This window comes from Acinetobacter calcoaceticus (genome assembly GCF_051947995.1).
GTDB lineage: Bacteria > Pseudomonadota > Gammaproteobacteria > Pseudomonadales > Moraxellaceae > Acinetobacter.
Genome location: NZ_JBLVVH010000012.1, coordinates 1 through 86,337 on the forward strand (window position 1 = coordinate 1; position 86,337 = coordinate 86,337).

The 86,337-nt window shown below is 43.9% G+C and carries 81 protein-coding genes, 1 pseudogene and 1 riboswitch; of the genes and pseudogenes, 49 read left to right on the forward strand and 33 right to left on the reverse strand.

Annotated elements, in window-relative coordinates; translation table 11 throughout:
• Positions 1 to 290 precede the first annotated feature (290 nt).
• Both ACNQO6_RS16605 and cysK read left to right on the forward strand, forming a co-directional pair.
• Positions 291 to 1,787, forward strand: a complete 1,497-nt coding sequence (locus ACNQO6_RS16605; protein WP_343581098.1) for a hypothetical protein — start codon at positions 291 to 293, stop codon at positions 1,785 to 1,787.
• Positions 1,788 to 1,922: 135 nt separating this feature from the next.
• Positions 1,923 to 2,924: a cysteine synthase A gene (gene cysK, locus ACNQO6_RS16610; protein WP_005281154.1), complete on the forward strand. Its 1,002-nt coding sequence runs from the start codon at positions 1,923 to 1,925 to the stop codon at positions 2,922 to 2,924.
• Between the two features lie 66 nt (positions 2,925 to 2,990).
• Here the strand turns inward: cysK and ACNQO6_RS16615 are convergent, their stop codons facing one another.
• The 5 genes from ACNQO6_RS16615 to ACNQO6_RS16635 form a co-directional block, all read right to left on the reverse strand.
• Complete coding sequence (locus ACNQO6_RS16615) at positions 2,991 to 3,533, reverse strand: lytic transglycosylase domain-containing protein (RefSeq protein WP_005226292.1); 543 nt, start codon at positions 3,531 to 3,533, stop codon at positions 2,991 to 2,993.
• Between the two features lie 331 nt (positions 3,534 to 3,864).
• On the reverse strand, positions 3,865 to 4,428 hold the full coding sequence (locus ACNQO6_RS16620) for a lytic transglycosylase domain-containing protein (protein WP_440209700.1): 564 nt from the start codon (positions 4,426 to 4,428) through the stop codon (positions 3,865 to 3,867).
• Positions 4,429 to 4,754: 326 nt separating this feature from the next.
• A complete protein-coding gene (locus ACNQO6_RS16625) occupies positions 4,755 to 4,973 on the reverse strand; it encodes a DUF2798 domain-containing protein (RefSeq protein ID WP_005226294.1) in 219 nt (72 codons plus the stop codon).
• Positions 4,970 to 5,545, reverse strand: a complete 576-nt coding sequence (locus ACNQO6_RS16630) for a flavodoxin family protein (protein WP_440209701.1) — start codon at positions 5,543 to 5,545, stop codon at positions 4,970 to 4,972. Before ACNQO6_RS16630 ends, ACNQO6_RS16625 begins: the two co-directional genes overlap by 4 nt.
• 10 nt (positions 5,546 to 5,555) lie before the next feature.
• Positions 5,556 to 6,047, reverse strand: a complete 492-nt coding sequence (locus ACNQO6_RS16635) for a DUF2938 domain-containing protein (protein ID WP_440209702.1) — start codon at positions 6,045 to 6,047, stop codon at positions 5,556 to 5,558.
• A gap of 80 nt (positions 6,048 to 6,127) precedes the next feature.
• Between ACNQO6_RS16635 and ACNQO6_RS16640 the strand changes: the two genes are divergently transcribed.
• From ACNQO6_RS16640 to ACNQO6_RS16660, 5 genes are all read left to right on the forward strand, one after another.
• The gene (locus ACNQO6_RS16640; RefSeq protein ID WP_262766866.1) at positions 6,128 to 6,535 is read left to right on the forward strand and encodes a helix-turn-helix domain-containing protein; all 408 of its coding nucleotides are present in this window, start codon (positions 6,128 to 6,130) and stop codon (positions 6,533 to 6,535) included.
• A 150-nt stretch (positions 6,536 to 6,685) separates the two neighbouring features.
• Positions 6,686 to 7,939, forward strand: coding sequence for an esterase-like activity of phytase family protein (locus tag ACNQO6_RS16645; RefSeq protein ID WP_440209703.1), 1,254 nt, complete (start codon positions 6,686 to 6,688; stop codon positions 7,937 to 7,939).
• A gap of 79 nt (positions 7,940 to 8,018) precedes the next feature.
• Complete coding sequence (locus tag ACNQO6_RS16650) at positions 8,019 to 9,227, forward strand: MFS transporter (protein WP_343581104.1); 1,209 nt, start codon at positions 8,019 to 8,021, stop codon at positions 9,225 to 9,227.
• A 157-nt stretch (positions 9,228 to 9,384) separates the two neighbouring features.
• Positions 9,385 to 11,766, forward strand: a complete 2,382-nt coding sequence (locus ACNQO6_RS16655) for a YgiQ family radical SAM protein (RefSeq protein ID WP_440209704.1) — start codon at positions 9,385 to 9,387, stop codon at positions 11,764 to 11,766.
• A 303-nt stretch (positions 11,767 to 12,069) separates the two neighbouring features.
• Positions 12,070 to 12,609 (forward strand): DUF2726 domain-containing protein, encoded by a 540-nt coding sequence (locus tag ACNQO6_RS16660; protein ID WP_440209705.1) that lies wholly within the window; start codon positions 12,070 to 12,072, stop codon positions 12,607 to 12,609.
• Here the strand turns inward: ACNQO6_RS16660 and ACNQO6_RS16665 are convergent.
• The 6 genes from ACNQO6_RS16665 to ACNQO6_RS16690 all read right to left on the reverse strand — a co-directional run bounded on the left by ACNQO6_RS16665 (position 12,606) and on the right by ACNQO6_RS16690 (position 18,370).
• A complete protein-coding gene (locus tag ACNQO6_RS16665) occupies positions 12,606 to 12,962 on the reverse strand; it encodes a RidA family protein (protein ID WP_440209706.1) in 357 nt (118 codons plus the stop codon). The two genes, ACNQO6_RS16660 and ACNQO6_RS16665, sit on opposite strands and share 4 nt — an antisense overlap.
• 371 nt (positions 12,963 to 13,333) lie before the next feature.
• On the reverse strand, positions 13,334 to 14,389 hold the full coding sequence (dinB, locus tag ACNQO6_RS16670; protein WP_440209741.1) for a DNA polymerase IV: 1,056 nt from the start codon (positions 14,387 to 14,389) through the stop codon (positions 13,334 to 13,336).
• Position 14,390: 1 nt separating this feature from the next.
• Complete coding sequence (locus ACNQO6_RS16675; protein ID WP_343581110.1) at positions 14,391 to 15,152, reverse strand: glycoside hydrolase family 25 protein; 762 nt, start codon at positions 15,150 to 15,152, stop codon at positions 14,391 to 14,393.
• Positions 15,153 to 15,163: 11 nt separating this feature from the next.
• The gene (locus ACNQO6_RS16680; RefSeq protein ID WP_440209707.1) at positions 15,164 to 16,132 is read right to left on the reverse strand and encodes a hypothetical protein; all 969 of its coding nucleotides are present in this window, start codon (positions 16,130 to 16,132) and stop codon (positions 15,164 to 15,166) included.
• 47 nt (positions 16,133 to 16,179) lie between these two features.
• Positions 16,180 to 17,568 carry a multidrug transporter subunit MdtD gene (gene mdtD, locus ACNQO6_RS16685; protein WP_440209708.1) on the reverse strand — a complete coding sequence of 463 codons (1,389 nt, stop codon included), beginning with the start codon at positions 17,566 to 17,568 and terminating at the stop codon, positions 16,180 to 16,182.
• Between the two features lie 175 nt (positions 17,569 to 17,743).
• Complete coding sequence (locus ACNQO6_RS16690; protein ID WP_440209709.1) at positions 17,744 to 18,370, reverse strand: TIGR00730 family Rossman fold protein; 627 nt, start codon at positions 18,368 to 18,370, stop codon at positions 17,744 to 17,746.
• Positions 18,371 to 18,695: 325 nt separating this feature from the next.
• Between ACNQO6_RS16690 and ACNQO6_RS16695 the strand changes: the two genes are divergently transcribed.
• The 6 genes from ACNQO6_RS16695 (at position 18,696) to ACNQO6_RS16720 (ending at position 26,295) form a co-directional block, all read left to right on the forward strand.
• On the forward strand, positions 18,696 to 20,279 hold the full coding sequence (locus ACNQO6_RS16695; RefSeq protein ID WP_343581047.1) for a TerC family protein: 1,584 nt from the start codon (positions 18,696 to 18,698) through the stop codon (positions 20,277 to 20,279).
• 86 nt (positions 20,280 to 20,365) lie between these two features.
• On the forward strand, positions 20,366 to 20,836 hold the full coding sequence (locus ACNQO6_RS16700) for a YchJ family protein (RefSeq protein WP_440209710.1): 471 nt from the start codon (positions 20,366 to 20,368) through the stop codon (positions 20,834 to 20,836).
• A gap of 52 nt (positions 20,837 to 20,888) precedes the next feature.
• A complete protein-coding gene (locus tag ACNQO6_RS16705; protein WP_004802075.1) occupies positions 20,889 to 21,533 on the forward strand; it encodes a trimeric intracellular cation channel family protein in 645 nt (214 codons plus the stop codon).
• Positions 21,523 to 22,101 (forward strand): hypothetical protein, encoded by a 579-nt coding sequence (locus ACNQO6_RS16710; protein WP_440209711.1) that lies wholly within the window; start codon positions 21,523 to 21,525, stop codon positions 22,099 to 22,101. Before ACNQO6_RS16705 ends, ACNQO6_RS16710 begins: the two co-directional genes overlap by 11 nt.
• 137 nt (positions 22,102 to 22,238) lie before the next feature.
• Positions 22,239 to 24,458: a DNA topoisomerase IV subunit A gene (gene parC, locus ACNQO6_RS16715; protein ID WP_440209712.1), complete on the forward strand. Its 2,220-nt coding sequence runs from the start codon at positions 22,239 to 22,241 to the stop codon at positions 24,456 to 24,458.
• 157 nt (positions 24,459 to 24,615) lie between these two features.
• Positions 24,616 to 26,295 carry an AMP-binding protein gene (locus ACNQO6_RS16720; RefSeq protein ID WP_343581044.1) on the forward strand — a complete coding sequence of 560 codons (1,680 nt, stop codon included), beginning with the start codon at positions 24,616 to 24,618 and terminating at the stop codon, positions 26,293 to 26,295.
• A 72-nt stretch (positions 26,296 to 26,367) separates the two neighbouring features.
• Here the strand turns inward: ACNQO6_RS16720 and ACNQO6_RS16725 are convergent, their stop codons facing one another.
• Positions 26,368 to 26,760, reverse strand: a complete 393-nt coding sequence (locus tag ACNQO6_RS16725) for a hypothetical protein (protein WP_343581043.1) — start codon at positions 26,758 to 26,760, stop codon at positions 26,368 to 26,370.
• Between the two features lie 150 nt (positions 26,761 to 26,910).
• Between ACNQO6_RS16725 and ACNQO6_RS16730 the strand changes: the two genes are divergently transcribed.
• Complete coding sequence (locus tag ACNQO6_RS16730; RefSeq protein WP_324621907.1) at positions 26,911 to 27,309, forward strand: MAPEG family protein; 399 nt, start codon at positions 26,911 to 26,913, stop codon at positions 27,307 to 27,309.
• Positions 27,310 to 27,423: 114 nt separating this feature from the next.
• Positions 27,424 to 27,951: an inorganic diphosphatase gene (gene ppa / locus ACNQO6_RS16735; RefSeq protein ID WP_440209713.1), complete on the forward strand. Its 528-nt coding sequence runs from the start codon at positions 27,424 to 27,426 to the stop codon at positions 27,949 to 27,951.
• A 99-nt stretch (positions 27,952 to 28,050) separates the two neighbouring features.
• Here ppa and ACNQO6_RS16740 read toward each other — a convergent pair whose 3' ends face one another.
• On the reverse strand, positions 28,051 to 29,346 hold the full coding sequence (locus tag ACNQO6_RS16740; protein WP_440209714.1) for an OprD family outer membrane porin: 1,296 nt from the start codon (positions 29,344 to 29,346) through the stop codon (positions 28,051 to 28,053).
• 738 nt (positions 29,347 to 30,084) lie between these two features.
• Here ACNQO6_RS16740 and ACNQO6_RS16745 point away from each other — a divergent pair.
• Entirely contained in the window at positions 30,085 to 30,897 is an 813-nt protein-coding gene (locus ACNQO6_RS16745) for a TorF family putative porin (protein ID WP_440209715.1), read from the forward strand.
• 122 nt (positions 30,898 to 31,019) lie between these two features.
• Here ACNQO6_RS16745 and ACNQO6_RS16750 read toward each other — a convergent pair whose 3' ends face one another.
• From ACNQO6_RS16750 to ACNQO6_RS16760, 3 genes are all read right to left on the reverse strand, one after another.
• A complete protein-coding gene (locus tag ACNQO6_RS16750; RefSeq protein WP_440209716.1) occupies positions 31,020 to 31,784 on the reverse strand; it encodes a sulfite exporter TauE/SafE family protein in 765 nt (254 codons plus the stop codon).
• Positions 31,785 to 31,958: 174 nt separating this feature from the next.
• A complete protein-coding gene (locus ACNQO6_RS16755) occupies positions 31,959 to 33,446 on the reverse strand; it encodes a YifB family Mg chelatase-like AAA ATPase (protein WP_440209717.1) in 1,488 nt (495 codons plus the stop codon).
• A gap of 69 nt (positions 33,447 to 33,515) precedes the next feature.
• On the reverse strand, positions 33,516 to 33,743 hold the full coding sequence (locus ACNQO6_RS16760) for an accessory factor UbiK family protein (protein ID WP_343581812.1): 228 nt from the start codon (positions 33,741 to 33,743) through the stop codon (positions 33,516 to 33,518).
• A gap of 276 nt (positions 33,744 to 34,019) precedes the next feature.
• On the opposite strand from ACNQO6_RS16760, the gene glnK reads away from it, so the two are divergent.
• The 7 genes from glnK to ACNQO6_RS16795 all read left to right on the forward strand — a co-directional run bounded on the left by glnK (position 34,020) and on the right by ACNQO6_RS16795 (position 40,870).
• Positions 34,020 to 34,358 carry a P-II family nitrogen regulator gene (gene glnK / locus ACNQO6_RS16765; protein ID WP_004656379.1) on the forward strand — a complete coding sequence of 113 codons (339 nt, stop codon included), beginning with the start codon at positions 34,020 to 34,022 and terminating at the stop codon, positions 34,356 to 34,358.
• Positions 34,359 to 34,427: 69 nt separating this feature from the next.
• Positions 34,428 to 35,837 carry an ammonium transporter gene (locus tag ACNQO6_RS16770; RefSeq protein ID WP_440209718.1) on the forward strand — a complete coding sequence of 470 codons (1,410 nt, stop codon included), beginning with the start codon at positions 34,428 to 34,430 and terminating at the stop codon, positions 35,835 to 35,837.
• 136 nt (positions 35,838 to 35,973) lie between these two features.
• On the forward strand, positions 35,974 to 36,438 hold the full coding sequence (nrdR, locus tag ACNQO6_RS16775) for a transcriptional regulator NrdR (RefSeq protein ID WP_150957090.1): 465 nt from the start codon (positions 35,974 to 35,976) through the stop codon (positions 36,436 to 36,438).
• 12 nt (positions 36,439 to 36,450) lie between these two features.
• On the forward strand, positions 36,451 to 37,551 hold the full coding sequence (gene ribD / locus ACNQO6_RS16780) for a bifunctional diaminohydroxyphosphoribosylaminopyrimidine deaminase/5-amino-6-(5-phosphoribosylamino)uracil reductase RibD (RefSeq protein WP_440209719.1): 1,101 nt from the start codon (positions 36,451 to 36,453) through the stop codon (positions 37,549 to 37,551).
• Positions 37,548 to 38,840, forward strand: a complete 1,293-nt coding sequence (locus ACNQO6_RS16785; RefSeq protein WP_004773949.1) for a DNA adenine methylase — start codon at positions 37,548 to 37,550, stop codon at positions 38,838 to 38,840. The genes ribD and ACNQO6_RS16785 overlap by 4 nt, the downstream gene beginning before the upstream one ends.
• Before the next feature lie 381 nt (positions 38,841 to 39,221).
• Positions 39,222 to 40,061 carry an MIP/aquaporin family protein gene (locus ACNQO6_RS16790; RefSeq protein WP_440209720.1) on the forward strand — a complete coding sequence of 280 codons (840 nt, stop codon included), beginning with the start codon at positions 39,222 to 39,224 and terminating at the stop codon, positions 40,059 to 40,061.
• Between the two features lie 149 nt (positions 40,062 to 40,210).
• On the forward strand, positions 40,211 to 40,870 hold the full coding sequence (locus ACNQO6_RS16795; protein WP_004773951.1) for a riboflavin synthase: 660 nt from the start codon (positions 40,211 to 40,213) through the stop codon (positions 40,868 to 40,870).
• Between the two features lie 43 nt (positions 40,871 to 40,913).
• On the opposite strand, the gene blhA is transcribed toward ACNQO6_RS16795, so the two are convergent.
• The 3 genes from blhA to ACNQO6_RS16810 are packed head-to-tail and all read right to left on the reverse strand — an operon-like array spanning position 40,914 to position 43,424.
• Positions 40,914 to 41,540, reverse strand: coding sequence for a cell division protein BlhA (gene blhA, locus ACNQO6_RS16800; protein WP_440209721.1), 627 nt, complete (start codon positions 41,538 to 41,540; stop codon positions 40,914 to 40,916).
• Between the two features lie 35 nt (positions 41,541 to 41,575).
• Positions 41,576 to 41,983 carry a DNA polymerase III subunit chi gene (locus ACNQO6_RS16805; RefSeq protein WP_005281060.1) on the reverse strand — a complete coding sequence of 136 codons (408 nt, stop codon included), beginning with the start codon at positions 41,981 to 41,983 and terminating at the stop codon, positions 41,576 to 41,578.
• Positions 41,976 to 43,424 carry a leucyl aminopeptidase gene (locus ACNQO6_RS16810; RefSeq protein ID WP_440209722.1) on the reverse strand — a complete coding sequence of 483 codons (1,449 nt, stop codon included), beginning with the start codon at positions 43,422 to 43,424 and terminating at the stop codon, positions 41,976 to 41,978. The genes ACNQO6_RS16805 and ACNQO6_RS16810 overlap by 8 nt, the downstream gene beginning before the upstream one ends.
• Before the next feature lie 154 nt (positions 43,425 to 43,578).
• Between ACNQO6_RS16810 and lptF the strand changes: the two genes are divergently transcribed.
• The 4 genes from lptF (at position 43,579) to ACNQO6_RS16830 (ending at position 48,599) form a co-directional block, all read left to right on the forward strand.
• A complete protein-coding gene (gene lptF, locus ACNQO6_RS16815) occupies positions 43,579 to 44,679 on the forward strand; it encodes an LPS export ABC transporter permease LptF (protein WP_343579706.1) in 1,101 nt (366 codons plus the stop codon).
• Positions 44,679 to 45,749: an LPS export ABC transporter permease LptG gene (gene lptG, locus ACNQO6_RS16820; protein WP_343579707.1), complete on the forward strand. Its 1,071-nt coding sequence runs from the start codon at positions 44,679 to 44,681 to the stop codon at positions 45,747 to 45,749. Before lptF ends, lptG begins: the two co-directional genes overlap by 1 nt.
• 123 nt (positions 45,750 to 45,872) lie before the next feature.
• Complete coding sequence (gpmI, locus tag ACNQO6_RS16825; RefSeq protein ID WP_343579708.1) at positions 45,873 to 47,417, forward strand: 2,3-bisphosphoglycerate-independent phosphoglycerate mutase; 1,545 nt, start codon at positions 45,873 to 45,875, stop codon at positions 47,415 to 47,417.
• A 9-nt stretch (positions 47,418 to 47,426) separates the two neighbouring features.
• Positions 47,427 to 48,599 (forward strand): S41 family peptidase, encoded by a 1,173-nt coding sequence (locus ACNQO6_RS16830; protein ID WP_343579709.1) that lies wholly within the window; start codon positions 47,427 to 47,429, stop codon positions 48,597 to 48,599.
• Positions 48,600 to 48,639: 40 nt separating this feature from the next.
• Here the strand turns inward: ACNQO6_RS16830 and ACNQO6_RS16835 are convergent, their stop codons facing one another.
• From ACNQO6_RS16835 to gacA, 3 genes are read right to left on the reverse strand one after another with little or no spacing between them, the layout of a single operon-like run.
• Complete coding sequence (locus tag ACNQO6_RS16835; protein ID WP_440209723.1) at positions 48,640 to 50,076, reverse strand: sigma-54-dependent transcriptional regulator; 1,437 nt, start codon at positions 50,074 to 50,076, stop codon at positions 48,640 to 48,642.
• Positions 50,077 to 50,094: 18 nt separating this feature from the next.
• Positions 50,095 to 51,663: a sensor histidine kinase gene (locus tag ACNQO6_RS16840; protein WP_440209724.1), complete on the reverse strand. Its 1,569-nt coding sequence runs from the start codon at positions 51,661 to 51,663 to the stop codon at positions 50,095 to 50,097.
• 26 nt (positions 51,664 to 51,689) lie between these two features.
• Positions 51,690 to 52,325: a response regulator transcription factor GacA gene (gene gacA, locus ACNQO6_RS16845; RefSeq protein WP_004773961.1), complete on the reverse strand. Its 636-nt coding sequence runs from the start codon at positions 52,323 to 52,325 to the stop codon at positions 51,690 to 51,692.
• Between the two features lie 210 nt (positions 52,326 to 52,535).
• On the opposite strand from gacA, the gene pbpG reads away from it, so the two are divergent.
• Positions 52,536 to 53,600, forward strand: a complete 1,065-nt coding sequence (pbpG, locus tag ACNQO6_RS16850; RefSeq protein WP_126687697.1) for a D-alanyl-D-alanine endopeptidase PBP7/8 — start codon at positions 52,536 to 52,538, stop codon at positions 53,598 to 53,600.
• Positions 53,601 to 53,725: 125 nt separating this feature from the next.
• On the opposite strand, the gene thrC is transcribed toward pbpG, so the two are convergent.
• From thrC to xerD, 4 genes are all read right to left on the reverse strand, one after another.
• Entirely contained in the window at positions 53,726 to 54,865 is a 1,140-nt protein-coding gene (gene thrC / locus ACNQO6_RS16855) for a threonine synthase (protein WP_343579712.1), read from the reverse strand.
• A gap of 107 nt (positions 54,866 to 54,972) precedes the next feature.
• Positions 54,973 to 56,274, reverse strand: a complete 1,302-nt coding sequence (locus ACNQO6_RS16860) for a homoserine dehydrogenase (RefSeq protein WP_004773963.1) — start codon at positions 56,272 to 56,274, stop codon at positions 54,973 to 54,975.
• Positions 56,275 to 56,403: 129 nt separating this feature from the next.
• A complete protein-coding gene (locus ACNQO6_RS16865) occupies positions 56,404 to 57,219 on the reverse strand; it encodes a DsbC family protein (protein ID WP_005281034.1) in 816 nt (271 codons plus the stop codon).
• 124 nt (positions 57,220 to 57,343) lie between these two features.
• On the reverse strand, positions 57,344 to 58,264 hold the full coding sequence (gene xerD, locus ACNQO6_RS16870) for a site-specific tyrosine recombinase XerD (RefSeq protein WP_440209725.1): 921 nt from the start codon (positions 58,262 to 58,264) through the stop codon (positions 57,344 to 57,346).
• A gap of 149 nt (positions 58,265 to 58,413) precedes the next feature.
• On the opposite strand from xerD, the gene ACNQO6_RS16875 reads away from it, so the two are divergent.
• The 6 genes and pseudogenes from ACNQO6_RS16875 to ftsW all read left to right on the forward strand — a co-directional run bounded on the left by ACNQO6_RS16875 (position 58,414) and on the right by ftsW (position 63,812).
• Positions 58,414 to 58,674 (forward strand): FeoA family protein, encoded by a 261-nt coding sequence (locus ACNQO6_RS16875; RefSeq protein ID WP_005154750.1) that lies wholly within the window; start codon positions 58,414 to 58,416, stop codon positions 58,672 to 58,674.
• Complete coding sequence (feoB, locus tag ACNQO6_RS16880; RefSeq protein WP_440209726.1) at positions 58,671 to 60,524, forward strand: ferrous iron transporter B; 1,854 nt, start codon at positions 58,671 to 58,673, stop codon at positions 60,522 to 60,524. The genes ACNQO6_RS16875 and feoB overlap by 4 nt, the downstream gene beginning before the upstream one ends.
• Before the next feature lie 12 nt (positions 60,525 to 60,536).
• Complete coding sequence (locus ACNQO6_RS16885) at positions 60,537 to 60,788, forward strand: DUF6587 family protein (RefSeq protein ID WP_279696924.1); 252 nt, start codon at positions 60,537 to 60,539, stop codon at positions 60,786 to 60,788.
• 52 nt (positions 60,789 to 60,840) lie between these two features.
• A pseudogene (locus ACNQO6_RS16890) lies at positions 60,841 to 61,134 on the forward strand (hypothetical protein).
• 114 nt (positions 61,135 to 61,248) lie between these two features.
• Complete coding sequence (gene murD, locus ACNQO6_RS16895; RefSeq protein ID WP_440209727.1) at positions 61,249 to 62,601, forward strand: UDP-N-acetylmuramoyl-L-alanine--D-glutamate ligase; 1,353 nt, start codon at positions 61,249 to 61,251, stop codon at positions 62,599 to 62,601.
• Between the two features lie 17 nt (positions 62,602 to 62,618).
• Entirely contained in the window at positions 62,619 to 63,812 is a 1,194-nt protein-coding gene (gene ftsW, locus ACNQO6_RS16900; protein ID WP_440209728.1) for a putative lipid II flippase FtsW, read from the forward strand.
• A 52-nt stretch (positions 63,813 to 63,864) separates the two neighbouring features.
• On the opposite strand, the gene gluQRS is transcribed toward ftsW, so the two are convergent.
• From gluQRS to thiC, 5 genes are all read right to left on the reverse strand, one after another.
• On the reverse strand, positions 63,865 to 64,797 hold the full coding sequence (gene gluQRS / locus ACNQO6_RS16905) for a tRNA glutamyl-Q(34) synthetase GluQRS (protein WP_440209729.1): 933 nt from the start codon (positions 64,795 to 64,797) through the stop codon (positions 63,865 to 63,867).
• Positions 64,798 to 64,800: 3 nt separating this feature from the next.
• Complete coding sequence (gene dksA, locus ACNQO6_RS16910) at positions 64,801 to 65,331, reverse strand: RNA polymerase-binding protein DksA (protein WP_038342629.1); 531 nt, start codon at positions 65,329 to 65,331, stop codon at positions 64,801 to 64,803.
• A gap of 288 nt (positions 65,332 to 65,619) precedes the next feature.
• Entirely contained in the window at positions 65,620 to 66,435 is an 816-nt protein-coding gene (cpdA, locus tag ACNQO6_RS16915) for a 3',5'-cyclic-AMP phosphodiesterase (RefSeq protein ID WP_440209730.1), read from the reverse strand.
• Positions 66,436 to 66,458: 23 nt separating this feature from the next.
• Positions 66,459 to 67,070, reverse strand: a complete 612-nt coding sequence (locus ACNQO6_RS16920) for an NUDIX domain-containing protein (RefSeq protein ID WP_440209731.1) — start codon at positions 67,068 to 67,070, stop codon at positions 66,459 to 66,461.
• 75 nt (positions 67,071 to 67,145) lie between these two features.
• Positions 67,146 to 69,041, reverse strand: a complete 1,896-nt coding sequence (gene thiC, locus ACNQO6_RS16925; protein WP_440209732.1) for a phosphomethylpyrimidine synthase ThiC — start codon at positions 69,039 to 69,041, stop codon at positions 67,146 to 67,148.
• An 84-nt stretch (positions 69,042 to 69,125) separates the two neighbouring features.
• Positions 69,126 to 69,246: riboswitch (TPP riboswitch) on the reverse strand.
• Positions 69,247 to 69,393: 147 nt separating this feature from the next.
• Here thiC and phoU point away from each other — a divergent pair.
• Positions 69,394 to 70,116: a phosphate signaling complex protein PhoU gene (gene phoU / locus ACNQO6_RS16930; RefSeq protein ID WP_004773981.1), complete on the forward strand. Its 723-nt coding sequence runs from the start codon at positions 69,394 to 69,396 to the stop codon at positions 70,114 to 70,116.
• 294 nt (positions 70,117 to 70,410) lie between these two features.
• Here phoU and ACNQO6_RS16935 read toward each other — a convergent pair whose 3' ends face one another.
• Together ACNQO6_RS16935 and argH are read right to left on the reverse strand one after the other, a co-directional pair.
• Positions 70,411 to 70,683, reverse strand: a complete 273-nt coding sequence (locus ACNQO6_RS16935; protein ID WP_005226361.1) for an oxidative damage protection protein — start codon at positions 70,681 to 70,683, stop codon at positions 70,411 to 70,413.
• Between the two features lie 49 nt (positions 70,684 to 70,732).
• Positions 70,733 to 72,163, reverse strand: a complete 1,431-nt coding sequence (argH, locus tag ACNQO6_RS16940) for an argininosuccinate lyase (protein ID WP_032810861.1) — start codon at positions 72,161 to 72,163, stop codon at positions 70,733 to 70,735.
• Between argH and ACNQO6_RS16945 the strand changes: the two genes are divergently transcribed.
• The 14 genes from ACNQO6_RS16945 (at position 72,154) to trpE (ending at position 86,183) form a co-directional block, all read left to right on the forward strand.
• The gene (locus tag ACNQO6_RS16945; RefSeq protein WP_440209733.1) at positions 72,154 to 73,299 is read left to right on the forward strand and encodes a sensor histidine kinase; all 1,146 of its coding nucleotides are present in this window, start codon (positions 72,154 to 72,156) and stop codon (positions 73,297 to 73,299) included. The genes argH and ACNQO6_RS16945 overlap by 10 nt on opposite strands.
• Before the next feature lie 59 nt (positions 73,300 to 73,358).
• A complete protein-coding gene (locus ACNQO6_RS16950) occupies positions 73,359 to 74,099 on the forward strand; it encodes a LytR/AlgR family response regulator transcription factor (RefSeq protein ID WP_004773988.1) in 741 nt (246 codons plus the stop codon).
• Between the two features lie 110 nt (positions 74,100 to 74,209).
• Entirely contained in the window at positions 74,210 to 75,127 is a 918-nt protein-coding gene (gene hemC, locus ACNQO6_RS16955; protein WP_199975445.1) for a hydroxymethylbilane synthase, read from the forward strand.
• On the forward strand, positions 75,127 to 75,903 hold the full coding sequence (locus ACNQO6_RS16960) for a uroporphyrinogen-III synthase (RefSeq protein WP_440209734.1): 777 nt from the start codon (positions 75,127 to 75,129) through the stop codon (positions 75,901 to 75,903). Before hemC ends, ACNQO6_RS16960 begins: the two co-directional genes overlap by 1 nt.
• Positions 75,900 to 76,727 carry a hypothetical protein gene (locus ACNQO6_RS16965; protein ID WP_440209735.1) on the forward strand — a complete coding sequence of 276 codons (828 nt, stop codon included), beginning with the start codon at positions 75,900 to 75,902 and terminating at the stop codon, positions 76,725 to 76,727. The genes ACNQO6_RS16960 and ACNQO6_RS16965 overlap by 4 nt, the downstream gene beginning before the upstream one ends.
• A 6-nt stretch (positions 76,728 to 76,733) precedes the next feature.
• Positions 76,734 to 77,927, forward strand: coding sequence for a heme biosynthesis protein HemY (locus tag ACNQO6_RS16970; RefSeq protein WP_436870723.1), 1,194 nt, complete (start codon positions 76,734 to 76,736; stop codon positions 77,925 to 77,927).
• An 8-nt stretch (positions 77,928 to 77,935) separates the two neighbouring features.
• Positions 77,936 to 78,376 carry an acyl-CoA thioesterase gene (locus ACNQO6_RS16975; protein WP_440209736.1) on the forward strand — a complete coding sequence of 147 codons (441 nt, stop codon included), beginning with the start codon at positions 77,936 to 77,938 and terminating at the stop codon, positions 78,374 to 78,376.
• Positions 78,377 to 78,765: 389 nt separating this feature from the next.
• A complete protein-coding gene (locus ACNQO6_RS16980) occupies positions 78,766 to 79,092 on the forward strand; it encodes an H-NS histone family protein (RefSeq protein ID WP_343581632.1) in 327 nt (108 codons plus the stop codon).
• A 177-nt stretch (positions 79,093 to 79,269) separates the two neighbouring features.
• Positions 79,270 to 80,013 carry a type II secretion system protein N gene (gspN, locus tag ACNQO6_RS16985; protein ID WP_436870725.1) on the forward strand — a complete coding sequence of 248 codons (744 nt, stop codon included), beginning with the start codon at positions 79,270 to 79,272 and terminating at the stop codon, positions 80,011 to 80,013.
• The gene (locus tag ACNQO6_RS16990; RefSeq protein WP_440209737.1) at positions 80,013 to 80,852 is read left to right on the forward strand and encodes a type II secretion system protein N; all 840 of its coding nucleotides are present in this window, start codon (positions 80,013 to 80,015) and stop codon (positions 80,850 to 80,852) included. Before gspN ends, ACNQO6_RS16990 begins: the two co-directional genes overlap by 1 nt.
• A 40-nt stretch (positions 80,853 to 80,892) precedes the next feature.
• Positions 80,893 to 83,163: a type II secretion system secretin GspD gene (gspD, locus tag ACNQO6_RS16995; protein ID WP_440209738.1), complete on the forward strand. Its 2,271-nt coding sequence runs from the start codon at positions 80,893 to 80,895 to the stop codon at positions 83,161 to 83,163.
• Positions 83,164 to 83,225: 62 nt separating this feature from the next.
• Positions 83,226 to 83,840, forward strand: a complete 615-nt coding sequence (locus ACNQO6_RS17000; RefSeq protein WP_005226382.1) for an FHA domain-containing protein — start codon at positions 83,226 to 83,228, stop codon at positions 83,838 to 83,840.
• Between the two features lie 71 nt (positions 83,841 to 83,911).
• On the forward strand, positions 83,912 to 84,577 hold the full coding sequence (locus tag ACNQO6_RS17005; protein ID WP_440209739.1) for a phosphoglycolate phosphatase: 666 nt from the start codon (positions 83,912 to 83,914) through the stop codon (positions 84,575 to 84,577).
• Positions 84,578 to 84,689: 112 nt separating this feature from the next.
• Positions 84,690 to 86,183: an anthranilate synthase component I gene (trpE, locus tag ACNQO6_RS17010; RefSeq protein WP_440209740.1), complete on the forward strand. Its 1,494-nt coding sequence runs from the start codon at positions 84,690 to 84,692 to the stop codon at positions 86,181 to 86,183.
• Positions 86,184 to 86,337: the final 154 nt, after the last annotated feature.

An 86,337-nucleotide genomic window follows, 5' to 3' on the forward strand; every position in this document is an offset into this window, starting at 1 on the left:
TGATGGTAGTGTGGCACTTGCCATGTGAGAGTAAGTCATCGCCAGCTTTTAAATACGAAACACCCCCTAGCTAACGTTAGGGGGTGTTTTTTTATTGGTGGGGAAAAATTTGGCTAGAGAAAAATAATGCATGGAAGTTAAACATATATTTATAATTTACCTAAAACTGTGATGAACATAAGGTATTTTGAATAATAAATATTTACTTATTGAGGATGTATAATATATCATTGCTTTTTATAACACTTGCTAAACAAAAAACTAATAAATTGGAAGGGAAATGGAGAAAGATGTCTATTAATAATATCTTAAGTTTAAAAAAAGCAATTATATATACCTTTATTATAGGGATTTTAGCTGCTTGTGGTGGTAATAATGGGGAAAGTCAAAATAATTCTGGTGGTCAGAGTAATAATTTATCTCCGAATAGCTTAAAAGCAACTTTGTCTATAGAAAAGAAGGATAAAGATTATAATTTAAATCTTGATTTGAAGCCTTTGATAAGCAAATTAAATCTTGATAATAATAGTGACCAGTTAGTAGTAGAAGACTGTGAGGAAAAAGATCAGCCTCGATTAAATGATGTCATAATTAAGCTGAAAAATGATTCTATAACAAAAATAATGTTTTTACCCGTAGCTTGTAAAAATCAAATAAATACAAATCTTTATGATCTAGCACAAGGGAATTGGGATTTAGAAGTTATTATATATAATCCTAATCAAGATAAATTGCTCTCTGCAAAAGGGAGAGTGGAGAATAAAGGATTGAATATTAAAGATAATTTAATATTTAACTATGTTGATGATAAAGAATATTATCAGACATTGAAGAAAATTTCTGATTCTAATTTAGCTCAAGAAGTTAAAATTTTGCCAGTAGATTATATGAATATTGGTCGGAAAAGTTTTATTTATTTAGGAAGTAGTGAGCACGATTATATTGGAGCAGGGCAAGAATATTTTTATACATCACAAGAGTTTGGCTTGGCTGGATATAAAAATCGTATAAATATAAAAGTTAATGGTTTTGATAACTCCAATTGGGATGGGAATTTTGCTTTGCCTGATAGTTATAAAAATTTATCAGTGGGTTTGTTTTCTAATTTATCTCGATATTCGTTTTCTAATCCAAAGATTGGAGGGCTGGAATGGAGTGGAAATGGAAGAGGTTGTAACACTTCTAAAAGCTGGATGAGAGTAGACCACGTAACCTTTGAAAATGATGCGCTAAGATCTATAGATTATCGTTTTGCTCAACATTGTGAAAATAATCCCTATAGTGCCCTTTTTGGAGTTGTTCATTGGACATCACCGAAAATATTTATAGGTACTAAATGGCAACCAACTTTAGATAGTATACCTACAGGTAATTATATTGCTTTAGAGAGTGATAAGGGAGATTATGTTGGGGGAGGAAAAGATTATTTATTTAACGAGGCTAACTCAAATATTCAGATTGACAGTAAAAACAATGTCTTGAATCTCCGTGTAAATGGTGATACGTGGTGGAATGCCAATTTTGCATTACCTGATGCTAAAACAAAAATAGAAGCAGGAACTTATAAAAATCTCATGCGTTATCCATTTAATAATCCTAAATTAGGAGGGTTAGACTGGGGGGGAGATGGTCGAGGTTGCAATCAATTGGAAGGATGGTTCACTGTAGATACAGTACAATATGACACAGCAGGATTGAAAGCTATAGATTTACGTTTTGAACAGCATTGTGAAGGTGCAGCATCAGCTTTATATGGAAAAATTCATTGGAATCGTGAAGGGATTTAATTAATTTTATCTAAAACAGCTATTTCTTTTATTAGAGTAAAAGAAATAGCTGGTCTAAAATTATTCAAAATGGATGTTTTTCCTTGTTGTGCCTATAATGATTGAGAGTCATTCCAAATCTAATAAGGAAATAACATGTCAACTGATCAGCAATTTCCAGCACCAGCCAACCTAGGGATCGCAGTGTATTCAAACAATGCCGAAGCCATTGGGAACACACCTTTAGTGCGTATCAACCGTCTTATTAAAACAGGTGCAACGGTTTTAGCCAAAGTCGAAAGCCGCAATCCTGCATTTTCAGTGAAGTGTCGTATTGGTGCTGCTTTGATTGCGGATGCAGAAAAACGTGGTGTACTGAAAGCTGGCATGCATATTGTTGAACCGACCAGTGGTAATACAGGGATTGCCTTAGCCTTTGTTGCAGCGGCAAAAGGTTATCCAATTACCTTAACCATGCCCGCAAGTATGAGTCTGGAGCGCAGAAAGGTTTTAAAAGCTTTAGGTGCAAATCTGGTTTTAACTGAGCCTGCTAAAGGAATGAAAGGTGCAGTAGATGAAGCTGTGCGTTTAGCTACGGAAAATCCAGAACTGTATTTCTTGCCGCAACAATTTGAAAATCCAGCCAATCCTCAAATTCATGTCGATACCACAGGTCCTGAAATCTGGCAGGCAACCAATGGACAAGTTGATATTCTCGTTGCTGGTGTCGGCACAGGCGGAACCATTACCGGAATTTCTCGTTATTTTGAGCAAGTTCAAAATAAGCCGTTGTATTCAGTTGCAGTTGAACCGGCTGAATCTCCAATCATTACTCAAACTAAAAATGGCGAAAGCATTACGCCTGCACCGCATAAAATTCAAGGCATTGGCGCCAACTTCATTCCGAAGAACTTAGATCTGGATTTGGTAGATGAAGTTGTCCCTGTGAATAGTGCGGATGCAATTGAGTGGGCAAGAAAGTGTGCAACTCAAGAAGGGATTCTGGTTGGTATCTCCAGTGGTGCAGCATTGGCGGCGGCAGCTCAAATTGCAGAACGTCCTGAAAATGCAGGTAAAACGATTGTGGTGATCTTACCGGATAGCGGTGAGCGTTACCTATCTTCAGTCTTATTTGAAGGTTTGTTTGACGAAGCTTAAATCTATTGCTCAAGTTATAAAAAACCATGCCTAAGCGCATGGTTTTTTACATTTTTGCTGTATTTTTTATAAGGCTTTTTTTAAGGTTTTTTCATGGCGTTTCACCGAGCGGGCGTACTTTTTACCTTTATGCCGTGTCCAGAAGCTACGTTGATAGCCTGTTGGGCCAACATTGTAATAGGCCACTGCTTTAGACCAGCTACCAGCAGACCGATAGTAGGTTGAGAGGACATGCGCGCCACAGTTAATGTTGACATTTTCATCATAAAGATTGCCTGGGCAAGCCTGATTCCAATGACTGGAAATGATTTGGGTTAAGCCAATGGCTCCCGTTGGTGAGCGGGCAGCGCTATTGTAATTCGATTCCTGGCGAATCAATGCAGCCAGTAAAGTCGGCGATACATCATAACGTTCAGCACTTTGAATGATCATCGGTGATAAACGATTGGCCGTGCTGGGTGAAACAGAATAAGCGTTTTGTAAGCCTGAGGAGAGTTGATTCGAGCGATTTGCAAATGATCCGCTTAAGCTACTACACGCGGAAAGACTCACTGCCATAATGACAAGGCTGAGCTTTAAAAAAAGTGAACCGAGCGCGTGAGAAGTCATACCTTGATCAGTTGATGTAGAGATGATTTGCAAAACCAAGACCCGAGACAAAATAAAATTATTAGGATGGTATGCACTCGGTTTGGGGGAGTCAATAGCAGTTGTTTTACCGTATTCATTCTTTTAAACAAGACATAAAAAAGCCCCGACATCCTGTCGAGGCTTTTCATATTGGGTTTCTTGCCATCAACTCCTGTCAATGACCACATCCTGTGCTGTTATTGTTCTAAATGAGACGTCCTGTCCCTGTATGAGTCCTATATTAATGAATGCAAAATGATGAGGACATTCGTCAATGACGCCAACCGGCGTAGGTTTTTACCGACAAGGTTTATAAAGCTTCTTTCAATGACTGTTCATGCCGTTTGACTGAGCTGGCATAACGTTCAGCTTGTTGGCGCATATACGGGCTTCTGCGATAGCCTGTCGGACCCACATTGTAATAACCCAAGGCTTTTGCCCAGTCTCCAGTGGATTGATAGTAGTTCGCCAGAATATAGGCACCACAATTAATATTGACATGTTCATCATACAGATCACCTGGACAAAACTGTTGCCAGAATTTTGGACGGACCTGCGTTAAGCCCACTGCATCCGCAGAGGAACGGGCAAACGTGCGATAACTGGATTCTTGACGAATCAGTGCAGCGAGTAAATGCGGGGAAATGTTATGTCGTTCAGCAGTTTTGAGAATGATCGGAGCAACTCGATTAGCTGTGCTCGGCGCAACGGAGTAGGCGTTCTGGATTCCTGTTGAAAATTGTTGAGATTGACGTACAGAGGGACCTTGAGTACTGGTACAGGCAGCGGTTAAATAGCTAATGAAAAGGACGACACTCAATTTGGCAAAAGTGATTTGGAACCGAGAAAAGTAAAATTTGTTGTAAATTATCATCGTAAAACAAGACTGACCATCATATATAAAACATGCGGATAGTAGGTAGCAAGCCACAGGGAGTCAATGCAGAATCGTAAGTTAAATCGTTTACTTTTTTTGTATTTCAACAAACTCAAGGATAATAAAAAAGCCCCGACATCCTGTCGAGGCTTTTCATATTTGGTTTCTTGCCGCCAACTCCTGTCAACGACCACATCCTGTGTTCTTGTTATTCTGAATGAGACATCCTGTCTCTCTATGCTTCATATCTTAGTGAATCTATCTCATCAGGGATATTCGCCAATGACCACAGTCACTGTAGGCTTTTGCTTACAAAGTCCCAATTAGCGTTTCTTTAGAATCCATCCTACCAACCTTTGTGCAATCGGTGCGCAGACCAATACGCTAGGAAAGGCAAACATCCATGCCACGATCCATGCTGACATCCACATGGCAAAGAAATGATCGATAAAACCGACCGCCTTTAATGTGGTGATGCCAGAAATTAAAAAAGACATCATGCAGGACAGAACCAATGGAAATAAAAGACTTGCTGCTTTCACGTGATCATCACTCCTTGATATGCACTTAAGCTGAATGCAAAATTTTGTCCAAATAGCTGAGCAGTTTTGATATCACCAAAATCAAAGGCATCTGCTGCACTGGCATGTTCAGCTTGTGCCATAAGCCCAGTCCATGAGCCGAGACGATTGGCTGCTTGCGTATACGGAACCCCTTGATGTTGCTCAGGTAAAATAGGGTTACCGACCCATATCATACCGTGTTGCATCGAAAAGGTGAAAAGTGAAATCAGTGTAGATTGCTTATCCCCTGCGGGTAGTGAGGAAACGGTAAATCCTGCGGCTAATTTTCCTTTAAATGCTTGTTTTTTCCATAACGGCCCTGTGGCATCCATCAATTGTTTGAATGTGCCTGACACACCACCCAGATAGGTGGGAGAACCCCAAATCAGGCCGTCATAATAACAGAGTAATTCGGGTTGAGACATTAACTGCTCAGCGCTGAATAAATCAGTTTTAATCTGTCCAACTTGCGCTATACCGAGTTGAATCTGTTGGGCAATAAACAGGGTGTGGCCCTGACGGCTATGATAAATAATGGCAATCGATTTCATGGTTGATCCCTCAGTGAAATAATGCAAGCAATTGAGCGCTGAGATATAAACCGCAGCCGAAAATAGTGTGGTTGATCAGACTTCGTAGACAGTTGCGCAGAGGCTGTGCTGTTTTAGCTGAGGCAATGCCTGCCCCCATAGCCGGTTGCATAATTAAGAAGGGAATGAGCACTGTAATCACGCCGAAAATAAAAGCAGAGCTAAATTGCGGCTGTCGTAACCATGTTTCTCCAACAATCAGCACAAAGCTGAAGGCAAACAGCATGCTGACACTGTAATGTGCCAGCCAACCCAAGGCATATTCCTGTCGGATGGCAGGGCTCTGCGCAATCGATGCATGGATGAACTTGCCTCGAAACATCCAGCCCAACCAACGGCCCAACAAAGCAAAATTTAAGCTTGGGCGGTTGAGTGTTTTTAACAGTAATAGCCACATATCCATCATGATTGTGGCACCGATACCTAAACACAGGATTTGAAATAACAGCTCCATAGTTTCCATTTTTCACCTTGATCTTTTTTGCTTAAAACGCGATAAAGATAGTGTGCAAGTTCAAGTCAACTTGAAGTCAAGGGGTATTTATGGATATTGGAGAAGTTGCGAAGCGGGCCCATGTGAGCACCTCAACCTTACGCTTTTATGAAGAAAAAGGTTTAATCAAATCAATAGGCCGTCATGGATTACGCCGACAATATGGCAAGCAGGTTCTGGATCAATTGGCATTGATTGCTTTGGGGCGGGCGGCAGGTTTTTCCCTCAATGAAATTGCACAGATGTTTGGCGAAAATGGTCAGCCTGAACTGGATCGCGCCATGCTCAATGAAAAAGCTGAACAATTGCAACAAATGATCCAGCGCTTGGATTTTATCAGTCAGGGACTGAGACATGCTGCGGTATGCCCCGCAGAAAATCATATGCAATGCCCAACTTTTCAAAACTTTTTAAAAGCCGCGATTGCGGGTGAATATCGACCGATCAAACTTGAGTAAGACTGGATAGGCGATCGTTAGCGTAGTTTATGAAACAAAATGTTGGGTTACATTGTCATCTTTTCGCCATAAAGAGTTCATGCGATTGCAGTAAAAATGTCATCAAAGCTTGCTTAAATTGGCGTAATTTTTGATCAAGCGTATAAAACCATGAATAAGAAAACTTTATTGGCCGTATTGTGCGGTACAGCTTTAGGACTCAGTGCCTGTAACGACGATAATAAACAAGATCAGACCACACCCACAGAGAAAGTTACCGAGCCTACTTTAGTTTCTTTTGCCAAACTTCCTGTTGCAACTTATGCAGCTGGACCTGATTCGGGTAAAGCTGTGAGTGGTGCCAATGGAATTTATCCGCCATTTAAAGGGCAACCGGTACAAGGCTTTTCTGCCGCTTTGAAAAATGCGGATGGTAGTTATATGGCCATGGCCGATAACGGTTTTGGCACACAGGACAATTCAGCAGATTTCTTGTTACGTATTTATAAAATCAAAGCAGACTTTAAAACTAAAGCTAAAGGCACAGGACAAGTGGCTGTGCAAAGTTTTATCCAGCTACGTGATCCAAATAAACTCATTCCTTTTGAGATTGTGAATGGCAATACCGCAGAGCGTTTGTTGACTGGGGCGGATTTTGATCCTGAATCGATGCAACGTGCTGCGGATGGAAGCTACTGGATTGGCGATGAATTTGGTCCTTATCTGCTGCACTTCTCGGCAGAAGGTGTGTTGCTCGATGCGCCGATTGGATTGCCAAATCCATTGAATCCGGCACAAGAATTACGTTCGCCACAAAACCAGCTCAATAAAGCCAATATCAATTATGTTGAGCCATTGGTAGGGCGCAGTAGTGGTTTTGAAGGCATGGCAATTTCACTAGATGGCAAGTATTTATATCCATTACTGGAAAAACCTTTACTGAATGATGCAACTGGCCGACTGCTGATTTCCCAGTTTGACCTTCAGAAAAAAGCCTATACCGGTGTTTATTATTGGTTTGAACTGAACAGCAAAGCCACCAATATTGGCGATTTCCAATTGTTTAATGACAAAGAAGGCATCATTATCGAGCGGGATGTGAGCCAGAATAATCTAGGCGGATATAAAAAACTGATCCGCATTAAGTTCAATGAGCCTAAACAAACGGTAGCGCGTGAAGATCTGGTCGACTTGATGAAAATTGCCAATCCAGATGCCTTATATGGCACCGTGCGGGCAGGGGATATTGGAACAGGTAAGGTTTTTGCATTTCCATTTGAGACTATTGAAGATGTCATCATTGAAAATGGAACAACCTTGACGGTATTGAATGACAATAATTTCCCGGGCTCATCGGGACGTAATGCCAAACTTGCTGACGACAATGAAATTATTCAGATTCGTTTACCCAAAGCATTATTTTAAACAATAGGTAAAAAATCGCCGAAATGGTCATTCCGCATTTCGGCTGAAGGCGTATACTGATTGGGCATAAGGAGTCCTCATGTCTGAATCAGTGTTGCGCCCAACCCATATCGAGTATGGTTCAAAATCGTTTACTGCGATTTTATGGTCCTTGTTCTTTGCCGGTTTTGCGTCATTTTCATCGTTGTACTGTGTCCAGCCAATGATGCCAATTTTTGCAGAATTCTTTCATGTGACGCCTACCCACAGCAGTTTTCCACTTTCTTTTTCAACCGTTGCGCTTGCGATTGGCCTGCTATTCACCGGTTTTATTTCTGATCGTTTTGGCCGTAAGCCGATCATGGTGTTTGCCTTATTCTTGGTCTCGATTTTATTGCTGCTGAGTGCGTCGTTTCCGGTTTGGGAAATTTTCCTGACTACCCGTATTTTTATTGGTCTAGCGGTCAGCGGCGTGGCTGCAGTAGCGATGACGTATATTGGTGAAGAAATTGCGCAAAAAGATATTGGCTTCGCGATGGGGTTATATATTTCAGGTACAGCCATTGGCGGCATGGGGGGACGGTTGATTGCAGGGGTACTGGTTGACTTTATCTCATGGCAAGCAGCAACTTATGCAATTGGTTTTATCAATTTCATTATCGCCTGTCTATTTTATCTGTTACTTCCCAAATCACAGCATTTCAAGCCCTTTCCATTCCGCTTTTCCCGTTTCAAGGCAGCGTTTGAGCAGAATTTAAAAGATCCCAAATTACGGATTCTGTTTGCCCAAGGATTTATCTTGATGGGCTGTCTGGTCACTGTATTTAACTATATTAGTTATCACTTGCTGGAAGCTCCCTTTCATTTATCACAAACCTGGATTGGCCTGATTTCGATCGCTTATCTGGCCGGGATTTATAGTTCACCCAAAGCTGCCAAATGGGGCTTTAAATATGGGCGCGATAAGGTGTTGCCCGTGCTGTTACTTACCATGATGCTGGGTCTGTTAATTACTTTAATTCCATCTTTATGGACGATTCTGCTCGGGCTGATTATTTTTACCTTTTCATTTTTTGCGGCACATTCGACGGCAAGCAGTTGGGTCTCTGTGCAGGCCGTGCAATACCGTGCAGTCGCATCTTCACTGTATTTGCTCTGCTATTACATCGGGTCAAGTTTACTGGGCAGTAGCGGCGGTCTGGTCTGGGAAAACTTTGGCTGGACGGGGATTACATGTATGGTCGCGGTAGTGTTAATGCTGGGCCTGCTTTTAGCATTGCAATTGCGGAAAGTCCCGCAAACAAATTAAACTAGAGCGGATTTGTTTAAACTTTATACAAATAATTTGTTATCCCCTTGTTCTTGAATGTTTTATAAACAGGGAAAATGAATGAAATTCATGTTAAAATGATCGGCTTTCATCTTTAGATGTCTCTCCTCCATCTGCTAGCCGAGATTCGCAAGCTATGTCTACTGCCTATACCACGCAGACCGCGCCAAAAGCGCTGTTTGATTACGACAAATATTGGGCGTCGTGTTTTGAACCCGCACCATTTTTGCCGATGTCACGAGAAGAAATGGATCTGCTCGGCTGGGATGCATGTGACTTTATCTTGGTGTGTGGGGATGCCTATATTGATCATCCTTCATTTGTATCGGGTGTGATTGGGCGTGTGCTTGAAGCACAAGGCTTCCGTGTCGGTATCATTGCACAGCCAGACTGGACCAATGTCGAGAGTTTCCGTGTTTTAGGCAAACCGACCATTGCATGGGGCGTAACCGCAGGGAACATGGATTCGATGATCAACCGTTATACGGCAGATCGTAAAATCCGTTCTGATGATGCCTATTCGCCAAACAATGAACCGAACAAGCGCCCAGACCGTGCGGCAACAGTGTATTGCCAGCGTTGTCGAGAAGCTTTCCCTGATGTGCCTGTCTTGCTTGGCGGGATTGAGGGTAGCTTACGTCGTATTGCGCATTACGATTACTGGTCAGATAAAGTCCGTCGCTCTATCTTGATGGATTCGAAGGCTGATTTATTGATGTATGGTAATGGTGAGCGTGCCATTATCGATGTGATGCATCGCTTAGCCAAAGGTGAAAAAGTCCACGAGATTACCGATGTTCGCGGTACTGCATTTATTATCAATAAACATAACAAACAATCGAAAGCTAAATTCGTTGAAATCGCCAGTAACGATGTCGATACTGTTGGACGAGTTGATCAGATCATCAATCCGTATGTGATGACTGAAGATATTGATGGCTGTGAAGTTGAAAAAGAAAAAGGCAACTCACTGGCACAATACCAGAATTTCCAGAAAGAAATTGTTGCCAATCCGATTGTCCGTGAAGGCGACAATCTGGATCCGGATACCCAGATCGTACAACTTAAACCTGCACCATCAAAAGCAATTAAACATAAATTACCGCCACGTGAGCTGGCCGTGATCCGCTTGCCTTCTTATGAAGAAGTGGCCGAGGATCAGGTACTTTATGCACATGCTAACCGTATTTTGCATCTGGAAACCAACCCAGGTAATGCCCGTGCCTTGGTGCAACGTCATGGCGAACGTGATGTCTGGATCAACCCACCACCAATTCCTTTAACGACTGAGGAAATGGACTACGTTTTTGATTTACCTTATGCACGTTTACCGCATCCTGCTTATGGCAATGCGCGTTTCCCTGCATTTGACATGATCAAGTTCTCGGTGAATATCATGCGTGGGTGCTTCGGCGGTTGTACTTTCTGTTCGATTACAGAACATGAAGGTCGTATTATTCAAAACCGTTCGGAAGATTCAATTCTGCGTGAAATTGAAAAAATCCGTGATACTGCACCAAATTTCACCGGCATTATTTCGGACCTAGGTGGTCCAACTGCAAACATGTACCGTTTGCACTGTAATGATCCTGAAATTGAAAAGAATTGCCGTAAACCCTCTTGTGTTTACCCAGGGGTTTGTCAAAACCTGCATACCGATCATGCACCGTTGGTTCAGCTTTATCGTAAGGCGCGTGACATCAAGGGTGTGAAGAAGATTCTGATTGGTTCAGGTCTGCGTTATGACCTTGCGGTATTAAACCCTGAATATGTGAAAGAGCTGGTTCAGCACCATGTCGGCGGTTATCTGAAAATTGCGCCTGAGCATACCGAAAACGGTCCGTTATCGAAGATGATGAAACCAGGTATCGGGACCTATGATCGCTTTAAGCAGATGTTCGAGCGTTTCAGTAAGGAAGCAGGTAAGGAACAATATTTAATTCCGTACTTTATTGCTGCGCATCCGGGGACCACCGATTACGACATGATGAATCTGGCGATCTGGTTGAAGAAGAATGGTTTCCGTGCTGATCAGGTTCAGACCTTCTATCCATCGCCAATGGCAACTGCAACCACGATGTATTATTCAGGCAAGAATCCATTGTCCAAGGTGGCGCGTTATACGGAAAATGTGGATATTGTTAAAGGTGAAAAACGTCGTCGCTTGCACAAAGCCTTCTTGCGTTATCATGATCCAAACAACTGGCCTTTATTACGTGAAGCCTTGAAAGACATGGGGCGCTCAGACCTGATCGGTAATTCGAAACAGCATTTGATTCCGACTTATCAGCCGCAAGGAACCGCTGAAGGTGAATATAAGTCTGCGCGTAAGAAGAACTCGAGCGTGGCGGGAGATTCTGCAAAACGTGGTCAAGGACAATCTCGCTCACAGTCGAGTCAGAAACATCCGCAAAAAGGGCAGATATTAACCCAGCATAATGGTCTGCCACCGCGTGAAACAGGTGAAAAAAGACCTTTTTCAGGTAAGCCAAAATCCAAAGCAAAAGCGCATCGTTAATTTGACGGTTAAAAAGGCATGATATTTCATGCCTTTTTTATTTACATATTGGGCCAATGTTTGTTTTTTGATCACAAAGTGATCGTTATTCGAAACATAAACTGACAATAACGACTTGAATAATGCAAGCGTAATGATTATAAATAAAAGGCAGAGGGCAGTTACGACTTTGGTCGTCTGGGAAAACACGATTAAAAAACTTAAGTTTGCACTGCAAAATGAATTTGCTATCGCTGTTATTGATTAAAAAAATTGGCTTAAAGCCAAAAATGATTATAAAAAATCTAAAGGGATTGGTTAGTAATGTATTACTTCATAACAATAGTTGGGTTGCTGTTGATCACAGCACTCGCACTTCGCCGCCTGCAACAAAACAGGCGTCAGGATAGTCCGTTAAAACGCCGTGGTATTTTAAATATTGCCGAGCAGATTACCTTAATGCGTTTGCAAGCCGTTTTGCCGCGTCATACCGTATTGGCACATGTGTCTTTCGACGCCTTATTAACAACCAAATTTGCCCATACGCGCCGTAAATATCAAGGATTGGTGGCTGATTTTGTGGTTCTGGATCAACAGCATCAAGTGCTGGCGATTATCGAGATTGCAGACGAGTCTTATGTCAACCGTCTGCATCAGAAACATTATCAGGACAGCCTGCTTGAGTTAGCAGGCTATCGTGTGCTGCGCTATAGCAGTATTCCGACCGAGCAGGAACTGAGAGAAGATCTGGTGCCTGATCTGTTTGAACCGATGAGCATTCCAACCACGGTCGTCACATCAGCTCCGCTGCCAAAAATGGAGCGGATGATGAAATATAATGAATTCGCTGTGAAATCGTATTAATCAGGGCGAACCGCAGTCACTGTCATTTCAACCAGTACATCTGGCGTATAGAGTTTAGATTCGACACAGGTACGTGCTGGGGGATGTCCCTCAGCAATCCACGCGTCCCATACTGCATTCATTGCCGCATAATCTTTTTCAATGTCTTTTAAAAAGATCAGTACAGATAAAATATGGGTTTTATCTGTACCTGCTTCTGCCAATAATCGATCAATATTATCTAAAGTTTGCTGTGTTTGTGCACTTACATCAACACTGGTGTCATCTGCCAGTTGGCCTGCGAGATGAACAAGATTTCCTGAAATTGCGACCTCGCAAAAACGTGAAGTGACATGAAGTCGTTGCACAGACATAGTGATTCCTTAATGAATGGGATACTGTCTGGATTGTACTTGATGCAATTGAATCGCAGTGTAATTTTGTATAAATCAGGCGGAAAAAGTGTCTATTTCCATTAAAACATCAGTGAATGCAGGCGGAAATGAAAAGCGAAAGATGAAGAATTTTGATTGGAAAAAGAAGTAACTCAACAACAGCGGAAGTGCCCTGTAATCTTCGGATTTGATCGTCACGCCAACCACAGGAGCAGATGCTAAAAGCGAGGTTTTCTTTAGCAAGACATATAACATGGATAATGTTACTGCGTTGTTTAGAGTACTGAAAATTGCATAAAAAGCAAACATAAATTTGAGCAATAAACATGCTTTTGAATAAAAAAACAGCACTACCATAAAGAAAGCTGGGATTCGTCCTGCGCCGTTTGCAGCTGGTAAACACCGACCCCGACCAGACGGAGTTGAAACGCTGGATCGATATGCATTTCATTGAGCAACTGGAAAACCACTTGTGCTAAGTCCTGTTGGGATTGCAGTGCTTGCTTAAAGCTTTTACTGTGTTGTAACACCTGGAAATTTTTAAGTTTAAGTTTGACAGTCACACCACGCGCGGCTAGCTGTTTTTTATTCAGACTCCGCCAGACTTGCTCGGTCAATGGCTGCCATGCATGGCTGCATTGAGCAAGAGTGTAATCATCATCAAAAGTAATTTCCTTGGAGATTTGCTGACGTTCACGCGCCGCCTTCACAGGACGGTGGTCAATTCCCTGAGCATATAGGTACAGCTGTTTACCATATTTGCCAAAATGATGAATCAGGACATTTTCTTCGATTTTTTGCAAATCGCCTAGCGTATGCAAATTCAGCTGACTTAAACGTTCCTGAGTGACCTTACCAACTCCCGGGATTTTGCTTAGTGCTAAATCCTGAATAAATTTCAATACTTGATGCGGTTTAATCACAAATAAGCCATTGGGTTTGTTCCAGTCTGAGGCGATTTTTGCCAGAAATTTGTTCGGTGCCACACCGGCAGAAGCTGTCAACCCTGTAGTTGCAAAAATATCGGCACGGATTTGCGCCGCCACTTCAGTCGCACTCGGAATATTCTTCAAATTTTCAGTTACATCTAGATAGGCCTCATCTAGGGACAGGGGTTCAATCAAAGCTGTATATTGCTGAAAAATCTGATGGATTTGTGCTGAAACTTCACGGTATTTTTCAAAGTTGGGTTCAATCACCACCACCTGTGGACAGAGTTTTTTAGCTTGTCCCATCGACATGGCTGAACGCAATCCAAAGACACGGGCTGGATAGGAGGCGGCAGCAATGACTGCACGTGGATGGTGTGAAGACACCACGACGGGTAAATCTTTGAGGTCAGGGCGCTCTCTCAGCTCGACTGATGCATAAAAGGCGTCCATGTCGATATGGATAATTTTGCGTATTTCATTTGGCATCTTGAATGCCTTGCTGTTTCAGGAAAATCCGCCATTGCTTAGGTGATTCGGCATAGACATTTAAATCCACCGCTTTGGGAATACCTGCAATTTTTCCCTGACTGCTATGTTGCCAAAACGTCCATTGGCGACCATCCTTGAGTTCAGGTTTGCCTTCATAATCTCTGACCCAAAGCGGTGTTTCGGCGAAATTCCCCATCAACACAATATGATAAAAGCTTTTCGAGATATAAAAGATCGGCTGTTTGCCATAATGTTTGTGCAGTTGATCATGCATGACCTGAATTTCTTTCAGTAACTGCTCTTTGGTATAGGTATTGATACAGTTACTGTCATATTCCAGATCAATGGCAGGCGGTAGGGCATCCGCTTTCTTCGGCACGGTTGCAATAAAATTTTCAGCCTGTACCTTACCATCGCGACATAGGCGATAGAAATGATAAGCGCCGACATGCAAGCCCTGTTCACGCGCCTTGAGCCAGTTTTGCTGAAAATTGCTATCACGAAAATCACCACCTTCAGTGGCTTTGAGATAGACGAATTGATACTGCATCGGAGAGATTTTTTTCCAGTTGATCTCACCTTGATGGTGGGAAACGTCAAAACCACGAATTGCATAGTCTTGCGCAGCAGCTTTCTGTTGGTAGAACAGTCCGAAATAACTCACCACACCCAGCATGACAGCTAGGCCGATACTGGCATAGGTCGGATAATGTTGAGCGAGGGAAGATGCTGCGGGTTTCTTTGCCATAGTATCAGTGTTTATGCGAGGTCGAGATGAGTGCCAGATTTGCAGTATTGATCATGTAGCAATTGTACCTGTTTCGCCTTGGCATTGACTATCTGGCTACCAAATTGTTCTACAAATCTACAGGAAGAATAATGTTTTGCATGTTGCTCATATTCACTTACCCAAGCTTCCCTGATGGCTAAATCTTGCGGGTCCACAGGCCAGATACCGAGACGCAATCTGTTCATGCCAATGCGCCACGGTTTTGGACTAATTCGAGCCCGAAAACAATTCTGGTTTTTACACATCCGGACATAGTGAGGATCCGCCTTGATCGCCTCAAACATTAATTGAGCTTCCTTTCCATTGGCGTCAAAGGTTTGATGCATTGCCAGAATACGGTAGCCCTTTGGCGTACGGTAAACGCGCAAATGCCAATGGGGATGCTGTTGAGAAAAGTTGCGGATCAAGGCAAGTGAGCGCTGTTCAGGTGTGGTTATAAAACGGCGTTGCAGTGTGGATAGGCTTTTCGCAAAGACACGGGTAAATAGGAATGAAATAATAAGACCAATGACCAAAATCATCCATGACATGAAATAAGCAGAGACAGCAATTGAAAGCAACAGCAGCATGAAAAAAGCAGCAAAATGAACAGTCAATTGAGAGGATTCTGCAAAGTCGATATCAGCAAAAAGTACATCAGGTGTATTCAAACACAAGGCACCATAGCCATTTCGCGTAATCATCACATCGTCATGCTGAGCAATAATCTCTTCACGAATCGGCAGACCTTCGGCACCGTTATAGGGGACTTTGTGCTCAATGCGACGGATATGTTCGCCTGCATTGATTTTCTCAATTGCCTCGGCAACACGTTGCTCCGCATGGCGCTGTGCCGCCGCTACACTTTGATCAGACCAGCCAAAACGTTTAAGGGTATAAGAACGTCCTGCGATGTGGGTTTTTATTTTGGCTTCAGCCCAGTACCGGGGAATAATCATTGAATATTTTCCTTATTATTTTTTAATTGGCTTTAACCGCAAGGTCCTTATTCCGTTGTTTCTTTGGGGATTTGCCAAAATACCCATGCGGTCAGGATATTGATACAACCTAAGGCAATCAGCGTGGCATGGAAGGCGGTGCTAATCGATGCAGTCGAGAAATATTGTCCAAAAACATTGATCAAAGTACCTGCCAGTGCCACGCCAATACTCATGGAAAGCATCATAATCATGGATAAGAAGCTGTTACCGCTGCTGGCATCCTGTTGAGGCAAGTCTTTTAAAGTCAGGGTATTCATGCCGACAAACTGGAGTGAATTCAGTGTGCCAAAAATAAAAAGATGCAGGATTTTTAGCCACAGCGGTGTCGCTACCGTCATCAGGGAAAAACTGGCGATACATAGCCCGACTAAAACAGTATTGCTCAGCAAGAAACGGCGATATCCAACCCGCTGAATCAAAGGGCGTACGATGGGCTTGGAAAATAATGAACCCAGTACCATCGGAATCATCATCAAACCTGTGATGAAGGGTTCAAAACCAAATGCCACCTGTAGCATGAGCGGTAAAATAAAGGGAATCGCGTTACTGCCCAGACGAGAAAAGAAATTGCCCAGAATTCCGATCGAGAAAATCCTGTAGCGAAATAATCGTCCATGAAATAGCGCATTCTGATGATTGTGAGCATGGTAGGCATAGCCCACTGCGGCGATCAGTCCAGCTGCCAGTAGCGCTAGACTGACCAGACGGGAATACTGCGGTGATGCAATATTTTCGATGCCCAAAGATAAGCCAACCATCGCCACAATCAACAGGATAAAGCCACCTAAATCAAAGGATTTTACGGTAGGTTCTTTCTGGTTAGGCATGACTTTGAGGGTCATGATCAGGCCCAGAATACCCATCGGAATATTGATCAGGAAAATCCAGTGCCACGTGGTGACTTCGACCAGCCAGCCGCCTAAGGTTGGTCCCATTAACGGTCCCACCAGTCCGGCAAGACTCATCAGGCTCATGGCGGAAAGAAATTGTGAGCGCGGAATCAGTTTTAACAGAGCCAGGCGTCCGACAGGCATCAGTAATGCGCCACCAACCCCTTGGATGACCCGGAAGAACAGCAGTTGTTCTAGGTTTTGGGAGAGACCACAGCCGAGCGAGGCCAGACTGAAAATGATCATGGCACTCAGATAAGTATTACGGATACCAAAACGATCGGCCAGCCAGCCACTTAAGGGAATACAGGCTGCCACCGACAACACATAGGCCACGATAACGCCATGCATTTGCAAGGGGTTTTCATTGAGCTGGACAGCCATGGCGGGAATCGCAGTATTGACGATCGTGGTGTCCAGTGCCTGCATAAAAAAGCCAATGGAAACCAGCAGGACCAATAATCGGAATTCGGGCTGTACTGCCTGATGGGTTGTGGTGGTCATGAGCCTTGATGAGTAAAAATTCAGCTTTAGTTTAATGCAAATAGGTGTGAAATAAAGACAAAAATTGTCAAAGTGTGGTTGAGGGTACTAACACGGAAAGGTTAAGGAGCTCTGCTTTATAAAACAGGTCGGCATAAAAAAGCGGATCAAGATGATCCGCCTTTTTCTTCAGGATTTAAACTTCAATATGTGTTGGTGCGTTTAGATTACGGATGACATTGGAAATCTGTTCAGGATTTTCGCAAATAATCACTTTGGCACGATGTTGAGGTGGTAAAAAACCTTCTTCAACGGCATGATCCAGTTGCGTAATGAGCGCGTCATAAAAACGGTTCACGTTATAGATAATCATGGGTTTCTGATGCTGGTTGAGTTGTCCCCAGGTCGCGATTTCCAGAATTTCTTCAAAAGTACCCAGGCCACCCGGCAAGGCAATAAAGGCACTGGCACGCTCTGCCATCAAGGCTTTACGTTCATGCATGGTCTGGACAATGTGCAACTCGGTCAGTCGGTGATGGGCAATTTCATAGTCCAGCATGAACTCAGGAATCACCCCAACCACTTCACCGCCGTGTTCAAGGACGCTATCAGCGACTTGGCCCATTAAGCCAATACTGGCACCACCATAGACGATACCAAAACCTTGAGTGGCAATATGCTGGGCCAGTTCGATGGCTTTATCGCGATAGATCGGTTTATTACCTGTGCGTGAGCCGCAATAAAGGGCAATGAGAGGTTGAGTGGTTTTTATGGGAGTAGGGGTAATGCTTTTCTTTTCAGTCATTATTAGAACACTATTCATTCGTTTATTTTCACCTTATCATTTTCACTGTGCTTGTCTAGGCTAATTGAGCTTTATGACAGTTTTATGCACATTTTACATACAAAGCTGTTTTGTAACGCTTAGAAAGAATTTGCAAACAACATCAACATAAAAAAGATGAATTTCAGTGAAATCTTGCCTATACTGAAAATCCTTTTATTAATTTATGTCCCTCTATGAGTAGTGGTTGTTGTCGCTCCGCATTGTTCTTATTTCCTACAAAAAATGTTTTGGCTGATCGTGCCGACCTTTTAAAAATTCAACTTCATAACAATATTGCTGATTTTGCAGAGGAGTCACGTCAATGATTCTGGAATGGATGTCTGACCCCGCTGCATGGGTTGGTTTAGCAACATTGGTGGTGCTCGAAATTGTACTAGGTATCGATAACCTTGTTTTTATTGCAATTTTGGCAGAAAAATTACCACCTGAACAACGTAATGCTGCTCGTAGAATTGGTTTGATTCTCGCCCTGTTAATGCGTCTGGTGCTACTGGCCTCGATCGCATGGGTGGTGACCTTAACCGAACCGCTGTTCCATATTTTTGATCATCCATTCTCTGGTCGTGATCTGATTTTGCTGTTTGGTGGTGTGTTCTTGTTATTTAAAGGCACTATGGAGCTGCATGAGCGGATTGAAGGTAAGCAAGCGCTAAAAGAAGAAAATCCAGTGCACGCGGCCTTCTGGATGGTTGTGGTTCAGATTGTAGTCCTTGATGCGGTGTTCTCGCTGGATAGCGTGATCACGGCTGTCGGCATGGTAAAAGAGCTATCAATCATGATGATCGCAGTAACAATCGCGATTGGTATCATGTTGTTGGCTTCACGCCCATTGATGGACTTTGTCAATAAGCATCCAACTGTGGTGATCCTGTGTCTTGGCTTCCTGATGATGATCGGTTTCTCGTTGGTGGTGGAAGGTTTTGGTTTCCATATTCCAAAAGGGTACTTATACGCAGCAATTGGTTTCTCAGTATTGGTAGAAATGGTTAATCAGACCATGCGCCGTAATCAGGAAAAACTGGTTACCACTACGGATTTACGCTATCGCACCGCTTCTGCTGTCTTGCGCATGCTGGGCAATAAAGGCAATGGCAATGAAAGCCAGAACAATGAAGCTGAAGATGTACTGGCAACTCAGGCTTATGCCAAAGAAGTATTTGATGAAGACAATGGCGTATATCACAGCGTCTTGGTACAAGGTGTGCTTGGTTTGTCTGAGCGCCCGGTCAAGTCGGTGATGACGCCTCGTCCAGAGTTGGAATGGTTAGATCTGGATGATGATCCTGCCGAGTTGAAACAACGTTTGATGGCCATGACCCATTCACGTTTGATCGTTGCGCGCGGTGAGCTGGACAATATCGAAGGTATTGTTTTAACTCACAAAGTGCTGAACGAATACATCGAAACAGGTGCAATTGATTTTAGTAAACATTTACGTGAACCGGTGATTGTGCATGAGAATGCACAGGTCTTGATGGTCATGGAACAGTTACGTCAGGCTCCGTTGCAAATGGCGATTGTCCTGAATGAATACGGTTCCATTGAAGGGATTGCAACGCCGATTGATGTACTAGAAGCAATTGCGGGTGAATTCCCTGATGAAGATGAGCTGGAAGCAGCGGCAGAAAGCCTTGATGATGGTTCGATGTTGCTGGAAGGTTCAACTGACATTCGCCATGTGTCTTTGTTACTGGGTAAAGATTTAGTCGATGAGAGCGAAGAATATTCAACTTTGTCAGGCTATATCCTGTTCCACCTGGGTCGTTTACCTGAAAATGGTGACACGGTTGAAGTCGATGGCTATCGCTTTGAAGTGGTGACAATGGATGGGCACAAAATTGAAAAAGTGCGTATCATTGCTAAAGAGAAGCCTGTCGAGAAATAAGTCAGCTGTATTATTCTGAATAGCCTTGGGTTTGACCGTTGTGATGCAAGGGTTTTACTCGGGCTATTTTTATTTGAGAATTCAACATGATTTTGTCAAAGAATTGTCCTTGCGGACACGGACCTTATGCTGAATGCTGTCAACCTTTACATTTGAAACAGCAGTTTGCACTCAATGCAGAACAATTGATGCGCTCGCGCTATAGCGCTTTTGCTTTGCAACAGATTGATTATATTTTGGAAACTACAGCTTTAGGGCAACAGTCTGCTTTGGACCGTATCGCAATTGCGGACTGGAGTCAGTCCAATCAATGGCTGAAACTGGAAGTGGTACAGCATCAACCCAAGCTGGATAAAACCCATGCGCTGGTTGAATTTAAGGCGCATTATCATGATGGTAAACAAGCCCATGTTCATCATGAAATTTCACATTTTGTATTACACCAACAGCAGTGGTATTTCCTTGATCCGACGCTGGATATGCAAATCACCATGAAACAACCCTGCATTTGTGGCTCGGGGAAAAAATTTAAGCAATGTTGTGCGCAATTCATCTAAGTTTGTCTTAGAATAGCGCACACTTTTACGCCTGATTTAGGGATGTAGGCAGATGTTACTCACCGTAATTTATATTATTGCCATTACTGCGGAAGCGATGACTGGTGCTTTGTCAGCGGGCCGACGTAGTATGGACTGGTTTGGTGTGGTGCTGATTGCCTGTGTCACGGCCTTAGGCGGTGGTTCGGTACGTGATGTGCTGTTAGGACATTATCCTTTAACCTGGGTCAAGCATCCTGAATATTTGGTGCTGACCTGTATTGCAGCCTTTGTCACGATTATTATTGCCAAGTGGATGCGCCATCTGCGCAACATCTTCTTGGTACTGGATGCCTTGGGTTTAATTGGTTTTACCATCATTGGTTGTCAGATTGCTTTATCGATGGGACATGGCTTTGTGGTGTCTGCTGTCGCAGGGGTATTAACTGGAGTATCAGGTGGTATTCTGCGTGATATTCTGTGTAATGACGTACCTTTGGTATTCCGTCGTGAGCTCTATGCCAGTATTTCCTTTGTTGCGGTAATCTGTTATTGGGTGTGCTTGGAAGTCGGTTTGCCACACGATCTTACTGTGATTTTTACTTTGGTCTTTGGTTTCACTTTACGTTTGATTGCAATTTATTTTGGTCTGGAAATGCCGAAATTTATTTATAAAGAGGATGATGCGGAATCTGCGTCCTCCACCGATGAACATTGATAAAAATTATATAGATAAGCAGATGTTAAAAAGAATTGATATAAGTCCGTTTTCTTATCATTCAATTGAGATTGATGGTTATATCCCCTTTGCTATTTATTTGAATGAAAAATCTCCAGATTTGTATTGGAGAGCTGGTAATGGCTCTACATCTTTAATTGAAATAGGGCTTTTAAAAACAGGTGAATTGTCAACGATCAAACTTATTACCTATGATCCACAGATGATTATTCAAACGATAAAATCACCGACATCGTCAGCTTTGAAAAAAACATTCCTCCCTGTTTTTGATGTTTCGTCTTGGGTGGTAGATATGAACGATTTTTCCAGTCAGTTTAAAGATGCATTTGATACAGATTTTCAATTGCTGATTGGTCTGGATTACATCGAACTGGCATTTTCATCTATTAAAGAGAATACAATTGAATCTTTTCAAGGGCACCATTTTAGTCTGGACTTTAATGATCATGATGAATTTGCTTCTTTGCAAATTTTAAATATTGATAAAAATAAAATGACATTACTTAGAGAAAGTCTCAGGTTAGATAAGTACAAATCTTCTGTTTAGAACCTTATCCAATTACAAATTCTCCGAACAAGACACCATTTGACGTTTAAACAACAACAAGGGCTTGTCACAACGCCTTCATCCACATAGCATACAAAACATTGACGATAATAAATGATTTTGGATGACTCGCTGAAATGACCAGCCTTGCACATCATGCAACAGAAAACCGTTCCGTAGCCGAATTCACTGAACAGGCTTACCTGAACTATGCCATGTACGTGATTATGGATCGTGCATTGCCGCATATCAGTGATGGTTTAAAACCAGTACAACGCCGTATTGTCTATGCGATGAGTGAGCTCGGCCTGAAATCGACAGGCAAGCCGAAAAAATCGGCTCGTACCGTTGGTGACGTACTGGGTAAATACCATCCGCATGGTGACTCAGCCTGTTATGAAGCGATGGTGTTGATGGCACAGCCATTTAGCTACCGTTATCCACTGGTTGAAGGTCAGGGGAACTGGGGTTCGCCGGACGATCCAAAATCATTTGCTGCGATGCGTTATACCGAAGCCAAACTTTCTGCCTATAGTGAGTTATTACTCAGCGAATTGGGGCAGGGCACCAGTGAATGGCAGGACAACTTTGATGGTTCAATGAAAGAGCCGATCACGTTGCCAGCACGCGTCCCGAACATCCTGTTAAATGGTACGACCGGTATTGCGGTGGGGATGGCAACCGATATTCCGCCACACAACTTGCGTGAAGTGGTAAAAGGAACGATCGCGCTGATTCGTAATCCTGAAACTTCAGATAGTAAACTGGCAGAATATATTCCGGCCCCAGATTTACCGACCAAGGCTGAAATCATTACCCCGCCAGAAGAATTACTCAAAATTCAGACCACAGGTCGTGGTAGTTATCGTATGCGTGCCGTGTATACGGTCGACAAAAATGAGATTGTGATTACTGAACTGCCTTATCAGGTTTCGGGTTCCAAAGTGATTACCCAGATCGCAGACCAGATGATTGCCAAGAAATTGCCGTTGGTCAGTGATGTTCGTGATGAATCGGATCACGCCAATCCCACCCGTTTGGTGATTGTATTACGCTCGAACCGTGTCGATGCCGAAACGGTGATGAGTCACTTATTTGCCACCACGGATCTGGAATCCAGCTATCGTGTCAATCTGAACATGATTGGCGCGGATGGTCGCCCACAGGTGAAATCGATTCGCCGTATTCTGCTCGAATGGATCGAGATTCGTAAGCAAACCGTGACCCGCCGTTTGCAATACCATTTAACCAAAATTGAAAAGCGTTTACATATCCTGGCTGGTCTTTTAATTGCCTACCTGGATATTGATACCGTGATTCGGATTATTCGTGAAGAAGACCAGCCAAAACCGGTACTAATGCAGCATTTTGGTATTGACGAGATTCAGGCGGAAGCAATCCTCGAACTCAAACTTCGTCATTTGGCCAAGCTTGAAGAAATGGAAATTCGTCGTGAACAGGAAGAACTGGAAGCGAAAGCTGCGATTATTCGTGAGCAACTCGCCAATCCGGAATCATTAAAAAACCTGATCATTAACGAATTAAAAGAAGACGCGAAAAAGTTCGGTGATGACCGTCGTTCACCGATTGTGGCGCGTGCGGATGCAGTGCAAATTAAAGAACAGGATTTAATGCCTGCTGAGCCTGTGACTGTCGTATTGTCGGAAGCGGGTTGGGTACGTGCTGCCAAAGGGGCAGAAGTAGATGCAGCAAATCTGAATTATCGTGCGGGTGACCAGTATCTCAGTCATGCAGTGGGTAAAACCAACCAGCGCGTGTATTTCCTGGATGAGACTGGGCGTAGTTATGCCTTGCCAATCAGCAGTCTGCCTTCGGCACGTGGCTTGGGTGAACCGCTCAGTTCAAAACTTTCACCCGCCAGCGGTGTTTCCTTTATTCAGGTGTTTATTGATGAGGAGAGTAGCGAACTGATTGCAACCAGTTCCAACGGTTACGGATTTAAGAGTCAGGCGGCCCAACTGGACACCAATGCCAAAGCAGGGAAGGCTTTCCTGACGGTTGCAGACAAAGCCACAGCTTTACCGCTCTTGCCTATTCAGCAAGCCACCCACATTGCCATTCTGAGTTCATCGGGCCGTTTACTGATTATTGATTTAACTGAACTGCCTGTTCTCAATAAAGGTAAGGGTAACAAGTTGATACAACTTGATGAAAAAGAGCAAATTTTATCCATGACAACCCTGACGTTAGATGAAATAATCCAGATCGATGCAGGACAACAGCATCTGAAATTGAAAGGGGATGATCTTCAAAAATATCTAGGAAAAAGAGCAACAAAGGGGCAACTTTTACCACGTGGATATCAAAAAGCAAATAGACTCTTCATTCAGAGATAAGGCTAGTATTCTGTGATACAAATACGTTATATATGACAATGTATTCAGATTGTTTGGATAGATTGACAGGGCAATTCAAAAAGTTAAAAAAAATGTTTTGCCATGGAAAGTAACGTTGTTACATTTTTAAGGATTACCACTCGGAGATAAGGGCATTATGGAAAAAATTTGGTTTGCTGAATACCAAAAGACAGGAATTCCAGAAACAGTTGAACTGCCTGCTGAAAACACCTCACTTGTTGATATTTTTGAACGCAATTTCCAAAAATTTGGTTCACGTGATGCCTTTATCTTTATGGATAAAGTTTTAACGTTTAATGAATTAGAAGTCGCTAGCCGTAAATTTGCAGCTTATTTACAAACGTTGGGTTTAGCCAAAGGTTCACGTGTTGCGGTAATGATGCCGAACGTTTTTCAATATCCAGTGGTGGCATTAGGCGTTTTCCGTGCAGGTCTGGTATTGGTCAACGTCAATCCACTCTATACCGCACGCGAACTTGAGCATCAATTGAATGACTCAGGTGCAGAAGTTTTGGTCATTATTGAAAACTTTGCCAACGTTTATCAGAACATTATTGGCAAAACACCCGTGAAGCATGTTGTGGTGGCTTCTGTGGGGGATATGCTCGGTACACTGAAAGGGACCATCGTGAATTTTGTGTTACGTAAAGTACGTAAGCAAATTCCAGCATGGAATATTCCGGGTCATATCAAGTTCAACACGGCTTTAAACAAAGCCAGCCCAAGTAACTATAAGCGTCCGAGCTTAACCTTAAGCGATACCGCCGTATTGCAATATACGGGGGGGACAACGGGTGTTTCTAAAGGTGCTGAATTAACGCATCGTAATCTTGTGGCCAACCTACTCCAGTGTGAAGCGATTTTCTCAAGTAAATTTGGTGCTTCTGACAGTGCGAAAGGCGATCGTATCGTTTGTGCATTACCGCTGTATCACATCTTTGCGTTCATGGTATGTGCGCTTTACGGTATGTATAAAGGCCAGGCCAACATCCTGATTCCAAATCCACGTGACTTACCGGCCGTAGTTGGTGAATTACGTAAATACCAACCTTCATTCTTCCCTGCAGTAAATACTTTATTTAACGCGTTGGTGAATAACGAAGAATTCAAACAGCTTGACCATAGCAATCTTAAGATGGCAATGGGCGGTGGTATGGCGGTATTGCCATCGACAGCAGCAGCATGGAAGAAAATTACAGGTACCACTATTATCGAAGGTTATGGCTTATCTGAAACTTCTCCGGTTGCAACTGCAAACCCACCTGCTACGACTGAATTCAGTGGCACAATTGGTATTCCATTGCCATTAACTGAAGTTGCGATTCTGGATGATGACGGTAAAGAAGTTGCACTGGGTGAACAGGGTGAAATCTCGATCCGTGGTCCACAAGTCATGAAGGGCTATTGGAACCGTCCAGACGAAACAGCGAAAGTGATGACGGCTGACAATTTCTTCCGTACTGGTGATATCGGTGTAATGGATTCACGTGGTTATGTGAAGATTGTGGACCGTAAGAAAGACATGATCCTGGTATCTGGCTTCAACGTTTATCCAAGTGAAATTGAAGAAGTCATTGCGAAGCACCCGAAAGTATTGGAAGTGGCAGCGATTGGTGTGCCAGATGAAAAATCAGGTGAAGTGCCAAAATTGTTCATCGTGAAGAAAGATCCTTCTTTAACTACAGAAGAAATTATTGCTTATGCAAAACAAAACTTAACGGGGTATAAGTGCCCACGTTATGTTGAGTTTATGGAAGAATTACCAAAGTCAAATGTCGGTAAAATCCTACGTAAAGACTTACGTAAACCCGCTTAAGAATTCTATCCTCCCTTTAAAAAGGAAGGTACTGGAAAGACGCCGCAATTGCGGCGTTTTTTTTTATTGGATTTATTTTGAAGCTTTTGATTTCATCAACCAGCGGTCAATATAAGGTCGACCAATCCCTACAATCCCTACAAAAACGACCATGGTCGCTAGCTGGAATCGTAATCGGGTCGGATCAATGCCATTAAAGCTAAAATAATTGTCTGCAACGGCATACAGCACAATGACGGTCAACCAGTGCCAAAGCGTCAGGCGATAAATACCAACTGCATAAAATGCAACGATCAGAATCACAAAAGTACCGAGTGTAGATTGCCAATTCAGATTTGCACAAATTACACTGAGGAGAAATGCCATGATCGGTAATACGATCTTGAGTACACGATCAACCAATTGCTGGTGCTGGCGTTGTTGAGCGAGGACCTCAAACATTTCTTTTTGATCTGGCTGCGACATAGGTTGACCTTAAAACAGTATGAAAAAACACAACTTTTACACAAATAATGGGTGTAAAAGAAACGCTTGTTGAACAAGCACACATGAAAGTTCAATAAATTATAAGTTATGATAGCATGATCAGAAGAACTTCAAATGATGGATGTCAGCATGCAAGGTATTAGCGGCATTATATTGATTATTATCGTCGCATGTTTGTTGCCGTATGTTTTTACCTTGATTGCAAAATCAAAAGGTGGTTTTCAAGCAAAAGATAATCAGAATCCTCGTGATTTTTTAGCGAAAACAACAGGGCTGTCAGCACGGGCAAATGCGGTACAACAAAATAGCTTTGAAAGTCTCCCTTTGTTTATTGCTGCGATTCTGATGGCGGAATATATGGTGGTTCCTGAACGCTTTATTTTGACTTTCGGCTGGGCATATATTGTCTTTCGTATTATTTACGGTATTTGCTATTTAGCCAATCTGGCCACATTACGTTCAATCATCTGGTTTTTCTCGCTACTTTGTCCGATTTTACTGTTCGTGATTACCGTCAAAATGACCTGATGATAGCTGGCTATAAAATTCGCCAGCTCGCTACATATATAGCATCATTTTCGCTGTATTCACGTTATAATCTGTCCGATTTACATCTACTTCACAATATAAACGAGTGTTGATATGAGTTATAGCAATATTCCTGCGGGTAAAGACGCACCAAATGACATTTATGTCATTATCGAAATTCCTGCAAATGCAGCCCCAATCAAATACGAAATCGATAAAGATTCAGATGCGTTATTTGTAGACCGTTTCATGGGTACAGCAATGTTCTACCCAGCAAACTACGGTTATGTACCAAATACTTTGTCTGAAGATGGTGATCCATTAGACGTACTTGTTGTAACTCCACATCCTGTTGCTGCTGGTTCTGTGATTCGTTGCCGTCCAGTGGGCAAATTAAAAATGGAAGATGATGGTGGTATCGATGCGAAATTGATCGCTGTTCCACACGAAAAATTATCTCCACTTTATAAAGATGTTCAAGAATATACGGATCTTCCGCCATTATTGATCAGTCAAATTGAGCACTTCTTTGCACACTATAAAGATTTAGAACCTGGTAAGTGGGTAAAAATCAGTGGTTGGGAAGGTGCTGACGTTGCTAAAGCTGAAGTACTTAAAGCAATCGAAGCGGCTAAAAAGTAACTTTGAACTGCTTGGCCAGGTTTTAAATTTTTAAAATCTGGTCATAAAAAAACTCCATTCATTTGAATGGAGTTTTTTTATTGCTTGATCAACTGTGAATTAGAATAATTTCACAGGAATATCAAGCCAGATACGCCATTCGTTGGTGTCACCAATGTAGGCATTTGTTTGATATTCATCACTTGCACGGTAATACGAGTGGCGTAAACGTAAACTCGCATCTTTAGCAAAACCAGATTGAACGGTGTATTTCACTTGGTTAAAGAATTCGCGTTCATGTGCATTATCAGTCAAATTCTTAACCTTGATATCCCAACCATAAACATAGGCGGTGGTCCAGCTTAAGCCAGGAACCCCATAACCACCAAAGTCGACGTTATATTGTAATTGCGCAGATTTTTCGCTATTACCAATAAAGTCAGATAGGTAAGAGTTTGGCAAATAGATACTTTGAGCGCCATCAGCGTTCTCGCCGTAATCATAGCCAGTATTACCATTATTCTGCTGGTAAGCCAGCATCACACTGTGTGGACCTGTGTTATAGGTTGTAGAAAGCGCCCAAATGGTATTTTTACGATTAGACAAGTCATCCGTCGTACTTGAATAAGTGCTCGCTTTTTCATCCCATTTGGTATGGTAAGCACTTAAGTCATAAGTCAGCGCACTACCTTCTTGATTCAAGGGTTGTTTGTAGTTGGCATTGACATAATGACGATCGAGCTTATCCTTGCTGTCTAAGCCAAAGTAAGATGCACTCAAGTTATCATCAAATTTGTATTTTGCACCCCAAACCACGGCACGATCAAGTTTGCGGCCATCAGTATTGATTTGGTCAGAGTACTGATCCTTAGTGAATTTACCCGCAGTTAATTCTAAGCCATCAATCTCACGACTGGTTGCCAATACACCTTCAAAATATTCAGGTACCAAACGCGCTGTGTTACTTGCTAAAACAGGAATATCAAGAACCTGTGTACCATAAGTCACAGTTGTATTCGAGATTCGTGCTTTTACAAAACCGCCGCCACGTGCCCAGTGATCATATGTGTCACCTTTACCATCTACACCATTTAGGCGTTCGCGTGGGATCATGCCGTTACCAGCATTATTGTTTGAACCTAACTTAAAAGAGCCATCGCCGATCACACCAGCGCCAAAGCCAACTAAACCTTGAGTAAAACCAGTTTCCAGTTTCACCATTGCCGTCTGAGCATATGAGCTAGTGTCTTTGACACCATTCTTTTTGTCACGATTTAAATAACCAGTACGGAATAAAATATCCCCTTTGGCATCTTCAACAAGTCCTTTTGCTTCGCTTTGTTCGCTTGCATATGTTGAGGTAATTAACGCGGCATTAATCAAAACCGCTAAAGTAAGTTTCTTTGCCTTTGGCATAGCTCGCCTCATTAGAAATAATAAATTTGGGATAAGACCGAAATTTTGATCAATTGTATAAGTTATGCATAAAAAAGATAGATTTTTATTAAAAAAATTTAATTATTTTTAAATAAAATACTTATAAAATTTTATGATTTATTTGTCGTTTAAAAAATACACATTTAATATTTAAATTGTTGATTTTAAAAAATAATATTGTTTATTTTGGATGTAAAATAATCTGATTATTTTTTGATTAATTTGAATGAAACTATGTGATTTATTGAGCTATTTTTTCTTTTATTTTAAATATTTATTTTTTCTTTGTTTAAAAAGTATTCAGGTTGATTTGCAAAAAATGACATCCCGACGAATGACAGTGACTGACCAATCTAAAAGTTACATTTATTCATATGGATTTAAGTTTTTAGTTATGCACTTTTATGGACCACATCCTGTTTTTATAACGGAATGCCTATATTTTAAGCAATTTAAGCAGTTTTGTGTTTCAGGAAATGCCTCCTTTTTGTGCAAAAAATAATCTTTAATAGATGAGCGCGTCTAAATAGGTCACAAACTCAATGGATTTTGGCGAGGGACTCGCTTGGACATCGAAAAAACGTAAGTAAAGGGACTTTATCAGGGAAAACTAGGCTGAATAGGGGCTTAAATGGAGTTGGCACAGCAATTGCTAATGACTATGTGATGCAATTTAAAATTTAAATCAGTCGAATATCCATTATGGGGGAGATCAAGATGATGAAATTTGCATGTAAGGCGATCGTGTTGAGTATTTGTGCTGTGACTTCATCTTTCGCGATGGCAGAAGATAAGCCTTCATTTTATGGGGTAACAGCTTCTGGCAATGTCTCTGCTACAACAGACTATCGTTTCCGTGGAGTGACGCAATCTTCAAATAACCCTGCTATTCAAGGTGGTTTTACGTTTTCACATACTTCAGGCGCTTATTTGGCACTCTGGGGATCAAGTGTTGACTTCGGTATCCCGGGTGTTTCATCTGAAACGGATGCGACCTTAGGTTTTACCAATAGCTTTGCATTGACAGATAAAATTAAGCCAGTTTATGACGTCGGTGTTATCCATTATGGTTATATTGGATCTAAGTCAAATTATACAAATAGTTATAATGGTAAAAAAGGCTTGGCCTTTACCGAAGTATTCGGAAAATTAACCTTCCCTGAAACTATTTTTGCAGGCGACGCACTGAGTGTAGGGGTAAACTATTCACCAGATTACTGGGGTCGAAGTGATGATTTCTGGTATTTTAATTTAGGATATTCTGCTCCAATTGCTGATACAGGCTTAACCGGTCTTGCATCGGTTGGTTACAATAAGTTGAAGAATGCCGATGCTTTAAGTGTCGTTGCTGGCGGACCTGGCAAGGATGATAATTATGTCGATTATAAACTAGGCGTAAATTATAATTTCCTGGGTATTCTGGCTGAGGTCGATGTGGTCGGAACCAACATCAGTAAATCGGGTATGACCGATGGACAAAAGAAACCCTATGATACCGGTATTCTATTTAGCCTAACCAAAAGCTTCTGATGATCTTGCATGAATATAAAAGCCAGTAAATATGCTGGCTTTTATCATTGGTGGCTATGATCAGACCGTATCCTGAAGCAGAAATACTATACGGCACTGTTACATAGATTTTGAGCTGCGGCCTAAAATATTGATGATCCCATACGTGCAATCAGAAAAACGAGCAAAATCAGAAAAAAGTACCGAATAAACTGACTGCCGTATCGGAGCGCCAGAAATACACCGACGAAGGCGCCCAAGACATTACAGACGGCAATCATTAAGCCGATTTCCCACAGCACATGACCTGTAGGGATAAAGAATAAAAGTGCTGAACTAAAGGTGCCAATATTCACAATCTTGGCTGATGCAGATGCGTTGAGAAAATCAAAGCCAAAGCCTTTGACAAACAAGAATAACAGGAAGCTGCCACTCCCTGGCCCAAATACACCGTCATAGAATCCGATGAGTCCACCAAAAAAGATTCCCAGAGCAATTTCTTTAGCTCCACAGTTCACATAGCTGTTATGGGTGCCTAAGTCCTTCTTGAGAAAGGTGTAAACGGCCATGAAGATGAGCAAAAAGAATACAAGATAGGTCATCCATTGCTTGGGAATATGTGCAACAGTCATTGCACCCACAAAGGCAAAGATAAAGGCTGATAACATCGTCGGGATGAGCAACTTCCAGACCAATTGAATTTTATTCACATATCTAAAAATAGAGGAAACAGTACCCGCCCATACCGCCAGTTTATTGGTGCCCAAAACCGTGGTCATACTGTGCTGAGGTAAAGCATGTAATAGCGCAGGGATTTGAACTAAACCGCCGCCACCCACTGCGGCATCAATCAGGCCACCACAGAAGGTAAAGAATCCTAAGCTAAGTAGCACGGTGTCGTAGGTCATAAGCACTAGCCCGCGAGAAAGTTGTTAAGTGAGGAATGATCAGGTTGCTTGTCTGGAATATTGATCTAGCTTGCTCGTGATGATTCCATCTTCTGTTGTTTATTTTTAAAATCATGCTTAACAAAAGTACCCGCATTTCGATGGATACTTTTGTTGCGGTGTCACAAGAAAAACTTAGCTCTGATTGCCCCGATAGGACAGCGCTTCGGTTAAATGGCTGCTTGAGATCAGATCACTTTCGGCTAAGTCCGCAATGGTGCGTGCAACACGTAAAACACGATGATAGGCACGTGCAGACAGGTTGAGACGCTGCTGTGCCATCTCAATAATTTTTGTCGAACTGTCATCTAACAGGGCATGTTGTTCCAGTAACTTCGGTGACAACGCCTGATTTAAACATTGTTGTCTCTGGATCTGTTTGTTGTAAGCAGTAATCACGCGTTGTCTTACACTGGCAGAATTCTCGGTTGGTGTGCGGTCTTGTAGCTCCTGGGCTTGTAACGGCGGTACATCAATATGTAAATCAATACGATCCAGCAATGGCCCAGAGATCCGGTTTTGATAGCGTTGAATACTTTCCGGGGAACATTGGCACCGGCTGTCCTGATTGAAGGCATAACCGCATGGGCAAGGATTCATGGCTGCAATAAACTGGAAATTCGCCGGAAAGGTCATTTGCCGTGCTGCACGAGAAATCACGATTTCCTTGGATTCCAACGGTTGACGTAATACTTCCAGCACCTTGCGGTCAAATTCCGGTAATTCATCTAAAAATAAAACACCCAGATGCGCTAAGGTGATTTCACCTGGCTTGGGTTGGGAACCGCCACCGACCAGCGCAATTGCTGAGGCGGTATGGTGTGGTGCTCTAAATGGACGCTGGCCAAAACTGTGCGGGGCATTGGCTACCGAATAAATACTGGCGACTTCTAGATTTTCCTGCGCATTGAGCGGCGGTAAAATCGAAGGCAGGCGAGATGCCAATAAGGTTTTACCTGTGCCCGGTGGGCCTTTAAATAATAAAGAATGTCCGCCCGCAGCGGCAATTTCCAGCGCACGGCGTGGGCGCAACTGTCCTTTTACATCGGCAAGATCAAATGCATAGGCAGATGTGGCTGAGTTTGGCCTTTGTGGTGCAGCTACCAGCTTGGTGTTGCCCGAAAAATGTGCACACACCTCTTGTAAATGTTGCGCGGCATAGACTTCAAAATCGGGAAGTTGATTTGCCTCGTCCAGATTACCAGAGGGCAGCAGCAAACGATGTTGAGCCTGCTGGCAAGCCATGGCAATCGTTAATGCGCCTGAAGTCGGACGCAGATGTCCATCAAGTGCCAGCTCCCCTATAAATTCAAAGCCTTCGGTACTGTGTTCCGGTAATTGTCCGGAAGCAATCAGAATGCCCAAGGCAATTGGTAAGTCGAGTCGGGAGCCATCTTTGGGTAAATCGGCCGGTGCTAAATTGATAGTTAAGCGTTTGGTGGGGAATTGAAAACCGCTGTTGATAATCGCAGAACGTACCCGATCTTTACTTTCACGTACAGCGGCTTCCGGCAAACCCACAATGGTTAAGGAAGGAAGGCCTGAACTAATGTGGACTTCAACTTCAATCTGCGGGGCATGTAGTCCCAATAGCCCTCTGGTGTAGATCTTGGCAAAAGACATGTTGTTATTGTTCCATTATGGTGCTTTATTTTTAATCATTCTGGGGTGCAAAATGCACCAAGTTGGTGCTCATTTTTTGTTCTGAATCGCGTCTTCCAGTGTTTTCATTTGTTGCTGAAGTTCAGTCAAGCGTTGATTAGCAAGCTCAAGTGCCGTTCTTTGACGATCAAGTTCTTGTTTCGAAACTAAATCTAGTTTTTCGATGCTCTCATTTAATAAGGCACGCAGATTTTTCTCTAAATCTTTTTTCGGTTGATCGACCTGCTGCAAAATTGCTTGTAAAAGAGTTTCAATCATAAGGGACTCAATAAGTTATGCATATTTGCTGTTCAGTGTATCACTGCTTGTCGCAATCCTCTAGCACAGTTGGGGCCAGAAGGATGAGTGACTTATAAATCCAGTGAAACAGGAGCAAATGATACTTATTTTCGATGGACGATCTACATCTTCAAGGCTAAATAGGTTATAAAGAAAGCTTATGTCCGATATTTAAAAAACCCCCAACCTTTAAATATTGGCATGAAAATTGAACATAAAACCTTACTGGTGAAAATAAGCCGAAGGAAAACAAACATGAAGCTTGTAACTGCAATTGTAAAACCATTCAAACTGGATGATGTGCGTGAAGCACTTTCGGAGATTGGTGTTCAAGGGATTACCGTAACTGAAGTCAAAGGTTTCGGACGTCAAAAAGGTCACACAGAATTGTACCGTGGTGCAGAGTATGTGGTTGATTTCTTACCAAAAGTAAAGATTGAAATTGCAATTAGTGATGAAATGGTTGATGCCGTGATTGAGTCGATTACTCGTGTCGCAAGCACAGGCAAAATTGGTGATGGCAAAATTTTTGTGACCAATTTAGAGCAAGTGATCCGTATCCGTACGGGCGAGACTGGGCCAGATGCTGTCTAAGTTGGCACAAACTTTGCTGAGCTATTAAAAGTATAGCAATAGCTCGCGAAATCAGGTTGGGGGACACGAATGAAAAAAATGCTTATGGCGCTCAGTCTATCTGGCGCACTCTTAGGTGGTTCAGCGGTGGTTTGGGCAGAAGATGCTGTTTCAACACCTGTAGCTGAACACGCTGTAGCAGTTGATACCACAACTGCATCAACAGAAATTGTTGCAGCAGAAGCGCCAGCTCCTGTGGAAGCAACACCAGCACCTGCTGCGACCGCAAAGGTGGATACCGGTGATACCGCATGGGTTCTTGTTTCAACTGCCTTGGTGCTGTTGATGACCATTCCCGGCTTAGCCTTATTCTATGGTGGTATGGTGCGTAAGAAAAACGTACTCAGTACCATGATGTTCAGTCTTTCTGCAGCGATTCTTGTGACCCTGATCTGGGTGACGGTCGGTTATTCTCTGGCCTTCTCTGGCACAGGTGCTTATGTCGGTGATCTCGCTAAAGCCGTGCTGAATGGCGTAGCCTTCGATGCCTTGACGGGTACCGTTCCTGAAAGCCTGTTCGTTATTTTCCAAATGACCTTTGCCATCATTACGGTTGCCATTATTAGTGGTTCAATCGCTGACCGTATGAAGTATTCTGCATTTATGGCCTTTATCGCAGTTTGGGTGATTCTGGTTTATGCTCCGATTACACACTGGGTCTGGGCCGCAGATGGCTGGTTATTCAAAGCAGGCGCGTTAGATTTTGCCGGTGGTACCGTTGTCCATATCAATGCGGGTGTTGCGGGTCTGGTTGCGGCGTATATGTTAGGTAAACGTACAGGTCTGGGCCGTGAATCAATGGCGCCACATAACCTGACCTTAACCGTGATTGGTGCAAGCCTGATCTGGGTCGGCTGGTTTGGCTTTAACGGCGGTAGTGCTTTAGGTGCGGGTGCACGTGCAGGTATGGCGATTCTGGTGACACAAGTTGCTGCCGCGGCTGCTGCCTTCTCTTGGCTGATTGTTGAACGTGTGATTCGTGGTAAAGCCTCAGTATTGGGTGGTGCATCGGGTGCAGTTGCGGGATTAGTGGTGATTACACCTGCTGCTGGTTTCGTGGGTGTCGGTGGCGCATTAATTATGGGACTCATCGGTGGTGTGGTGTGTTTCTGGGGAATTACCGCATTGAAACGCCTGCTTAAAGCGGATGATGCCTTGGATGCATTCGGTCTACATGCGGTGGGTGGTATCGTTGGCGCGATTCTGACAGGCATCTTCTATAGCGATGAAATCATCAAAGCTGCGAACGTTGCACTCGCACCAACTTTTGCAGGCCAATTGTGGGTGCAAATCGAGGGTGTGTTGGCAACCATCGCTTACAGTGCAATCGTGACTTTCATTATTCTGAAAGTGGTTGATCTGGTGATCGGGATCCGTGTTAGTGCTGATGATGAGCGTATGGGCCTTGACTTGAGTCAACATGGCGAACGTATTGAATAATTAATAAGAAACTTCTCTTGATACAAAACAGTCTCTGCTTCAGTAGAGGCTGTTTTTTTATGCTTCTAGAGCCGTGGTTCTGCAATTGAAGAAACTTTGCTACACTTAGGCAAAGAGATTAAATAATCGCGCAACTATGCATTGTCCATTTTGTAACGCTGCTGACAGTAAAGTGATCGACTCCCGTCTGGCCGCCGAAGGGTGCCAGATTCGTCGTCGTCGTGAGTGTGTCATTTGTGGTGAGCGTTTTACAACATTTGAAAGTTATGATGTGGTGATGCCACGTGTGATCAAATCGGATGGTAAAAATGAGCCATTTGATGAAGCAAAATTACGTCGCTCCTTGATGCATGCTTTACAGAAACGTCCTGTAACCCAAGAACAGATTGAAACCGTACTCAGCGATATTCAGTCGCATATTCGCCGTTTGGGTGAGCGGGATGTGAAGTCCAGAACGATTGGTGAAATCGTGATGCAGGCGCTGTTTGCGCTCGATCATGTAGCATATGTACGATTTGCTTCTGTATATCAGGATTTTCAGGATGTCGATGCTTTTCGTCAGCAGATTGAACAAATGCAACAACGCGAAAATGACAACTAAATTAGAGAAATCATGGCTGAGTTAACCCAAGATCATTTATCCGCACAGCAGTATTGGATGCAACGTGCCATTGCACTGGCGCGACTTGGACGATATTCAACCAAGCCAAATCCAAATGTGGGTTGTGTCATTGTCAAAGATGGACAACTGATCGGGGAAGGTTATCACCCTAAAGCAGGTCAGCCCCATGCAGAAGTCTTTGCCCTGCGGCAGGCGGGTGACCATGCCAAGGATGCAATCGCTTATGTAACTTTGGAACCCTGTGCCCATTATGGTCGAACACCCCCTTGTGCCGAAGCATTGGTGAAAGCGCAGGTCAAGAAGGTGGTGGTGGCCTGTTCGGATCCCAATCCGCTGGTGGCGGGTAAGGGCGTGCAGATCTTGCAAAATGCCGGCATTGAAGTTGTGACAGGGATTTGTGTCGAGGAGGCAAAAACCCTCAACTTTGGCTTTTTAAAAGCCATGTCGACCGGTTTGCCTTATGTCCGTTTAAAAGTGGCCTCGAGTCTTGATGGGCGTACTGCCATGGCTTCGGGTGAGTCCAAGTGGATTACAGGGACTGAGGCGCGTCAGGATGTCCAGCATTGGCGTGCAATTTCAGGTGCCGTGATCACAGGCATCCAAACCGTGCTGGCAGATGATTGCGAGTTAAATGTCCGTACTTTGAAAGATGTTGATGTTTCGACAGTAGTACAGCCGAAACGAATCGTGTTAGATCGCCAAGGGCAACTGCCCTTGTCTGCCAAGATGTTGCAAAATCCTGAAACCGTAATGGTGATGACACCATTTCGTCAAGAACTTGCCGATTTAGGCGTGATACAATTGACACCGCAACCTTTAAATCAATTATTGCAGACCTTATCTCAACAATACCAAATTTATGATGTATTGGTTGAGGCAGGTGCAACTTTATCCACCGCCTTTTTACAGCAAGGTTTGGTTGATGAAATGATTAGTTATGTTGCACCCACTTTACTTGGTCAATCTGCCCGTGCGATGTTCAATGCTGAATTGAGCACAATGGCAGAACAACGACGATTTGAGTTGGTCGATGTAACCCAACTCGGGCAAGACATTCGCCTGAGATTGCTCCCTATCCAAGAGTTGATATGAATCCAGAACCATCGGTTTATCACAAACGTCGTCATGCGGCCCGTACGACTGACGAATATCTTTTTCATCAGTTAGTTCCTTATCTCGGGAATAAGCGTCGACTTCTACATCTGATTTTAGAAGCGCTTGAGATTACAGGCACACTGAATAGCAAGAAAAAGAATCCACCGATTTTTGCGGATTTTTTTGCAGGCAGTGGAGTGGTTTCACGTTTGGCCCGCCAGAATGGCTATCGTGTGATTGCCAACGACTGGGAGCCGTATAGCCATGCGCTGAATCATGCGATTCTGGCGTGTGTTGATGCACCTGCATTTAAAGAATTGGGGGGCTACCAAAAAGCCATCGATTATCTGAACCGCTTGCCTGAAGTCAAAGGCTGGGTCACGCATAATCTATGCCCGCGTAATGATGATGTGTATGATCCTGCACGTGACCGCCTATTCTTCAAACGCCGTAACGGCATGCGTATTGATGCGATTCGTCAGCAGATTGCTACCTGGCAGGCACAGGGTGCAATTAATGATGTGGAAATGAGTGCCTTACTGGCGCCGTTACTGTATTCGGCAAGCTTTGTCAGTAATACCAGTGGTGTTTTTAAAAGTTTCCATCAGGGCTGGGGCGGACGTACCCAAACCGCGCTGGAACGGATCGAATCCTTGTTGTGGCTGACACCTAGCCGTTTCTGCGAGATCGGTGATCCTAAACGGCCTGCGGCAGAAATGTGGTGTGTCGATGCCCAGCATCTCGCCAACCAGATGAGTGGTTTCGAAGTCGATGTGGCTTATCTGGATCCGCCTTATAACCAGCATGCCTATAGCAGTAACTATCACGTTCTCAATGCCTTGACTTTATGGGATCAGGTCGATTTACCTTCACCGGATACCAAAGGCTTTAAAAGCGGGATTGATCGGGCATGGCGTAAAGAGCGCCCAAGTCCTTATAACTCTTCTAAATATGCCAAAGAGGCTTATGAAAAGTTATTGGAAACCATCAATGCGCGTTACATTTTGACCAGTTACTCGACCGATGGAAATATCGAGCCCAAAGACTTGCTGACCGCCAATTTAAAGCGCGGTAAGGTGACTTTGCTGACTCAGGATGTACCGCGTTATCGCGTGAGTAAACAGCGTCAGTCTGAACGGGCACGGGTACTGGAATTTATCGTGATTACCGATACACATGCCAAGTCAGGACCGCCGTTACGACAGTTGTTAGGGCAGTTATATCACTTTGCTGAACTGGGCGGAGTCGATACCACAGGGAACAGTACCCAACTGGCACTTTGGTAAAATACAGGACACCACTTTTAAAAGTGGTGTTTTTGTATTCAGTTTTTTTGTTAAATCGGATAATTAGATAAATAAAATCGGTTTATGTGATAAGTGTCTGTTTTTATGGTAAATATCTCGCATCTTTACTGGATTGGACTGTTGGGCTGGCGCTACTGCAAAAAATGATCATAATTTTATAAAAATAAGTAAAAACAGATGATTGAGTTGTATTTTGGTCAGCTTATTAGTTGGTTTTAGAGGTGTTTTTTGAAGAAAAATCTTTTGACCAATCGTTTAAAAAACTACCAAACCATATTGACCCGTTTCAAAAATAAATATAGTTTGCCGAGCTTAATTTAGGGTCTTGCCTATTTGCAGCGATGACCAAGAGAGGTTGTTATGAGTCGCTCGGAACCCACCTTATTGGGGCAATGTGTAGCCGAATATTTTGCTACCGCAATTTTTTTATCGTTTGGTATTGGTGTGGTGGCTGCACTTAAGCTTGCAGGCGCAAGTTTAGGTCTGTGGGAAATCAGCATTGTATGGGGCTTGGCCGTTGCATTGGCTGTCTATTTGTCGGCAGGTATTTCTGGGGCTCATCTAAATCCTGCCGTGACCATCGCCCTAGCGTTATTCGCTGGCTTTGATAAACGTAAAGTCCCATTTTATATCATTGCTCAAGTGGCGGGGGCTGCGACAGGGGCTTTGCTGGTCTATGGCTTATATAGCAATCTGTTTGTAGATTATGAACAGACCCATCACATGGTACGGGGCAGTGTCGAAAGTCTGGAACTGGCTGGAATTTTCTCAACTTATCCGCATCACCTATTATCGCTGGGTCAGGCGTTCATGGTGGAAATGTTTATTACCATGTTGTTGCTGTGGCTGATTATGGCGATTGGCGATGACAGCAATGGCTTGCCGCGTGGTGCTTTGGCGCCGATTCTGGTGGGTTTGCTGGTGGCCGTGATTGGTGCTTCTTTTGGCCCATTAACCGGCTTTGCCATGAATCCTGCCCGTGATTTTGGCCCGAAAATCGTGGCTTATTTCTCAGGTTGGGGCCCTGTTGCCTTTACTGGCGGTCGTGATATTCCTTATTTCATCGTACCCATTATTGCACCGATCGTAGGTGCATGCTTAGGTGTGTTGGGCTATAAATTATTCTTTAGCCATTTCCTGATCAAGAATCAGGTTGCAACCAAAGACCCAACAGATCAGCAAGTCTCTGAAATGCAATAAATGCATGATTCAATCATGTGTAGAAAGAGGGTGGTCAGATGATCGCCCTTTTTATTTGCTTTGGGGATGCCTTGTTATCTCGGGTTCTTTGCTTTAAGGTATCTGATTCACTGTGGCAGACACTGCAATAAAGATAGGTTGAAACTCCCATGTTTACAGGCATTATTGAAAGTTTAGGTAAGGTTGAGAGCCTACAAAGTGTAGGCGGTGATGTTCGTCTACGTATCCAGACGGATCTGGACATGTCTGATGTACATCTGGGGGATTCGATTGCCACCAATGGCATTTGTCTGACTGTGATTGAGTGGGGCGAGAACTGGTATGCGGCAGATGTTTCCCGCGAAAGTCTGAACCGTACCACACTCGGACAATGGAAAGTCGGTCAGGCGGTCAATGTTGAAAAAGCGATGTTACCGACCACACGTTTTGGCGGACATATTGTCAGTGGTCATGTCGATGGGCTAGGTGAGATTACCCTGGTTCGCGAAGATGCCCGTTCTTTGTATTTTGAAGTAACAGCACCTGTTGAGTTGGCTAAATATCTGGCAGAAAAAGGCTCGGTCACCGTCGACGGCATTAGCCTGACCATTAACCATTTACGTGGTAATATTCTGAGCCTGAATCTGATTCCGCATACCGCTGAACGTACCAATATTGGCACTTGGCAGGTGGGAAGCAAAGTGAATCTGGAAGTGGATGTACTGGCACGTTATATCGAACGTTTGTTGCTCGGTGATAAGGCGGCTGAGCAAAAAACCGAATCGAATATCAGTATGGCTTTTTTGGCTGAAAACGGTTTCTTAAAATAAAAGATCAAACCTAAAAAAGCCCAGTTCAAACTGGGCTTTTTTATTATTTTTCGTCTGAAAATTCACTGTTTTTCAAGATATAACCAATTTCATCTTGTGCTAAGGCGTGCAGTTTGGCACGGAACACGGTCACCGCCTGTTCAATCAGTTCTTCTGCTTCGAGTTCAAGACGGACCCGAACACTTTCCAGTTCCGATAGAATTTGCTGATCATCAATGTTCACGCGCTGACCACGTGCATAATCAATGCTTGGCTGTTCCGGATTGGTTTGATAGCGTTCGGTCTGTTGCGCAATTTCCTGATCGATATGACCACGTAAGGCAACAAGATTCTCGGTTTGCTGCTCAAACTGACGTACCTCATCCGCTTGTAACTGGGCTGCATAGGCGGCTTCAGCTGCACGTTTTTCTGCCAGTGCTTTTTCCAGCGCCAGCTGTTTACGAATACGGGCCTGTTCCAGTAACTCAGCCTTTAAATCGGCATAAGCTTGATCAATGCGTTGTTGAGACCGCTGTTGCGCGTTCTCTTCATTTTGCGTCCAGCTTTGAATCGAGGTTTGTGGTAATAACAGATCACAGATACGTGCTAAATCTTCCTGATAGGTCTGACGAACCGCCTCAGGTGCATTTAACCAGCGTTTTTTAAAATCCTGACCTACATTTAATGCCACAAGACACTCCTAAAATGATGTTTTTTATCGCCAATTTATAATTTAAATGTACGAGGTTCTATGCCCAACCGTCGATACAGTTTAAATTTTTCCCGCCCAATCTGTTTCGCAGTTTCATTATTTTCAATAATTTCGATAATGTGGCGAAAATCTTGAGTTTGTTCAAGTGCATGATTGTTAAAATTAAACACGATCCAATCATTGGAGGGGGGTAAATCTTTTGAAATACACACTGGGCTATGTGGCTGGTCAATCCCGTGCGCAATGAAACTTTGTGGATCAAAGCTCCAGAGCAGTTCATCCAGTTCATTTTGCAAGTCTGGATCAGCACAGTACCACCAGATATGAGGATGCTGATTCAGAATCTTGCGACACAAACGGCAAGCACTTTCGACTTGCCGTTCCTGACTGTTTTCAAAGAGATAAAAACTGATTTTAGCCATTCGCTTGAACACGATTAGCCAGGAATTGCATCAATAATGGAACCGGGCGGCCTGTTGCACCTTTAGCAGTACCTGATAACCACGCTGTACCAGCGACATCAAGATGCGCCCAGCGATAGTCACGGGTAAAACGTTCGAGGAAGCAAGCCGCCGTGATGGCACCACCGTACGGCCCACCAATATTGGCAATATCGGCAAAAGGTGAGTCGAGTAATTCTTGATACTCCTCCATGACCGGCATACGCCAGACACGGTCAAGTGACTGTTCACCCGCCTGTTGTAAGTCTTGTGCAAGCTCATCATCTGGTGTGAATAAACCACTGACCACTTTACCCAGCGCAACCACACATGCACCTGTAAGTGTTGCAATATCAATCACAAGGGCAGGGTTAAAGCGTTTGATATAGGTCAAGGTATCACACAGGACCAGACGGCCTTCTGCATCGGTATTCAGAATTTCTACAGTTTGTCCGCTCATGGTGGTGACGATGTCACCAGGACGGGTGGCATGAGCAGATGGCATATTTTCTGCAGCGGCAATTGCACCCACCACATGAATAGGCAATTGGGCTTCACAGAGTGCCTGAATGGTACCAAGAACAGAAGCTGCGCCGCACATATCAAATTTCATTTCATCCATGCCCAAGCCTGGTTTTAATGAAATACCGCCTGTATCAAAAGTCACACCTTTGCCGACCAGTACCACAGGGGCTTGATCAATCTGGGCATTGTATTCAAGAGTAACGATACGACCCGGACGATCTGAGCCTTTGCTCACGGCAAGGAAGGCATACATGCCCAGATCCGCCATTTGCTGCTCATCCAGTACAGTGACTTTTAATACGTCTGGATATTGCTTGGCTAGCGCAAGCGCCTGATCTGCAAGGTACTCAGGGAAACAGATATTTCCAGGACGGTTCCCCAGATCACGCGCAAAGTTTTGACCCGACTGAACCGCATGAATCAGCTTTAACTGTGCTTCATCTAATGGGGTCTGGCTGGCAATCAGGTGAATGGTGTCTAGCACGAACTCATTCTTTTTCGACTTAAACTCGTCATAGCCATAAGCCGCTTGCGTAAGGCTCAAGACAAAGAGGGGGTGTAAATCGGCAGGAAGCGCTGAAAGATCGACACTAATTTGTTTAAATTTATTTTGTGATGATTTGATAATGCTTTGTGCGAGTTTTGCTAATTTTGTCGCTTTTAACTCATCACTTTTTCCAAGCCCTAATAATTGTGCATTGGCCTGCACAGAGATATTGGCGATCAGGGGCAAGTTGTCGTTAAAACCGGCTTTGTATTGGGTTGCGTTAAGAATGTCATCTAGATGGTTGATTTGATAAGTATTTAAGTTCTGTTGTAATTGTTCTGAATCAACCAAAATCCACAAAGATTCGCTAGACGCCTGAGTTGGGAATGCGTTTTGAAGTGTAAATTTCATTGTTTGTATAGAACCTAATGAGCAAAAAAGAAAGATAAGTCCATTAAACACTTTCAGATATGAGGTTGCAATCCGCAACAAGCGATAGGTTTTATATTTTTAACATTCGGGTAAACTAGCGTTACCTTCAATTGGTCTTTTTGGAAGTATTACTTTGATTATTCGGCGTTATCTCGTCAAACAGGTGGTTTCGACATCTCTCGTCGTCATTGGTTTATTGACCATGATCATGATGGGTGGTCGTTTGATCAAGTATTTTGGCGTCGCAGCTCAAGGTCGTTTGGATGCAGGGATCTTATTTAGCATTATCGGCTATCGCTTACCTGAATTTTTAACATTGATCTTACCCCTGGGGTTCTTTATTGCCTTGATGCTGGTGTTCGGACGTCTGTATGTCGACCATGAAATGGCGGTTTTAAATGGCAGTGGCGTCAGTCGGAATCAGTTGGCCCGATTACTGTTGCCCATGACCGTGGTATATCTGGTGGTACAGACCTGCTTAATGGTCTGGATGGGGCCGTGGGGCTTACGTGAGTTTGAAAAACTGACCAGTACCCAGGCGGTGCGGACCGGATTTGATCTGGTACGTCCGAAAGAATTTATTTCTTCGGGACCCTATACCATTTATGCGGGTTCACTTTCAGAAGACCGTAAGAACTTAAAAGATATTTTCTTCTATCAGAAAGGCAATCAGCCCGATAAGCCTGATGTCATGATTCTGGCAAAAGAAGCGACACGTGTTGAAGTCGCCAATGATACGGCCAATGTGGTGGATCTGGTTCAGGGGCGTCGTTACGAGATTTATCCGAATCAGCCCCGTTATACGCAGGCAGAATTCCAGTCTTATCGTTTGCGTTTAGAAAATGACAAAGACGTAAAATTTGAAAGTGGTGATGTGGAAGCATTATCCATGTCTAAGTTATGGGAAAAACGTGACGATGCTGTGGTGCGTAGTGAGCTGGGCTGGCGTGTATTTGGGCCATTTGTGATTATCGTGGCCTTGATGCTGGCGGTTGCATTGTCTGAAGTAAGTCCGCGTCAGGGGCGTTACTATCGCCTGATTCCTGCAATCTTTATCTTTGCCAGCTTGATTGTATTATTGATTGCGATCAAGACCCGAATCAGTAAGGAAGAACTCGATATCTGGGCTTATCCAGCTGTCCTGCTTGTTTATGCCATTGCTGCGGCAATTTTTGCGCGTAAACAAAAATTAGCACCAAAATTTAAGAGAAGTATTCAGCGAGTGGGGTTGTGATGTTAGCACGTCGAATAGTCGCCAAACATGTGACAAAAACCACGATCCTGGCCATGCTAGGTACGACGCTGGTGTTATCTTTCCTACAGGTTCTGTTTACCTATTTAGGTGAATTAGGCTCGCTCAAGCCCGACTATAATGCCTGGCAGGCTTTCTTGTATGTGATGTGGGGAGCGCCGCATTATCTCTATGAAATCCTTCCTGTTGCAGCCTTGATTGGTTCCGTACTGGGACTGGGCGCATTGGCTTCCAACAGTGAACTGATCGTAATGCGCTCGGTCGGGATTAGCTTATGGCGAATTGTCGGCTGGGTAATGCGTTCGGCATTGTTATTGATTGTGTTGTCCTTTGTGCTGAGTGAATGGGTGATTCCTTATACCAATGAACAGGCACAAAGCATCAAGAAGCAACGTAGTGTGGCAGCGTTGGGTGAAGTCAAAGGCTACTGGACCCGTGAAGGGCAGCGTTTTATTTATATTGATTATGCCAACTCAAAAGGCCAGTTACGTAATATCCAGTCGATTGATTTTGATCAGGACTACCGTTTGCAGTCTTTTGTGAATGCTGAAAAGGGCCAGTTTGTTAAAGATGGCGAATGGACTTTGGAACAGTCACATCAGGTGGATTTGCTGGCCCAAGGGAATGCCATTAAAACCGATCATGATCAACAGGCATTGGGTTTGGCATTACAACCCAAATATGTGCATATGGTGACGCTGGATCCTGAAGATTTGTCCCCAAGCCAGTTGATTAGTTTTATGCGCTATATGGATGAATATAGTCAGGTACCGAAAACCTACGAACTGGCGTTCTGGCAAAAAGTGACCTCGCCGTTTGCCTTGATTACGCTGGTGTTAATTGCCTGCTCGTTCATTTTTGGCCCGCTACGACAGCAGTCGATGGGCTTTCGTCTGGTGATTGCCTTATTTACGGGGCTTGGCTTCTTCTACTTACAAGATTTCCTCGGCTATGCGAGTCTGGTCTATGCACCTTCTCCAGCATGGTTTGTGCTGATGCCTGTAGTGCTCATCTTTATGGTGGGCAGTTACTTGCTCTATCGTGCAAGATAATCGATTTTTCATTCATGGGCGCTATCATCGCTATTGATGAAAGCCATGGGTGAGGTCATAGAGAAATACCTGAAACTTCGGTAAAATAGACCGAACAAATGATCGACAAATAGAGAGTCCATTATGACGGATGCAAATGCTGGCAAAATTCCTCACGTTCTCGTAATCATGGATGGCGTAGGACATCGTGAAGCAGTTGATGACAATGCCTTTCTGGCAGCAAAAACACCCAACCTCACGGCAATGAAAGCCAAGCATCCGAATAGTTTAATTTCTGGCTCCGGTGAAGATGTCGGTCTGCCTGATGGTCAAATGGGTAACTCTGAAGTCGGGCATATGAATCTGGGTGCAGGTCGTGTGTTGTATCAGGACTTCACCCGTATTACCAAAGATATTCGTACCGGTGCTTTTTTCGAGCATGAAGTGCTGGTGGATGCGGTTGAAAAGGCTAAAGCAGCCAATGGCGCCGTACACGTGATGGGCTTGTTGTCGGAAGGCGGTGTGCACTCGCATGAAGATCATATTGTCGCCATGTGTGAACTGGCCTTAAAACGCGGTGCAAAAGTGTATTTACACGCTTTTCTGGACGGTCGTGATACGCCGCCACGTAGTGCACAACCGTCATTAGAAAAACTGGATGCCTTGTTCGCACAATATCCAAATCAGGGTCGTATTGTGTCGATGATTGGTCGCTATTTCGCGATGGATCGTGACAACCGTTGGGACCGTGTGGAACAGGCTTATCGTTTAATTACAGAAGGCGAAGCTGTACGTGTCGCCAATTCTGCGGTTGAAGGTTTGGAACAAGCCTATGCAGCCAATGAAAATGACGAGTTTGTTAAAGCCACGCGCATTGGTGATGTCACCAAAGTACAAGATGGCGACAGCATTGTATTCATGAACTTCCGTGCCGATCGTGCGCGTGAAATTACCCGTGCGTTTGTGGAAAAGGATTTTGCCGGTTTTGAACGTAAAGTGGTGCCGAATTTATCTAAATTCGTGATGTTGACCCGTTATCAGGCCAGCATTGATGCACCAGTTGCATATATGCCAGAAGGGCTGAAAAACTCGATTGGTGAATACCTGTCTGATTTGGGCAAAACCCAATTGCGTATTGCTGAAACTGAGAAATATGCGCATGTGACTTTCTTCTTTAGCGGTGGTCGTGAAGATGAATATCCTGGAGAAAAGCGTATCCTGATTCCATCACCGAATGTGGCAACCTATGATTTAAAGCCTGAAATGAGCGCTTACGAAGTGACCGATGAGTTGGTCAATGCCATCAATTCAGGTGAGTTTGATCTGTTGGTGGTGAACTATGCCAACGGCGATATGGTCGGGCATACCGGTGTCTTTGATGCGGCGGTCAAAGCGGTTGAAACGGTGGATACCTGCTTGGGTCGTGTTTACGATGCGGTCATGGCAAACAAAGGACACATGTTAATTACTGCGGATCATGGTAATGTAGAGCAAATGCAAGACTATGAAAGTGGACAGGTGCATACCCAGCACACCACTGAACTGGTGCCATTTATTTATGTTGGCCCAACTCAGGCAACCATTGCAGAAGGCGGTGTATTGGCTGATGTGGCGCCTACATTACTGCATTTAATGCACATTCCTGTACCGCCAGAAATGCAGGGTAAGAACTTAATTACTTTAAAATAAGGTGAAGCAATGACCCAGCACAACAACATTTACCGAGCCTTATGTGCAAGTTTGTTGATGTGTTGGGGGTATAGTATTTATGCGGCACCGATGACGCATTCATCGGGATGGACCGAAGATGCACCTCCGACGGCTGAAGTCCCGATTGAATCGATTCAACAGTTTGTCCAGATTTACGGGATTGTGAAAGATAACTATGTCGATAAGAAGTCGGACGATGCGCTCTTTCAGCAATCAATCAAAGGACTGGTCAGTGGTCTGGACCGTTATTCCCGTTATCTTTCGGCAGAAGAATATCGTCAACTGATTCAATATACCGAAGGGGATCTGGCCTCTGTCGATTTTAATTTAAATTATGATGCACATGCTAAATCCTGGCAGATTCAGGACTTAAAAGCGGGTTCTGACTCGAGTAAGCTGGGTTTACGTAATGGACAAGCCATTATTAAAGTGGACAATCAGGAATTAAAAAATCTCAATCAGGATCAGGTACAAGGCCTGCTGTATGGCTCAATTGGCAGTACCGTACAGATCCAGCCCGAGAATAATAACAGCACCACCATTCTGGTCAGAAACAAGAAAGTAGAAACCGATATTGAACCTGTTTTAATGCATAATCAGGTATTGGTACTGAAGATCAGGGTTTTTCAGCAAGATACTGCCAATGAAATTAAACGTTTAATCGAAGAATATAGCTCTACCAAACTTAAGGCCGTGGTTCTGGATTTACGTAATAATCCGGGAGGGTTATTGTCTGCTGCGGTTGAGTCAGCGGATTTGTTCCTGAATCAGGGGCTGATTGTGACCACGAAAAGCCGTTCTGAAGGTGATCAACAATTTCAGGCCCTACCTTCCTTTGAATTTCAGAATCTGAAACTCGGCATTTTAATTAATAAACGTTCAGCCTCGGCAGCCGAAGTGTTTACCGCGGCGCTGAAAGAACATAAGCGTGCCTGGGTCGTGGGGGAAAACAGTTATGGTAAAGGGGTGGTGCAGAAACTGTTCCCGTTACCGAGTGGGGCTGCCTTGCAAATGACAGTCTCACATTACTACACGCCTAATGGCAATATGATTGAAGGACAAGGAATTCAGCCGAACCAGATTTCGCCTTTGCCACCTGAAATGAAAGAAGATGCCTACCTTGAACATGTCACTGATCTGGTGTTGAAAAGTAGATATTAAAAAATAAAGCCCCTTAACAAAGGGGCTTTATGATTAAAGCTTATTCATCATCTTCGGTATCCAGACCGAATTTTTTCAGTCGATAGCGTAAAGAGCGAAAGGTCATACCGAGCTTTTTCGCAGCCAGAGTCCGGTTCCAGTGGGTCAGATTCAAGGCATTCAGTAGAATCTCTTTTTCGATATTCTCTAAATAGCGCTCTAAACCTTCTGGTGGGAGTTTTTTCGAACTCATTGTTGGGCTGGCAGAATGTTGAGGCGTTTCGATTTCTTCTGCTGGTGTATTGGCAAATGCCGGGGCCGGATTTGCAATCGAGCTACGTAACGGCGCAGTTTGCAAGTGAGCCAGATCAATGGTTTCATCATCACTCAGTGTAATGGCACGTTCAATGATATTACGCAGTTCGCGCACATTGCCCGGGAAATATTGCTGTAACAAGAACTGCTCTGCACGAGAGGACAGTGTCTTCACCGATACTTCCCATTCCTGACTAATTTTTTGAATAAAGTGATTGGCCAGTAACAGAATATCCTGACCGCGCTCACGCAAGGGTGGCAACACCAGATCCATCACATGAATACGGAAGAACAGGTCCTGACGGAAGCGGCCTTGTTGGACCAGCAGTTCCAGATCCTGATGGCTGGCACTAATCACACGAAAATCGACATCAATCTCCTGATCTGAACCGACTGGACGAATTTTCTTTTCCTGCACCGCACGTAGTAATTTGACCTGCATATTTAAAGGCAATTCAGCAATTTCATCCAGAAATAAACTACCGCCGTGCGCAGAAAGAATTAAGCCTTGCTTATCCTGTGTTGCACCAGTGAAGCTGCCTTTCTTGTGTCCAAATAACTCGCTTTCCATCAATTCAGTTGGAATCGCACCGCAGTTAATGGCAATAAACGGCCCTTCGCTACGGTTACTTAAACGGTGTACCAGATTGGCTACGACTTCTTTACCCGTACCTGATTCACCCGTAATGAACACAGGTGCTTGAGAACGTGCAATTTTCTTTAAGGCAATGCGAAGTTGCTGGATCGGTGTTGAACGTCCAATTAGAAGCTTGTTTTCTAAAGCGGTTTCAGCAGCTTCCTGTTCAGGCTGTGGCCGGTTCAATGCTTTCTGGATTAACTGATCCAGATGCATCTGGTTGACCGGTTTGCTGACAAAGTCAAAGGCACCTGCTTTGAGGGCAGCGATGGCGATGTCCATGTTGCCATAGGCAGTAAGCACTGCGATCGGCGTATTAGGATAGTTTTGAGTGACATGTTTCACCAGGTCTAAACCATTCCCGTCCGGAAGATTTAAATCTGTTAAGCATGCATCGTACTGGAATTCAGTGAAGAATTTTTTTGCCTGTTCGACCCGATAAGCGATATGTGTCTTGATGCCCATCCGCGCAAGCGTCATCTGCATTAAAAGACATAAATCCTCTTCATCGTCTACGAGCAAGACGAGTGGTTGTTTTGTTGCCATTTCCCCGAAAAACCTAATCTAATCTATGAATTTTGAGCATTCCATCCTGAAACATGCTCCTTGTTGTCGCTCTATATAGGTGAGCTTTGCATGATTCGCCTCGCAAAATGTGTGAGACAAGTACAATCCTAAACCAGTTCCTTTAATTTCGGTACTAAAAAATGGTTTGAATAACTGAGAAATATCCCGTTTTGAGACACCCATCCCAAAATCGATGACATCGATACAGATTCGCCCTTCTTTTTCATGAACATCCACTTCGATAAAGGGGGCGTCGGTGGCATTATGGCGTAAGGCATTCCGGATCAGATTAATCAGGACCTGACGTAATTGTTTTTCATCAAATACGATCGTCGTCTGTTCGGGTTGTTTTAACCGGATCATCTGTTTGGCATCCGCCAGATCTTCATTCAATAAACTGTCAAAGAACGGGGTGAGCTGAATGGGTTGGGCTTCGGTTGGCCGGTTGCGAGCCATTGCCAAAGTATCTTGTACGATGCTATCAATACGTTTGGCTTGCTTGCTAATCATGCGTGACAGCATTTCTTGCTGATGTGCATCACTGTCTTTAAGTAACTCATTGGCCTGAACAATGGCGGCCAATGGATTGCGAATTTCATGGGCAATACTGGCAGAAAGTTGGCCTAATGCCGCCAGCTTGAGTTGTTGCACCTGCTGGGTCAGTTTCTGGGCATCTTTTAAGATCAGTAAAACGAGTGCCTGCTCGGGCACAATCAAATGTTTAACCCGAACATGAACCGTATACGGGCTTTGTTGCGATTCAAAGCTAAACTCTTCACCGTCTTTTAAATCACTAAACTTGATCAGTTCAAATAGGTCTGGTTGTAACTTGACCAGTGGCGTTTTTTCAAGAGAAACAGGTAGATAAATTCCCAGTAAGGTGTTGGCTGCCGGATTGGTCAGGACAATATGATTGCTTTCATCCAGTACCAGATAACCGTCTTCAATCTGCTCGAGAATATAACGGTTAATATTTTGCAACTGGTGGATTTCAATCGATTGATGAAAGGTGAGGGTTTCTAAAATCTTAAAACGTTGGACCGCGATGCGGCCAATGGCATGCACCACAAAAAATAAAAAGGCCAGAAAAATACTATTGCCGAGATGAGTTAAATTGGCTGAATCAAAGAAGTCACCCAAAAAGCGCTGGTAAACCACCATGATCACGGCAAACAGGGTGATGATCAGTGATAGCTGTGAGTTTAATAAAATGGCCGAGGAGAAAATAATGATGACATAGAGCAGGCTCAGTTGCAGATTCGGCCCACCCGCTGAAAATGTGATTAAACTCAAACAGATCACGTCAATCAGAAAAATTACAATCAACTGTCTGGACACCTGCACAGGTACCAGATGCAACACAAAAAGCTGAATGATATTCAGCGTGATATACGCAATCAGGGTATAAAAATATAAGCTTGGATAAATATAATTACTGCTGAGTTGCTCGGCAGTGAGTAAATAAATCAGCAGCAGGCTAACGGCAATAATCAGCCGATAGCCGCTATACCAAACGCCCAGTCGATAGACGGTCTGAGAGACCGATGAAGCAATTTTCCCTAACATAGGCGTTGACTATTATTGTAAGTATTTTAAGGTTTAATCAGCCCGTAGCGTATCGCAAGATGCGTCAGCTTGACATCACTATCAATCGCCAGTTTTTCAAAAATACGGTAGCGATAAGTATTTACGGTCTTGACGCTGACAAATAATTTATCTGCAATTTCCTGTGCACTGATACAGTTCACCACCATCATCGCGACCTGCATTTCACGTTCTGATAAAGCATCAAAAGGAGACTGCTGAGTGTCAGAAAGGTAAGAGCTGGCCAGTTGCTCGGCAATATCTGCACTGAAATACTTGCCGCCTTGCATGACTTTATTGATCGCACGGACCATTTCTGAGATTGGCGCACCTTTGGTGATATAGCCTTTGGCACCTGCTTTGAGTAAAAGGGATGGGTAGGGCTCTTCCGCCAGACCGCTGACAGCAATGACCTTGGTTTCAGGTGCACTCTGCAATAAACGTCGCGTTGTCTCAACTCCACCAATGCCAGGCATATTCACGTCTAGCAATACCACTTGGGGATGTTTCTGGCGAACCAGCGCAATCGCTTCTTCTCCAGATTCAGCCTGTCCGATCACCTCGACATCGGGGTGGTCTTCGAGCATACGGCAAATCCCGGTGCGCACGAGTTCATGATCATCAACAACGAGAACAGTGATCAAGAAGACCTCCTTTTTTCAAAAACACTGGTTTTTTGTTACATAAAGCAAAATTAGCTTGCAATGAAACGACAAAATTAGCAATCCTATTCTTCGTTTTTAGAGAATAGTTGTACACAATTGTGTCTACAAAAGCTTTACCCGATTTGTTCAAATGTAAGGCATAATGGTGGTAAGCGCAAATGTGCAGCGTCCTGAGTTGAGTATTGTGTCGTGAAAAATTCTAAAAAATCTATCATGCATGTTCTAAGCATGTCTATCTTGTTGGCGTGGAGTTCAACAAGTTTTGCTGAACTGGTTGTGAATAACAATCCAGCTTCTTCGCGTGCGAGTGGTTCAGCAACCTTAAACTGGTCAGCAAGTGATGCGAGCCAGTTAATGGAAGATGATGAACCCTTAGAGATTGGTCCTCAAGGTTCAACCTCTGTGACCACAACATTACGTAACGGTGGTTCAGCTTCAATTTCATCCTCAAGTGCTCCTCAGCAATCGACACAGATTCGCGATACGTTTGGCTATAGCAGTCAGCCATCAGTGAATGCACGTGCTGCGCTGGTCATGGATGCACAAACAGGTGAGGTGCTGTACAGCAAAAACAGTAACATGTCGGTTCCGATTGCTTCAATTACCAAATTGATGACTGCGGTGGTGACTGCTGATGCGCGCTTAAACATGTCGGAAGAGATTACTCTTGAGTCGATTGATTTCGCAGGTGCAGGCGGTAAAAACTCAAGCTCAACCTTACGTGCTGGCGATAAGATGAACCGCGCTGAAGCATTGTTGTTTGCCTTGATGAAGTCTGAAAATCCAGCGGCGGCGGCATTGGCGCGTACTTATCCAGGTGGTCGTCCTGCATTTATTGCAGCGATGAATGCCAAAGCGAGGCAATTGGGCATGACTTCGACACGTTATGCTGAGTCAACCGGGCTTGATCCGCATAATGTCTCTTCTGCACGTGACTTAGGCATTCTGGTAAGTACCGCTTCACAATACGGTCTTATCCGCCAATTCTCAACCACACCAACCTATGACTTCAACCTGGGCTACCGTGTACTCAAGTCGAACAATACCAATGCGTTAGTGCGTAATGGTGGCTGGAACATTAACCTGTCAAAAACAGGTTATATCAATGAAGCAGGTCGTTGTGTGGTGATGCATACGACGGTGAATTCACGTCCCGCTGTGGTCGTGTTATTGGGCGCACCAAGTTCACAAGCACGCAATAGTGATGCAACCAATTTATTAACCTGGTTAAGCAGTTTGCCAAAACGCGTTTAATGTCGGTTGATGTAAAAAACGCTTCATCAGGAAGCGTTTTTTTATGGCTAGAAATGACTGATTCTAAGTGAACCCATAAAAAAACCAGTTGCAGACAACTGGTTTTTTTATTTCAGACTTGATGCTTACATATTTGAAAGAATCGAGTCTTTGACTTGATCCATGGTTGCATCAATAGATAACATCACGGCATCAGCACATTGCTTGATTGCCGTATCTGGATCTTTTAAGCCATTGCCTGTCACGGTACATACGATCACAGAACCTTCAGCAATTTTACCCGCCTTGATGTCACGGATTGCACCACCAATTGAAGCGGCAGAAGCAGGTTCTACAAATACGCCTTCGTACATTGAAAGTAAACGTTGCGCTTCCAGGATTTCGCTGTCTTGAAGCTCATCGAACCAGCCATTAGAGTCACGTACCACTGCTTTAGCATGGTTCCAGCTTTGTGGATTACCGATACGGATTGCAGTTGCAACTGTTTCAGGGTTTTCAACAGGGGCACCACGTAAGAATGGTGCAGCGCCAGAAGCCTGGTAACCCACCATAGTTGGTAGGCCTTCTGGTTTAGGACCTGTGAACTGATCTGTCGCGGCGTCATAAATCACTTGCTCGAACTGATCTGCAGGTTGGTTGGCAACAGCTTCGGTATAACCCATCCAGTGTGCAGTGATGTTCCCCGCGTTACCCACAGGCAAGCAGTGATAATCAGGTGCACGACCCAATGCTTCCACGATTTCATAAGCAATGGTTTTTTGACCTTGCAAACGATACGGGTTGATCGAGTTGACAATCGTTACAGGTGCCTGATCAGCCACTTCTTTGACCAAGCGCATACCATCGTCGAAGTTACCACGGATTTGCATGGTGATCGCGCCGTACATCATTGCCTGCGCCATTTTACCCATGGCAATTTTGCCTTCCGGGATCAACACAAATGCTTTGATGCCTGCACGCGCTGCATAGGCTGCTGCTGCTGCTGAAGTATTACCGGTAGAGGCACAGATAATCGCTTTAGAGCCTTCTTCAACTGCTTTGGTCACTGCCATGGTCATACCACGGTCTTTAAATGAACCGGTTGGGTTCAGACCTTCGTATTTCACATAAATTTCGACGTTTTTGCCAATAATACGTGGAATGTTCTCGAGTTTAATCAGTGGAGTATTACCTTCACCTAAAGAAATTGCGCGTGTAGTTGCAGACACAGGTAAACGGTCACGATAACGATCTACAAGACCAGTATAACGATTGGCATTCGACATGATGGTGTTCCAATATAAGGTAGAGAAAAAATCCCGCCCAACAAGCTCCCTTTCAAAAGAGAGCAGTTCCATTCTTAAATGAAGAAGGGTGAGGGGATTTAAACTGATTAACTATCGAGCGATTCTAAACGAATTCTCACGATTTCGCCACGAATTGCAGGTAATGCTTGAATTTGGGCAAGCGCTTCGTCCATTTTAGATTCAACGATCGGATCGGTTAAAATCACGATTGGAATCAGGTCTTTTAAGCGCGATTGCTGCATGATGGCATCAATACTGATACCGGCACGGCTCAGAATGGTCGTCACATCTGCCAATACACCGGTTTGGTCTTCAGCATTGAGGCGAATGTAATAACCTGTGGTCATTTCTTCACGGCTGAGGATTGGCACATTGGTGAGTGCTTCAAAGGCCAGCTGAGGAATTGTTCCAGCGCCATCTTCGGTATAAGAAATATCACGGACGATATCAATCACGTCTGCAACCACAGCAGAGGCAGTTGGACCTGCACCTGCACCTGCACCGTAATATAAAGTCGGGCCAACGGCATTGGCTTGTACCAGTACGGCATTTTTCACGCCATTGACATTGGCAATCAACTCTTCCGCAGGGATCAGGGTTGGATGCACACGTAGCTCAATGCCTTTGTCGGCACGGCGTGCAATACCCAAGTGCTTGATACGGAAACCAAGTTCTTCGGCATATTTCACGTCTTGAGCGGTGATTTTGCTGATGCCTTCAGTGTAGACCTTATTGAACTGTAACGGGATACCAAATGCACATGAAGCTAAAATGGTGAGTTTATGTGCAGCATCAATGCCTTCAACATCAAAGGTTGGATCCGCCTCAGCATAACCAAGTTCTTGCGCTTCTTTTAACACATCTTCAAAAGCACGACCTTTTTCACGCATTTCAGTCAGAATGAAGTTGCCTGTACCATTGATGATTCCGGCAAGCCATTCGATATGGTTGGCTGCAAGACCTTCACGGATGACTTTAATGATTGGAATCCCGCCTGCAACTGCTGCTTCATAAGCAATTTGCACTGCATTGTCTTCTGCTGCCTTAAATAGCTCATTACCATGTTCAGCCAGTAATGCCTTGTTGGCAGTCACCACCTGTTTGCCATGTTTAATGGCTTCCATGATGACTTCATACGCAGGATGAATGCCGCCCATGACTTCGACCACCACATCAACATCAGGTTGACGCACGATCTCCATCAAGTCATCGCTTTGTTTAATTCCTTCGAGTTGTAAATCTGGACGTGGACGGCGTGTGCCTACGTGTGTAATTTGAATTTCTCGACCGGTACGGCGTTTAATTTCCGCAGCATTTTCTTGTAGTAATTTAAGGGCTCCACCACCTACAGTACCAAGACCGAGTATCGCCAGACGAACTGGTTTCACGTCACACTCCATTATATTCAATCATTTTAATGAAGCTTGATCATAGCTAAAAAAATGCGGAGACACTAGGGCTAAGATCATCTTTCATCTGTCGCCCGGGTCTTTGTTATTTTGAAAGGAATGTTTACCTTATTTGTTTAAGCGTTGAACAATTTCTTCTGGGGTCATGTAACCACCTAAATATTCCCCTTCTACGTTATAAATCGCTGGTGTGCCATTTACGCCCATGTTCAGGCCCAGTTGGTATTGATCACGAACCGGGTTCTTACATTCTGCCGCAGTCACAGGCTGACCTTGAGTTGCCTGCTCAAATGCAGCCTTACGGTCTTTACTACACCAGATAGCCTGCATGGTTGGCATGAATTGTTCGCCACGAGGCCAGGCGATATAACGCACTTCAATACCTTTGGCATTAATTTCGGCCAGGTGTTCATGCAATTTATGGCAATACGGACAGCTTGAATCGGTGAACACATAAATCACGTGTTTGGCTTTACCGCCTTGTGCTGGGTAAACGATCAAGTCTTCAGTCTTGAGGGAAGCCAAATGCTTTTTATTTTCTGTTGCTTGTAATGCATCGCTCACATTATGCAGTTGCTTGTCACCTAAACGCACCACATCACCCTGAATAATGTATTGGCCATCAGCAGTGGCATAGACCGAACCCATCCCTTCCAGACTCACCCAGTACAGGTTGGGTACTTCAGTTTTCTTGACTGCAAGAATTTTGGCATTGATGTTGGCTGTCTTGAAATGTTTTTCTAATGTAGAGACTAAACGCTGCTGTGCATTGCGTTCATTTAAGGTTGAAGCTTCACCTGTCGCAGGTGCACTTGCCGTGAGTGCATCTTGTTTTTGTGCTGAATTTTCTTTTGAGCAAGCACTGACGAATAATGTTGATGCTAATGTACAAGCAATTACAAGCTGAGACCGAGTAAACAACATATAGAACCTTTTTGTACGTTTTAAGGGCTTTAGCATACCAAAAAAAAAGAATCACTTCGTTAAATCTTGCTGATGCTGTGTGAACGAAACCAAGTTTGAGACCTATTCGGGACAGACGGTGGTTTTAACCGCGTGGATGGTATTTGCCATGTAACTCCTGCATACGGTGTTGGGCGACATGGGTATAAATTTGCGTGGTAGAAAGATCACTATGGCCCAATAACATCTGTACCACGCGCAGGTCTGCACCATGATTGAGTAAATGGGTAGCAAAAGCATGGCGTAGGGTATGCGGTGATAGCTCGGCCTGAATATTGGCCTGTAAGGCATAACGCTTAATCGCGTACCAGAAATTCTGACGACTCATGATGCCGCCGTGCTGGGTCAGAAATAAATAATCGGTGCTGCTTTTATACAGTTGCGGGCGCGATTCCAGCAAATATTTTTCAATCCAGTCGCAGGCGAACTGTCCCAGAGGCACCAGGCGTTCTTTATTGCCTTTACCGGTAATCCGTATGTAGCCTTGTTTTAAATTGATCAGTTCAAGTTTCAGGTTGAGTAATTCTGATACGCGCAATCCACAGGCATACAGCACTTCGAACATGGCACGATCACGTAGACCCAGCGCAGTGTTGGTGTCAGGTGCATTGATCAATGCTTCAACATCTTGTTCAGACAGATCTTTAGGTAAGGCCCGGCCAATTTTAGGAGAATGATGTGTCGCAACGGGATTATCCTCCCTGAGTTTTTGTTCTCGTAAAAATTTATAAAATTGTCTTAAGGCAGAAAGGCAGCGGGCAATTGAACGGGGACTTTTTCCAGCCTTGGTCAGCGCAATCAGCACATCTGCAATATCGTCACTCGACCATTCGGGTAGGGGGATAGTTCGATGCAATTCACTACATTGGATCAGGTCCGATAAATACGCATTACGGGTATGCGGGCTCACCGTTTGAGCGACTAAATAATCACGGAAGCCCTGTAAAAATCCGAGATGTTCCGGAATATTAACGACGGCTGGAATACGTGGTTTTTTATTTAACATAATGGACTTGCTGAACCTTCTTGTCTGCACTGTAAAAGAAAAATGAATTGTTGTCGATCTGTCAAAAGGGTAAATGCCATTGAGATTGTTTTTGGTAATTATTCTCATTTGCTTGTATACTATAATAAAGAGCGTAAAGGGTTAGAGCGGTGCGATTGTCAGCATTAAAAGTCAAGCAGATAGCGGTGATCACGAAAGTGAATCGCTTGGTCGATGAGACAGAACAGCCAGATTTAGTTGCAGTTCGTTTAGAAAGTTTAGGCTTTGTGCCTGGTACACAAGTGCAAGTGATTACCAAAGGTATTTTTGGTGGTGATCCGATTCTAATCCAGCTCGGTTTTACGCGTTTTGCGTTACGGAAGGCGGAAGCTGACAAAATTGAAATTCAACTTGAAGGAGCACCTGCATGAGTGATGCGTTACGTGTTGCCCTTGTGGGAAATCCAAACTGCGGTAAGACATCTTTATTTAACCATTTAACTGGAACACGCCAAAAAGTTGCCAACTATGCGGGTGTGACGGTTGAACGTAAAGTTGGACATTTTCAGCTTCCTTCTGGCAAGTCCGTGCGTGTGCTGGACTTGCCTGGGACCTATAGTTTACAAGCGACAAGCCCGGATGAAGAAATTACCCGTGATGTTTGTCAGGGCAAGATTGCTGAAGAAGGCCAGCAAGATGCCTTTCTGTGCGTGGTCGATGCCACAAACTTGAAGCTGCATCTGGGTCTCGTGCTGGAAGTGATTGAGCTGGGTCGTCCGATTCTGGTTGTATTGAACATGATGGATGAAGCGCGCCGTCGCGGTATTCAGATCAATACCCAGAAACTTTCACAGCGTTTAGGTGTACCAGTTGTTGAAACCGTGGCGGTGCGTAACGCTGGTATCGAAAACCTGTTACATGCCTTAGATCAGGAAAAATATTCTGTTCCGCAGACTGAATTAAGTGGCTTGACCGGGACTCACCATCAGAAAATCGATATGATTTTCAAAGATGTGGTGAACTTTGTAGATCAGGAAGACAAACGTACCGATTTCCTCGACAAAATTTTCTTACATCCTGTTCTCGGCTTACTTAGCCTTGCAATCATGATGTTTATTGTCTTTCAGGCCGTGTTTGCCTGGGCGGCGCCGTTTATGGATGGCATTGAAGAATTCTTTGCCTGGTTCGGTGAAGCATTAGGCGAGCATATCTCCCAGCCTTTGCTCCATAGTTTGGTGGTTGACGGGATTATTGCGGGTGCGGGTAGTGTGGTGGTGTTCTTGCCACAAATCTTGATTCTATTCTTCTTTATTTTAGTGTTGGAAGAATCGGGCTATTTACCGCGTGCCGCCTTCTTGCTGGATAAATTGATGTTTAAAGCAGGCTTAAGTGGCCGTGCCTTCATTCCATTACTTTCAAGCTTTGCCTGTGCGGTGCCTGGCATCATGGCCACTCGTAGTATCAGTGATCCACGTGATCGCTTTACCACGATCATGGTTGCACCACTGATGACCTGTTCAGCACGTTTGCCTGTCTATGCCTTATTGATTGCTGCTTTTATTCCAAGTCAAACAGTATGGGGTATTTTCAACCTGCAAGGTCTCGTGTTATTTGGCCTGTACATGTCGGGTATTGTCAGTGCGCTCTGTGTGGCAATCGTGATGAAATTTTTGCAGAAAGATAAATCACAGCATGCATTGTTACTGGAACTGCCAAGCTACCGTATTCCGGATATTCGCAGTGTCGGGATTGGCTTGCTGGATCGCGGTAAGATCTTCTTAAAACGTGTCGGTGGCATTATTTTTGCGCTGTCGATTTTACTTTGGTTCTTATGTACTTTCCCGCAAGCGCCAGAAGGGGCGACTTTACCTGACATCGATTATAGTTTTGCAGGGATGTTAGGACATTTGCTCCAGCCAATTTTTGCGCCTGTTGGCTTTAACTGGCAGATCGTGATTGCCTTGATCCCGGCTATGGCGGCACGTGAAGTTGTGGTTGCGGCTTTGGGTACGGTATATGCCTTATCGGGTGCGGATGATGATGCAATTGCGCAGGGTCTGTCGCATCTGATTAGTGCGGACGGTACGGGCTGGTCATTGGCCACAGGCTTGTCGTTATTGGTGTGGTTCATTTACGCGCCGCATTGTTTAGCGACCTTGGCAACGGTACGCCGTGAAACAGGTTCATGGAAACATGTATCGATAATGACGGCCTACCTGTTTGGTCTGGCCTATTTAATGTCTTTCTTCACTTACCAGATTGCATCACGCATTTGGGGGTAAAAGGAGTAGCTTATGTTTGAGTACTTGATTGTTGCTGTATTGGTGCTGTGGAGTGCTGTTGTAGTCTTTAAGAAGGTATTCCCTCAAACAGCGGGTTCAGTATTTTTAGCCCTATCCAATCAATGCCAGCGTTTGGGTTGGCAGCGTTTGGCCGTATGGTTAAAACCTAAAATGGTGGCGGGTTGTGGTGGAAGCTGTGGTTGTTCAACCGATGAGGCTGAAAGCAAAAAAACAGAATCCGTGCAAACTGTGAAATGGCGTTGATAAAACTCAAAATGCCCATCCTAAGATGGGCATTTTTTTTGTTTCCAAAAAAATGAATCAGACTCAGCTTAATAAAAAAAACAAGCATTAAGCTCTAAACATAAATTGATTTTATTGATCTTTATCCTCGTGATGACCTGCCTTTATCTTTCTGCTTTTTTTAAAGGCCTGAATATTTATAAAGAAACCCTCTCTTGGTTTATTTCATGTTTAATCTTGATTTACCTATGGCTAAGACCAGAACTCATTGAGCTTAAAATCAAACCTTATGCATTTAAATCTGTAGATTGGCTAGGGGTCGTGATCTTGGCTTTATCGGGGGATTAACCTTTTTATACCTGCTTAAGCTTTTACGCACTGACACAAAAAAGATTGAATAAAACCAAAACTGAAAAAGCATTTAAAACAGTAAAGTGCTAACATTTTTGCCATTCTGTGATCTGCAAAAAATGGGGCAAAAATGTTAATACAGCGCGGTGGATTAAAAGTTGTGGCTGGCTTGGGAATTTCCGGTGTATCCGCGGTTAATTTTTTACACGAACAGGGCTACCAGGTTGCAGTCACAGACTCGCGCGCAACCCCGCCAGGACATGACCAGATTCCAGCAGGTGTGCGGACCAGTTTTGGTCAACTGGATACTGATCTTTTATTACAAGCAGAAGAAATCATTCTGAGTCCGGGGCTGGCACCTCAACTTCCAGAAATTCAACAGGCGATCGAAAAAGGCATTGCAGTGGTGGGAGATATTCAGTTATTACGTCGCGCCACAGACGTGCCAATTGTTGCAATTACAGGATCAAATGCAAAAAGTACCGTTACGACCTTAATTGGATTGATGGCAGAAGATGCAGGCAAGAAAGTTGCTGTCGGTGGAAATCTGGGCCGTCCAGCATTGGATTTACTTAAAGATCAACCTGAATTAATCATTTTGGAGCTATCGAGCTTCCAGCTTGAAACCACATCACATCTGAATGCAGAAGTGGCTGTGGTGTTGAATATGAGCGAAGACCATCTCGACCGTCATGGCGATATGCTGGGTTATCACAAGGCTAAACATCGCATTTTCCAAGGCGTGAAAAAAGTGGTGTATAACCGTGATGATAATTTGAGTCGCCCATTGGTCCCTGATGTGACCCCAATGCAGAGCTTTGGCTTGAATGCACCTGACTTGAATCAATATGGGGTGTTACGTGATGCAGATGGCAGCATGTGGCTGGCCCGTGGCAGAGAACGTTTGCTGAAAACCTCTGAGATGTACATTCAAGGCATGCATAACGTTGCCAATGCGTTGGCATGTTTGGCACTGGGAGAGGCGATTGGTTTACCGATGGCTTCGATGTTAGAAAGCTTAAAGCATTTTAAAGGTCTGGAACATCGTTGTGAGTACGTGCAAACCATTGATGGTGTGCGTTATTACAATGATTCGAAAGGTACCAATGTTGGTGCGACTCTTGCTGCGATTGATGGTCTGGGTGCAGCCATTGAAGTGAAAAATGGCAAATTGGCTTTGATCCTTGGTGGTCAAGGTAAAGGTCAGGACTTCAAGCCATTACGTGATGCCATTCAAAAATACGTAAAATTAGCGATTCTGATTGGTGAAGATGCAGCAGTAATTGAACAGGCAATTCAAGGTACAACCGTGATTCAGCATGCTGCCAGTCTGAAAGAGGCAGTGGCAATGGCACAAAAAACGACTCAGGCAGAAGATGTGGTATTACTTTCACCTGCTTGTGCCAGCTTTGATATGTTTAAAAGCTATAATGATCGCGGACATCAATTCGTGGCATGTGTCCATGCCTTGAATGAAAAATAAGAACTAGGAACAGAACTATGGCTGACTTGGCCCAAAATACGGTACAGAAGATTTCGCAATTGCTGAATCGTTTACCTAAGCTACCCGCAGAAATGACAGCACGCAATATCTTGATCTTTTGTGTGATTTCGCTGCTATGTTTCGGTTCAATCATGGTTGCATCGGCTTCAATGCCCTATGCAGAATATATCCATGAGAGTCCTTTTTACTTTTTGATTCGCCATGGTATTTCGATTGTGGTGGCTGCGGTGGTAGCATTTTTAACCTATCGGGTTTCATTGAATCTCTGGTTTAAAAATGCTTTCCCGTTATGGCTCATTACCATTATCTTGCTTCTAGCGGTATTGGTGGTCGGTTCCGAGGTCAATGGTGCGCATCGCTGGATCAAAGTGGGTGGCTTTACTTTGCAGCCAACCGAAATTGCCAAGATTGTCATGGCGATTTTCACCGCAGATTATGTAGTGCGCCGTGCCAAGGAAGTGCGAACGCATTGGAAAGGGCTATTGCGCTTAAGTGGTGTGATGGCCTTAACCGTGGGCTTTATCGTCGCTGAGCCTGACTTGGGTGCAACCGTCGTGATTGTCTTGATGATGGTGGGCGTGTTCTTCTTGGCTGGTGCACCAGCCACCCAGTTCCTGATTATGTTGGGTGCGATCTTTGCGGGTGTCAGTGCGCTGATTATCTTCGAGCCATTCCGCTTCCAGCGCCTGATTTCCTTTACCAACCCTTGGGCGGATCCATTGGGTGTCGGCTATCAGCTCTCGAATGCCTTGATGGCCTTTGGTCGTGGTGAGTGGTTTGGTACCGGCTTGGGCCATAGTGTGCAGAAGCTGTCTTATTTACCTGAAGCGCATACCGACTTTATGTTGGCGGTATTAGGTGAAGAATTCGGTTTCTTTGGTGTGTCTGTAGTGATGATCCTGTCGTTTACCATGCTGGCATGCTGTATCCGTATTGGTCATCGTGCCTTGCAGCATAATTATCTGCGCGCAGGCTATCTGGCTTATGGTATCAGTATCATCTTCCTGATGCAGATTCTGGTCAATGCCGGCATGAATATGGGACTCATGCCAACCAAAGGTTTGACCTTGCCTTTCATTAGTTATGGCGGTACATCGTTGATGATGTGTGCGGCGATGATTAGCTTAATTCTGAAAATTGATGCATCAACGCAAGAGCTGAATCCTGTGAAAGAAGAGTCGAACTTCTAAGATATTCAAACTAATAAGAAGCCCTGTCATGATGCAGGGCTTTTTTTATGGCTTATAAATAAGTACCCGTTAAATGAATGCCTTTGGGAATCAAATCAACATCCCATTGCTGTACTGCTTGTTTTAGCATGATACCTGGTTGATCAAGTTCAACCGAAGCCTGTCCCAAAGCTAAAATTGCCTGTTGCAGAAGTTCGGGCGCCTTGCTGATATCAAGGGCCTGTGCCAGATTCTGTTTAGACAGTTTTTGCCCTTGATCATTCATGGCCAGCGGCAGGTGCATATAACTCAGCGTAGGATAATTTAATAAAGCCCCTAGCCAGATTTGTCGGGCGGTATTATCAAGTAAATCTGCACCACGAACCACATGGGTAATGCCTTGTAGATAATCGTCGACGACCACCGCCAATTGATAGCTAATAATGCCATCACGACGCTTTAAGACAAAATCGCCCAACTCATCCTGTAAGTTAGAACATTGCTGGCCCTGTAAGCGGTCCTGAAAGCAAATCAGTTGATCTGCAACTTTTAGACGAATGGCCTGATTGGCAAAATCCAGCTTCAGATTGCGACAGGTGCCTGCATAGATATGGTTGGAGCCCAACATTTTGCGTGTGCATTGGCAAGCGTAGATGGCTTGTGATTGCTTAAGTTGTTCAAGCACCTGCTCATAAAGATCTAAACGGTCTTTCTGAAAAATAATCTCGGCATCCGGTTCAAACTGGAAGGCATCGATGCAAGAGAGGATGTGTGTTTCGCTATGGGGATAAATGCGGGGAATGTCGGTATCTTCAATACGGACTAGCCATTTGCCATGATTGGCTTTGGCATCACAATAGCTGGCAACCGCGGTGAGCAGTGAGCCAAAATGCAATGGGCCGGTTGGCGATGGTGCAAACCGACCCACGTAGCGACAGCAATCTGGTTGCTGTTGGAAGCATTCTGGCGAAACAGCAGCTTGCTGTTCCGCAGTATGTTCAAGCATGGTTTAACCGTTATTTTGCTTTTCTTTGATTTCAGCCAAAGTTTTGCAGTCGATACATAAAGTCGCAGTTGGGCGAGCTTCTAGACGACGTAAGCCAATTTCGATACCACAGGTTTCGCAGAAGCCATAGTCTTCATTTTGAATCGCTTCAATCGACTGTTCAATTTTACGAATGAGTTTGCGTTCACGGTCACGTGTACGTAATTCAATCGCAAATTCTTCTTCTTGCGTAGCCCGGTCGTTGACATCAGGAAGAGCACTTGATTCGTCTTGCATGGTATTCAAGGTGCGGTCAACTTCAGACATTAACTCAGCTTTCCATGCATTTAAAATTTGGCGGAAATGCTCAAGTTGTCCTTCAGACATATATTCTTCATTTTTCTTCGGCTGATACGGCGCAATACCAAATAAGCTCGCGGTTGTACCACCTTCTGAAGCTTTCGGTTTGGTTTTACGTACGCGCTTAGCCGATTTTTGATCGTCGATCACTTCGGTCTGTTCGTCCAAGACTTGATTTTGGTTGTCATTCGCCATATAGGGCATTCCTCATCTTACACGTACTATCTATACGCAAAAAATATGGTGATATGCAAGTGTTTTTATAGAAACCTAAGATGGTTTTTTCCATCAAGGGTCGACATCATATAGAGTTTTTGGACAAGATGGTAGTCATTCCCGTCCAGATTTTGTGTGAATTCGTCAATGTAATTTGTAATCAAAAGTTTTAGGAACTGCGGCTAATTCAGCCATGCATTGCGTTATCGGCTAAAACGACATAAACAAGGCATGAAATGCAGAATGGCGACTTCCTTGTCTCATTCCCTAATCATATCCCAGAACTTCAGAACTACTCATTCGTTGCGAAGTCGGCAATCGGTAGACCTGAGTTTCCAGTTCTCCATTGGCTTTCAGGCGGATTAAACGGTAGCCTGGATGTTCTTCATCGAGTGCGAATTTCTCGCTTTTAGGCTTGAATTGGATACAGGTCGATGGGGTGGATAAAAACTCAATGCCTTGCCAGGTATTGATCGAATCCTGATGCACATGTCCACAGATGATGGCCTTGACATTGGAGAAAGGCTTAATGGTGTCCAGCAGGTCAGATGAGTTCTTTAATTTATGCTGGTCGATCCAGGCAGACTGCATGGCAAAAGGATGATGGTGACAGGCAATCATCACGTGACGATCATGCAGTTGGGTGAGCAATGCTGTTAGGCGCTGTAACTGTAGTTCACTAATTTTGCCATCAATACGCTCGGGTTGGGCGCTATTCAATAAGATCACGCTCCATTGGCCTAACTCGACGACGGTCGGTTGGGTTGGATCTTGCTCATGAAAGGGGAAATGCGTGACATCATCATGATTGCCTGGGGTATGAAAAAAAGGAATCCCCAAGCTTTGCATGTGTTGTACATAACGTTTATAGGTTAAAGGTGTCGGCGACTGGGCCAGATCACCAGTATGGATGATCAGGTCGATATGCGGATGTTGCTGGCGCATCAAGTCGATGACCGCATGAAAACTTTGCTCGGGTTGCATGCCGACAAATTCGAGGTGGGGATACTCTAATAAATGTGTATCGGTAATCTGTATCATCACAAAATCTTGTTGTGATAATGATGAGACCTGGAAAGTCACCGTCGTTAGCCCCTTCAGATTTCTTATCTTTGTTGTATGTGTTGAGCCAGCCACTGTAATGCCATGATCACAGGTGCGTTTCTCAACCGCCCGTTATGAAGTAATGCTTCTAATTGGGAATAATCAAACAGATGAAGCTGAATATTTTCACCTTCATCCGGCATCCCAAAAATGCCCCCGTCTTCTGGAAGATGAACGTCTGCCACATATAAATGAAAAAATTCTGAGCAGGCACCAGCAGAAGGGTAGAAGCTAAATAAATGTTTTAATTCAGTGATCTCGCATCCGGACTCTTCCAAGCTTTCACGGCGGATACAACTTTCTGGAGATTCATCTCCGTCCAGCACGCCCGCAATCACTTCAAGTTGCCACGGTGAAACAGGATCATTGATGGCCCCGACACGGAACTGTTCAATCAGTGCAAAGCGTTGTTGCTGGTCGCTATATAGCAAAACGCCAGCGGCTTCAGGACGATGAACCAGTTCACGTTGAATGAGAGGCGAGTAATCTTTCCGGTGAAATAACCGGTGTTTTAAGCTCACTTTCTCAACTTGAATGAACCCTCGAAACAATGGTTGTCGAGATTCTATCGTAACGTCGGTGGCTGAATAGCTGGCGTGGTCAAGAATAGTCATCTTCAATCAGGATGAGATTGTACATATCTCATCCTAACCGAGAATGATTCGCAGGAAAATCTTTTTTTAGTCGATTTACACTTTGTGGTACAATTTTTGACCATGTTCCTGATAAGCGGTTTTCATGGCATTGAGACCTGCTTCAACTTCTGTTTCAGCATCATTTGACTGCTTGGCATTGTGTTGATTTTGCGCATAATCTCGCACATTTTGGGTGATTTTCATGGAACAGAATTTTGGACCACACATGGAACAGAAGTGTGCTGATTTGTGGGCTTCTTTTGGCAGTGTTTCATCATGCATACTGCGCGCCGTATCAGGGTCCAGACTTAAATTGAACTGATCATCCCAACGGAATTCAAAACGCGCTTTTGACAAGGCATTATCACGAACCTGAGCACCTGGATGACCTTTAGCCAGATCTGCTGCATGAGCGGCAATCTTATAGGTGATGATGCCATCCTTAACGTCTTTTTTGTTCGGTAAGCCCAGATGTTCTTTTGGGGTCACATAGCACAGCATTGCCGTTCCATACCAGCCAATCATCGCTGCACCAATCGCAGAGGTAATATGATCATAGCCCGGTGCGATATCGGTGGTGAGTGGTCCAAGCGTATAGAATGGCGCTTCTTTACAGACCTCAAGCTGGAGATCCATGTTTTCTTTGATCATGTGCATTGGCACATGGCCCGGCCCTTCAATCATCACCTGTACATCATGCTCCCAAGCGCGATGGGTCAGTTCACCAAGGGTTTTCAGCTCGCTAAATTGTGCTTCATCATTGGCATCCTGTACGCAACCCGGGCGCAGACCATCTCCTAAGCTGAAAGACACGTCATAGGCTTTCATGATTTCGCAAATTTCGTCGAAATGTGTATATAAAAAGTTTTCTTCGTGATGCGCCAGACACCATTGCGCCATGATGGATCCCCCACGAGACACGATACCGGTGAGGCGATTTGCTGTCATTGGGACATAACGCAGTAATACACCTGCATGAATGGTGAAATAGTCTACGCCTTGTTCGGCTTGTTCAATCAGGGTGTCTTTAAAGATTTCCCAGGTTAAATCCTCAGCCACACCATCAACTTTTTCCAGTGCTTGATAGATCGGTACCGTACCGATAGGTACTGGTGAATTACGGATAATCCACTCACGGGTTTCATGGATATTCTTACCTGTCGATAAGTCCATGATGGTGTCGGCACCCCAACGGGTGGCCCACGTCATTTTTGCCACTTCTTCATCAATCGATGAACCGAGCGCCGAGTTGCCAATATTGGCATTGATTTTCACCAAGAAGTTACGTCCGATAATCATCGGTTCGCATTCCGGATGATTGATATTGGCCGGGATAATCGCGCGCCCCGCTGCGACTTCATGACGGACAAATTCAGGGGTAATTTCTTTTAAATTCTGCGCGCCGAAGTTTTGTCCGGCATGCTGACGCATATCGACGCCGTCACGCTGGCGCTGATTTTCACGAATCGCAATATATTCCATTTCAGGAGTAATAATGCCTTGCTTAGCATAATGCATTTGCGTGACATTTTTCCCTGCTTGGGCACGACGTGGATTTTGAATATGGGCAAAGCGGATGTCGGCAGTACGGATGTCTTTTAGACGGGCCTGCCCAAACTCGGAGCTCAGGCCTAAAAGGATATCAGTATCCTGACGTTCATCAATCCAGCTCTGGCGAACCAGTGGCAAACCTTTATTCAAATCGATTTGTACATTAGGATCGGTATACGCGCCAGAGGTGTCATAGACCATCACAGGTGGGTTGTGTTCACCGCCTAAACCTGTCGGTGTTTCGGTTAAGCTGATTTCGCGGAAAGGTACCTGGATGTCTGGGCGAGACCCTTGGACATACACCTTTCTTGAAGCGGGTAGGATACGGGTTAAATCTTTAGCGTCTTGCTCATGTTGAGCAGAAATATCAGCAGGGGAAAGATTCGTTAACTGGTTCATGGCATGATCCTTATGTATGGCATTAACGAATCAAGCACGACCAAAAACAATGGCAGATCTATCTCTATGATAAATAAAGGCTAAGTTTTTGCTGGGCTTGATTCCTACGCAGGTGTTAACCTGATCAGGTTCAACGGTACTTGCCTTTAAATTCTGTGATTAAGACAATCTCAGCAGTTTGTTAACTGCGCTCCGTCAAGCGACGTGTTTAGACTACCAGATTTAAAAATTTTTGTTGTATCAATTCACACCAATTTACAATGCCTAAATCCATGCTATTGTCATAAAACTTTCATCATTTCTATGTTCTAATCACCAATCATTTTTTCCATGTGTCTAGTGGAGGCATACTGTGAGCCCAAGCAATCCTGTGTTAAGTCATCATATTTCTTCACAATTTAATGAAGACTTGCAAGATGTGCATACCAAGTTTATGACCATGGGTGGATTGGTGGAGCAACAAGTTGCCAACTCAATTCATGCTTTATTAGACACAGATGCGAATTTAGCGATCGATGTGCAATTTAAAGACAATGCGGTGAATCAGTTTGAGCGTGATATTGATGAAGGTTTAACCCTGATTCTTGCTCGTCGTCATCCTGCAGCGATCGACTTGCGTATGGTGATTGCCATGAGCAAGGCTAATACCGATTTAGAACGTATTGGTGATGAAGCGGCAAAGATTGCCCGTATTGCACAAAACTTGTGTGAAGAGGGTGAGTCACCACGTGGTTATATGGAAACACGTCATATCGGTAATCAGGTACGTGTCATGATTCATGACGCGCTGGATGCATTTGCCCGTTTAGATGTGGAGCAGGCCTTGAAAGTGGTGATGGCCGATGTCGACATTGACCGTGAATATCAATCTGCGACACGTACTTTGATGACCTATATGATTGAAGATCCGCGTCATATTTCACGTGTCATTAACGTGATGTGGGTATTGCGTTCATTGGAGCGTATTGGCGACCACGCACGTAATATTTCAGAACAAGTGATTTATATGGCGAAAGGTATGGATGTGCGTCATACCAGCATTGAAGAAATCGAGCAGAAAGTTCATCAGAAATAAGTGTAAAAATAAAATAACTTTAAACCGTCCAGTCATGGACGGTTTTTCATTTTCAGGATATATAGATAAAAAAATCCCAGACTTCGGGGGAAAAGTCTGGGAGAGAAATATCATGCGTTACGTGAGATATCAACGTATCTCTTTGTCCTTCTGCATACAACTATAAGCGGAGGTGTCCAAGGTGTCATGTAGACAACTGTGTATACTCTGTAAGGCTTTATTACTTATGTAAATGTCACGTAAAAAGAGAGCTGAAAACAGCTCTCTTTTTATCGCAGGATCAGGCAAAATGACTTACTTTTGCTCAGTCCAACCCTCTGCTTTTTCTACACTTTCATCGTTATTGAAGAACTTCTCACGTTGTTCTTCAAGAAACTTCTTCGCATCCGGTTCAAACACATTTAGACGTTTTTCATTAATCAGCGTGGTCTGGTGTTTTAACCATTCCTGCCATGCCTGCTTTGAAACGGTTTCAAACAATTCCTGACCTTTTGCACCCGGGAAGGGTGCGAAGTCCAAGCCTTCAAGCTCTTGTTTGTATTTGCGGCAAAATACTTGTCTAGTCATTATGGCATCCAGTGAAAGTCCCTCTTCGTAAAAGAGGGATATAGTGAGATTAATATAACTGTTCTAGGCGAGTGTGCGCACGCGCAATCGCAGCTTCAACCTGTTTCGGTGAAGTTCCACCAATATGGTCACGGGCATTCACAGAAGCTTCTAAAGTCAATGCTTTATCGAATACATCTGCAGTGATCAAATCAGAGAATTGTTGTAACTGTTCCAGTGTCAATTCTGATAAATCTTTTTCTTCTGCAACACCTAAAGCCACCGCTTTACCGACAATTTCATGGGCATCACGGAATGCTACGCCTTTTTTCACCAGGTAGTCGGCAAGATCGGTTGCGGTAGAGAAGCCACGAAGTGCTGCTTCGCGCATAATTTCGATATTTGGAACAAGCGCTGGAACCATGTCTGCGAAGGCCATGAGTGAACCGCGAACGGTATCAATCGCATCAAATAATGGTTCTTTATCTTCTTGGTTGTCTTTATTGTATGCCAATGGTTGACCTTTCATCAGAGTCAATAAGCTGATCAAGTCACCAAAGACACGACCTGATTTACCGCGTACCAGTTCAGGTACATCTGGGTTTTTCTTCTGCGGCATGATTGAAGAGCCTGTGCAGAAGCGGTCAGGAATATTCACAAACTTGAATTGTGCAGAAGTCCATAAAATCAGTTCTTCTGACATACGTGACAAGTGCATCATGATTAACGATGCCGCCGCATTAAATTCAATGGCAAAGTCACGATCAGAAACCGCATCTAAAGAGTTTTCTGAAACTGCTTCGAAACCTAAGAGTTCAGCCGTATAAGCACGGTCAATTGGATAGGTCGTACCTGCCAAGGCAGCAGAACCTAATGGCATACGATTGACACGCTTACGGCAGTCTTGCAGACGTTCTGTGTCACGTACCAGCATTTCAAACCATGCCAGTAAGTGGTGACCAAATGTCACTGGCTGGGCAGTTTGTAGATGTGTAAAGCCTGGCATGATGGTATTGGTATTTTGACTTGCCAGACTGAGCAGGCCTTTTTGTAAACGGAGTAACAAGCCCAAGATGTCATCGATTTCATCACGCAAATATAAACGGATGTCAGTTGCGACCTGATCATTGCGACTACGGCCTGTATGGAGTTTTTTACCGGTAATGCCGATACGTTGAGTCAAACGAGACTCAATGTTCATGTGAACATCTTCTAAATCAATACGCCATTCAAAGTTACCCGCTTCAATTTCAGCTTTAATGGTGCTTAAACCTTGAATAATGTCGTCACGTTCAGCCTCAGTCAGTACACCTACTTTCGCAAGCATGGTGGCATGCGCAATTGAACCTGCGATATCTTGTTTATAAAAACGTTGGTCAAATTGCACAGATGCGGTAAATTCTGCAACAAAAGCATCAGTTGCTTCAGAGAAGCGACCGCCCCACATTCCAGAGGTTTGATTCGGGCTGGCTGAAGAAGAGGATTGAGAAGATGTGGTCATGGCGGCTCAGTAAAATAAAAAAGAGTATAGCAAATCCAAACGCAGTTGCCGAAACTCGACGTAAGAAGTTATCGCAAACTCGTCAGGGGGGAAATCCATCAGGCTCCTATTTTTTTACGAAAATCGGGCAATGGCAACACTTATTGGAATTAATTGTTGCCAGCAATGTGCTGGCGATGGTGCTGGCGCTGGCTGAGGCTCGGTCATGGCAGGCTCTGGAGGGGATTCGTGTCCTGCAATATATGTTTTTTATTAACTGGGTAATTTTGTCTTTTTCGGCGCTGGTGGATTATTTTCAGGATTTTTTTGCCAAATTTAGTCAAAAGGTCGCTCTGGTTCTGGGCTTTATTCTGCTGCAAATGATTGTCCTGTTGACCACCTGTGTTGTAAATGTCCTACAATATTGGGCCACACGGTCCGGGCCATTTTCCGAAGAGATCCTATTTCACGGAACCAGCCTGCACTTAGGTTATGGCGTGTTACTGGGCGCGTTCTGTATGCGCTATCTCTACATGCGCGAACAATGGATGAATCAGCAATATAGTGAATTGAATGCCCGTATTCAGGCTATGCAGGCGCGAATTCATCCACACTTTTTATTTAACAGTCTGAATAGTGTGGTGAGCCTGATCGCGATTGATCCTGACAAGGCCGAGAATATGCTGATTAATCTATCCCGATTATTCAGGGCCAGCTTTCAGGAACTAAAATTGGTGAGTCTGGCGGAAGAAATTGATTTATGTCAGCACTATTTAAGTATTGAAAAGATGCGTTTGGGCGAGCGTTTGAATGTAGAATGGAACATACAGGCCACGCCTACTGAATTAAAACGGACAACGATTCCGTTATTAACGTTGCAACCTTTGCTGGAGAATAGTATTTTTCATGGGGTAGAAAAAGTTTTGCAGCCATCAACCATCAGCGTATTGGTTGAAATATTGCAAAATCAAGTCAGTATAGTCATTACTAACCCTTATTCTCACGATACAATAAAATCGAGAAAAGGAAATGGTATTGCGATTGAAAATGTGAAGCAGCGCCTGAAAGCTTATTATGGGCAAACGGTGAAGTTTCAGATTTACGGGGGAACGTCGTTATATACGACGGTGGTAAATTACCACGATCAAGTAAAATAATAAGTCGAGTTAACCATAAAAATGATGGATATGAAGTTAACGCTGACAAGGAGAAAGGGATGAGAGTTCTGATTGCTGATGATGAGCCTCTTGCTGTAGAGCGTTTGTCACGTTTGGTCACTCAAATGGGACATGAAGTCATTGCGACAGCGCATCATGGACAGGATGTGTTAAATCATATTGAAAACGATTCACCGGATGTGGTTTTACTGGATATTCAAATGCCCGGGATGAATGGTCTGGAATGTGCTGAACAGCTCAGTCAGCTCAACCCTCGTCCGGCCATTATTTTCTGTACAGCATACGATCAACATGCATTGGAAGCATTTAAATTTCAAGCACAAGGCTATTTACTTAAACCTGTTGCACAACAAGATTTACAGCAGGTATTTAATCATTTAACTCAACTTACACAAGCACAAATGACTGGCTTACAACAACAAGATGATATGTACGATACTAAAACCCAACGTCAACAGATTGCTGCGAAGACTTATCGTGGGGTAGAACTGATTCCCTTAGAAAATGTGTATTATTTTTTGGCAGATCAAAAATATGTCACGGTGCGTCATAAAAATGGCAGCGTACTGATTGATGAAACGCTCAAGGATCTGGAACTGGAGTTCGCCGACCGTTTTATCCGTATTCACCGTAATGCGCTGGTCTCACTGGATTATCTTGAAGGGCTGGAACTGGTCGCAGCAGGCCAATATCAGGTGCGCTTGCGTGAACTGGATGAGCGTTTATCGGTGAGCCGACGCCATTTACCAAGTTTAAGAGAGTGTATGCATCAATTGTAAATGCGGTTTTTCAGCTGAATGAATGATCACTTTATGATTTTTTACTTGCAATTTCGGGTGATCAAGTTAAGTTGGGAGCAATTGCTTTGATCAATACTTCACTTGAATTTATGAAAACCTTAAAAATTGCGACCCGACAAAGCCCGCTTGCACTTTGGCAGGCCGAGCATATTCGTTCTCGTTTAAATGCACTTTATCCAGATTTAACGGTTGAGCTGGTCAAGTTTGTGACGCAGGGTGACAAGATTCTGGATACCCCACTGGCAAAAATTGGTGGTAAAGGTTTGTTTGTGAAGGAGCTGGAAGCTGCATTACTAGATGGCCGTGCAGATTTAGCGGTCCATTCCATGAAAGATGTGCCGATGCATTTACCTGAAGGCTTAACCTTAGCAGTGATTTGTGAGCGTGAAGATCCACTGGATGCATTTGTTTCTAATCAATACCAGCATTTTGATGAGTTGCCGCAAGGGGCAAAAGTCGGTACTTCGAGCCTGCGCCGTAAATGCCAGATTTTACAGCAACGGCCAGATCTGGAGATTATTGATCTCCGCGGTAATGTGGGAACACGGTTATCCAAACTGGATGACGGATTATATGATGCCATTATCTTGGCGAGCGCGGGACTGAAACGTCTCGGCTTATCGGATCGTATCCGTCATTGTCTGGCACCTGTACTGAGTCTGCCAGCAGTTGGACAAGGTGCGCTAGGGCTGGAATGCCGTGCAGATGATGACGCATTATTAAAACTGATTCAGCCGTTACAACATGAAGAAACCTCGATTTGTGTCCGCGCAGAACGTGCCTTTAATGCTTATCTTGAAGGTGGCTGTCAGGTTCCGATTGCAGGCTATGCCACTTTAGCCAATGATCAGCTTCAGATCGAAGGGCGAGTGGGTAGTGTCGATGGTCATACTTTATTAAAAGAACAACTGGTTGGTGCGCCAGCAGAGGCTGAGCAACTGGGTGAGCAACTGGCACAACGCTTATTGGCGCAAGGTGCAGGTGAGTTGCTAAAAGCGTTGTATTAATGCTGTTGATCAATACGCGCCCTGAAGACCGTGCTGGTGCTCTAACACAGGCATTATCCGAAGCCGGTTATCAGGTTGTGGACTTGCCATTGCTTGAACTGGTGCCAGAGCCTTTTTCGGAAGGCCTGCAGCACCTCTATCAGCAGCTTGACCAGGTTCAGGTGATTGTTGTGGTCAGTCCCACTGCGGTTGAGGTGGGGATGCACTATTTGCAGCATGCCGCTATCACGCTGGAGCAACTGCAACATATCCGCTGGATTGCGGTCGGGCAAACCACTGCGCAGGCACTGGCCCGATTCAATATTTACAGTGATGTGCCTCAGGTCGAAAACTCGGAAGGCATGCTGGATTTACCCATTTTAAAGCAGCAGAAAAATGTCAAAAAAATTGCCTTCTGGCGGGGGCTGGGTGGACGACAATTCATGATGCAGCAATTGCAGCAGCAGGGGATTGAGGTACTCAATTTTGTGCTTTATCACCGTCAATGTCCGCAACAAAGTTTTCAGATATTCCCTGAGATAGTAAAGAAGATAATGCCTCAACAAACCGTTGCTGTGCTGATCACTAGTGAGGCAAGCTGGAATTACTGGCAGCAGGTCTGTGATCAACAGCACTTATCCCGATCGTGGGTTTATCTGGTATTGGGGCAGCGCTTGGCACAACTATTAGAAAATACCAGAACACAGACAAACAAAGCATTTAACATTATTCAGCTTGAAAATTTATCTGCATCAGAGATCATTCAACGCATGAGAGACTGGCAAGGACATGTATGAGAAAAATTGGTTATTTAATATTAGGGCTGAGTTTGTTGTGGTTGGCTAAACTCAGTTACGATGTTGCACAATATTCTCAAACGGTTCCCCAGCTTCAACAGCAGCTTAGCCAGACTGAACAGCGTTATGCCTTATTGAACGATCAATTTGTTGCCGTCCAGCGTCAGTTGCAAAATAATCGTATGCCTGAGTCTGCCGATAAGTCTTCTATCCCGATGACTGTTGAAGGTATTTCTCCCATTGTCCTGATTAAGCAGCACATGCAACTGGTGCAGTTCGCACTGGATCAACAGCAGTTTATTTATGCGCTGGAACAACTGAATCAAGCCCAGCAGCAGGTGCTGCAATATGCAGTTTCACCAGCTTTACAAGATAGCCTGCTAAAGTCAATTGAGCAGGACAAACAAGCTATTCAGCAATTTGTTTTAAATCAAACCCAGCAACAGCAGCAGCTTGATCATTTATTGCAGCAACTGGATCAAAAGATTGCCCAAGATTTGCAAAATCCCAAAGTGTCAATTGAGAAAGGTGAAAGTGCGACGTGGTGGCACTGGTTTAAACTGGAAAAAGTACAACGTTCATCACCTGATTTGATGAGCCGTAACATTACATTAAAAGAAGCACAATTACGGCTATTGCTGGCATCTCAAGCCTTGCATGAAGGACAATTTACTGAATATCAGAAGTCGGTGCAGGAAGTCATCCAGTTGCTTGCCGAGTTACCCGATCAAAATAGCCAGCAAATGAAATTACGCTTAGAGAAAATCTCAAACCAGCAAGCAGTACCTACACCGAAATTAACAAGCTTAGGTTTGTTGGGATAATCTGTCATGAAGCAATTAATGTTGATTTATTTTCTCTCGGCTCTGGTGCTGTTTGCATTATTTTCTGTGTTGAGTTACGGCTATGGAAATGGCTACGTTTATATTTACTGGAGAGAATGGCAGTTTCAAAGTAGTGTCTGGGGTTTGATTGCTCTGTTTATTGTGACGAGTCTGTTGTTGCAATTATGCTGGTTAGTCACCAAACGCTATTTAACGCGGGAACAAAGAAAAAAAGAAACGATTCTGAACTTCAAGGATTTACATCCTTATGAACAACTTGGCATTGTCTGGTTGTTGGAGGCAGCAAAGGATCAGCAGGTTTTTATTGAGCGTGTATTTGCGCAGTCTGGCTTGCTTAGCAATATTATTGATGCACAATTTGATTATAAAAATGGGGACTACGCGGCTGCATTGCAGAGTCTGGATAAATCAGCCCCAATGGCCTTTGAATTGGCAGAGTTGCAACGCATTGATATTTTTCTTGAGCAAAAAGAAACCGAGAAAGCGCTGACCCATTTAGAGTTTCTGGCGCAACATCAGCTTTCTCCATGGCTGGTTGAAATAGAAACCGCCTATCAGCAACGTATTACTGCGCTATGGGGCAAACTGGCACTCCAACAACCCTGGTTATTTCTACAAACCACGCAATACGGGTTATTGGACGCAGAACATCGTGATTTATGGTTGCAGCAATTATTAATTCATTTTGATCAGGCTTCGGTTGATGATCTAGGCGCATTACAACAGCGCTATCTGGTATTACAGGATGAGATTGAAACGCGTCCTTATAGTAGTAAGGTGCTGTGGTTGAAACTATTGGCCCGGATGCCTGAAATGAGCGTGCAGCATGAAGAGCTGGCGTTGCACTTATTGCAGGATCAGTTCGATCCGGAAGTATTTTATTTGTGGTTCCAGCAACAATTACTCAAGCAGATCCCGGATTATGCTTATGTTGAGCAGCGTATTATTCAACTGGAGCAGCGGTATACCAGCGTCCCGATGTTAGCCTTTGCAAAGTGGCATATTTATAGCGCAACACAACGTCAGGCAGAAGCAGAACAATTATTAACTTTATATCCAGATAATATATTAATGAGTTATTTAAGGATTAAATCGACACTGGGTGATAATCAGGACTTAATCAAGCAGTTAAATTTAATATTTGAAAATGATGTGAATTTTCTTAACTTCAAGATATGAGTGTAAATATGAAAGAACTGTCTGTCTATCCGGTTATTCATCGACAAGCTGTGGCTTGGGGAGATATGGATGCTTTCGGGCATGTCAATAATGTACAGTATTATCGATATATGGAAAGTGCCCGGATTGCCTATTTAATGGCTTTAAATATCTTCGAACAGGAGATATTGACAGTGGTTGCTTCAAGTCAATGTAAATATTTACGACCAGTATTTTATCCCGATGTGCTGCATATTGGTGCGCGTATTGAAGAGTTAAGAAATAGTGCTTTTCGTATGCATTATGTTTTATGGAGTGAATCCCAAAATCAAATCGTTGCAACTGGCGAAGCCGTTATGGTTTGTGTAGATAAAGTAACATCCCAAAAGCTCAATATCCCAGATTCGATTCGGCAGAAGATTATCCAGCTAGAAGAAAATGTTGGTCATCAATTAATATCAAATCAATAATTATAAAGACAATTATGTCTATTTTATTTGAGTATATAAGCAGTTTTATAATGTGGTTCTCTTGAGCATATTGCCGAAAAGCTAACTCGGAAGTACCACCTTATAAATGCGAAAATAAGAAATTTTTTAGTGAAATTTAAGAATACGTTAATATAGTTGTTGTTTGTTTTGGTACTTAATTTAATTTCAGGAAACCTTTTTTTATATCAAAATTCTACTTTTTTTGTTTTATTGTAAATAAAAAAGCCATTTTATTGTTGATAAGCGATTAAGTAGGCTATTCTGATATTGATTATTTAATCGCTTATAAATTAATATTGAATAGAATTCTAAATTCATTTTTTATTTTGAGTGATATATTTTTTTCTTATTAAGTTGGAGTGGTTCGAATGAAACCAGATATTAGCGATTTATCAGTAGAAGATTTAAAACGTTTACAGGCTGAAGCTGAAGCTTTGATTGCCAGCAAAAAAGATCAGGCAGTTGAAGATGCTTATAATCAAATTATTGCCATCGCAGAAGCAATCGGCTTTAGTGTTGAAGAGTTATTGGAATTGGGTGAGCAAAAGCGTAAGAAAACGACGCGTAAAGCTGTAGAGCCACGTTACCGCAACAAAAACAATACTGAAGAAACTTGGACAGGTCGTGGTAAACAGCCACGCTGGTTAGTTGCCGAGTTAGAAAAAGGTGCAAAACTTGAAGATTTCTTAATCTAAGCAAGTTTTAAAGTCATCGTTTTGTCATACGATGACTTTATCCTGAATCAAAAGCCAGGCTTAAAAAGCTTGGTTTTTTTATATGAGAGAATTGGCGATGTTGAAAAAGTATGCATAATGTCATTCAAGGGCGAGTGTCTCGAAAAGGATGATATTGTGTATGTTGGTAAGGGTTGAATGAAGAAAAAAACCAAGCAATGGAGATGGTGGCTTTTCGCCATTTTTGCATTTTTAATTTTTATTATTTTACAGATTCCAGCAACATGGTTAATTGCAAAATTCTCAAAAGATAATCAAATATTACATAATGTCAGCGGCAATATCTGGCAGGGGCAAGCCGACTGGCAACGTGGTCAGTTACGTGGTTCGGTTCACTGGAAAACCCGTCCTTTAGATTTGTTATTGTTACGTCTGGGTGCAAATCTTGAGATCCATAGCGGTAATACGCAATTTAACGGGATATTTGGTTATGGTTTGGGGCAGAAAATCATGATCAAGGATTTACAGGGGGCGATTTCGCCTGAAACATTAAAGTATTTTGCAAACTGGCAATGGCCGGAAAATGCAATTCAATTGAAAGACGTACAATTTAATTATCAAAAAGAAAAAGGCTTTAGTGCAGCCGAAGGTCAATTGAACTGGGGGGGCGGCGCATTGGGCTATACTTTCGGTCAACGTCAGGACCGTATGAATATGCCTTCATTGGTGGCTGAAATAAAAGATGAAAACGGGCAACTCCAGATTGATATCCGTGATCAGCGTAGCCAGAAAATGGGAAATCTCAGCTTAGATGCCAACCTGATGCTGGATGTGCAGCTGACGCAACGTATGCTGTTGAATATTCCGTCCTATCAGGGTAAGGCAGGGTTAGATACCTATGTGATCAGTTCACGCCAGCCATTGTTACAGGGTGGTTTCTGATGAAAGCGATCACTGAAAAAATGCAACAATTGCGTTGGCAGAAGCTTGATAAGTTAAGTGGCCTGATTCTGGCTTTACTGATTCTATGGTTATGCTGGAAGCTGGCTTCATTATTCTGGTGGGTAGTTGCACCGCCACAACCGATGCAGTTTGACCGGGTTGAGCTGGGTTCGCAGCAAGCCCAGGTTCCCAATATCAGTTCATTTGCCTTATTTAATGAACCGGCGGCAGCTTCGGCCGATGATAATGTCAATCTGGAGTTACAGGGTGTATTGCTCGGTCAACCAAATTACTTGTCTTCTGCCGTCATTAAAATGAATGATACTGCTGAACGTTATCGTGTCGGTGAAACCGTTGGTTCAACTTCCTATCAGCTCGCTGAAGTGTATTGGGATCATGTGATCTTGCGTCAAGGTAATGGCGCAACACGTGAAGTCAAATTCAAGGGGCTAGATAATGGTTTATATCAACCGGCTGCACCTGTTTTAAATAATGGAACCAGTGTCCCTCCCGCAGCAGCACCTGCGCCTGCCCAGAATTCGCCCCAGTCTGCTTTAGGGCAGGCCATCCAGCAAATGCAGGATAACCGGGAACAGTATCTGAAAAATATGGGCGTCAGTAGTGGAGGGGATGGCTATGAAATCTCGGATAAGACACCCTCGAACTTAAAAAATAACTTAGGTTTACGTTCGGGTGATCGTATTCTATCGATCAATGGACAAACCGTCGGGCAGGGGCTCAACGAAGTACAATTATTAGAGCAAGTACGTCGTGAGGGGCATGCCAAAATAGAAATAAAACGTGGTGATCAGGTGATGACCATACAACAAAGTTTTTAGTGATCACACGTCACACATCAGTTAGGAATAAGTGCAGGTTATGGCTTTCTTGAATCATCAACGTCCACTTTGGGCATTACTTGCTGCAGCGCCTTTAATTGCGACAGTCAGTACCCATGTGCAAGCACAAACATGGAAGATCAATCTACGTGATGCGGACTTAACTGCATTTATTAACGAAGTTGCTGATATTACCGGGAAGAACTTTGCGGTTGACCCACGTGTACGGGGCAATGTTACGGTTATTTCTAATAAACCGCTGAATAAAGATGAGGTGTATGACCTATTTCTGGGTGTGCTCAATGTTAATGGTGTGGTGGCGCTACCTTCTGGCAATACAGTAAAACTGGTACCAGACAGTAATGCTAAGAATTCGGGTATTCCTTATGATGCCCGAAGTCGTGCTGGCGGTGACCAGATTGTCACGCGTGTGATCTGGCTACAAAATACCAATCCGAATGACCTGATCCCGGCATTACGTCCATTAATGCCACAGTTCGCGCATCTTGCTGCGGTGGCTGGAACCAATGCCTTAATTGTTTCGGACCGTGCCACCAATATTTACCAGCTTGAAAATATCGTGCGTAATTTGGATGGAACTGGGCAAAACGACATTGAGGCAATTAGTCTGCAATCCAGTCAGGCCGAAGAAATTATTGGTTTGCTCGAGACCATGAGTGCTACAGGTGCATCCAAGGACTTCATTGGATCGCGTGTCCGTGTGGTTGCAGATAACCGAACCAATCGTATCTTAATCAAGGGTGATCCGGACTCGCGCAAGCGTTTGCGTCAAATGATTGAAATGCTGGATGTACCTTCAGCGGATCGCCTCGGTGGGCTAAAAGTTTTTCGCCTGAAATATGCAAGTGCCAAGAATCTGGCTGAGATTTTACAGGGGCTGGTCACAGGGCAATCTGTTTCATCATCATCTTCTTCGTCAAATAGCAACAGTAGTTCAAACTCCATTAATAACCTGATTTCAAATAACCAGAATTCAGGCACATCAAGTGGTTCTTCATCTTCTTCTGTGTCGACGCCTTCAATTAATTTGAATAGCAATTCAAATAATAATCAAAACGCAGGTATTACCAGTTTTAATGGGGCAGGCATTAGTATTATTGCTGATCCAACGCAAAATGCATTGGTGGTCAAAGCAGAGCCGCAATTGATGCGTGAAATTGATGCGGCGATTCAGCAGCTAGATATTCGTCGCCAGCAAGTCCTGATTGAGGCTGCGATTATTGAGGTCTCTGGTGATGATGCCGACCAGCTGGGGATTCAATGGGCATTGGGAGATTTAAGCAGTGGTGTCGGCCTGATTAGCTTTAGTAATGTCGGGGCAAGTCTGGCATCGATTGCTGCAGGTTATGCGACTGGGGGTGCAAGTGGTGCAGCGGCAGCGATTGCTGGAGATGCCGGTAAAGGCAATGGTGCAACGATAGGTGTAGGTAATTTTGATAATTCACGTAAGGCTTATGGCGCGTTGATCCAGGCCTTGAAAACCAATACCAAATCCAATTTCTTGTCTACGCCGTCGATTGTAACGATGGATAACGAAGAGGCGTATATCGTTGTTGGTCAGAATGTCCCTTTTGTGACAGGTTCGGTAACTACAAATAGTACAGGTGTTAATCCTTATACCACTGTTGAGCGTAAGGATGTGGGTGTAACCTTAAAAGTGATTCCACATATTGGGGATAATGGCACGGTTCGTCTTGAAGTAGAACAGGAAGTATCTGATGTTCAAAACAATAAAGGTCAGGCAACCGACCTTGTGACCAATAAGCGCGCCATTAAAACCGCTGTACTTGCAGAGCATGGACAAACGGTAGTATTGGGTGGCTTGATTGCGGACAATACCGCATTGTCTCGTCAGGGAATTCCTGGACTGAGTAGTATCCCGTATCTAGGGCGTTTATTCCGTGCCGATGCACGTAGTAATATCAAGCGTAATCTTCTGGTGTTTATCCACCCAACCATTGTTGGTGATGCCAATGACGTACGTCGCATTTCTCAGCAGCGTTATAATCAGCTCTATAGTTTGCAACTTTCAATGGACAAGAATGGCAACTTTGCCAAACTGCCTGAAAATGTTGCAGATATTTATAACCCTCAGGCGATTGTGAAGAACTCCCCATATCAAAAGGTTCCGACCGCGACGCAAGCCAAAAAAACCGTTGTGGTGACTACGCCGGTTGCGGTTGAGCAGCCTCAGCTGCAGCAGAAAACCGTACAGCTGCCGGTGAAGGAAACCGAGCGGAGTAAAAATACGGTCACTACCACTACGATTCGCCCTGCGTCTTCACAGTAGCTGCACAGAAACGCTTATGTCACAATGTTACGATTGTGGAAAATGATAAAGGATATGCATCTATGACTTGGAAATTACAAGCCATTACAGGTGAATTTACGGGGCAGGAACTGAATATTGAGCGTGATATGTTGGTTGGCCGACATCAGGATGCCGATATTTTGTTGCAATCCGCCGATATTTCGCGTCGTCATGCCGCGTTGTTACTCAAAGATCAACAGCTTTGGGTGCAAGACTTAAACTCGTCCAATGGCACATTTATTAATGATGCGCGAATCGAGCAGGAAACCGAATTGCATGATGGTGATATTTTGCAGTTTGCCAGCTTCGTATTCTCGGTGCTTGCGCCGGCGGCAGCAACAGAATTACCTGAAATTGAAGCAGAGCCTGTGACAGCAAACACGCATGATCAAGGCATGCCGAGCATTGCCGAACGTGCGGCAGAAACACCGATTACCCGTGACGGGATGCCACAACAGGTCGCGATTCCAAAACCAGCACCCATTCCTGAAGGTGTGCAGGTACAGGCTGTGCCCGAACCACAACCTGTTGCGCTTGAAGAGCCTGTTTCACGTGTGGCTGAAGAGAAAGAGCAACAGAAGAATGCGTCGGTTGGACTCATTTCAATTATTGTATTGATCATTTTAGCTGTGATTGCCTGGCTGTTCTTTAAATAATCGGGCGAAGCTTTTACAATCAAAGGCATGCCCGCTTGGGTGTGCCTTTTTTATTATGAGGGTGAAATTTCATGTCTGTTGCGCAGTTGCAAAGTCGTCATCTGGTGTTATTTGATCTGGATGGAACACTGGTGGATTCGGCCGCTGACCTATATCGTGCCATGAACCTGAGTCTGACCAAGCTAGGGCTACCGCTGGTGACTGAAGCTCAGGTGAGAGTCTGGGTGGGCAAGGGTGCCGCAAAATTATGTGAAGCGGTACTGAGCCATTTATTTGGACAGGTCGATGCGCAACAGCAAACGCAGCTTTTAAGCACCTTTATGCAGGTGTACGCGCAAGAGCTCTGTGTCGATACGCAGGTATATGAGGGTGTGTTGCCATTTTTGGAGTATTGTCAGGCTCATAATATTGCCATGGCCTGTGTCACCAATAAGCCTGAACATCTGGCCCGAGGAATTCTGGACGTTTTAGAGCTTGCACCTTATTTTAAAATGGTCGTAGGTGGAGACAGTTTGGCGGAGCGTAAACCGCATCCGTTGCCGCTGTTGCATTGTGTAGAGCAAGCAGGAATAACCACGGCTGAAACCTTGATGATTGGCGATTCAAGCAATGATGTCGAAGCCGCAAGGCGTGCAGGTATTGATTGTATTGTAGTCAGCTATGGCTATAATCATGGAGAAAGCATTTATGACTGCCAGCCACAGCAAGTGGTTGATCGTCTGGCAGAGTTAGTTTAAGAAAATCAGATAGGGAAAGAGGTATGAGGATGATGATGGTTTTTCGATGGCGGGATTAAAGCAGTATTAAAACAGGGAAACGCAGATAAATCGAAACCATAAGAGATGACTCATGACAACAGCAATCCAGTTTGAACAATTAAAAGCAGCAGGCTACAACACCATTCCAGTTTATCGTCAACGCTTGGCTGATACTGAAACCCCGTTATCTGTTTTTGCACGTTTTAAGGAACAGAAACAAGCCTATCTATTTGAATCGGTAGAGGGTGGCGAGAACTGGGCACGCTATTCCATGATTGGCCTCGGCGAATCTACTGTTTTTTCATGCAATGCTGGCGTGTTAACCATCCAGCAAGCAGATGGCACAGTAACGCAACAGGATTGTGCAGATCCGTTTCAATATATTCGTGATTTTCAAAGTCAGTTTAAAGTTCCAAGTAAAGCTGAACTACCAGACTTACCCAGTTTTACCGGCGGGCTAGTGGGTTATTTAGGCTATGACGCCGTGCGTTATATTGAACCCAAACTCAAGAATGTCCCAACTGCTGATCCGGTGACCCTACCTGATTTATGGTTGATGCTTTCTCAGACGGTGATTGTCTTTGATAATTTAAAAGATACCCTGTTCCTGATCCATCATGCTGATGTGAATGAACCAGATGCCTATAGCAAAGCACAAGGCAAGCTGGATCAGCTAGAGAAGTTACTGGCAACCCCAGTGAGTCTGCAAGCAAAACCGCATAGCGCACCACATTTTGAATCGATTACCGGCAAGGAAAAGTTTCTGGAAACCGTGGACAAGGTTAAGGAATACATCCGTGCTGGGGATGTGATGCAGGTCGTGCCTGGTCAGCGTATGGTGTCTGACTTTGATGGTGAAGCTTTACAGGTCTACCGTGCGTTACGTCATTTAAATCCATCGCCTTATTTATTCCTGGTGCAAGGTCAGACACTGACCGATCAAAAACCTTTTCATATTGTAGGATCATCGCCAGAGATTCTGTCCCGTCTGGAAAATGGTATCGCAACAGTACGTCCTTTAGCAGGGACACGACCACGCGGCAAAACCAAAGAAGAAGATCTGGCCTTGGAACAAGATTTACTGGCGGATGAAAAAGAGATTGCCGAACATTTAATGCTGATTGATCTTGGGCGTAATGATGTTGGACGTGTATCTAAGATTGGTAAAGTGCAAGTGACAGACCGTATGGTGATCGAACGTTACTCACATGTCATGCATATTGTATCGAATGTGCAGGGTGAAGTCCGTGATGATATTGATGCCTTGGATGTATTTAAGGCGACTTTCCCGGCTGGAACACTTTCCGGTGCACCCAAAATACGTGCCATGGAAATTATTGACGAAGTTGAACCGGTAAAACGGGGTGTGTTTGGCGGTGCAGTGGGTTATTTAGGCTGGCATGGTGAAATGGATATGTCGATTGCCATTCGAACCTGTGTGATTCGCGATAAAAAGGTCTATGTACAGGCTGGAGCAGGGCTGGTTGCGGACTCAAATCCTGAATCTGAGTGGAATGAAACCCAAATAAAAGCTCGCGCAGTGATCAAAGCGGTTGAATTATCGTCAAACGGATTGATTTTATGAGTTTTTAACGGTTTTTTTTAAAAAAGCACTTGCATCGATTCTAAGTTTTGCTAAACTGCACACCGTTCCGATACGAAACGTACGAAACACTAAGAAAAAGCCGGCATAGCTCAGTTGGTAGAGCAACTGACTTGTAATCAGTAGGTCCACAGTT

Coding starts and splice junctions, on each gene's coding strand:
- ACNQO6_RS16605 (WP_343581098.1), top strand. CDS start 291: ATGTCTATTAATAATATCTTAAGTTTAAAAAAAGCAATTATATATACC.
- cysK (WP_005281154.1), top strand. CDS start 1,923: ATGTCAACTGATCAGCAATTTCCAGCACCAGCCAACCTAGGGATCGCA.
- ACNQO6_RS16615 (WP_005226292.1), bottom strand. CDS start 3,533: ATGACTTCTCACGCGCTCGGTTCACTTTTTTTAAAGCTCAGCCTTGTC.
- ACNQO6_RS16620 (WP_440209700.1), bottom strand. CDS start 4,428: ATGATAATTTACAACAAATTTTACTTTTCTCGGTTCCAAATCACTTTT.
- ACNQO6_RS16630 (WP_440209701.1), bottom strand. CDS start 5,545: ATGAAATCGATTGCCATTATTTATCATAGCCGTCAGGGCCACACCCTG.
- ACNQO6_RS16635 (WP_440209702.1), bottom strand. CDS start 6,047: ATGGAAACTATGGAGCTGTTATTTCAAATCCTGTGTTTAGGTATCGGT.
- ACNQO6_RS16640 (WP_262766866.1), top strand. CDS start 6,128: ATGGATATTGGAGAAGTTGCGAAGCGGGCCCATGTGAGCACCTCAACC.
- ACNQO6_RS16645 (WP_440209703.1), top strand. CDS start 6,686: ATGAATAAGAAAACTTTATTGGCCGTATTGTGCGGTACAGCTTTAGGA.
- ACNQO6_RS16650 (WP_343581104.1), top strand. CDS start 8,019: ATGTCTGAATCAGTGTTGCGCCCAACCCATATCGAGTATGGTTCAAAA.
- ACNQO6_RS16655 (WP_440209704.1), top strand. CDS start 9,385: ATGTCTACTGCCTATACCACGCAGACCGCGCCAAAAGCGCTGTTTGAT.
- ACNQO6_RS16660 (WP_440209705.1), top strand. CDS start 12,070: ATGTATTACTTCATAACAATAGTTGGGTTGCTGTTGATCACAGCACTC.
- ACNQO6_RS16665 (WP_440209706.1), bottom strand. CDS start 12,962: ATGTCTGTGCAACGACTTCATGTCACTTCACGTTTTTGCGAGGTCGCA.
- ACNQO6_RS16675 (WP_343581110.1), bottom strand. CDS start 15,152: ATGGCAAAGAAACCCGCAGCATCTTCCCTCGCTCAACATTATCCGACC.
- ACNQO6_RS16680 (WP_440209707.1), bottom strand. CDS start 16,132: ATGATTATTCCCCGGTACTGGGCTGAAGCCAAAATAAAAACCCACATC.
- mdtD (WP_440209708.1), bottom strand. CDS start 17,568: ATGACCACCACAACCCATCAGGCAGTACAGCCCGAATTCCGATTATTG.
- ACNQO6_RS16690 (WP_440209709.1), bottom strand. CDS start 18,370: ATGAATAGTGTTCTAATAATGACTGAAAAGAAAAGCATTACCCCTACT.
- ACNQO6_RS16695 (WP_343581047.1), top strand. CDS start 18,696: ATGATTCTGGAATGGATGTCTGACCCCGCTGCATGGGTTGGTTTAGCA.
- ACNQO6_RS16700 (WP_440209710.1), top strand. CDS start 20,366: ATGATTTTGTCAAAGAATTGTCCTTGCGGACACGGACCTTATGCTGAA.
- ACNQO6_RS16705 (WP_004802075.1), top strand. CDS start 20,889: ATGTTACTCACCGTAATTTATATTATTGCCATTACTGCGGAAGCGATG.
- ACNQO6_RS16710 (WP_440209711.1), top strand. CDS start 21,523: ATGAACATTGATAAAAATTATATAGATAAGCAGATGTTAAAAAGAATT.
- parC (WP_440209712.1), top strand. CDS start 22,239: ATGACCAGCCTTGCACATCATGCAACAGAAAACCGTTCCGTAGCCGAA.
- ACNQO6_RS16720 (WP_343581044.1), top strand. CDS start 24,616: ATGGAAAAAATTTGGTTTGCTGAATACCAAAAGACAGGAATTCCAGAA.
- ACNQO6_RS16725 (WP_343581043.1), bottom strand. CDS start 26,760: ATGTCGCAGCCAGATCAAAAAGAAATGTTTGAGGTCCTCGCTCAACAA.
- ACNQO6_RS16730 (WP_324621907.1), top strand. CDS start 26,911: ATGCAAGGTATTAGCGGCATTATATTGATTATTATCGTCGCATGTTTG.
- ppa (WP_440209713.1), top strand. CDS start 27,424: ATGAGTTATAGCAATATTCCTGCGGGTAAAGACGCACCAAATGACATT.
- ACNQO6_RS16740 (WP_440209714.1), bottom strand. CDS start 29,346: ATGCCAAAGGCAAAGAAACTTACTTTAGCGGTTTTGATTAATGCCGCG.
- ACNQO6_RS16745 (WP_440209715.1), top strand. CDS start 30,085: ATGATGAAATTTGCATGTAAGGCGATCGTGTTGAGTATTTGTGCTGTG.
- ACNQO6_RS16750 (WP_440209716.1), bottom strand. CDS start 31,784: ATGACCTACGACACCGTGCTACTTAGCTTAGGATTCTTTACCTTCTGT.
- ACNQO6_RS16755 (WP_440209717.1), bottom strand. CDS start 33,446: ATGTCTTTTGCCAAGATCTACACCAGAGGGCTATTGGGACTACATGCC.
- ACNQO6_RS16760 (WP_343581812.1), bottom strand. CDS start 33,743: ATGATTGAAACTCTTTTACAAGCAATTTTGCAGCAGGTCGATCAACCG.
- glnK (WP_004656379.1), top strand. CDS start 34,020: ATGAAGCTTGTAACTGCAATTGTAAAACCATTCAAACTGGATGATGTG.
- ACNQO6_RS16770 (WP_440209718.1), top strand. CDS start 34,428: ATGAAAAAAATGCTTATGGCGCTCAGTCTATCTGGCGCACTCTTAGGT.
- nrdR (WP_150957090.1), top strand. CDS start 35,974: ATGCATTGTCCATTTTGTAACGCTGCTGACAGTAAAGTGATCGACTCC.
- ribD (WP_440209719.1), top strand. CDS start 36,451: ATGGCTGAGTTAACCCAAGATCATTTATCCGCACAGCAGTATTGGATG.
- ACNQO6_RS16785 (WP_004773949.1), top strand. CDS start 37,548: ATGAATCCAGAACCATCGGTTTATCACAAACGTCGTCATGCGGCCCGT.
- ACNQO6_RS16790 (WP_440209720.1), top strand. CDS start 39,222: ATGAGTCGCTCGGAACCCACCTTATTGGGGCAATGTGTAGCCGAATAT.
- ACNQO6_RS16795 (WP_004773951.1), top strand. CDS start 40,211: ATGTTTACAGGCATTATTGAAAGTTTAGGTAAGGTTGAGAGCCTACAA.
- ACNQO6_RS16805 (WP_005281060.1), bottom strand. CDS start 41,983: ATGGCTAAAATCAGTTTTTATCTCTTTGAAAACAGTCAGGAACGGCAA.
- ACNQO6_RS16810 (WP_440209722.1), bottom strand. CDS start 43,424: ATGAAATTTACACTTCAAAACGCATTCCCAACTCAGGCGTCTAGCGAA.
- lptG (WP_343579707.1), top strand. CDS start 44,679: ATGTTAGCACGTCGAATAGTCGCCAAACATGTGACAAAAACCACGATC.
- gpmI (WP_343579708.1), top strand. CDS start 45,873: ATGACGGATGCAAATGCTGGCAAAATTCCTCACGTTCTCGTAATCATG.
- ACNQO6_RS16830 (WP_343579709.1), top strand. CDS start 47,427: ATGACCCAGCACAACAACATTTACCGAGCCTTATGTGCAAGTTTGTTG.
- ACNQO6_RS16835 (WP_440209723.1), bottom strand. CDS start 50,076: ATGGCAACAAAACAACCACTCGTCTTGCTCGTAGACGATGAAGAGGAT.
- ACNQO6_RS16840 (WP_440209724.1), bottom strand. CDS start 51,663: ATGTTAGGGAAAATTGCTTCATCGGTCTCTCAGACCGTCTATCGACTG.
- thrC (WP_343579712.1), bottom strand. CDS start 54,865: ATGTCGAATGCCAATCGTTATACTGGTCTTGTAGATCGTTATCGTGAC.
- ACNQO6_RS16865 (WP_005281034.1), bottom strand. CDS start 57,219: ATGTTGTTTACTCGGTCTCAGCTTGTAATTGCTTGTACATTAGCATCA.
- xerD (WP_440209725.1), bottom strand. CDS start 58,264: ATGTTAAATAAAAAACCACGTATTCCAGCCGTCGTTAATATTCCGGAA.
- feoB (WP_440209726.1), top strand. CDS start 58,671: ATGAGTGATGCGTTACGTGTTGCCCTTGTGGGAAATCCAAACTGCGGT.
- ACNQO6_RS16885 (WP_279696924.1), top strand. CDS start 60,537: ATGTTTGAGTACTTGATTGTTGCTGTATTGGTGCTGTGGAGTGCTGTT.
- murD (WP_440209727.1), top strand. CDS start 61,249: ATGTTAATACAGCGCGGTGGATTAAAAGTTGTGGCTGGCTTGGGAATT.
- ftsW (WP_440209728.1), top strand. CDS start 62,619: ATGGCTGACTTGGCCCAAAATACGGTACAGAAGATTTCGCAATTGCTG.
- gluQRS (WP_440209729.1), bottom strand. CDS start 64,797: ATGCTTGAACATACTGCGGAACAGCAAGCTGCTGTTTCGCCAGAATGC.
- dksA (WP_038342629.1), bottom strand. CDS start 65,331: ATGGCGAATGACAACCAAAATCAAGTCTTGGACGAACAGACCGAAGTG.
- ACNQO6_RS16920 (WP_440209731.1), bottom strand. CDS start 67,070: ATGACTATTCTTGACCACGCCAGCTATTCAGCCACCGACGTTACGATA.
- thiC (WP_440209732.1), bottom strand. CDS start 69,041: ATGAACCAGTTAACGAATCTTTCCCCTGCTGATATTTCTGCTCAACAT.
- ACNQO6_RS16935 (WP_005226361.1), bottom strand. CDS start 70,683: ATGACTAGACAAGTATTTTGCCGCAAATACAAACAAGAGCTTGAAGGC.
- ACNQO6_RS16945 (WP_440209733.1), top strand. CDS start 72,154: ATGTGGTCATGGCGGCTCAGTAAAATAAAAAAGAGTATAGCAAATCCA.
- argH (WP_032810861.1), bottom strand. CDS start 72,163: ATGACCACATCTTCTCAATCCTCTTCTTCAGCCAGCCCGAATCAAACC.
- ACNQO6_RS16950 (WP_004773988.1), top strand. CDS start 73,359: ATGAGAGTTCTGATTGCTGATGATGAGCCTCTTGCTGTAGAGCGTTTG.
- hemC (WP_199975445.1), top strand. CDS start 74,210: ATGAAAACCTTAAAAATTGCGACCCGACAAAGCCCGCTTGCACTTTGG.
- ACNQO6_RS16960 (WP_440209734.1), top strand. CDS start 75,127: ATGCTGTTGATCAATACGCGCCCTGAAGACCGTGCTGGTGCTCTAACA.
- ACNQO6_RS16965 (WP_440209735.1), top strand. CDS start 75,900: ATGAGAAAAATTGGTTATTTAATATTAGGGCTGAGTTTGTTGTGGTTG.
- ACNQO6_RS16970 (WP_436870723.1), top strand. CDS start 76,734: ATGAAGCAATTAATGTTGATTTATTTTCTCTCGGCTCTGGTGCTGTTT.
- ACNQO6_RS16975 (WP_440209736.1), top strand. CDS start 77,936: ATGAAAGAACTGTCTGTCTATCCGGTTATTCATCGACAAGCTGTGGCT.
- ACNQO6_RS16980 (WP_343581632.1), top strand. CDS start 78,766: ATGAAACCAGATATTAGCGATTTATCAGTAGAAGATTTAAAACGTTTA.
- gspN (WP_436870725.1), top strand. CDS start 79,270: ATGAAGAAAAAAACCAAGCAATGGAGATGGTGGCTTTTCGCCATTTTT.
- ACNQO6_RS16990 (WP_440209737.1), top strand. CDS start 80,013: ATGAAAGCGATCACTGAAAAAATGCAACAATTGCGTTGGCAGAAGCTT.
- gspD (WP_440209738.1), top strand. CDS start 80,893: ATGGCTTTCTTGAATCATCAACGTCCACTTTGGGCATTACTTGCTGCA.
- ACNQO6_RS17000 (WP_005226382.1), top strand. CDS start 83,226: ATGACTTGGAAATTACAAGCCATTACAGGTGAATTTACGGGGCAGGAA.
- ACNQO6_RS17005 (WP_440209739.1), top strand. CDS start 83,912: ATGTCTGTTGCGCAGTTGCAAAGTCGTCATCTGGTGTTATTTGATCTG.
- trpE (WP_440209740.1), top strand. CDS start 84,690: ATGACAACAGCAATCCAGTTTGAACAATTAAAAGCAGCAGGCTACAAC.